Genomic DNA, 115,343 nt, shown 5'->3' with positions numbered 1-115,343 from the left:
GTAAAACGCTGACTGAACGTCGGCAGGTGAGAACGCCAGGATACCAAATGCGCTGATGGTGTTGATAAAACTGATAAGCAACAGCGTCAACGCGATAGCCCATAAACTGGTTCGTCCTAGCTTGGCCAGATCGATAAAGGCCCGTGCGGAATCATTGATGGTTCTCATCTTTAGCGCTCTTCGGAAACAGCAGTGTCGTATTGGGCAGGCGTTCGCCCGCAGGCGTTATACATCCGTTCGTTACGTACACAACGAGTTACACCAGCGCGACGGGCAGAGCGATTTATACCGCATAGAAGGCAATCAAGTCTCGAAATGCACGCGCGGAATCGTTTTTGGATTTCGAACTTCAAGCATAGCTTCCAGACATTCTATGTCATTCGATGATCGACGGTTGATCCAGCGCAGCGTGCGTATGTAAAGAGTCAAAGCGGTTCACGCGGCACTGTGCGATACCGATTATGAACAACCCGGCCTTCGAAATTGAAGTACCGCATTCGACCGAACCAGGGCTGCGAAGCTCACTCGGATCCCGCTAATCGTCTCGCAATCTCCCAGGCTGCTGGGATACTTGGTGCGGCCTGCAATGGCAGATTGTGCGCGCACCACAGGTAAGGGAGCATCGTGGCCCATGTAAAGAGCAAATTAGCCAATCCGCGCAAGGAAAGCGTCTCCTTCATAGCGAAACGCAAGTCTGCGACAAAGCGGTCGGCAGGCAAACCTCACTAAAGCGCTGAGCGGGCCAAAGCCGCACTGATTGTTGGCAATCTTGAGCACAGCTTCGGAAGTTCGAAGGTGGCCGGTCTCAGTTTGCGCGTCCAGACAGGCATGTACGTTAGCGGGCCTGAAGTCTCCCATCGGCGAATAAGGCCGCCGTTACGTGGATTCGGTCACGCTCTCGAGAGGCGCCGGAATGCTCGCTCTCGCAGCGACGGTAAGCAGGTTGATGGCGTCGAACTCGGTCTTCACCTGCGCTGCGAGGGCATCGATGTCGGGCAACGACCGCGCGCCCCATCGAGGAGCGTCTGCGCCCTCGCGCGGCCCATACTGCTCATGCTGCCGATAATGACTACCTTTTCTATCCTGCTACCGGTTTGTATGTGTTCTCATTCGGAGGTTTGGGTTGTGTTGCCAATATTTGACCGTTTAATACGATAAAGAAACGTTCTCCATAGTTAGCAACTGCTGAGCTATTCAATTGAAAATGCCGCGAGACACGTGAACGGTCACACAACTCCGCCATCACCCGCCGATTTTCGTCGCCGCGACCGCCGCTCGTTCAGGCACCGCGCGCAAGAAATCCGCAGATGACCAGTTGACGCCAGAAACATTGACAACGGCCTGCCACGCGGCTTCCTGATTGGCGCCATCGAGGAGGTGCGGCTGGCGCTGCGCCTCAATTGGGCCTGTGAATTTCCCTTTGGCCGAGGCGAAGAATTGCCCTGAGACGTCGGCTCCGAACTCCGACGCCTGAAGGTACCGGCGGGCCGCCGTCTCCGGCGTCTGATTCATGCCGGGAAGGAGGTTCACGATTGGGATCATCAGATATTTCACCGCCCAGCCAGCGTTTCGTCCCACCTGGGTGGCGGTTGCCGCGCCGGGCGAGACGGCGAACACGGCCATGCCAGAGGGCAGCCGACGCGCAAGCGCCGCAGTCCACCAGGCAACCATGAGTTTCGCGTCAGCGTACGCATTGTTGGGCACATACTTTACGTGAGGCCCGTTGCGCAACAGGGCTTCCATCGCAGCGGTCAGGTCGCCTTCGTGGTATCTCGCAGCAAGTGCGTCCACGTCGGTGTACCTGAACATGGGTACACCCCCGCGGGCGGGCTCCGCGCCGGCAATTACAATTCGCGCGTTGGGGCTCAGCAGATTGGCGCGGAGTAAGCCGACAGTTAATTGATGATGGCCGATGAGCGGAGCCTGAGAAGCCTCGACGCCCGCCGCAGTGATCACCCGCTCTTTACCGGGCACCATTCCGGCGTTGAGCAGTAGAAAATCAATCGGCCGACCTCGCTTTTCGAGTTCGGCGAGGGCGGATTGAACGCTGGCCGGCTCGTCCAGCTCCAATTCCAGCGGCGTGAAAACCTGTGTTCTGGTCTGAGCCGCAAGCTGAGCGGCCGTTTCCTGGACCCGGGCCAGGCTGCGCCCGGTGACGATGACCTCGCGGTAGCCGTTGCTGGCGAGCATGCGAGCAGCTTCATAACCGACCCCGGAGGTGGTGCCGGTAACGAGCGCGACTGAATGTTCCATGGGCGTCTCCGTGTCAAAGGGTGATGGCCGTATCGTAAGGCCCGGCGGGCCAGGATTGGCTTGATAATTTAGAACGATTTGGTTATAAATGGGTGCGGCAGCAGTTGTCAAGGAGTTTTAAACTAAATGATTCAAAATACCACCCGGCCAGTTGGCCGACCGCGCAGCTTCGACGAGACAGGTGCGCTGGAAAAGGCGACTCAGGTGTTCTGGTCGAAAGGCTTCGACGGAGTGACGATCGACGATCTCGTCGCCGGAATGGGCGTGGGACGACCAAGCCTGTATGCCGTCTTTGGGGACAAGCGGACAATATTCTTGCGCGCGCTGAAGGTGTACGCAGAACGGAAAGGCGCATTAGCCGCGAAGGCACTGCTCTCACCACCGGGTGTTCGCGACTCGATCACGGGTTTTTTGAGGTACGCCGTCGAAAGTGCGACTGCAAAAGGGTCCGCTCGGGGCTGTCTTCTAATATGCGTCGCGCCGCTTGTGGACGACCCCGAAGTCCGGCAGTACCTGCAAAACGCGGCCGCCGGTGGCACTGCGCTGGTGGAAGGTCGTTTCCGGGACGCAATCAGCGCGGGAGAACTTCCATCTGACTTTCCCTTGGAAACGCGCGCAACCCAGGTTACCGACCTGGCGCGTGGGCTGACCATGCGTGCTCAGATGGGCACGCCGCGCAGGACGCTCCTCAAAGACGCGCAGGAAGCGGCCGACCTGGTGCTCCAACCGCGGCGCGCAAACGCGGGCCTGGAGAATTGACGCGGACGGTGAAGGGCGTTGCGGGACGGTAGGCTGTTATCGTTGCCGGTCGACGCCGATCAGGCGGTTGCTTTGCGTATCAGTTGGCAATGCGAATAGACAAACTGGAATGCATCGGCAAACCTGATCGTCCGAGCAGGCGCTCAATTCGATGCTTTCTGTTTTTCAAAAGCCTTGATCGCAGCATCAACACTGCCGATGTAGTCCGCCCTCGTCTTTTGAGCAAGACTGCCCCAATCTTCTCGCGGCAGGCTCAATGGCTTGTTGCCGTATCCGCATGATTAAGTCCACTCCGCGTGGCATCCAGTCCATGGAGATTGATCCAGCAATACCCCACGCGCGTCGCATGGAACAGTCCGCGAGTAGCTGACGGCAACCCGCTGATTGCGACCCGATCCCGACGTTCGCTGACATGCCACGACGGTCCCAAGCCCAGCCGATAGCGTTCGCGACTTAAACCGGACAGTGAATGGACGACGAACGCGGCCCCCGGCCGCCTTACAGAGCGTCAGCTACGTAAAAACCCTATCTCTTTCCTCAAGTTCCGGCCCGATTTGCCGAAATCACCTTTGCATTAGAAATTCGAAAAATGCGAATCAATGACCAAACAATCCGGAGAGTTGCGCTCAATTTCGCCGTGCCACCAAGAAGCACCCGCCACACGACGAAGGCAGCGCTGATTCACCATTTACCCTCGCGGAACGAAGTATGAACATCGGTAATATGAGACTCGGCACCAAGCTGATCAGTGCCTTTATCCTGGTGTGCGCGATTGGCGCCATCATTAGTGGAATCGGCATCCACGACATGGCAAAGATCAATGATAACGGCGACCGGACCTATCGCTTCGATCTGATGGGTCTCAACCTGGTCCAGGATGCGAACGGCAACGTGTTGAAAGCGGGCCGCTCGCTGCGCAACGCCATTCTGGCCGCCAGCGCCGAAGAGCGTGCTGCTTTTCTGGACGACGGTGAAAAGCAGCTGGGCCTCGCGCGCGCGAGCCTCGATAAAGCCGAGCCGCTGTTTTACTCGGAGAAAGGGAAGGCCACCTTCGCCAATCTCAATCAGAGCTGGCACGAATACGAGCAGGCTTTCAGCGAAATGAAGGCAAAGGCCAACGCCGCGTCGCTGCAGGATCGAGGGGACCTGACGAACTATCTGTTCGGCGATTTCGGCCGGCGTGTCAAAAGAACCGAAGAGCTGATGAGCACCCTCGTCGATGTGAAACAACGAAACGCACAGGAGGCGTCGCAATCCAACCAGGCGCTCTACGACGGCAGCCGCAATCTCATGATCGTTCTGGTGGTTTTTTCCGGCTTGACCGGGATCGGTATCGGAGCCTGGATGACGCGTAGTCTCACGCGGCAGCTCGGGACCGAGCCGGCAATCGCAAGCGACCTGGCGAGGAGCGTCGCGACCGGTGACCTAAGCGTGAAAATCGATCTTCGTCCCGGTGACACGGACAGTTTGATGGCGTCGTTAAAGGCAATGCGCGATGCCCTGTTGCGGGTCGTGTCGGAGGTCCGCGGTAACGCCGAGGGTGTTGCGACGGCGAGTGCGCAGATCGCCCAAGGCAATCTGGATTTGTCGAGCCGCACGGAAGAGCAGGCGGCATCCCTGCAAGAAACTGCTTCGAGCATGGAAGAACTGACTGCTACGGTCCGTCATAACACGGACAATGCGAGGCAGGCGGCGACGCTCGCCAGCACGGCCTCGGTCGTCGCGCAGCGCGGCGGCGAAGTGGTCGGGCGTGTGGTTGAGACGATGCATGATATCTCCGGCAGTTCCGCCAAAATGTTTGAAATCATTAGCGTGATCGAGGGGATTGCGTTTCAGACCAATATCCTCGCGCTGAACGCGGCCGTCGAGGCGGCGCGTGCCGGTGAACAGGGACGCGGCTTCGCGGTCGTCGCCGGTGAGGTCCGCACGCTTGCGCAACGCAGCGCCACGGCGGCGAAGGAAATCAAAGACCTGATCGGTGACTCGGCCAGCCGGGTGGACACGGGCTCGCGGCTTGTCGGGGAAGCGGGCAGCACAATCAAGGAGATCGTGGAGTCTGTGAAACGTGTGACCGACATCGTCGGAGAAATCTCGTCGGCGTCGGAAGAGCAGAGTACCGGTATCGAGCAGGTGAACCAGGCGGTCAGCCAGATGGACCAGGTAACCCAGCAGAATGCTGCGTTAGTGGAAGAAGCTTCGGCGGCCGCGCAGTCGATGGCTCAACAGGCCCAAGGCCTGCGTGAGGCTGTAGCTTTCTTCAAGGTCGGCGACGGTGAGCCATCCACGTCGCGCACGATGGCCCCGAGGAGCGAGCAGAAGCAACCGGCGCCGACGGTTCGTAGGTCGCCTGCGCCCACGTTGCCAAAACCGGAGAAGGCGCCCGCCGTTACCGCAACCGGCAACGCGCTGGTCGCAACTGGTGACGAGGACTGGCATGCATTCTGACGGGTCCGAAGATTGGACCATATGAATGATGCGTTTGAATGAATGGAAAAGTTCAGCCGCGCCAACACGAAGACAGTGAGCGCGGTTGGCGCGCGGGCGATAATTCCAGTTAGCTACGCATCGTCCGATGCGTCAGTCGTGCAGCTTCGCCAAACGGCGGCACATCACGCACTGGCAGGCGTCCGGCCCCACTGCCCAGAGCCCTTGATTGCCGACTGCGGCCCAATGTGGTTGGCCGGACCCGTCCTCGATTGGGACACTGACCTGGTCGCGATAGCAGCCGAAACGGAAGCGCCGGTCACGTTTAAATCATGGATGCGCATTATGCTGAGTGTCGGACAACCGGCGGCAGCACGCTGTCCGCGCTGCATCAACAATTCCGACTCCACTCGCTTACCTTCGCGAGGGCGGTTGCTCTTAATAGCTAGGCGATAGCCTCAACTAGTAGTAGGCTCATTCTTGAATCTTCGTGCGACGATGCTTTAATTAATACGCCGTCGGCGACAATTTGACCGCGCGCACGCATACGCGGAGAGATCGTAGGGAATTCCCGTCGCTATTTCGCAAGTGGCATCAAATTGGAGGCAGGCATGGTCAAGACAGCGTTGTTTGTCCGGCTCGAAGCAAAGCCGGGCAAAGAGCAGGAAGTCGAAAGCTTCCTGATGGGCGGACTGCCGCTGGTTGAGCAGGAACCCGCAACGATCGCGTGGTTCGGGCTGAAAATATCGCCATCCGTGTACGGCATATTCGATGCGTTCCCCGACGACGCCGGGCGCGAGGCGCACCTGGCGGGCAAAGTAGCCGAGGCACTGATGGCGAAAGCGCCGGACCTGTTCGCCAAGCCGCCGGAAATTATGAAGATGGATGTACTCGCGGCGAAGCTGCCGTCGTAGCCGCGTCGGCTTCCAGTGCGGGACCTGGTCCCGTCGCGAAGCCGGAACGATCTGCGCTGCTAACCTCGCGTCCCAAACCCGTCGGCCGATCCCTGGCAGACGGACGATGGTTGACCCATTGGCGATGGCATCTGGCCGCCCGATCCGGCTGGGTCGTCAAGACCATCGACAACTGCTTGCGCAGTTGACTTTGACGGCGTGCGATTGTTCGCGCGCAGTGACTTCCTTGCGTACATTGTCAGAGAACCATCCCGACCCAAAGCCGAAATGCAGCTCGGCAGCAATGCATGGAGGGGCGGTAGTGTCCATTAATGTGAGCGGCACGGAAGGCTATGCGGAAAGTGCGCAATCTCTCGTCGAACAATGGCGGGACATCTCGTTTGAGGAACACCATAAGCCAGTCATGCATCTGCTTCCGATGCACCCGGCCTGCGTGCTTGACGTCGGAGCGGGTATTGGAACCGACGCCGCCGCCCTTGCGGCGAGGGGACATACAGTCGTTGCGGTCGAACCGGTCGACGCGTTGCGCGTTGCCGGAATCAGCCAGCATCCCTCTCCGCGGATTGAATGGCTGGACGATAGTCTGCCAGGTCTTGAAATCCTGCGTTCGAGACGAACCCAATTTGACCTGGCGATGCTGTCGGCTGTCTGGATGCACCTCGACGAAGACGAGCGTCGTCGGGCGATGCCGAACGTTAGTGCGCTACTACGTAAAGGTGCGTTGCTGGTCATGTCCTTGCGTCACGGTCAGGTCCCAAAAGGACGACGGATGTTCGAGGTTTCGGCGCGAGAGACCATCGAGCTTGCAAAAGCATATGGGTTGCGAACTGTGTTGAACACTCGTACCGAATCCAGCCAGCCCGGGAATCGGCGCATGGGTGTAACGTGGAGCCGACTGGCCTTCGTGAACGACGGCGCACCCGGTTAGCCTCATCTCGAAGCCTGGGCGACCGATGGCCAACAAGCTCTTTTTGACATCAATGGCCTCGCCCACCAACGACTACATCCTCAAACCAGCGAATGCCGGGTCTGCGCAACAGACAACCACGGTTGCACCCAATCACGTGATTACACCAATGCGCATGCCCATCTGGGGGCGCCACAATCGATCAGGACTACGACCTTCTATCCATCGACTTCACCCCATACCAGCCAACGCTTTCAAGCCGGCCGCGCGTGGAGTGCCGTCCGACCATCCTGTGACCCGGTCCTCGACGGAGGCGCCGCCAGCGCTTCGTCAAGCATGGAAGCAATGACACTGGCGTTGGGCTCGAAGAGCATGTCATTATGGCCGCCCCCGACATCGACGACTTGCAGTCCAGCGCATGCCACCTGCTGCCATAAAGGCAACGGATCGCCGCGCCGCTCCTGTTGCACCGAAGCGCGCACATAAAAGATCGGTCCACCGCGATAGCGTCTTGGCCGGTAGGCAGCCATCGCGCTGTACATAGCTTCCCGTACGCCCTGCAACGCGGGAGGCAGACCAACGGCATCCGTCTCGCGTCCGCTGCTGGTGCGCGAGCCTCGACGCGAACGCAGGCGGCCCATCGCCGCGCCGAGCTTGCCGCTGACATACTGGGCGCGTTGCATGGCCGGGATACGCCGCAGCATCTGCCAATGGCGCGCGACATAACTGCCGCGATATTTCATCCGCGCACCCCATGGCAGATACCGCTCGCTCACATACGTGTCCAGCAGGCAGAGCAACTCGACCGGATCGCCCAATCGATAAAGTTGCTGCGCAATCTCCAAGGCTATCAATCCGCCGAACGAGTAGCCCGCCAGCGTATAGGGTCCATGCGGTTGCATCAGGCGTATTTGCGCCAGGTATGACCGCGCCATGTCGGCCACACGGTGCTGCGGTGGCTGCCTGCCATCCAGCCCCTGGGCGTTGAGGCCATATATCGGTCTTTCACCGCGCAACGCGCCGATCAGCGCACGGCATTCCATCACCGAACCCGTCACGCTATGCGCGAGAAAGACGGGCGCTCCGGTTCCCGCGCGCATCAACACCAACGCGTCAGACGACGCCGGTGAGCCGCTCTCAATGACATCAGCGATCTGCGCAAGAGTTGGCGCGGTCATCAGATTGGCGAATGAGATCGTGGATCCGGTCGCGTTCTCGATCTCGCTTGTCATCTCGGCGGCAAGCAGTGAATCGCCGCCCAGATCGAAGAAGTTGGCGTCGCGGCTGATGGGCTGAAAACCGAACATACGCTCCCATACCGCCCGCAGGTAGGCCTCCAGCTCCGCCCGCGTGTTGCCGGACGACGGCAGCGCGCGTTTTCCCAGGTGTTGTGCCGCGAGCCGGCTGATGGTCTCCAGGCACTCGGGATTGCGCAATGCGCCGGCGTTTCGTACCGGCACGCCGTTGATCGCGTCGCGCGCGGCCGTTTCCGAGGGCTTGCCGCTATGGGTGGTGGGCAGTGCATCGACCGCGAGGATCAGACCCGGCACATGCGCGGCGGATGCCCTGCGCACCAGGTCGCGGCGGATCTGCGCCAGTAACGCGCCGGAAAACGCCACGCCGGTCTGCAATACGAGCAGCAGCACAAACCTTCGTTCGCGCAAGACTGGTGTGGCGCCGTTCCCATTGCGCGCGGCGGCGGACGACGAAACGGTCACGCCGGGGTCGACGATCATCGCGTCCTGAATCCCCGGGATTTCGTTCAGGATGCGATAGATTTCGGCGGGTCCAACTTTGACGCCGCCAACGTTAAGCATGCCGTCGGCCCGGCCATGCATTCTCGCGCCACCCTCAGCCGGAAATTCAATCAGGTCGCCATGTGTCCAGACGCCAGGATTAGCGGCGAAATACGCCGCATGAAAGCGCGCGCCCTCGGCGTCGCCAAAAAATCCGAGCGGCCGGGATGGAAACGGATTGGTGCAGACAAGATGGCCGACCCCCGACGCCGGTGCGCCATTCGTCCACGCTTGCACGTCGAGCCCGAGGCTTTTGCATTGTGCGGCCCCTTTGTAGACGGGCAGGTCCGGATTACCGAGCACAAAGCAGCCGATGATGTCGGTGCCGCCCGAAATCGATTGCAGCGGCATCGGGCCGACGTGTTCATTGACCCAATCATACTGCGAGTCATACAGGACGGCGCCAGTGGAGAGGATCGCGCGCAGCGCGGACAGATCGAATTGACGCGCCGGTTCGAGCCGCGCCTGCTCGCACATCTTCAGGTAAGCCGGGCTCGTGCCGAAAACGTTGGCGCTTTCTTCGGCCGCGATCCGCCATAACGTGTCGACGGTCGCAAGCGGACCATCGTAGGTGACGATTTCAACGCCGGACGCAAGCGCCGAGAGCTGCCAGTTCCACATCATCCACGCGCAGCTGGTCTGGAAATACAGCGTGTCGCCAGCGCGCAGGTCGGTGTGCAGCCGGTGCTCTTTCAGATGCTCGATCAGTGTTCCGCCCGCGCCGTGCACGATGCATTTAGGCTTGCCGGTCGTGCCTGAAGAGAACATGATGAAGAGCGGATGATTGAACGGGAAACGTCGCCAGACAAATTTGTCTGATTCGGATTCCGAAATAAGTGTCGCGAGCGAATAGATCGGTAGCGTCATATCGGCAGGCAGTGGGCCGTCATCAAGGCTGATGATGCCTTCGAGCGATGGCAACGCGGCCGCGACGCGGGCGGTGCTCGTCGCGCGTGCGGGTCCGGTATCGAATGCCCTTGGCGCCGTGTGCGCAAACAGCAACCGTGGCGACAGTTGCTGGAAGCGATCCAGCACCGCTTCGGCTGCCATTTCCGGCGCTGCCGTGGACAGCGTCGCGCCGAGCGCGACGACCGCTAACGCGCTGATGATCGCCTGCGCGTCGTTGCGCGCGACCATGGTCACGCGATCTCCGCTTCGTAACCCGAGACGTTCGAGCGAACAGGCGAGACGCGCGACTCGGTCGCGCAGTTCGCCTCGCGTCATACGCAAGCGTGGAGCGTCCGCATGACATTCCGACAACGCGGCGGCGTGAGCGTCGGCGACGTCGAGACTCAGCAGGCAGTCGGCGTAATTCAGCTCAAGGGCCGGAAAAAAACACGCATGTTCGCACTCGTCGCCTACGCACACCGGTTCGGGGCTGCCGGCGAGCTCGCAAACGTTACACCAGTCGACAAAAAAATTCCAGAACGTGCGGTAGTCGCGCGTTGAGAATTCATGGAGACGGGCGTAGTCGGCCAGATGCAGGCCGGTGTGTGTTTCGAGCGCTGCCGCGAACGCGCTCATTTGCGTGGCGATGCCCGGCTGAACGTTTGACGCGGGCAGGGCAACGCGCCGGCCGACTCTCGAGTCGAGGCAATGGCGATCCATAGATGGCACTTCAACCCCCCAAGGGATGAACGCCCGATCGGGGCGCCTGAAACAGCCGAAGCTGGTGCGAATACGGGCAGCGCTGCCCTGCCTGTCCGGCGCGCCTGGCGTTTCGTTCATACAAATTTAGCGCTGCGATAAGCGGCGGTATGTGCGCCATCGAACACAGCGCGGACCCGGATTTTTAAGGGAATAAGTGCCTGCAAACGGCTTGCGAAAGGCCTTCCGAACCCGTGCACCGTCGCGTTGCAGATGGCGCAAGGTAGCGCTCAGCATACGTTGTAAATCTCCCGCGCATCATGTTCTCCGAGCGCCCCGACTTTCCGGATAATTACATTTGAGTTCGAATTAAATAGTTGGCGCACTCTATAAATGCCGGTCAGGTGGCATTAAATCACCAGCAGGGGTCAAGTCGAATAACGGGCGGCCGTTATAAATAGACACGCACGAGTTCGATAGGTCAGAAACGTGGCATTTTATAAAATGAGAGGAGACGCAAGGATGCGCGGCATTGCGTCTGGCCGGTCCGCGCATCAATACCGGTCGACGGTGCTCGCCGCGCTCCTTGCTGCGATCGCGGCAGGGATCATGGTGCTCGTCGCGCTCGGCATATTCGCTTCCCGCGAGCGTGCTGACGCACGCCTGCATGTCGCACTGGCAGTGGCGAACGATGTCGAAGTGGTGCTCGCGCTGCATATGGACGCGAACTCGGATTTTCTCAAAGGCGTTGGCAGTGCGAGCTATCGGTCTTACGCCTGGCCGGTGGCTCGAGCGGGCGCGGCGGCCGCCGCCTACGGGCGCCTTGAAGAGGCACTCGACTCAGACCGTGCGGGCCTGAGCGCGGTTCGCGCTCTGCGCGCTCTGACGGCGGCATGGTCTTCGCAGCTTGAAACCATCGCGCATCAGACTCACGAGGTGGGCTCCCGGGTCACCGTCGCCAGCGATGAGTTGTTGCTGGCCAACGAGACGCTAAACCAGATCACACGAGGCCTGTCCGCTTTGCGGGGTCGTCAGGAAGTGCTTATCGCCGCGATGCACGCCGAATCGGAGCAGCGGCTGGCTCATGAAAGACTCACTCTGTTGATCGCAATAGCCATAGCGTTGCTTCTGCTGACATACGCTTTTTTCGTCAGTCACCGCGCCTCGCTCTCCAAAGCGCGGATAGAAGTCATCGCAGCACAAGCGGAGTCGCGCTTCTACGAATATTTTGCGCAGCACCCGCTGGCGATGATGATTTACGACCTGGAATCGCTGCGCATTCTCGCAGCGAATGCGGCCGCCGAGCGCCAGTATGGCTATAGCGCGGCGCAGTTCGCAAGCCTACCGGTCAGCCAGCTACGGCCGGAAAGCGATCTGGCCGCCTTCCTCTCCGACCTGGAAGCATACCGACGCGCAACGCCTCGCAGCGGGTCAGCCGGCTTGCGACGCCATCTTCGCGCGGACGGCAGCTTTATCTTCGTTCAGGTCTCGTTTCACTTCCTGGACTATGCCGGTCACGAAGCGTGCTTCATCACCGCCATTGAAGTGACCGAGCACGAGCAGGCAAAGCGGGATTTATATCTGCGTAGCCGGGCACTCGACGCCACGCTGAATGCTGTTGCGATCACACAATTCCAGCATGGCCTGGATGTCGTTTCGTATGTCAACCCGGCGTTCGAGCGCATTACGGGGTATGCAGGTTCAGAAATTATCGGGAAAGATTGCAGGTTCTTGCTAGGCGACGAACAGGATCAGCCCGGCTCCGTTGTCATTCGTCACGCGATGCGTTCGAACTCTGAAGGCGCTGTGCTTTTGCGCAGTGTTCGGCGCAGCGGCGAGCCGTTCTGGAACCAGTTGCATGTAGCCCCGGTTTTCGACGATGCCGGCGTCGCGACCCATCATATCAGCGTGTTCAGCGATGTATCGGAACTGGTGAATTCACAGGAATTGCTACGACAGCAGGCGCGGCATGATGCGCTCACACTGCTGCCGAACCGGCACGCATTGACGCAGACTTTGGGTGAGATGTTGGGGCAAGCGAAGGAAAAAGCGCACCAGATAGCGCTCGCTTTCGTCGACCTGGACAACTTCAAGGACGTCAATGACACGCTCGGACATAGTGCGGGTGACCTGGTGCTGCGCAATGTCGCGTCCCGCTTGCGCGATGGCGTGGGGCAGAATGATTTCGTCGCCCGGTATGGCGGCGACGAATTCGTCGTGCTGTTTAGCGACGCCCGGTCGGCCAGCGAAATTGAAGCGGCTCTTTCACGGCTTAAAGCCTCCATTGCGGAGTTGCTGACCGCCAGCGATATGACACTCCACGTCGAGGCGAGTATCGGTTGGGCATGCTATCCGCAGGACGGTCGCGACGCCGAAGCACTGCTGAGCAATGCGGATATGGCGTTGTACAGCGCCAAGTCGGCAGGACGCAACCGGGTCCAGAAATTCGATCCCGCCATGGCGAAGGCAAACTCGCAGCGATTACTCGTCACCAGTCAGTTGCGAGCGGCGATCGAGCGCGCTGAATTCGAACTCCATTATCAGCCTCGCGTTTGCGAAAGCGGCCGTGTGCTCGCGCTGGAGGCGCTCCTGCGCTGGCGCGATCCGGCCGGCAGTCTGTTGAATCCAGGGCAGTTCATTCCCCAAGCCGAAGAGAACGGACTGATCGTTCCGATTGGCGACTGGGTGTTGAACGAGGCCTGCGCTGAGGCAAAGCGCCTTTGCCTCAGCTATCCGGATATTCGTATGTCGGTCAATGTGTCTCCCGTGCAATTTGCCCAGACCGATATGGCTGCGGCCGTCGCGTCGGCTCTCGCACGCACCGGACTCGATCCCCGCCTTCTTGAAATTGAAATCACCGAGGGCGCGCTGATGGAAGAAACTACGCTGCCCACGCTGCAGAAGATTCGGCGCATGGGGGTATCGGTAGCGATCGATGACTTCGGAGTCGGTTATTCGAGCCTGGGGTATGTTCGGAATTTCAAAGCCGATACGCTTAAGATCGACATGTCCTTCGTGCGCCGAATTGGACGCTCGTCCGTAGACGAAGTTATCGTCAAGGCCATCATCGGTCTAGGGCACACGCTCGGGATGCGCGTCGTTGGCGAAGGTGTCGAAACGACCGGACAAAGGGATTATCTGTTGCAGCATGGGTGCCATGAGTTGCAGGGCTACCTTTACGCGCGACCCATGCCGGCAGCGCAGGCAAGGCAATTCATAAGTCATCACAACGCAGATTCGTTTGCGCTTCTTCGCAAGGAATGCGAAGCATCTGGCTGACAGATGAGGACTTGGCGTCTGCGTCGATTCCGGGATGCTCGAATGAGTTGTCACAGAAACGGTGGTCCGAAAGTCGGACGGTCCTCTCACGAGCAACGGTAAGCAACCGCACTAATTCCGCGCGTGATCCGCGCCACCCACTTCCCCGGCGAAGGCGAGCAGGAGCTCACTGAGCCGAACCGGCTGCTCCTGCTGGATCCAGTGACCGGCGCCGTCGATCAATTCGATGCCGCTCATTCTCGTCGCCGCTCGGGTTCTCATCAGATCGAGCGCGCCGGGTGCCGAATAGGTACCCCAATCGCTTTTTCCGCCAATGAAGAGCGAAGGCACATCGATTGTCTTGCCCGAAAACAGACGCAACTCAGCATTCAAATCAGGATCGGGAAGAACGCGGTAAGCCTGCAGGGCGCCTTGGAAACCAGTACGGCCATACTCCTTCGTGTAGACCTCAAGCTCGGGCTCGGTGAGCCATGTGCAGGCCAGGACCTCGGCGGCGGAAGGGTGGAACGGCGCGACGGTTTCGGGCATCGTCTTGCCGAGGTCCATCACGTAATAGCCCGCCTGGAACGCACGCCGGCTGTATTCGAGGCGCTGGCACAGGTTAGCGCTCAAACGTGGGGGGCGCCCGAGAACAATGAGATTCAATGATCGGTCTTCTGCGCCGGCCATTCATCTGTTTCTAACGACGCTGCTGCATACCCTGACTAACGCGTCCGCTTCACTTCCAAGCTCGCTGCAAATGCTTGAGTACAGCAATTTCGGTAACCTAAACGTCGATTAACTCAATGTTCCGTTTGGCACCATCGTGCTCGGCAGCCGAAGAAAAGCGAATGGAAACATGCTTGACGCTGGGTATGCGCAAACGCTCACTTTTCTTTTGCGCAGAGTGCGCACTGTGTCTGCTCATACCAGAGCAGATTCGCCAAGTAGTCCTTCTTTCCCGACATCGTTGGCAGCTACCGCCACGGCCGGCGGCGCGTCGGCTGCACAGGCGTCGCAGTATGGAAAAAGCTAGTCGACGATGTCATCTTCCTGGGACGCAACCCGCGCGTCATAGCGCGCTCTTGCGGCCTCGACCTCTGCGAGATTGTCCAGCGTCCAGAGGTACAACGCCTGAAAGGGATGATCCAGCGACCGGCCAAGCGCGGTGATCCGGTATTCGACGGATATCGGGGAGCTCGTTATGACGCGCCGGTCCACAATGCCGTTTCGCTCCAGACGGCGCAAACATTGTGTAAGCGCTTTCTGTGTGATTCCGTCGATACGACGCCTGATCGCGTTGAACCGCAACGGTCCATCGCGCAGCGACGCGAGAATCAGCATCGACCACTTGTCTGCTATCTGGTCGAGCATCACCCGGCTGGGACACACGGTGGGAGGCAATGCCCCGGTTGAAGTTTTGCTCATGGCAGTTTCCTCAATGCTACCTGGTTACACCGAAGTGCCTAATTGACACTAAGTATAGAGGAGATACTATCTCGCTGCGATTCACACCTTTCCCGACTGGCGATGGCGGCGAGCCGACGCTTCGCACTGACAAGGATCTGAAGTCCTTCGATGCCGGGATGAGCCGTCGCGCCCGTCACGCGAGCGGAGAGGTATCTCATTTTTTCCAGATAGGAGAAGCAGGATGATTGCCGTTACTGGCGCGAATGGAAAGCTCGGTACGCTTGTCATGGAAGGCCTCATCAAGCGCGTCCCGGCCACGCAGATTGTTGCGGCAGTACGTGATCCGGGAAAGGCCGAGGGACTGCGCGCGCTCGGCGTCCAGGTCCGCAAGGCCGATTACGACGACCCGCAGACGTTGATCAACGCATTCACGGGTGTGGAGCAGGTTCTACTGATTTCGGCCGTCGTGCCAGGCCAGCGGTTTGGGCAACACAAGTCCGTCATTGACGCGGCAAAGAAGGCTGGCGTGAAGCTCGTGGCCTACACGAGCATGCTCCGCGCCGACACCTCCACGCTGATACTCGCGGCTGAGCATAAGGCAACGGAAGCCTACCTAACGGCTTCCGGTTTGGACTTTGTGTTATTACGCAACGGCTGGTACCTGGAGAACATGACCGACGCGCTGGCTCCGGCGCTGACAAATGGCGCGATTGTCGGTAGCGCGAGCAACGGGCGCTTCGCGGCGGCGTCGCGAGCCGACTACGCGGAGGCCGCTGTCAAAGTTCTCACGCAACCGGGCCATGTCAACAAGACGTACGAGCTTGCGGGAGACCACCCTTTCGCGATGCCGGAGTTTGCCGACGAAGTCTCCAGGCAAGTCGGACGGACCATTGCGTACAAAAACCTGCCACCCGAAGAATACGAGGCGATGTTGCTAGCCATCGGTCTGCCGAAAATGATCGTCGATGTCGTTGTCGATGCAGACGTAAAGTCGGCAAAAGGAGAACTCGACAGTTCCTCTCGCGATCTGTCCAGGCTTCTGGGCAGGAGCACCACCCATTTCTCCGACGCTATCAAGGCAGCGTTGCCAGCCTGACCACGCAACTGGCCACGGTGTTGTCGCACCTGATGGTAGACGGGCATGTTGGCGCAAATGATGCGAAGGGCGGCTCACGTCTACTACAGAAGACGGGGCCGCGCAGGCGCCGCCGGATCGCCGGCAAGCGGGCACCGACGACTCCGGTTATTGAAACTTTTCCTAGCCCGGCAACAAGCCGACCGCCCGGTAGCTATTCATCAAGCTGTCGAACAACGCAATGTCAGCCCGCCCGCGCGCCATCAGTTGAGCGCCGGCTACTGCCGCATAGATCGCGCATGCGCGCTCATGGCTTGCCTCGGCGGTGACGACACCCGACGCCTCCAGAGACTTGCGGAGCCAGGCCACGTTGACGTCCGCGAAGGTCTGCACTTCCTTTTTGACCGCATCAGGCAGATCGTCATATTCCGCGGCCATGAAACTGCTCAGGCACATGCGGTTGTCGCACTCCAGAGACCGACGGAACGTTTCCGGATACCGACGCAAGCTGACCAGCGGATCGCCCGACGCCGTCGAGAGTGCTTCCAGCGCAAAAGCCGAATCCTCGTAGTAGCGTCGCGCGACCGCTGCCGCGAGGTCCGCTTTGCTCGCGAAATGATGGTAAATGCTGGCGGCCTTGATGCCGACCTCTTGCGCGAGTTCCCGAATGTTGAGCCCGGAATAGCCGTGCGCCTGCGCCATTCTCGTGGCAGCCGCGACAATCCGGTCCCCTGAGCTAACGACGGCTTCCGTGGGCACGACACACTCCTAAAAAATTTATTGACGGTGTGAATTGTACCGCCTAAAGTGATACCTAACAAACGTTAGGTAGATGAAAACGCCGCATTCAGATCGCGGCATTTTTTGGAGTCCGGAACCTACCGAATGTTAGGTAGTCTTCGATTTATTGATTTTCGTCACCCGCCAAGGAGCCACGCATGACCCCCGAACTGTTCTATCTCGACGCGACCCGACTCGCAGAGCTCATCCGCACCCGCGAAGTGTCGCCGGTTGAGGTCGTCCAGGCGCACCTGGATCGCATCGACGCTGTGGATCCGCGAGTCAACGCCATTGTCACGGTTGCGCACGATGCCCTTGAAGCCGCGAGGGCAGCCGAAGCGGCCGTGTTGTCGGGTCAGCCTTTGGGGCCGCTGCACGGTGTGCCTTTTACCGCCAAGGATTCGATCGACACGGCCGGCGTGGCGACCCAGCGTGGTTCGCCCATCTTCAAAGGACGTACTCCCGACGCTGATGCGACCAGTGTTGCGCGATTGAAAAACGCGGGCGGCATCCTTCTTGCAAAAACAAACCTGCCCGAATTTTCGTACTGGATCGAGAGCGACAACCTGCTTAGTGGTCGATCGAATAATCCGTGGGACCTGGAACGCACGCCGGGCGGCTCGAGCGGCGGCGAATCGGCGGCGATCGCCGCGGGCATGTCGCCATTGGGGCTCGGTACCGACCTGGCGATCTCCGTGCGCGGGCCCGCTGCCCAGACAGGCATCGTCTCACTGAAGGCGACTCACGGACGCGTGCCGATGACCGGAATCTGGCCGCGCGCTCCCCGCCGCTTCTGGCACGTCGGTCCGATGGCTCGCAGCATCCGCGACCTGGCACTCGCATTCTCGGAACTGTCCGGCCCCGATGGGCATGACGCTTTTGCAAGCAGTACCGTCGCGTTCGATGCGGGGGTGCGTCACTCCGCGGACCGTCCGCTGCGGGTGGGCTGGATGGTGGGGCCCGGCTTCGGACCCGTCGACCCGGAAGTTGCCGCCACCGTCGAGGCAGCGGCGCAGGCGCTTGGAAGCTTAGGCATTGTCGTCGAGCCGGTGCGCATTCCTGCGCTGGAACGAGACTTCGCTCTCGATGTCTTCAACCGCCTGCACGTCATGGAAATGAAGCCGGCGTTCGCGGAGGCAACAGCGGGGCGGAGTCGGGACGAACTCTACAAGATGGCAAGGACAATGCTCGCGCTGCCCGATACTTCGATGAAGGACTATATCGATGCTGAGCAGGCTGCCGAACGCCTGCGGGATGGATACGCCGAATACTTCCGCAAGTACGACGCGTTGATGACGCATGTGCTTCCAATCCCGGCTCACAAGCACGGCGTGAACACGTTCTCGATCAACGGCCACACCGTGGATGCCACCTATCTTCAGGGCGCCACTGTGCCGTTGAACGTCACGGGCTTGCCGGGCATCTCGATGCGTTTCGGCACGAGTAAGGAGGGCCTGCCGATCAATGTGCAGATTGTCGGCAGCTGGCAGGCTGAGTCAACCATTCTTCACGTAGCGTCGCTACTTGAATCGGTCAGTCCTGTGCGCGACAGGCATCCGCATATCTAAGTGCGAGGCGATCCTTTGTTCAGTCCGTCGCCAGAAGCTCAGCGATCGATCGGCGATGACACGTAACGCATTGAGAATGCCACGTGTCAAAACCGGAGCATGCGACGGACGACAGCTTCGCAACCATGCACCGCTGGCAGCCGCTTGGGGATCGGACGGTCGGCCGCTTTCGCGTTGACATCGACCCGCGCGACCGCTCATTCGCGTGCTCGGGCAGCAGGTCGGCGTGTCTGAATAGCCTTCCATGATCGACGCCCTGAGCAAGCGGGCCGGCTCTGATCTCCGCGTTTCTTCCTCAACGTCCCTCGTCCTTGTTGCACCCTAAACACACTCCGGACCGATGCCGCATATTCGCAGCGTTCCTCATACGTTTTTTATCCATTACTGTGTATAAAGGTCCCGAAGCGCATCCTGCGATGTTATGCAGCATGCATGAACACCATTCTTTGCTGACTGGTTGAATACCGCAACTACGGCTCGCACGGAGCTATGAACGATGAATAATGCAAGTCAGGATCCGCACGCAGACTCGGATATGGCCGCGCAGCTCGCGCACGAGCGATCGACCAACGCGCGACTTGCGAAACTCATCGATGCGCACTCGCGCATTGCGGCCGCCAAGCTGGACCTCGACAGGTTTTTCAATGTCGTCACCGACGCGTTACTCGATCTCGTGCCTTCCGCGCATGCGTCGGTCGTGGAATGGGTAGACGGCGACGATATGGTTTACCGCGCATGCAGCGGATCGATTGCGCATCACGTGGGATTGCGCCTGAAGCAGAAAGGCAGCCTGTCCGGACTATGCTCGACGAGAAACCAGCTGCTTTACGCCCGCGACACACGCGACGACCCACGCGTCGACGCGCAGGCATGCGAGCGCGTCGGCGCTGCATCGATGATCGTTGCGCCGCTCGCTTACCAGCAGGAAGTCGCCGGCGTCATCAAGCTGATGGCCGGAAGAATCGACGCATTTTCCGTGGAAGACATCGAAACGCTTCAACGGATCACATCGCTCGTCGCATCGGGCATGGCCCATCAGCGCGTGTTCGCGGAGAACCAGACGCTCATCGAACAGAACGCCATCACGATTGCCCGCTTGCGCACGGAGATCAGTCTGCGCGAAGCCGCCGATGTCAAACTCGCCGCGTCATTGCGGCGCCGCCGGCTCGTGCTGGATACGACGCACGATGCGTTCGTCTGCACGGACGCCGATGGCATCATCATTGACTGGAATGAATCGGCGACCCAGACCTTCGGTTACGCGCGCGAGGCAGTAACCGGACAGCGCATGCTCGCCACGCTGTTCCCGGAACGTTGCCATGCCGAATATGCGCGCCTCGACGTATTCAGATGCTTGCCCGAGCTTCAGACGCACGGCGCTCGCATCGAACTGATTGCCGCGCGCGACGACGGCAGCGAATTCCCGGCGGAGCTTTCCGTGCGGGCGGTCCGTTATGACGGCAATACCGAGTTTGCGTATTTCATACGCGACATCACAGAACGCTTCCATGCGCGTGACCTCAACAAGCGCTTTCGTGTGCTGGTAGAAGCAATCCGCGACTACGCGATCAGCATGCTCGATGCGCAAGGGCGCATTACCACCTGGAGCGCCGGCTCGACGCAAGTGATGGGCTATCAGTCAGATGAAGTGCTCGGCAAGCCGCACTCGTTGTTCTATACGCCGGAAGACGTTGCGTCGGGCAGACCGGCACACGACCTCGAATCGGCCGCGCGCGAAGGACGCATCGAAACCGAAGAGTGGCGCGTTCGCAAAAATGGCACGAATTTCTGGGCCAATGTCGTGATCACGGCAATGCATGATCCGAACGGCACGTTGCAGGGCTTCGCCAAAGTCACACGGGACATGTCGCGCCGCCGGCGCATGGAAGAGCTGGAAGCGTCGAGTCAGCGGATGAGCCAGTTCCTCGGCTTGCTGGGTCACGAGCTGCGCAACCCGCTTGCGCCGCTGCGCAATGCCGTCAGCATGTTGCAATTGAAATCGGCGCGCAGCGATGTCGTCGTCCCCGAACACGAATTGATCGACCGGCAACTGTCACACCTCACCCGTCTCGTCGACGATCTGCTCGACGCCGGACGCGTGACGCTCGGCCGGGTGCACATTTCGCCCAGGCCTGTCGCCTTGCGCTCCGTCGTGCAACTGAGCATGGAAGGTAGCGCGCCGCTGCTGTCAGCGCGCGGCCAGACGTTGGAGGTCTCGGTTCCTGACGAGCCCATGCACATCAGCGGCGACCTCACACGCATGGTGCAGGTCGTCCAGAACCTGCTGAATAACGCCTCGAAATTCAGCCCGGACGGTGCGACTATCGGCTTACAAGTGTTTCGCTCCGGACGATTGTTCGCGATCCGTATCCATGACGAGGGGTGCGGCATCGAGCCCGATGCGATCGATGCGATCTTCAATCTGTTCGTGCAGGAAACGCCGACCGAGGAACAGGCGGACAAAAGCGGCCTTGGGATTGGACTCACGCTGGCGCGTGCGATCGTCGATCTGCACGGCGGGCACATTGAAGCGCATAGCGAAGGTCGCGGAAAAGGCAGCACGTTCACGGTGTGGTTGCCGGAAAGCGGCAGCGTTGCCGTCGATTCCGGCTCGCACGACAACATGCCGTTGGCGCGCTCGCCGGCAGATCTGCGCGTACTGGTGGTGGACGACAACATGGACTCAGCCGACAGCATGGCCACGCTCGTCGAAGTGCTCGGTCATGAAGCGCGGGCCGTCTACGACGGGGCAACGGCAATAGAACTCGCCCGAAGCTGGCAGCCACGTCTCGTGCTGCTCGATCTGTCGATGCCGAAACTGACGGGCTTCGAAGCGCTGCCGTTGATTCGCGCTGCGATCCGCGAACCAGGCGCGGTGGTCGCGGCAATGACAGGTCTGGGCACGGCCGAAGATCGCGCTCGCACCGATGCCGCCGGCTTCGACGTGCATTTGACGAAGCCCGTCAGCCTGGCGGAACTGGAGGACATGCTACAAATCGCAGGCAAGCAGGTATCAGGCTAATCGCCCCATCATGCCGATGCCGGCACGGAGTCAGAACACCGCGGTCCGCGCACCAAAGACAACGCCCCCGATTCTGGCCCTTGACGGAAGAGGCGGAAGTCTTCGTGTGTGCAATGAACCGTTCAAGCACCGCTCGCCGGGTCCGCTGCCGCAAGCGAAACTCGGGTAGCGTTCTGTTCCTCCTTGACCAGCTCGATGAAGGCCCTGAGTGGCGCAGACGTCAATCTGCTCGAGAAGTACAGTTGAGGCCCTTCGAATTCACGCCACCAGTCATGCAACACAGGCTGTAGTTCGCCGTTGTCGAGATAAGGCGTGAGCCAGTTTTCGAAGGTGCCGATGACGCCGCGTCCGTCGCGCGCGAATCCGATTGCTGCCGAAGCGCCGTCCACACCGACGATCAGCCGGCCAGGCGGATCGACCCTGACTGTTTCCTCGCCACGCTCGAAAAGCCATTCGACGAGAGCACCGCTCGAAAAACGCAACCGGATACATTCGTGATTCAGCAGGTCGCTCGGGTGTCGGGGAGCGCCGTGCGCGGCAAGATACCCGGGTGCAGCAGCCCATGCGATTCGCTGATAACGCGGTCCAATGGGTACGGCTATGGTGTCTTGTGCCAAATGCTCGCCGTATCGGATGCCGGCGTCGCAACCCGCTGCCACGATATCGACGAGTCGGTCATCCACCATGATTTCAACACGAACTTGCGGATGCGCTTCCATGAAGCGGTCGATGATCGGCGGCAGGATATCGACCATCACCGCGCCTGTCACGTTGAGCTTCAGAAGCCCGCGTACGACGCTGTGCGAGCTGGCGGCATCACGCAGTGCGGCTCGTGTTTCCGCCATGAGCGGCGCAATACGCGTGGCGAGTGCGCGGCCCGTTTCAGTCGGCATGACGCTACGTGTGGTGCGGATCAACAGCGGCACACCCAACTGAGATTCAAGCTGCGCGATCCGTTCGCTTACTGTCGAAGGAGACACGCGCAGCCGATGGGCCGCTGCGCGGAAACCTCTGGCATCCAGCACGGCGAGGAAGACCGACAGCAGCTCCAGGCTGGAGTCATCGTCATGATTGTTCGGCATGACGATCAGTCTATTCGACTCCTTGATGATTATCAAACTGAGCCGAACACATTAGAGTGGCCCGACACTCATTCGGGAAGACGAAACATGAATACCGGTAAAACTGCTTTGATTACGGGCGCTAACAAGGGCATTGGGCTGGAAACGGCGCGACAACTGGCGCGACTAGGATATGGGATCTGGCTTGGCTGCCGTGATGCCGCACGCGGTGAAGCCGCGGTGAAGTCTTTGGTCGCGGAAGGCCATAACGTTCGGCTACTGCCTATCGACGTAACCCGGGATGAAAGCGTACGTGCCGCTGCTGCGCGTGTACGCGACGAAGATGGTCGACTTGATGTGCTGATCAACAACGCCGGCATTCCGGGCGGCCCGCACACGACACCTAGCCAGCAATCAGTCGACAGCATCCAGGCGGTGTACCAGACGAACGTTTTCGGCCCGATTCGCGTGACGCAGGCGTTCGTGCCGTTGCTGAAATCTGCCGGTCAAGGCACTGTCGTGATGGTGAGCAGCGGGCTCGGGTCGCTCGGCTGGCTATCTGACCCGGACAACCAGTTCTACGGCGTGAACATCCTCGGCTACAACAGTTCGAAGTCGGCCCTCAACGCGGTTGCGCTAGCTTTTGCAAAAGAGCTGGCGGCAGTCGGTATCAAGGTCGATGCCGTCGATCCAGGCTATACCGCCACTGATTTCAACAACCACTCGGGTTACCGAACGGTGCAACAGGCAGCCGCGGGCATCGTCTGGCTCGCGACACAGGACCCGGCCGGACCATCGGGCCGGTTCTACTTCGAGCAGACACAGATTCCCTGGTGACAGGTCTTGTGCGTGCACCTTGTGCCAGCTCGCAACAATAGCGCCGTGGTGTCCGGAGGACTTGAAGGCGGGCGCATCGGCACTCGAAGAACACTTCCGGAGTAACAGGACCGGGATACCTGGCGCAATCAGTGTCGTGGTCGACGCGGTGTTCGTATGAACGACGCACCGCCGCGCAGCGCAAGTGCCGCGTCAGATTCCGCTAGCCATGATGTCTGTCAGACGGGGTTGCTCGATCCGCGTGCCGTTGGCTTGTGTCAAAGACGCCGCCAATGCCAGTAATGGCGCAATCCGACGCTGCTTCTTCTGCTCATGATTCTGCGCAATATCGGCAAGGCGGTGCGCCAGAAAGGGGTTGAGCAAGCGTTCGCGGACCTGCGCAACGTAGGCCAACGCGTCATCCCCTTCACCGAGGAGATCGAATACCGGCAAGACCTCTTGTTGCCATATGGCCTCCAGTTCCGCGCGCAGGACAGGATCGCTCATCGCATTCAGGACCGTCTCTTCAGCGGCGCGCGCATCGCGTAACCAGCGCTCCGCGAGAAATGTATGCGCGAGATTCAGCAGGAACAGCTTGCGCCGCTCGAAATGCTGGAGATTCTCCGTCAGTACGATCGAAGGATGGACACACGGTATCTGCAGCCGGGGCTGCTGCTCGATCGCCCACAATGCGTACGGTTCCGCCACCGCGCCTATCGGCCGGATCGGCTCCGACACAATCCGGTCGACCAGCGAATTGGCCCACACGCAGTGGTCAGCCAGATAGCGGATCAAGTCGCCGGGCATCTGCCATTGCAACGCCAAGCCCACGACGATGCCCTTTAACACCTCCCCGTTTTTCTCGATCAGTTCGCAAGGAAACAGCGATAGCGGTGCATCGGGCTGCTTTTGCCATCTCGTGTGCAACAGGGACAGCAGTCTGGCGGGGAAGCTGTGCGGTACGCGGCTCGGGTCGGCGAAAATGTCAGCGTTATCGCGTTCATCGAGTTGATAACCCTGGTCCCCCGTGTTCGAAACAATGATCCGCACGGGACCGGCGATCGCCTCGCGCAGCAGTGCCCAATCCCTGCGCACGTGGACGGCTTGGCGAATCGCTCGTGCGGTCAGGGTCACGTCGATCAATCGGCCCGAATGCAGCCCCCGTAGATGCACCGGGTAGCCGGCGCCGGTCGCAAAAGCGGCGATGCGCGCGGCGCTGTCGGCGCTTTCTGTGGTCTGAACCACGGCAATGCCGCCGGACGCCGCCCCTTGCTGGCCGGATTCGAGCGCCTCTGAGACGAATAGATCAACGTGCGCCTGCAGGAAACGGCTCGTGCCGAATTGCAGAATGGGCTGCGTGAGCGGTGCGGCCGGGGCCTGCGCTTCGTCATGCGAAGAGTGCATCGCTAACATTCCACGATAGCTTTGACGACACCGCCGGCAGGATCGAGCAGTGTCGCAAAGCGGGCGGGGACATCGGTCAGCGCCAGCCGATGCGTATTCAGCGCGCGGTCCGGGATATGGCCCGCCCGCATCGCCTTGATGACGGTGTCGAAGTCCTCGAGCGTCGCGTTGCGGCTGCCAAGCAGGGTGGCTTCGCGCTTGTGGAACTCGGGGTCCGAAAAAGTGATCGTGTCGGCTACGATCGACACGAGTACATACCGGCCGCCATGGGCAATGAACTGAAAGCCGCGTTCCATTGCCTTGGGGTTGCCGGTCGCATCGAACACGACATCGAAGAAGTCGCCGTCCGTCAGTTCCGACAACTGCGCGTGATCGTCGGCGCCGATCTGCACCGCGGCCGCGGCGCCCAGTTGCTCAACGCAGAAACCGAGCCGGTCCGCACGCGTATCGAGCGCGGTTACCGTCGCACCGCGCAGCCTGCTGAAGGTCAGCACCGCCATGCCAATCGGCCCCGCGCCAACGACCAGCACGCGTTCACCCTGCTTCACGTCGCCACGCCTGACCGCATGCGCGCCGATTGCAAGAAACTCGACCATGGCCGCCTGATCGAGCGTGATGCCTTCGGCTTTGTGAACGAACTGCGCGGGAACGCTCAGGTACTCGGTGAACGCGCCGTCTCGATGCACGCCCAACACCTGGATATTCACGCAGCAATTGGTCTTGCCGCGGCGGCACGCAATGCATTGGCCGCAGGACAGATACGGCATCACGAAGACCTGATCGCCAGCAACGAGTCCACTGTGCGGGGGCGCCTCTTCGACGATGCCGGACAACTCATGGCCCATCACACGCGGATAAGCCAGATAAGGCTGATTGCCCGTGAAAATATGCAAGTCCGTACCGCACACGCCGACACGCTTGACGCGCAGCAGCACGTCGTTTCCTCCCGTTTCGGGTTTGGGCCTTTCCTGTGCAATCAGCTTTCCTGGCGTCTCGCATATGACGGTAAGCATAGCAATCCTTGGTTCATTGCCCTTTCGAGCGGCGCAGCGTTGGTTCGAATACGTCTGCAGCGGCGGCCGGGCGAGAGCGATATCGAGCCGCCCGGTCGGCCAGTTCGATCAATACAGCACGTTCTTCGCTTCGGGCTTGTCGATGTTCTCTTTGGTCACCATCACCACGCCGGTGTCCAAGTTTTTCGACACCGGCTTTTTCTCGATCAGATTGACCACTGTCTTCACGCCTAGCTCGCCCATCTGATACGAGCCCTGCACGGCGGTGGCGGCGAGCGTGCCGTCCCTGATGAAGCCCTGCAGATCCTGATTGCCGTCGAAGCCGATCGCCACTACCTTGCCGGCTTTGCCGGACTGTTCGAGTGCGCGGCCCATGCCGACCGCGGTGGGCTCATTCGCGCCGAACATGCCCTTGAGGTCGGGATTAGCGGTCAATGTGTCGGTGGTCTGGTTCAGCGCGGTCGCCATCTGCGAGTTGGAATAGAACGGTCCCACCACCTGCAGTTGCGAATGTGCCTTCAGATAGTCGCGGAAGCCGCCGACCCGGCCGATCTCCGAGCCCGCACCGGCCACGTAGGACATGATCGCAACCTTGCCGCTTTGGCCCACGCGGTCGATCAGCGCTTTGGCGCACAGTTCGCCCGCCTTCCTGTTGTCGGTCGAGAGGAATGACTGGTAATACTGCTTGCCCGAATCGGAGAGCGCGGAGTCGATGATCACGACCGGGATATGCGCTTCCCACGCCTTCTTGACGGCCGGCACGAGTGCGTCGGGATCGGACGGCGCGAGCACGATGCCGGCCACCTTGCGATTCACCGCGTTCTCGACCATGTTGACTTCGTCGGCAATGGCGGTTTCCGTCGCCGGGCCCTGGAAAGTCATCGTGTAGCCCTTGAGTTGACCCATTGCCGCGTTGGCGCCCTTCTGGACGTTCTGCCAGTAGTTGGAACTCGATGTCTTGACGATCACCGCGATCTCGCCACCGGCGGCGTGAGCAAGTCCGGTGGCCAGCATCAGCGTGGCGGCCAGCATGCTCAGTTGGAATGTGCGCATGTCTCTACTCCTGTGAGGATTTGTTGTAGTACGTGGACTTCTCGGCGCAGCAGACCAGCCGGTCCGAAACGCCGATGCATATCACCGGCGATTGCGGAGCTGGTCGATCCAGACAGTGCCCAGAATCACCAGGCCGATGATGATTTGTTGAATGAAGCTGGAGACTCCATTCATGTTCAACCCATTACGCAGAATGCCGATCACGAACGCGCCGATAGCCGTGCCGGAAATCGTGCCGACGCCGCCCATCAGCGAGGTGCCGCCGATCACCGCACTGGCAATCGCGTCAAGTTCGTACATCACGCCTTCATTCGGCTGCGCGGTGAGCAGTCGCGACATCAGCACACAGCCGGTCACGCCTGCAAGCGCGCCGGAGAGCACGTAAGTAAACATCGTCACGCGCGCGACATTGACGCCGGATAGCCTGGCTGCTTCGGCGTTCGAGCCGACAGCATAGATATGCCTGCCGAGCGTGGTGCGGCTAAGCATGATCGAGACCGCGATCGCAATGACGATCATCAGAATCACAGGGTACGGGATACCTGGAAACTTCACGTCGGGAAAGCCGTCCGCCCCGATCGTCTCGATCCTGAACAACGCGCCGTTGCCCAGCACGCCGAAGGCATCACCCAGTCCCGACACGGGCCGCGCGCCAGTGATTTGCAGTGCCAGGCCACGCGCCACGAGCATCATGCCGAGCGTGGCGATAAACGGCGGCAGGCGCATGCGCGTGACACACAGACCGTTCACCACGCCGCACAGCGCGCCGACCACGATGCCAAGCAGCATGCCGACGGTGACCGGCATGCCGGCCTTCACCGCGAGGGCCGCCACGACACCGGACAGCGCGAGCACCGAGCCGACCGACAGGTCGATGCCGCCCGTGATGATGACGCAGGTCGCGGCGACGCCAAGGTACGCAATCGAGGTTACCTGCAGCGCGACGGTCATCGCGTTGTCGACGGTGTGGAAAGCCTCGCTCGTCGACGAGAACACCAGGATCATCACAATCAGGCTGGCGAAGGCGGCAAACTTCTGGATCAGATCCTTGCGCCGTTCGCTCGCAAGCGAAGAGGTGGGACGTGTAAGCGTGCTCATTGCGAAGCTCCCAGGGTATCCGAAGCGCCTCTGCGTCCCGAGGCGTAATGCATGATTTCTTCCTGACTCGTTTGACGGGTCTCGAGGATCGTCACGAGGTCGCCCTCATGAAATACGGCCACGCGATCCGTCATACCGAGAATCTCGGGGAGTTCGGAGCTGATCATGACCACGCCGATGCCTTGCGCCGCCAGCTTGTCGAGCAGCTCGTAGATCGCGAATTTGGCGCCGACGTCGATGCCGCGGGTGGGCTCGTCGAAGAACAGCACCCGGGAGTCGCGAAACAGCCACTTGCTGATAACGACCTTTTGCTGATTGCCGCCTGACAGGTTGCGTGCGACTTGCCTGACGCTTGGCGTGCGTATGCCCAGCGCGTCCACATAGCGTTTCGCCACGGCGGCCTCGGCCGCGAAGCGGATGAATCCCAGGCGGTTCGAGACCGCACCCATGTTGGCCAGGGTGATATTGCTGGCCACAGGCATGTTGAGCGACAGGCCGTTGGCCTTGCGGTCTTCGGACAGGTACGCAATGCCGCGCCGGATAGCGTCGATTGGCGAACGTATCGCAAGGGTCTCGTTGCCCAGCCTGATCGTGCCGCTGTCGGGCAGATCGGCGCCGAAGATCGCGCGCGCCACTTCCGTGCGACCCGCGCCCATCAAGCCGGCGAAGCCCAGAATTTCGCCGCGCCGCAATTCGAAGCTGACGGGTCCGAACACATTCGCGCGCGTCAATTGATCGACCGACAGCAGGACCTCCTGCGTCGGAACGGACGTGCGCGGCGGAAACTTATCTTCGAGCGAACGGCCGACCATGCGTGCGACGACCTTATCGATGGTGGTTTCGCGAAACACATCGGTCGATACGTAACGTCCGTCGCGCATGACGGTGACGCGGTCGACGATCTCGGTCATTTCATCGAGCCGGTGCGAGATATAAATGATTCCGACGCCGGCGCGTTTCAGCTCGTGAATGATCCTGAACAGCTGGCGGGTCTCCGTCTCCGTGAGGGACGACGTCGGCTCGTCCATGATCAGGACTTCGGCGTCCAGCGAGAGCGCCTTGGCGATTTCCACCATTTGCCGTTGCGCGACTGGGAGCGTGCGCACGAGTGTTCCCGGTGCGATGTCGACACCGAGCCGGTCGAGGCAGCGCTGCGCATCGGCGCGCAGACGCGCCCGATCGACGAACACCCCGCGGCGCGGCTCACGGGCGAGAAAGATGTTCTCCGCCACCGACAGGTGCGGCACCAGGTTCAGCTCCTGGTGAATGATGGCGATGCCTGCCGCCTGGGCTTCGAGCGACGAAGCAAAGCGGCATTCGCTGCCCTTGTAGACGATGGAGCCATCGTCGGGCAGGTACTGGCCGCTGATGATTTTCATCAGCGTCGATTTGCCCGCGCCGTTTTCTCCGCATACGGCGTGAACCTCGGCCCGCTGCAAGTCGAAGCTGACGCTGTCCAATGCGACGACGCCCGGGAAGCGCTTGGTCACGCCCGTGAGACGCAACAACTCGGCATTGCCGTCTGGCCGTAAGGAGCGGGAGGGCGCATCGGCAGGCGGCGCGTTTGCCGGCTCGGACGCCGACGCCTGCGCGGACGGGGCAGCCATACGATGTTCGCCCGGAGCAACTGCGAGGCGGGCATGACCAGAATGCGGGCGCGCCGATAGAGCGCGGCGCGGCGCGGGCCGTGTCGGGAATTCCAGCAAGGCTGTCTCCAGTTCGTGACGCCGCCGTGGGGCGGGTACGTGGTTTTGTTCTTCTCAAAACGAAGCCGCAACCGGTACGGTAGCGAACGGCGACGGCAACTTGATCATAGGCACGCCGCGTTAATTGGTCAAGCCACTTTTGTCTTCGATGGGTCGGCTTCATGCGCACCATAGGTGACGCTGATGGTAAGAGACTTACGGACGTGGGATTTAGCCTCGAACGAAGGTTCTTTGGTCGCAATGACGAGGTGGCCTATAATCGTCACCAGTTTTCATTCCCGTTAATTGGCCTGACCAAACCTAAGTTTGGGCCATCAGCGACGCACGCGACATACCGGTTCCACGGAGGACGTTTGACCAGCACCCGACTCAAACAGGTCGAGACGAAACGTCTCTATCAGCACATCGCCGACCAGATTCGGGCGCTTATCCAGTCGGGTGACTTCGCGCAGGGCACACGCTTGCCTCCCGAGCGCGATCTTGCGCAGCAGTTGGGCGTTTCGCGGCCATCACTGCGGGAAGCGTTGATCGCGCTGGAGATCGCAGGCTCCATTGAGATTCGCCAGGGCTCCGGTGTCTATGTGTGCCGGATACCCGAGCGTTCGCCGAATGCCACCGTTGCGCTGGGAGAAAGTCCGTACGAGTTGATGCAGGCGCGTGCGGTTCTGGAAGGCTCGCTGATCGTGTTGGCCGCCGCGCTGATTACGCCGGAGCGGTTGACCCGCCTGCGCGAGACGCTCGACGGGATGCGCGCGCAGATCAACGCAGGGCGTTCTCCACTCGAGCACGATCGCGCGTTCCACGTGGCGATCGCGGAGATGACCGGCAATCTCGTCTTGGTCCGGATGGTGACCGAACTGTTCGATGAGCGTCACAGTCCGATTTCAGCGCGCCTGAGCGGTCGTGCAGAGACGGGGCAGACCTGGGCGGCGGCGCTCGCAGAACATGAGGCGATCTATCGTGCGCTCGAAGAGCGCGATCCGCTCGCGGCTCAATCTGCGATGCGCAGCCATCTGAAGGCGTCCGAAATACGGTGGACTGAGTCGGGATGAAGTCGTGTGATCGTGTTGGCAAATGCCACACGCAATGTGGCCGACATGATCGCTGAACAGACGGGCGATTTCTTAAGTCTTCGCGACGTGCCGGGTACGTAGCCGTGTATTCGCCGAGCGCGGACACCAGGTCGATCCGCAGTGCATCTTCGGCAAAAAGCGCGGCGGCAGCAGTGCGGGTGCTTCTACCGCCGTCCTCGCGGTTTGCGACGCGGCAACGGTTAGATGAGAACCGTTCATCTGCCGCGAGGTCCACCAGCTGACTACCGGAAACGCAAACCGGCTTCCGCTCGTCCGCTGGCAACTTGTCGGGCCGCCTGCTAGAACGAGCGCGGCAGACCGAGGATGTGTTCGGCAACGTAGGACAGAATCAGGTTCGTGGAAATCGGCGCGACCTGATACAGGCGCGTCTCGCGAAACTTGCGCTCGACGTCGTATTCGCAGGCGAAGCCGAAGCCGCCGTGAAACTGCAGGCACGCGTTCGCGGCTTCCCACGAAGCATCAGCAGCCAGCAGCTTGGCCATGTTTGCCTGCGCGCCGCATTGCTGATGGGCGTCGAATCGACGGGCGGCTTCGAAGCGCATCAGGCTCGCAGCCTCAACGTTGATGTACGAGCGAGCGATCGGGAATTGAACGCCCTGGTTCTGGCCGATGGGCCGGCCGAACACGACGCGGTCCTTCACGTATTGCGATACCTTGTCGACGAACCAGTAGCCGTCGCCGATACATTCGGCTGCAATCAGTGTGCGCTCGGCATTCAGGCCGTCGAGGATGTATCTGAAGCCCTTACCTTCCTCGCCAATGAGGTTGTCGGCCGGGATTTCGAGGTTGTCGAAGAAAAGTTCGTTCGTTTCGTGATTGACCATGTTGCGAATCGGACGGATCGTCATGCCGTTCCTGACGGCGTCGTGCAGGTCGACGAGGAAAATCGACATGCCTTCGCTCTTCTTTTTCACCTCTGACAGCGGCGTGGTGCGCGCCAGCAGAATCATCATGTCGGAATGCTGGATACGCGAAATCCAGACCTTCTGCCCGTTGATGACGTAGCGGTCGCCCTTGCGAACGGCCGTGGTCTTGATGTTCGTCGTATCGGTGCCCGTCGTCGGCTCAGTGACGCCCATCGACTGGAGGCGCAGCTCGCCCGAGGCGATTTTCGGCAGATATTGAGCCTTCTGTTCGTCGGAACCATGCCGCAGCAGCGTGCCCATGTTGTACATCTGGCCGTGGCAGGCACCGGAGTTGCCGCCGCTGCGGTTGATTTCCTCCATGATGACCGAGGCTTCGGTCAGACCGAGGCCGGAGCCGCCGAATTGCTGCGGAATCAGTGCGGCCAGCCAGCCGGCCTTCGTGAGCGCATCGACGAATTCGGCCGGGTAGCCGCGTGCTTCGTCGACCTTGCGGAAATACTCCGCCGAGAACTGGCTGCAGAGGTCGCGGACGGCGTCGCGCATGTCCTGATACGGGTCATCGGGAATGTCGCTCATGATGGTAGTCCGGCCGTGGCGGGCGCCGGCGCGATCACATCGCTTGCGACCTGGTTTGCTGTCTGCACGGGGGCGTCCTGCACTGTCATGTCAGTCTCCGGCCGGGTTTCGGCGCATGATGATCGGAATGAACCGACTGTATAGGATTGCCGGGCAGGGCGGGAAATATCGATTGCTTGTGCCCGTCATAGGGGTGGCCTATGACTCGTCCAAAAGGGCCCAGATGTCGCGAAAATGCCCGGGAGCACGCCATTCGCGGCAGCATCGAAACCCGCACCACGTGCCTGCCTCGACGACAAAAGTAGGCTACGGGCTCATGCCAGCTCGGGTCCCCCTCGTGGCGCAATCGATGCGCCGACTACGCCGTGTCGCGTGAGCGCCTCGGCGACGAACCCGGATGCCTTCATCTCTTCGACGAACCTGTTCAACGCGTTGGCTGCTGCTGTGCCGCGGCTTATCGGCACGCCCATCGCCTGCCGGATCACCATGAAGCGCTCGTCGAGCAGGCGCAGGCCGGGCGCCTGATCCGCGTCGGCTTCGAGTTGCTGTTTGACGCCCGCCGCGACTTCCAGGTTCTGTTCGAGAAACGTTTGAACCACGGTCGGTGAGGTGGGCGCGCGCACGATCTGCGCATGCTTCAGTTCGCGCGTCAGGTACAGATCGTATGCGCTGCCCTTGCCGACGGTGACGCGATGTTGTGGCTGGTCCACGTCGGCATTGCAGCGGATCGGCGACGCGTCGCGCACCATGTAATAGCCTTCGATCAGCACATAGGGTTCGGTAAAAGCGATGGTTTTGCCGCGTAGCGGATCGATCGCAAAGAAGCCGAAGTCCGCGCGCTCCTCGCTCACGGCTTGAACCGATTTGCCGGCCGCGTCAAACTCGACCAGTTCCAGTTCGACGCCGAGCTGCTCAGCGAACGCGCGCGCAAGATCGACCGAGACGCCGGACGGCGCGCCCGACGCGTCCCTGTTCGCGAGAATCGGATTGCCGAGGTTGATGGAGGCGCGCAGCGTGCCCGCTGGCGTAAAGGCGCGGATGATGGATGGATCGAATGTCATGATGGTGTGAGGTGCTTGGGATTCGGCTTGGGTGAATGGGAACAGCCGTCGTCATAACCGGCTGGCTGCAGCAGGGTTTTTACCGGAATCACGCATGGGCGTTCAGCCGGCGATGCTCGCTTCGTTCGATTTGTGCCGCGCCGCCGCCCGAGGTCGCAGCAGGATGGCCACGGCAATTACGCTGGCGAGCGCGATACCGCCCGCGAGGACGAATGCGCTGAAAAACGTGTGACTCTGCTGGACCAGAAACCCCGTTACGGCAGGGCCGATAATGCCTGCGCAGTTGGCGATCGAATGCACGCATCCGCCAACGCTGCCAAGCTTCGCGTTGGGCACCGTGTCCTGAATCAGTGCCCAGTACGTGCTACCGCTCAAATACAGCGCAAACACCGCAATGGCCATCAGCAGCAGCGCGTTGGCGGTGGTCGTCACGGTACCGGCGAGTGCGACGCAGACGCCGGCGAGGCCGAGGCAGACGATCAGCACCCACTTGCGCGCGAGAAACGCGTTGCCGGTCCGGCGAAAGACCAGGTCAGACAGCACGCCGCTCAGGCCATAACCGATGAAGCCCAGCAGCCACGGCAGCACCGTCGCGAGGCTCATGCTCTTCAGGCTCAGATGACGGTCCATCGTCAGGAAGCTCGGGAACCAGGTCAGGAAAAAGAACAGGATGTAGCTGTACCCAAAGTAAGAAATCATGGCCGCGATGATGGCGGGCTGCTTGAGGTAAAAGGCGAGGCGCTGCACGTCCGCCGGATTCTCGCTGACGCTGCGGTCGGACTCGATCAGCAGGCGCTCGTCGCCCGACACGCGCGGATGCTGATAGGGCTTGTCCGTCGCCATGACTTGCCAGAACGCCAGCCAGATCAGCCCAAAACATGCGACGCCCGCAAACGCGATGCGCCAACCATACGCTTGCGTCAGCAGTGCAACCACCGGACCGGCCACCGCGCCGCCCAGCGGCAGACCGCAATTGGCAAAACCGAATGCGGTCGCAGATTCCCTGTGCGGAAACCAGTTGTTCACGAGCTTGTTGATCGTCGCCGCAAGCGGGCCCTCGGCCATCCCGAAGAGGGTACGGATGGCCAGCAGCGACCCGAAGCCGGTGGCGAAACCGGTCGCGCCGCACAGCAACGACCACATCAGGATCGCGCCGGAGAAGACGCGCTTGCCGCCCCAGCGATCGGCCGCCCAGCCGCCGATGAAGTTGAAGGCCGCATACCCGAGGAAGAACGTCGAGAACACCAGCCCCATGCGGGCTGGCGCCAGATGCAGTTCCTGCGCGACCGCGGGCGCGGCGACGGACAGCGCCGAGCGATCAAGGTAGTTGATGAAGCCTGCGATAAACAGCAGCAGGACGATGCGCCATCGAATGTGTGTCACCTGTCACTCCTTGTCTCTTGTTATGTGCTCGACGTCCGATGTGCGCGTGAACCGCGCACCGCGTCGGTCGCCTGTCTCCACACCTGCGCTGCGTGCCGGCAGCGGCGATCCATCAACGCGCCGGTGTTCAGCGCTTCATCGCCGCAGCAGCTTCCAGCATCGCCAACTGCGCAGCGCCGATATGGATACCGTCCGCCATCTGCCTGTCGAGGCGATCGAGTTCGATCTCACCGGGGACAATCACAGGTGCGTCCGGATTGGCGGGCGCAGAACCATGCAGGATCGCCGCGTAGTCCTTCATCCGGGCGGCGAGCCACGGCCCGCTGCCGAGCCTCGACGTGTCGATGAGAATGAAGAAGTGGCCGAGATTCTGCGGTTGATCCGGGTCGTCTTCCCACGACTTCACGTGCGTCAGGTAAGCCGCGCCGGACATCAGGCCAGCCAGCAGATCAACGACCAGCGCGAGGCCGTAGCCCTTGTGGCCGCCGATCGGTAGCAGAAAGCCGTCGAGCGCCGCTTTCGGGTCCGTCGTCGGCTTGCCTTGCGCGTCGGTGGCCCAGTCGCCGGGAATTGATTCGCCGCGCTTGAGCGCGTTTCGAATCTTCGCGCGCGCGGCGACGCTGATCGCCATGTCGAGAATGAACGGACGGCCTTCGGGATTCGGCACGCCAAAGCCCACCGGGCTGTTGCCGAGCCGCGCGTCGGTGCCGCCCCACGGTGCGATTGTCGTCGTTGCGTTGCTGCCGATGATGCTGGCGAAGCCCTGCTGGGCAGCGAGATACGAGTAAGGAGAAACCGGGCCGAAGTGATTGCTGCCGCGCGCGAAGACACATGCAATGCCCTGTTCGCGCGCGGCCTTCATCGCGAGTTCGAGTGCGCGATAACCGACCAGGGGTCCGACGCCGTTGTCGCCGTCGAGCTTGTAGAGCGCCGGGCCGACCTGTTCCGATGCGATCGTCGGTGCGGGATGGATGCCGCCGATGCGCAGGCGTGAACCATACGATTCGATGCGGCTCGTGCCGTGTGTGCGCAAACCGAACAGGTCGGCGAGCACGAGGATGGTGGCGGTGTCGGCGGCATCGGTGCGATTCAGGCCGAGTGCGCACAGCGCGTCGATAGTCAGCTCTGTCAGTCGGGCCTTGCTGACGATGCCTTCGGTGGTGGTTGACGGGGTCATGAACGGGCGTCTCCTTTCGAATGTGCAAACCATGCGATTGATTCAAGCGGCTGCCGGACGACGGTGCGGGGCAGCGCTAGCGTTTCACACATGATCCGACCGAAACGACTCCGTCGGCAAACGCATTTTTTAGTTGAATTGCTGCGTGCGACGCACGAATCACGCAGCACTTCCGGCGCCTGAACACCAGGAATGGCAGGCTTATGACGTGCGCCGTTTAGCGCGCCGTCCGGCGCCCGTGCGCGGGTGCACGAGCAGATCGAAGAAATGTTGCGCGGCGGCCGTCAGCGGACGGTTCTTGCGGCGGATCACGCCAAGTGTCCGCACGACGCTGGGCCCTGTGACCGGAATGCCGACGACCGACCGACGACGATCACGCGGCAGCGCGAGCTCCGGTACGACTCCGATCCCGAGGCCGGCTTCGATCATGCTGACGAGCGCGGGCACATGCTGTACTTCGCAGAACCAGTGCGGCTGTTGGACCGTTTGCGCGAGCGCGTTGTCGATCAGCGTGCGGTTACCGCTGCCCTGCGCGAGCAGCAGATAGTCCGGGTACTTCGCGAGATCCGTCCAGCTCACCGAACGTTTGGCCGCCAGCGGATGATCGCGCTGGCAAGCGAGCACGAACGGGTCCTGCAGAACGGGCGTGAATTCGATGTCGGGTTCCTGCGTGCCGATATAGGTGAGACCGAAGTCGGCGTCGCCGCGCGCCACCGCGAGAAAGACGACGGACGTTGTTTCGTCGATCAGCCGCACGCGGATGCCGGGATATTTCTGGTGATAAGCCTTCACGGCGCCGGGCAGGAAAAAGCTGACGGCCGACGGGACGCACGCAATCGTGACGAGCCCCGTCAAGCGCCGTCCCAGATCCTCCATGCCGAACAGCGAGCTTTCGAGTTCGGTAAGTACGTTGCGCGCCTTTTCGAGGAAAGAACGGCCCGCGACCGTCAGTTCCATTTTGCGCGTCGTGCGCTCAAAGAGCCGTATGTTAAGCGCAGATTCGAGCTTTTCCACGCGCCGCGATAGTGCGGACGGCGAAATGTTGAGCGAGTCGGCGGCGGCGCGAAAACTGCCGAAATCAGCAGACGCGACGAACGCTCGCAGGTCGGACAGATCGAAGTTCATTGTGCTCGTACGTGGATGGGTGCGCTTGCGACGTGCTGAAGGATTGCTCGAACCCGTACGCGGGCGCGCGGCCATTCGCGGCAACCGGGTCGCGGGAATGCGTCAGCCTGTCGGCGGCGAGCACCATACGCCAGCGCGGCAGATAATCCATCGCGGGAGGGCGACGAGTTCCCTCAACCGAAGCGCGAACGCGGTGCGCGACATGGCGCGTTGCCCTGCTAGCGTTTATCGGGTTCATTTCGCTGTCGGCGCCAGGTGGCGGCGGCTCGCGCAAGCCCTGTCTCATGCGGTCGATGCACCTACGCAACGTTGACCGGGCCGGTTCGTCCCGCACGAGAACGATGGTGGGTAGCGTGTTCAGCAGCAGAACCGGCGTACCGGCGGCCAGCGTGAAAACCCCGCCGACGCTTAGGGATGGACTATAAGGTATGGATCGTCGCGCTTCAATGCCATATCGCATCGCGCCGTAGTCGACGTGGAATGGACTGAGCCGACAGGCACCGTGATTCCGGGAGGATACCGACTGGCGCTAACGATTGAGGGGAAGGACTGTGGATAGCACCCAGGTGCGAACATCGTTCAGGCTAGCGAGTACGCCTTTCCTGATCCACGCTGCGCCGGGTTTTTCTTCGCAGCCCATCCGGATCGCGACGCTGCTCTGTCCGGCGAAACCGACACGGTCGCGGCCGGGGAGGGGCACACATCGTATCTGTTGCTGCTGCCTGGTGCGTCTTGCCGCTGAAGAGTTGTCGCCATGCGATCGATGAAGCTCGATGGAGGTCGCAGGTGAGCGCATGAGATCGCCGGACAGGGCCGGTCGATATGAATGTTATAGATTGGCGCCGACCGCGTGGAGCAGGTCGTCCTGTAGGGCCGCAGCGTCAGGCTCGGGCGAGCATTCGCCCCGCGTCTGTGCTGCGGCGCACCTGTTGTTTAGAAGCGTTCGCGGTCGAATTCCGGTAGCGCACGCGTACCCTCTGTCGCGACCGATTGCAGCAGCTCAGGCTCCAGATCGAGCAAACGCAGGATTGTCGGTGCAACCTGCGTGGTTAGCACACGCTCGTCGCTCGTACGTCCCGCGTGATGCGCGTGAGGCACATAGACGACGAGACCGAGATGGCTGTCGTCGGGCGCGTTGCCGCCGTGCTCTTCGTCCTTGCTCGTGCTCGAGGTATAGATGACCCCCGGGTTCGGCTGGACGATGATGTCGGGTGTGCGACCGCGTGCGGGATCGCCGAACCAGCCAGTCAACCGCGAGCCATAGAGAATGTACGCCAGCGGACCATCTGCGCAGATGCCGGGTGCGTTGCAGCTCAGGTTGTCTTTCAGGGTCTTCACGACGGCAGGAAGTTGACGTTGATCGCGCAACCAGATGAGCCCGACGTCGTCGGTCTGGACGAAGCCCGTACCGACGAGGCCCGTCCCGTCATTCAGGTTGCCGCTCTTCGTATTGTTCTGCCCGAAGTTGCCGTTCGGATCCAGATAGTTGTTTGCTTCGAGCAGCTTCGAGAGCGTGTCGCCGTTCTTGATCAGCCTGGAATGATCGGTCGGAGACTGGCCGTGCTTGGCGGTGACGATGATCGCCGTTGATGAATACAGGTTGCGCTCTTTCAGCTCGCTCACGATGCGTCCCAAGGCGGCGTCGAGATAGGCAATCGCATTGGTGACTTGCGGGCCGGGCGTGAAGCTCGCATCCAGATAGCCGCCGCCGGTTGCGACAGTCGCCTTCTGCGCGACGCTCAAAGTCTGGAAGTTGGTTCCAAACAGTGTAGGCACGTTGGCGCTCGATTGGCCTGTCGAGTCCTTGCCGTCGATTTCGTTGATGAGCGACTGCACATGGAAATTGTCGAACTGTTCCGTGTGAGTGTAGATGTCCGTGTAATTGGTGTTGGTAGCAGGATCAATGGAATTGATCTCGGTGCGCGACAGGTCGTCGACCCCCGTTCCCGAAGGCCCGTTGAGCCAGTCGTAGCCCCACGCATGTTTGTCCGCCCACGCGGTGCGAGCGCCTCTCACATGGCTTTTGACCACTTCGAAGATCGTGTTGGTCTTCACATAATTGTGCGGATAGACAGGCACGCACGCGCCATTGACCAAAGCGTGCGGAATAGCCTGCGGGTTGAATGCGCCGCCGCCGTTCAGATGGGTCAGGGCGCCGCCGTTCTCGGCGTCAATGCCCGTTGTTTCGTCGAACACAACGTTCCAGCCCTGCTTGCCGGAGCAATTGCTGTCGGACGGTGCGTAGAGCGTGCGATCATAGGAGACGTCGTAAAAGAGGCCTGCGGATTTGGGCGAACCACCGGTAACGAGCGCTGCGAGACCTGGAAACGAATCCGACAGGCCCGGCGTGTGCGCGTTCGTGTACGTGGTGCCGGCCTTTGCCAGCAACGCAAGGTTGGGACACGCATTGGAACTGATGCACCGCGCGACATCCTGTTGATGTAAGCCGTCGAAGCTGATCAGCAGCACATGTTTTACTGATGCGTGCTCACGCTCGTGCTCATGTTCGTTTTCATCTGCCGCTGCCGTTCCAACGATGCATGCACCCGCCAGCCATGCAACGGCCACGCCAACGGCCCTCCGATTACGCTTCCATCTCCGCATCATTAACATTTTTCGTCCTTTTCCGGTTGAAAGAAATATTTGGTAATGCGGCGCCACTGTGCCGTGCAATTGAGTCGTCGCGATGAATGCGCGCTTTCGATTGGATAACTCGTTACGAGTTGTGCTTCATAAAGAAGATAATTCTTAAGGTAACCTTAAGAAATCGAACAGCAGCGTGATCTTTGCTGCTTCAACTGAGCAATTCGCGACTACGCTGGTTGCGGCGATCAGATAGGTCGAAGACGCAGGGGTATCCCTGGCATTAGGAAAATCCTGGTTGGGTACAGCGCTTGCTCCGCCTGCAAATCTGTTCACGACGCCCTTGCGCATTGGGCTCCGGCTGTCGAAGAGCAGGCGCCTGATGCGTGACGCCTTCTACCTCGGGAAACGATAAGGACGACTGGAGAACGAAGTGATCAGATCGATAGCGGCGTTCCTGCCATTGCGACACGCTCAGGCGCATCCAGTTCGCCAGTCTGTTTGCCGAGCACCCTGAACAGCGCGCACGCCGGTGCGTTTTCGCCCGTGTCGCTGATCAATCCAGATCTTCAGATGTTGATCTGGCTGCCCATTTCCACAACCCGATTTGCCGGCAGGCTGTAGTACTCGGCCGCCTGCGCCGCATTTCTTGCGAGGAAGGCGAACAGCTTCTCGCGCCAGAGCGACATCGCGTTGGTCGCGCCTTTCGCCATGATCGTGTCACGCGCGAGAAAGAAAGATGTCTCAGCCGGTTCGTACTTCCAGTCAGGCATCTGTTGTTGCGCGAGTGCGAGAATGACGGGCACGTTCGGAATCTCCATGAAGCCATGGTGAACCGTGATGGCATAACATCCGTGCCCCATGTCGACAACGGTAGCCTTCCTCTCGTCAGGCACGTGCGGAACGTTATCCGTCGTGCCTGCGAGAAAGATATTGACGTTGTGCATGACGCCGTTGTGCTTCAGATTATGCAGAAAGGCGCTAGGCACCATATCCACCACGCCGCCTGGAAACACGGCGGTGCCGTTGACCCGGGGCGGCGAGTGCGCGCTATCACACAGCGAGTGAATCAATGGTGCGAGCGGGAGGTTGTCGGTTTTCATGCGGTCGACGACGATCTCGCGGCCTTTGTGCCACGTGGTCATGATCGTGAACAGCAGGCCGCCGGCAAGCAGCGGGAACCAGCCACCTTCAAGCACCTTGCTGACATTACTCGAAACGAACACGGCATCGACGAGAGCCAGCGGCCCGATCACGGCCAACGTCGCGAGCGGTTTCCAGTGCCAGAGGCAGTGAGTGATGAAGTACATGAGCAAGGTGGTCAGCAGCATCGTCGACGCGACTGCGATGCCGTAGGCTGCTGCCAGGTTATCGGAAGACTTGAAGAACACGACCAGAAATACGACTGCGGCGTAGAGCGTGACATTGATGAACGGTACGTACACCTGCCCTATTTCGTGCGTCGACGTGTGGACTACCGGTATGCGCGGCAGGAAGCCGAGCTGCACGGCCTGCTTGGTCATGGAGAACGCGCCGGAGATAACGGCTTGCGACGCGATGATGGTCGCCGCGGTCGCGAGCAGGACGAGCGGGACCAGCGCCCACCCCGGCGCGGATTGAAAGAAGGGCTGCGCGACTGCGGAAGGCTTTTCGATGATCAGCGCTGCCTGACCAAAATAATTCAGAATAAGACTGGGCAGAACGAGGAACAGCCACGCGAGCCGGATCGGCTTTTTGCCAAAATGGCCCATGTCCGCGTACAGGGCCTCACCGCCGGTCAGCGCGAGGAAGACCGAGCCCAGAACAACGAACGCTGTAGCGGGCGCATGCGCGACAAACGCGATGGCGTAGTACGGCGATGCAGCTCGCACGATATCGAGGTGGGTGACGATATGGGACAGCCCAAGCGCGGCTAACGTTACAAACCATAGAATCATCATCGGTCCGAAGACCTTGCCGACCGCACCGGTGCCGCGTTTCTGAAGCTTGAACAGGCCCGTGAGAATGACCAGCGAGATGGGAACAATCCATTCGGTCAGGTGAGGGTCCACCAGCGTCACGCCCTCAACCGCCGAGATGACAGATATCGCCGGCGTGATCATCGAATCACCATAGAACATCGCCGCGCCAAAGACGCCCAGGGTCAATAGCAGGCGGCGCAGCCGCGCAGGAGCGACGCCGGAAGCGAGCGCCGTGAGCGCCAGGATGCCGCCTTCGCCGTCATTGTCAGCGCGCATCACGAAACTGACGTACTTCAACGTGACGACGATCACGATCGACCAGAGAATCAGCGACACGATGCCGAACACATTCATCTGGGTCACACCACCTGCCGCCTTCAGACACTCCCGAAGCGTGTAGAGGGGGCTGGTTCCGATATCGCCAAACACGACGCCGATCGCGCCGAGAACGAGGCCCGGCGCAGCTTTTGTCACCGGAGAGGACGAGCTGATAGCAGACGAAGACATGGGGCCTGTAAATTAAGTGGATGACGCAGGGCGCTGCGCGTTGGAAAACTGGAGCTGCACACATGGTGCAAGTGGCGCGCCTGCCGCGGGCCGGTTCGCCGCTCGGACCTGGCCTACGCGCAAGATCACGGTTTGTTTATTTCGGGCGCCGGGTTCCCATCGGATTCCCCTTTCAACATACAAGTCGATGCTGAAGCCACCGCCCAGGAGGATGTAAGTGTTCATGCGAACACAACCATGAGCGATGCCTGGGTAGGGCCGGTGGCAAGACGCAGCACCTGCAAGCCTGGACTGCACGAGCAGCGTCCAAAGGGATGCCGCCACCGGCGCAGCCCTAGGCGCTGATCCTACATGCGCTTCCTTTCAGAAGTCCTGCGAGGCATGCAGTGGCATTCGACTAAAAGCGCTAAAAGCGATAAAGAACCGATGCCATCCCGTTGAGGTCGAGCCGGCGCTCGATGATCGGACTGCCTGCGGCGTAACGCTCGAGACGTCCCACGACGCAACCCGCGTTCGCCGACCAGTGCTCATTGAATTTGTACGTGGCATTCAGGTTGAAGTGAGCATCGCGCAAACCCGAACCGGTGTTGTAGGACGGCAGCCCTGATGCGGCGCTTTCATGCTGTGTGACGCCGAACATTGTCCGGGTGTAAGTCGCGTTAGCCCAGGTGAGGCCAGGCCCCATCGAAATAAGCCAGTTGCCGATCGGTGCCGACACGAACAGATCGGCCATTGCCGTCAGGCCTTGTCCAGTTCCCGCAATGTCCTGGTAGGCTGCCACTGCGCCGGTAAAGGCCCATACCGTGTAGTCGCCGAAGAGCCGTAGCTTGGGTCCGTAGTGGACATCCGGCAACCCCTTGAGCCGCACATCGTCGGACGACGACCTTGACTGAAAGTCGAAACTGATGGACATACCGAGGTGGTAGTTCTCCCCGCGCAGTACGTTCACGCCGAGCACATCCGGACCCTGCGAGAAGATACGGTCCTTCCATGAAATGTCCTGCGCCGGGAAAGGGAGCGTCTGCAACTGTGCGGAGCCAGGGAACTTCGGAAAAACATACAGGCCAGGCCCAACCGAGATCTTCCAGTCGCTGGCGGCCTGCGATTCGTCGGCGACGGCAACGCCCGTGCAACAGGCGCTGACCGCGGCGAGGGCCAGACAGCGGCGTGCGATTGACGCATTGCGCGGCTTCATGCCTTCCTCGCTACGGCGGCCAGTTGCCTCAGGCGCCGCGCGAGCGCTCTGGATACGACCGGCGTCGGGTTGTTGCACGACGCCGACGCCGCGGCGCTCTCGCGCATGAACAGCGCGCATTCCCGTGCGACGACCTCGCGCTCGTTATCCGATGTGATCATATGGTACGAGTCGTCGAGCCATACAGTGCGAAGAAACGACGCCCCAACATTCGCGATGACCTCGCGTGCGTTGTGCGGGCTGGACGTCTCATCGTCGATTGCATGAATGATGAGGCAGTCGGTGCTGATGCTCTTCAGTTTCCTGCGCACCAGTTTCGCAAGCCGGCTCGCTTCGTGAAGCGCAGGCATCGCAATGGATGCGGGACCGACCTCGCTGATTTCACCTTTTTGCATGACGCGTGCAATCTTCGCGCGCAACGCTTCGTTGCGCAGCCCATAAGGTTCATGCTCGCGATAACGGTAGCGTGAGCGCAGCGGCGTGTAGTAGACGTAGTCGAGCAAAAATCGGTACCAGGGAATGGCCCAGCCGTCGTAACTGAGCGTGATCGACAGCAGCAGCAACGCTCGCGCGCTCGGGCGCTGCTGGGCGACGGCGGCGGCCAGCGTTGCGCCCATGGAAAGACCGCACACCGAAACGTGCCGGTGTCGGGCGGCAAGCACGTCGAACTCGGCGACGGCTGCGCTGATCCACTGTTCCATCGGCAGATGTCCTGTGCCGGCGCTGTAGCCACGAAGTTCCGGTGCGTGAGTTATAAAGCCTTCTTCAGCCAGCGCGCGCGCCAGAAAGCGCAATTCTGCCGGAGAACTCGACAAGCCGTGCAAAAGCAGAACGGCGTGATCGTTGCCTGGAGCCGTGAAAGCCGGAGACATGTTCATGGTCAGTCTTCTGCCCGGAGGATCAGAAATTCGCCGGACGGCGTAATGAAGCGTTCGCACACGCATTCGACCGCATGCCAATCGTGTTCATGCGCTAGAAAACGCATGCGGTGATGGCCCGGCACCAACCGGTCGTTCACGCGCGCGAGATCATCCGGATGCACGTCGGAATGCCGGGTGCCATAAGCGATGCCGGTGCGAAACGATTCGTCGTCGATAATGCCGTCGGTCGTGGAAGTTGCCGCTGTTGCAACGAGACTGCCGGGCGGCGCGCTCGTCGTCGGATCGAGTGCCTTGATCAGAATGAGTGATTGGTTGTGCTGGGCAATGTGATGCAGCATGCGATGCATTTCATCCGTAGCACGACGCGCGAGCAAGCGTTCGTTATCGCCGCGCAGCAGCACCTCATAGCGCGAGTGCGCGACAGACGCGAGTAGTTCAGCGCGGTACTGCGCGCGCTTCAGGCGCTCGACCAGCGTAATGACAATAATCGTGATGAGCGGATAGGACACCAGCAGTCGGACGTCCGACGCGTCGATAATATCCAGGCGACCGTACGGCGGAACGAACAGATAATCGGCGAGCCACAATCCCGCTATCATCACGCAGATTGCGGGCGCGAGGCCGCAGTAATATTCGACAAGCACGGCAGCGATGAGAAACGCGGTGCCCGGCATGATCGGACCAAGCAGCGGGTGCAGGACTGAACGGATGGCGGCGGCGGTACACAGTGCCGCCGCCGCGGTAATCCACCGTTTGCGGCCTCGCGGCGCCCAGCGGCGAGAGTTTTCGACTTTCATTCGTTATTGCGGTGATTTGTTATTCACTTGTGAAACAGTGATTGTGCCAGACACTTTTGTGACATGTTCGGCCAGGTAGAAACAGGGCGGACTGCGCCGGATTTTGCTGAGTGCAATGGCGACTACCGACAAATGCGAATTAAAACGTCAATCCGGCGCTCGTCGAATACCGGCCCTTGAGCTAATAAAGCTCTGAATGCCCGTTAATTCTGTTAGCCACGTTCATCGCATTTGTTATCGGCAGCAAGAGCCGCAGCTTTTAACAGATCACCCGGAGCGAGACTGTCAGTTCTTTCGTCCATTGAGCTTCAGGAACGCGTGAGCGGCAGGATGCCAGTTCATGTCGCGAGCGCGGTCGCGCCCGCATGGCCGGCTCGACGCCGCGAGGCGCTCGTGATGACTCCGGCCCACGTGACATCATTTACAGTTCAGATAGATGCCGTGATTCGGAGATCGTATATCGTCCACGCATTTCTTCCACCGTTCTTGCTCCGCACAACGCGATGGCCAGGTCGAACTCGTGTCCGAGTATTTCAAGTGCACGCGCCACGCCCGGCTCGCCTTTTGCCGCAAGTCCATATAACGTGGCGCGACCGAGCTGAACGCCGTCTGCACCGAGCGCGATCGCCTTGGCGATATCGACGCCGGTACGAAAGCCGCTGTCGATAAGGACCGTCATGTCATGAGCGGATTCCCTGAATGCGGGCAGCATTTCGATCGTCGAACCTGCGCCGTCCAGTTGACGGCCGCCGTGATTCGACACGACAGCGCCGTCAGCCCCGACCTCGCGCGCGAGACGCGCATGCGTCGGAGTGGTGAGTCCCTTGAGCACCAGCTTTCCGTCCCACTGTTCCCTCAGCCACTGAATGTCGCTCCACGAGAACGACGCGCTGATCTGCTGCTGCATGACGTCCGAAATGGTCGATCCCTGCGCTGCACCGCCTAACAGGTCCGCGAATACCTTGAGCGTGGGAACGCCGTGCCTTGCCATCTGTAACGCCCAGCGCGCGTGGCGCGCCGCATCGACAAGATTGGCCATCGTCCAGCGAAAAGGCAGCGTGAAGCCGTTTCTGATGTCACGGTTGCGACGTCCACCGACCGCGGTATCGACCGTCAATTGCAGGACATCGAAACGGTAACTGGCGATCTGCTTCAGAAACTCTGTTGCAAGCCCTCTGTCTTTGAGCATGTAAAGTTGAAACCAGCGCAACCGACCCGCGGCTGCGTCCATTTCCCGCATCCCAACCGTCGCGGCGGTACTCATGACGAAAGGAATGTTGGCGCGTGCAGCGACCCTCGCAATACACAGATCTCCGTGCCCCCAGGCCGCACCGTTCAGGCCGGTGGGACCAATCACCAGCGGCATCGCAACATCCTGTCCAAACAGCCGCGTTCTGCTCGAGCGAGTGGAGACGTCGACGAGCACCTCCGGTTTGAGCAGCACATGCTGAAAGGCGGCACGGTTGCGTCGTGCGGTCAGCTCCTCGCCGGCGGCGCCGTCGATGTAATCGAAAACCATGCGCGGCAACCTTCGACGCGCGAGTTCGCGCAAATCGCTGATGCTTGCCGCACGTTGGAGCTGCCGGTCCCGAGTCATAGCAAAGTTTTGAGTTATGAGTGAGAAGCGGGAAGAGCGGTGCGTGCTCCGATATTTCCGCTGAGCGACGCGAATCCGAACGTGCCGGCGAGCGTGATCGCCGCGCAGGTGATCATCAGATAACCTGGAGAGGCGAGGTTGCCGGTCTGCCGGATAAGCCAGGTGGCCACCAAGGGTGCGGGACCGCTGAAAATGGTCATGCCCAGGTTGAAGGAAAGCGCGATACCACTGAAGCGAACCCGCGTCGGAAACATGTCTGCAATGATGCAGGCGAACGTACCATTGATGAGAGCCGCCCCTAATCCTGCGAGGAACATCAGCGTCATCAGATTCATACGGTGCGCGACCACAGCGTTATAGAAAGGCATGCTCAGCAGAATCAGCAGCAGCGCTCCCACGCGCATCAGATGGCGACGCGGTATCCAGTCTCCCAGGCGTCCAACCAGAAGGATACCGATCGACGCGGTGCCAAGCGCGAGGTTCTGGGCAATCGCCACATTGCGCGCATCATAGTGCAGCAGTTTTTCCAGATAGGCTGGCATGTGCGCGAACAGCAAGCCGTTGTAGCCGGCCGTCGCGACGGCGGCCGTGACGCCGAAGACCACCGCGCGCCAGTGTTCACGCAGTAACTCCGTTAGCGGCCGCTTCGACGCCATGTTTTTCATTCTGGCAAATTCCGGCGTTTCTTCCAGTTTGCGGCGCAGCCAGAAGCCAAGCAGGCCGATCAAACCGCCGAAGACAAACGCAATGCGCCAGCCATAAGCCGCGACGTCCGGCGGCGGCAGCAGCATGTGCACGGCGAGATTGACCGCTGCGGCGAGCAGCACGCCCGAATTCACGCAAAAGAAAACAATGCCGCACACGAAGCCGGCCCGTCGCGGCACGGTTTCGACCACATAGGTGATCGATCCCGGCAGTTCGCCGCCCAGACAGAAGCCCTGGATCAGGCGCAGCAGGATCATCGTCAGCGTCGCGGCGATGCCCCAGCTCGCATAGGTTGGCACGAGCCCCATTCCAATCGTGGATAGCGACACGATCATCACCGAGACGATGAACACACGGCGGCGTCCATGGCGATCACCGAACCAGCTCAGCACCAGGCCACCGATCGGCCGCGACAGGTAGCCGATTGCGAACACCGCAAACGACAGAACGAGCGCCATCGTCGAGTCGAGCATCGAGAAAAAAGCGCGGCCGATGTACTGCGCGAATACGCCGTACACGACGAAATCGTAAAACTCGAGCGCGCCGCCAAGGCTGGCGAGAATGATGAGCCGCCATTGATTGATGCTCGGACGGTCGGCCGGCGCGGCAAGCGGCTGGCTGGAATCGAAGGTAGGCATCGTGTCTCCGCAGGCATGGCGTATCGTCGGACCGCGCGGCCGGCCATGCATGCGCCGCGCGGCGTTCGCTGCAGGAAAGCGGCTAACGGGGTGTCACGCGGAAGATCGGCAGGATCTCGCGTCGCCGAATACTTCGCTTACGGCGAGCGCCTGCCCGGCGTCGACGTCCTCCGGCAGCGCGGGAGCCGGTCCGGTCGATGGGTCAGGCGGGTTCACCATGCGCAACTGCCGGGTTGTCAGCAGCATGGAATCGGTCGAGCCGCCTCGCAGTGCCCGGGCGAGGCCCGCGGCGAACGCGCCGAGCGCCGTCGTTTCAACCGCCGGAGCATCGGCGAGACAGAGCAGCACGCTCATGATGTTGTCTCCGATCTATTCTGTTTGGCGCTTTGTCGATCGCTTGTGTTCTGCTTCCCGGTTATGCGGGATGACAACGATCAGCGCTCGGGCAAGCTTAGCCGGGCTTGGCGGCGAATCGCAAATGACGCTTTCAGTGCAGCGCATAACCGCACGGTTATACACGGTTAAGGGAAAAAACGCATGTCGACACCGCTCGATTCGATCGAGCGGTTCTATCGTTCACGTGGGTTTGTTGCGCCATCCTCTGCCTGCTTTTCACGCCCCAGTCAATTTTGACAAACCCCTACCGTCATTTTTGATTGTGCATTATGTGTTGTGCACCGCAATAGCCGAACACTCGTGAGGATGGAAGATGAACCCCACCGAATTGCCCGCGCGTAAGGCCTTTCCGACCGCTCATCCGGCAGCGCCGTCGTCCGACGCGAGCCGGCTGCACGTGCGCCAGCTGAGTCACGCGTTTCAGACTGCCGAAGGCGTGAGCACCACCATCTTCGAGCGCCTCGACTTCGCCGTGCGCGAAGGCGAAATCGTGTCGATCGTCGGGCGCAGCGGCGCGGGTAAGAGCACGCTCTTCAATCTGGTTTCGGGTCTTCTGACGCCGCAAGCCGGCCATATAGCGATAGGCGCGCGCACCGACGGTTCGCCCGGACGCATTGCCTATATGCTGCAAAAAGATCTGATGATGCCGTGGCGCACCGTGCTGCAAAACGCGCTGCTCGGCGTCGAGCTGTATCGCAAGGTGCGGCCCGAGGACGTGACGCGCGCTCGTGACATGCTTGCGCGCTACGGTCTTGCAAGCGTCGCCGACGCGTATCCGCATTCGCTTTCGGGCGGCATGCGCCAGCGTGTGGCGCTGACCCGCACACTGCTGGTCGAACCGACACTCGTATTGCTCGACGAACCGTTCTCCGCACTCGACTACGAGACGCGCCTCGCGCTCGAAGACGACATCATCGCGCTGCGCGAGCAGACCGGCACGAGCGTGGTGCTCGTCACGCACGACATCGAGGAAGCCATTGCCATGAGCGACCGCGTGATCCTGCTCGGCGGCCGCCCGGCGCGCGTGCAGGATGAGATCGACATCACGCTGAGCACGCATGGCCCGCGCACCGCCGTCTCCGCACGCGAAGCGCCCGAATTCCGCGCCTATCACGCGCGCGTCTGGAATGGACTGCGCGGCGGCGCCGTGCAACCCGACTCACGTACCCCGCAAGGAGCCGCACATGAGTGAAGCCGTGCTGTCCACCACCGTCACGCCCAGAAAGATCACACGCCTCGTGCCAGGCAAGCTCGGCACGACTGGCGCCGTGATCGGCATCGTCGTGTTGCTGGTTGCGCTGTGGCAATTCGCCGTCGCGTCGGGCTGGATCAACGGCAAGCTGCTCGGCTCGCCTGCCGGCATCTACGATGCCGCCGTATTCGGCCTGTCGCAAGGCACGCTCGCGTCCGATACCTGGGTCACGCTGTACGAGACGCTCGCGGGTCTTGCCGCCGGCAGCGCGCTCGGCATCGGGCTCGGTCTGCTGCTGTGGTTTCTGCCCGCGATTTCCGGCGTTGCCGAAGGTCTGTCCGTCATTCTGAACAGCATTCCGAAGATCGCACTCGGGCCGCTGATCGTTATCTGGTTCGGCTCTGATGCGTCGTCGAAAATCTGGCTCGCGGGCATCTCCACCTTCGCCGTCGCGATGATCTCGTCCTGCGCCGCTGCGCGCGAAGTCGACCGCGATCTTCTCAATCTCTTCCGCTCGTTCAAGGCGCGTCGCACGATGATCTTCATGAAGCTCATCGTGCCGAGCGCGCTGCCGTGGATCTTCTCGACGCTGCGCGTCAACATTGGCTTCGCGCTGATCGGCGCAGTGGTCGGCGAGTACATTGCGTCGCAGGCGGGGCTTGGACACGCGGTGTTCGTCGCGGGCTCGCTCTTCGATCTCAATACCGTCTGGCTCGGCATTATCGTGCTGACGTTGATGGCATCGGTTCTTAGCTGGATCGTTCAATTCGCTGAAGCAAGGATCATTTCATGGAAGAGAAAATGAAGACAAACGTTCTGCTCACGGGTGTCGTGGCCGCCTGCATGGCCGTATTCGGATGGCAAGGCGCGCATGCGCAAGCGTCGCAACCGGTCGTCGTGTATCAGGCGTTCCAGTCGATTCAATACTTGCCGCTCTATGTCGCGATCGACAAGGGCATCTTCACGAAGAACGGCCTCACCGTGCAGAAGATCACGGCGGGCAGCGGCGCGGCGGGCGTGGCGGCGGTTATCGGCGGCCACGCGGATTTCTCGCTGCAGGACCCGATGACCGCCATGCTCGCGAACCTCAAGGGCGCGTCGCTCATCAATGTGGCGAACGTGGTGGCGGGCGTGCCGGTCTGGGTGATCGCGCCGCAGGACTCGCCGGTCAAGAGCCTGAAGGACTTGAATGGCAAGAGCGTCGCGACAGCGTTGCCGCCCTCTACGAGCACCTATCTTCTGCAGCGCCTCATTAGCGACGAGAAGCTCGCCGACGTGAAGATGAACACGGTGCAGATCGGCACCGAACTCGCGCCTGTCACGGCGGGGCGTTCCGAGGCGGCGGCGCTCTACATGCCGCAGGCGGAAACCGGAATCTCGCAAGGCTATCGCATCGTGTATGCGTTTCCGAAGGCTTATCCGGGCGGCTATGCGTTCTCGACGATCGACACGCTCACGTCCACCATCAAGAACAAGCCGAAGATGGTCGAGGCTTTCGTGAAGTCGATCGGCGAAGCTGAAGCGCTCATCCAGCAATCGCACGATACGGCCAAGGCCGTGGCGCGTACGGAGTTTCCGTCGCTCGATCCGAAGATCGTGGACTCGGCGGTCCAGCGTCTGATCGATCAGAACATCTATGCGCCCACGCCTGAAATCTCGGAGCAGGCGTTCAGGAACGCGCTCGCGCTGCAGGAGTCGATCGGCAACATCAAGCCTGGTGCGATCACCTATACGAGCGGCGTCGACAACTCGTTTGCGGCAGCTGCGGTGAAGGCCAGGTAAGCGATGACCGATCAGCCTCGTTCCTTGCTCGCGACTGTGTTTGCCAATCGTCACGATGAAGCGGCGGTGCGCCACACCTTGCAGGAGGCGCAAGCGCGCGCCGACATGCTCGATCCGTGGCTGCGCGCCTTCGTACATCGTCCCGATGTCTACAGCGTGCGCGATGCGGTGGCGGGTCCGCTTGCGGGCGTGCCAATCGGCGTGAAGGATCTCGCCGATACGTGCGACATGCCCACCTGCTACGGTTCGGCAATCTACAGCGGCCATCGTCCGGCGCACGACGCGCGCATCGTCGCTTCGATCCGCGCGCTCGGGGGCATCGTCTTCGGCAAGACCGCGACGACGGAGTTTGCGTGGCGCGGCCCCGCCGCGACGGTCAATCCGTGGAACCGTGCGCATACGCCGGGCGGTTCGTCGAGCGGCTCGGCGGCTGCAGTCGCAGCGGGTATCGTACCGCTCGCCATCGGTACGCAGACGGTCGGCTCGGTGATTCGTCCTGCCGCTTATTGCGGCGTAGTCGGGTACAAACCGACGTATCGCAAGATCGCGACCAAAGGCGTGCATCCGCTCGCGGCGTCACTCGATCACATCGGCTTCTTCGCGCGTTCTGTGGAAGATATCGCGGTTGCGCATGCGCTTTTTGTCGATGCCGCGCCGGACACCCTCTCCGATGAAGGCTCCTGGCGCGCGTATTTCGCTGGCGGCGACGCTGCGCCCCGGCTCGGTGTCGTACGCACGCCGTTCTGGGACCCGCTGATAGCGCCGCATCAACGCGCGAGCTTCGACGCATCGCTGCAACTTCTGCGCGAAGGCGGCGCGAATATCGTCGAACTGGACTACGGCGCGGACCTGCAGCAGATGCGCGAAGCCACGCTGACCATTCTCGCGGTCGAAGCGTACCGGGCTATCGGCGATGCGGCGGCGCGCAAGCCGGAGCTCATCAGCGAACACATGCGCGCGCTGCTTGCCGAGGGCGCGGCCATGTCGCCCGAGCGCTATCAGGAAGCGCTGCTGTTGCAAGCCGAACTGCGCGTGCGCTCGCAGCCGTTGCTCGAAGGTTGCGACGCGCTCGTCACGCTGCCTTCGGGCGGCGCGGCGCCCGAAGGTCTGGGCGATACGGGCGACGCGCGTTTTTGCGCGCCGTGGAGCCTGATGGGCGCACCCGCCGTTACGGTGCCGTCGGGCTGGAACGATGCGGGCTTGCCGCTCGGCCTGCAATTCGTCGGCGGCTATAGCGACGATCTGAAGCTGCTGCGCATCGCCGCATCGGTCGAGGGCATGCTCGGGTTCAAGCGGCGCGCGCTACCCGACTGAACACAAACCAGGGAGACGACGTGAGCCAGCCATTTCGCACCATCGCGCAATATGTTCTCGGCACCTTGCGCGCGGAAATTCTGCAGGGTGTGTACCCGCCGAACACGCGGCTTCGCCAGGAGGAAGTGGCCAAGCGGCTCAACGTCAGCACGACGCCCGTGCGCGAGGCGTTTCGCGATCTGCGCGCCGAGGGGCTCGTCGCTATCGATCCAAACAAGGGTGTCATCACGCGTGAGCTCACTGCCGCCGATGTCACCGAGATCTACGAACTGCGCATGGTGCTCGAACCGATGCTCGCCGAACGCGCTTGCGCCAACGCCAGCGAAGCCAGCCTTGCGGCCGCCGAAGCCGTGCACGAGACGATGTGCGCAACGACCTCGTCCGAGACCTGGGCCATTCTCAACGAAGCGTTTCATCAGCATCTGATGGCGAGCGAAGCGGGCACGCGCCTGTTCAACCTCGTCGAGGGGCTGTCGCTCGTCGCGCGGCCTTATGTGTCGCTGTCGATGTACGTGAAGGGCGATATCATGGACAGCAATAACCGCGAGCACGCGGCGTTGCTGGATGGCTACCGCGCGCGCGATGGCCGTGCCGTGCACGAACAGACGCGCGCGCACCTCGAAAACACGCGCAACGCCATTGCCGCGTGCGTCGAACAATCTTTCGCCAGGGCGGCGGCCTGATCGATCATGGATGACACGCTTGCTTCTCTGTCTGCCGTCGATGCACGCAGGCTCATCGCCACACGCGAAATCTCGCCGGTGGAACTGCTCGAAGCGAGCATTGCTCGCATCGAAGCCATCAACCCTTCAGTCAACGCAATGGCCGCGACATGTTTCGAGCGCGCGCGCATCGAAGCGCGGCATGCGGAACATATGCTTGCGCGCGGTGAAACCCCGGGCTTGCTGCATGGTCTGCCTGTCGGCGTGAAGGATCTCGAAGAGACCGCGGGCGTGCTCACGACGTACGGCTCGGCCATGTATCGGGACCACGTTCCGGAGGCCGACAACGCGATGGTCGCGCGCATTCGCGCGGCAGGCGCCATTGTCACGGCGAAAACGAACACGCCGGAAATGGGCGCGGGCGCGAACACGCGCAACGTGGTGTGGGGCGCGACCGGCAATCCCTTCGCGCCGATGCTCAACGCGGGAGGATCGTCGGGCGGATCGGCCGTAGCGCTTGCCACCGGCATGTTGCCGCTGTGCACAGGTTCGGACACCGGCGGCTCGTTGCGCATCCCGGCGGCGTATTGCGGTGTGGTGGGCTTTCGGCCATCGCCGGGACTCGTGCCTGGTGATCGCAAGGACCTGGGCTGGGCGCCCATTACCGTCAGTGGACCGATGGCGCGTACTGTTGCCGACACGCGCCTGCTGCTCGCCGCGCAAGCCGGCTTCGATGCGCGCGATCCGCTCTCCTACGAAGTCGATGCCAATACCTTCACGAAGCATCGGCCGATTGATCCCGGCACATTGCGCATCGGCGTCACGGAGGACTTCGGCACCTGCGCGCTCGACGACGCCACGCGGGCCACCTTTCGCGCCAGGATGGCAGCCGTCGCCCGGCATGTTGCCGTGTGCGAGCCGGTCGATATCGACATGCAGGACAGCGACCGCTGCTTCGACGTGATCCGTGCGCAGAGCTTCGTCGCGCAGTTCCGCGAAGCCTACGAGCGCGATCCGTCGTTGCTCGGTCCAAACACACGCGCGAACTACGAAATGGGCGTGAAGATGACGCTCGCTGATGTTGTCGGCGCGCACGTTACGCAGACCCGTTTGTATCGCCGCTTTCAGGCGCATCTGCAACGATATGACGTGATCGTTTCGCCGACCACGTCCATTACGCCGTTTCCGTGGTCGCAATGGCATCTGGAAGCAATCAACGGCCGCCCGCTCGATACATACTATCGCTGGCTCGGCTTGACCTACGTCATCTCGATGATGACCAATCCTTCGCTCTCGCTGCCTTGCGGAACCGATCATGCCGGCATGCCCTTCGGTCTGCAACTGGTCGGTGCGCTGCGTGGCGACGCGCGCTTGCTCGATATCGCCGAAGCACTCGAAACCGCGTTTGCCCGCGACGTGTCGCTTGCGCGTCCGACGCCTGACTTGAGCGCATTGCGCGCGCCCGTACCGGCATTGAAGTCGATTGTCACGCATCCGCCTGTTGTCGTCGTCTGAACGTGTCGGCGATTCATCCTGACGACTGCGTAGCCGACCCCGCTGGCGGTGCGATGACGTGGCTGCCATTGAGCAACCAGGCCAGGATCCGGGCGCGGCGCCGGCGCATTTGATCTGCGCCGGAACCGCACGCTCTCTCAATGAGCCTATAACGGCAGTTCGGTCGTCCGGCGGCGTGGCCTGGCCGGATCAGGCCGTGCGCACGGCAGGAATTCGCCACGTCCAGCGTCGCCGCAAGGCTTTTCGCCGTCCCACACGACGTCGCCGCGCGACATCGTCAGCGCGGGCCACGCGCTCAGATGCATGCCTTCATACGGCGTGTAATCGACGTTGTGATGCAACTTCCTGTTTTCAACATGAAACGTGCGGCTCTCGTCCCAGATGACGAGGTCGGCGTCCGCGCCAATCGCGATGCTGCCCTTGCGCGGATAGAGACCGTAGAGCTTCGCCGCGTTGGTCGCAGTCAGCGCAACGAAGCTTTGCGGCGTGATGCGGCCAGTGCGTACGCCTTCGGACCATAGCAAGGCCATACGCGTTTCGACGCCGGGAATGCCGTTGGCGATCTTGTCGAACGAGACTGCTTCGCCATGCGCCTTCTTGCCGCCCGGGCCGTCATAACGGAACGGCGCGTGATCGGACGAGAACACTTCAAACGAACCGTTTTCGAGTCCGTCCCAGATCACCTGCTGGTTGGCCTTGTCCCGCGGAGGCGGACTGCAGATGCACTTCGCGCCTTCGAAACTGTCGTCGCAGCCGAGCGAATCAGCCGTCAGAAACAGATATTGCGGACAGGTCTCGCCGTACACCTTCAGACCCTGGCTTTGCGCCCAGCGGATCTGTTCGACCGCTTCGCGGCCCGACACGTGCACGATCAGGATCGGCACATCCACCAGCTCGGCGAACGCGATAGCCCGATGCGTTGCCTCGCGCTCGACCAGCATGGGCCGCGACGTCCCGTGATAACGCGGCGCGGTGTGACCGGCGGCGAGCAGCCGCTCGGTCAGCCATGCGATGCAATCGGCGTTTTCCGCATGGATCATCACCATCGCGCCTTCACGGCGTGCGACCGAAAGCGTGTCGAGCATCTCGCGGTCGCTTAGCTTGAGCGCGTCGTAGGTCATGTAGATCTTGAACGACGTGTAGCCTTCGGCGATCAGCGCGGGCAGCTCGTCGCGCAGGATCTCGGGCGTCGGGTCGGTCACGATCAGATGGAACGCGTAGTCGATCACCGGCTTCTTACCCGCGCGACGGTGGTAGTCGTCGATCGCTTCGCGCAGCGAATGGCCTTTCTGCTGGCAAGCGAAAGGAATCACGGTGGTGGTGCCCCCGCAGGCCGCGGACGTGGTGCCGGAGAGGAAGTCGTCGGCCATGATCGAGCCATCGCCGGTAGGCTGGTCGAAGTGAACATGGCTGTCGACGCCGCCCGGCGTCACATGCCGTCCGGCCGCGTCGATTTCGCGCGCACCGGCTTCGAGATGCGAGCCGAGCGCGACGATGCGGCCATCGCGAATGCCGATGTCGCTGCTGAAAATGTCCGCAGCCGTGACGACGCGGGCGTTGCGAATGACGGTATCGAAGGTTTGCATGTCAAATTTCCTGAACGAGTCGGCCCCACCCGGCGAGGCGGCGTGTATCGACGCCGCAGCGGCGCAGCATGTCCCACACGACGGTTGTGACGGTGTCGAACACCGGCACGCCGTGTTGCGCTTCCCAATGGGCAACGCGGTGCGCGGCGTAAAGATTGGTACAGAAGGTGGTCACCGCTTGCGCGCCGCGGCTTGCCACGTCGGCCACCTGCTGGTCGAGCGTCGCTTCGTCGACCAGCGCGAAGGCAAAGTTTTCCTGCAGATCCAGATGGCTTTCGCGGCTTGCATCGATGCCGAGCGCGGCGTAGTTCGCGACGATCTTCTGCTGCACGTCCGCGAGATACGGCGAGACAAGGCCGAGCCGGCGAATGCCGAAGGCCTCCAGCGCGCGGTTGAGCGCGAGCACGGAGGTGCTGGCGGCAATGCCGGTTGCTTCGCCGATCGCGGCGCACAGCGCTTCGTCCTGGTCAAAACCGAGCCAGCCGGCGGACGTGCCGCTCCAGCCGATCATGTCGACGCGGGCATCGGCGAGCAAACGCGCTGCATCGAGAATGCGTTCACGCTCGAATTGGCCGAGCGCGTCGGGACTCAGCGCGATTTGCGTGACGGAGAAGCGCGCGAAATGAACGCTGACTTCAGGCAACCCGGCGATCAGCGCCTGTGTCAGCGGTTCGAGCGAGGTATTGGATGAGGGCGTCAGAATGCCCAGACGGATGCGTCGGCTCATAAACGGATAGTGGTAGTAGAAAGCACCGCGCGTGCGATGTCACCCGGTACGCGCAGACGCGGGGATGACATGAGCCGATTGGCGCGTTCGAGCACGGCCGGGTAGGAAGAAAGAGGAGTCATGACGTTATTCGAACGTGGCGGGCAGACGCTCACGCGCCCAGTGACCTTATCCAGTGGTGGAAGTCGGCTTCCGCTTCGGTGAGATCGAAGCGCGGCACAAAGCCGGTATCGGCGAGGAGCCGCGCATTGTCCATCGATGCGCGGTCGTAGTCGGCGAAGTAGTCGATATTCGGCGCCTCGCCGCTCTCTGCGATGCGCCAGCGGAACGTCGGATAGCGCAGCGCGAGCCGTTCGCACCAGTCGGCAACGCTCCATTCGAAACCGGCCGCGAGGTTGTAGACGGGATGAGGCCAGTGCGGCGCTTCGAGTAGCGCAATGAGCGCCGCGACTGCGTCGCGCACGTAAAGCCAGTCGCGCCGCCCGGCGCGCGGCAGCAGGGCGACTTCGCCGCGCCGGGCTTTCGACAGCACCTGTAGCGGCGCGCTCAAGGTGTCGCGCACGCCCGAGTCGGCTTCCCACGGACCGAAGCAGGTACCGAGCCGACCGATGACGAGCGACACGCCGTGCAATGCGCCAAGACGCGTGGCGGCGTCTTCGGCGGCGCGTTTGGAGATGCCATAGAGGCCTTCGGGCAGCAACGGGGTGACGTCTTCGACGAGCGGGCGGAGCGCGCGCCCGCTCGCTCCGTACGTCGAGCCGGAACTGCCATGCAGGATGCGTGCGACGCCCGCTTCGGCCGCCGCGCTAATGGCAGCGAGCACACCGCCTACATTCACCTCGAAGATGGACTGCGGCGTTTGGCGTTCGCGCTGCGCATCCGCGGTGATTGCGGCCAGCGTGACGAGCCGCGAAGGCCGATGCATGCGCATCCCCTCACGCAACGCGTTGGCGTCGCGCACGTCGCCGGTCAGTGCAACGAAACGGCCTGGCAGCGCGGCGAACGCCTGCAACGCAGGTGCGCGCGGTGCGCTGCGATCGAAGCCGATCACGGTTTCGCCGCTGGCGAGCAGGCGCTCGGCAAGCGCGAGACCGATGAAGCCGCTGCTGCCGGTGATGAACGTGGTCATCTCAGGCAGGCTCCGGCACCGCTTCCGGGCGCAGCAGCGAAAGGATGTGGCGTTTGTAGTCGTTGAATTCGGCGCTGGTCGAATCGCGCGGGCGGTCGAGTTCGACCGGCAGCAATTCGCGAATGCGGCCCGGACGCGCCGACATTACCGCGACATGCGTCCCCAACGCGAGCGATTCGTCGATCCCGTGCGTGACGAACACGATCGTGCTGCGGCTCTCGCGCCAGATGCGGATCAGCTCCGTGTGCATGTCCATCCTGGTCTGCTCGTCGAGCGCGCCAAACGGCTCGTCCATCAGAATCACCTCCGGGTTCATCAGCAATGCGCGCGCTATTCCCACGCGTTGGTTCATGCCGCCGGAGAGTTCGCTCGGGAAGTGATTTTCGAAACCCTTGAGACCCACCATCTCGATGTAGCGCTGCGCGCGTTCGCGGCGGTCCGCCTTGGCGACGTTGCGCATCTTCAGATGGAACGCGACGTTTTCCCACACCGGCAGCCACGGCATCAGGTTGGCCTGCTGGAACACCACGCCGCGATCCGCGCCCGGTTCGGTGACGACCGAGCCACCGACACTCACCGTGCCCGACGAAGGCCTGTCGAAACCGGCGATCATGTTCAGCAGCGTGGACTTGCCACAGCCGCTCGGGCCGAGCAGACACAGGAATTCGTTGCGCTCGACCTTGAGGCTCACGTTGTCGAGCGCGGTGACCGCCTGCTTGCGCCTGGTGTCTTTGAACCGGCGGGAGACGTTGTCGATCGTAATGAGGGCCATGCTGTCAACCTTCCCTTGCTTGCAGAGTGGAACCGCGTTGCCAGCGCAGAATGCGCCCGCCGATGCGCTTGATCACGTAGTCGCTCAGGAACCCGAGCAGACCAATGCTGACCATCGACGCAATCACGATGTCATAGCGCAGGAAATAGTACGAATCCCACAACACATAGCCGACACCGCTTTTTACCGCGACCATCTCGGCCGTGACGGTCAGCATCCATGCGGAACCGATTGCGATGCGCAATCCCGAGAAGATGCTCGGCAAGGCGGCGGGAAAGACGATGTGACGCAACAACATCGACGACGTGCCTCCGGTCATCGCACCGGCGCGCAGCAGATTGCGGTCGCACGTTTTGACGCCGTGAATGGTACTGAGCAGCACCGGAAAGAACGATCCCATGAAAACCAGGAAGATCGCCGGTTTGTTGGCGATGCCGAACCAGATGATCGCGAGCGGGATCCACGAGACAGGGGGCACCGGGCGCAGCGTTTGCAACGTCGGCTCGACCAGCGATTCGATCGAGCGCGACCAGCCGATCGCCATGCCGATGGCGACGCCGAGCACCGTGGCTATGGCAAAGCCCGCGAACACGCGAGCGGAACTGGCCGCGATATCGAATAGCCAGCGGCCGGAGTAAGTCTGCGTGTTGCCGTCTGTGCTGAAAATCCAGTCGGCCCACGCGAGCACGACTTGCGACGGTGCCGGTAGCAACGCGGCGGGCAGGATGCCTGAGCGGGAAAACACCTCCCAACCGGCCAGCAGCAGCACCGGCACGATGCCACGCTCGATCCGCTTATAAAAACTTGAGGGCAACAGGGATGACATGATGCGGTTTCCGCTCAGTAACCGAGTTCGGTCTTGGGTTTGCCGGTCACCTTCTCGAGGAAGCTGTAGTCGAGATTTTTCTGTACGGCATCGCTGACATCCGAGTTCACGTACCTCAAGTCGTGCATCATCTTCGCAATCGACACGGCGGACGCGCGGTACATCTTGTAGTCCGGATACAGATTGTCGACCGCCCCGGCAGCGATGGTCTTGTCGAGCCCCGTCACCTTCTGGATCGTGTCGACGAAAAGCGGTTTGTTGGCGGCCATCAAGTCGTCCACCTTAACGATCGCGCGCACGGTTTCCAGCACGCCTTGCGGATTGCTCTCGATCACATCCGGGCGCGTGACGATGAGATTGGTCAGCTTGCCGGCTGCCTGGTCGTACGGAAACGCAAAGAATTTGGCCGCCTTGACCTCGCGGATTTGCGTGGCGAACGGCTCGACCGACGTGATCAGCTCGACTTCGCCACGGCGTAGCGCCTGTACGTGGTCCGAAGGGTTCGGAATGTTGACGAACTGCACATCCTTGTTGATGTCGATGCCGTGCGTGAGAAACGCGCCGCGCATGTGAATGTCCTGCGCGTTGCCGCGCGACGCGGCGACGCGAAACGGCTTGCCGTCTTTCTTGTATTGCATGATGAGTTTCTTCAGGCCGTCCCAGTCGCCCGGTTGCACCGGCAGATCGTTGGCGACCAGCACCTGCGAGCCGCCATTGATCTGGCCGGAGATGCCGACCACCTTGAAGCCCTTGTCGAGCGCGGTGACATAGTGCAGATAGGTGACCTGCGCGACATCGATGCTCTTCGAGAGCAGCGCAGTGAGCACGTCGTTGCCTGTGTTGAACGAGGTCGCCGTGAGTTTGACGCCGGTGGCGTACTGCGGGGTCAAAGACAAGGGCGTACAGTGCGCGCATTTGGCGTAGCCAAGATTGATCGGCTCGGCCTCCTTGGCGAGGCCGACCGCCGGCGCTAACGCGGTGGCAACCATGATGGGTGCGAGCAACACGCGGGCAGCGCGCTTCAGGGCAGCGAGAGACGGTCGGACAAATTGCATCAGAGGCACTCCGGTTTTGTCACAAAATAAAAATGGTTTGTGACAAACAAAGCAACTGCTGTGCCATTTTTATAAGCCGGCTGCGGGGAACGTTGAACGACGCTGCTGCAGAACGCCCGAGGCCATGTGTGACGGCGAATGTGGGCCATGCTGTGGAATTGGCCCAGTTTGTCGTCCCGGTGGCGGATGAATGCACGAGTGGCTACGCGTCTGTTCGGCCGGCACTGATTGAGTGCCTGACGAGTTCGTTGGCGGTGCCGGCGTCCGCTGATGGTGCGGAATCAAACAATTCCATTTCTCTTTGTCACAATCTAGAATGGCATTGACACAAAACCGCCGTTGGTCATTCGAGGAAGCCAGTGTGTTAACTGAGAAACTCTCCCCACGCTCGGGTAAGGCGCGGCCCGCCGCGCAGATCCTGGAAGCGGAAAGCCACTCCGATCCGATCTACGAGCGCATCCTCATGGCTGTCATGGAGCACCGGCTGATTCCGGGCACCAAGCTCGTCGAGGAGAAGCTTGCCAGCGTGTTCAAGGTGAACCGCACGCGCATCCGCAAGGTGCTGGCGCGGCTCACGCATGAAGGCATCGTCACTACGATCCCGAATCGCGGCGCGTACATCGCCAGTCCGTCCGTGCAGGACGCGCGCCATATCTTCCAGGCGCGGCGAATTCTGGAGCCCGCGCTGATCCGCAGCCTGGTTGAACGCGGCAGCGCTGAGGATTTCCGGCGCCTTCACGCGCATGTCGCCAAGGAGCGCGCGGCGCGCGAGAAAGGCGACAAGCATGCGGTGATTCGCCTGTCGGGTGAGTTTCATTTGCTGATCGCCGAAATGGTGGCAAGCCCGCCGCTCACCAAGCTGATGCGCGAACTTGCGTCGCTGACCTGTCTCATCATCCTGCTGTTCGATTCGCCGAATGTTCCGGCTTGTCCCAATCACGAGCACACGGAAATCGTGGGGCTCATGGAAAGGGGTGAACTGGAGGCGGCGATCGCGGCAGCGGTGGGTCACCTCGATCACATCGAGGCGACGCTGGATCTCTCCTTGCCTGAAGACACCGAGGTCGATCTGAACGCGATCTTCGGATGAACGCGCATCGCCTCGCTTTAAAACGCAGCAATTGAGACCCCCGACCGGAACCGTGATGAAACTACTGATCGTCAACCCGAACATCTCGTCGAGCGTCACGCACCTGATTGAAGCCGAAGCGCGCCGCGTCGCGTTAGCCGATACACAGATCGAGATGGCGACGGCGGCGAGCGGTGTCGCCTACATCGAGACCCGTTTCGAGGCGCTGTTGGGCGCGCACGCGGTTGCGCACATCGCCGGCGAGCGCAAGGGCGCCTACGACGCGCTGCTGGTCGCGGCGTTCGGCGACCCGGGCCTGCTCGAATTGCGCGAAGTGCTCGATGTGCCGGTCGTCGGCATGACCGAAGCGGCGCTGATGACCGCCGCGCAACTCGGTCAGCGGATCGGCATCATTGCGATTTCGCGGCGAATCACCGCCTGGTATCGGGAATGTGTGGACCGTTACGGCATGCTCGGCCGACTGGCCGGCATCCGCCATCTCGACCGGCCGCTTCGCGATCCCGGTATGGTCCAGGAAGATCACGGGGAGCATCTGATCGAATTGAGTCATCGGGCAGTGGAGGAAGATGGTGCCGACGTGCTGATTCTGGCGGGTGCGCCGCTAGCCGGATTGGCGCGCAGCGTGGCGGACCGGCTGCCGGTCCCGGTGCTCGACGGGGTATCGAGCGGAGTATGTCAGGCGCAGGCATTGACGCGGCTCGCCACCGCGCGCGCGAAAGCCGGCAGTTTCGCGAAGTTGCCGCCCAAGCCCAACGCCGGGCTATCAGGCGGGTTGGCCGCGTTGCTGATGAGGTGAATGAGCGACGCTGGCGCGCAAAACCCCGTTGAGAGGGTGCGATAGCCTCTGCTGCAACGCTCGCCATTCCTGACAAGGAGCCGCTCGCTCGACGGAGCGTTGCGCGGTCTGGCCACGCATTCAGGCACGAACAGTGATTGAACCAGCGGGGCATTGTCGTGGCGTTCGTCTCTGATTCGTGCAGGGTGGAACGTACAAAAGAATCAGAACGGCGTCGCAACGACTTCAACGAGCAGGGGCGAAGAGGTCAGGACCTACAACGGTAAGGGCGTATATAAAAGCCCGAGTGGCAGGAGATGCTATCGGACCGCTAATAGTCAGGGGTGCAATTTAATCATGAAGCTGCGCGCCGTTTTCGGGTGCTGATGTGCTCCTGCTTTTCTCGCGCGCAGCGAATCCCGTCGATAACAGACCGCCGACAGATCATCGGCTTTTATGCGACTGCGCCCTTCATTGAGCGTCGTAGTCGTGCACGACCGTGCCGAGGCCAAGTGTGAGATCTCACAGCATGTGCGCGGCCAATATTACTTCGATGAGATCGGCTGGACAGGGAAAAGAATGTACGTGCCCGTCATTTACTATTCTTTCGTTGCGGACTAGGATTAATTTGCCGTCCGACCTTATCCCGTTTAGGAAATTGTTACTGGCATTTTCGTTCGGCGGAAGGTGCCCAGATCCAGCCCCGCCATCTGCCACGCCAGCAATGCGCCGGACAAGCAGCACACAATAAAGATGACGACTCGGAAGTTTGCCCATGACGCAGGCTTGGAACGCGGACTTAAAAGCGGATCGCGAGCCTGAGTCTCCGGCCGGCCTGTCACATTGAGCGGCGACGACCATTTTCAAGGTCAAGAGGCTTTGCCTTTATCTGGAGTCCAAAGCGAGTTCTGGTCAGCCCATCTCGCGGTGCCGACCTTTGAGAGGCAGTTCGGCCATGAGCATTGTCATACCCGTCACCGTCGTGCTGGAAACGCTCGCCATTTCGTGGTTGCTGACGGTGCTCGCGTTACGTCGGCGGACGACCACATCGATCGCCAGGCATAAACCGCCACGTCTCCTGGCGCGTTGCGCCGCGTGCGTCATGCTCGGCCTGCGTGAGATGCGGGCGCGCTCATCGGACATGGTGAGAGAAACCCGTTCCATCCACTCGCTGGCGAAAGCGGGTTGGTCCCGAGACACGCGCGAGACATGCGCGGAGAACCCAGGCATAGCGGAAGCTTCAGGCGTGCCGGAAGAAGCCAGTCAGGAGGCGCCGACCGCCAGACATCCTATGACAGAGCGATTCCGTACGTTGGCTTCCACGAGAGTCGTTGAGCGCGAGCCTTATGTGGGTGATGGACCACCGGGCGACGTCGCGGCAGCTCAGCCCTTTACTGTCGAATTGCGGCGTGGTGAGCGTTACTTTCGCGACGCACTGGCGCTATTGCCGTTCGCGATTCTGATCCTGCGCGAGCATGGCTCAATCATGATGGTCAACCCGCAAACTGCGAAGTTGCTGGGCTATGAATGCGAGGAAATGATCGGGCAACCGGTCAAAATGCTGGTGCCTGACCTTCTTTTCGACTGCAACGCCCCCTCTGTTGCAGAAGCGCCCGCGTTACGGCAATCCCGCGGCGAGACGCCTTCGCGCGAATTGTTCGCGCGGCGCAAGGACGGCACGGAGTTTCCCGTGGAAGTGGGGTTGAGTGCATTTCGCTTTGACGACAATAACGTAACGCTCGCTTTCATCATCGACCGGACAGATCGTTATGAGTTACACCGCAACCGTCAGGAAGTTGCGCATCTGACGCGCGTGTCCACCATGGGCCAGCTGGCCTCATCACTGGCCCATGAGTTGAATCAGCCGCTTACCGCAATACTGAGCAACGTGCAGGCCGCGCAGCGGTTCATGGCCAACGATCCAATCGATCTGGGTGAGGTCCGGGAGATTCTGAATGACATCGTTCAGGATGACTTCCGCGCAAGCGAAGTGATCCGGCGCATTCGTGCAGTCGTCAAGAAAGGCGATCTGGATGTCGCCCCGCTTCACCTCCCAGGCGTGGTCCGTGATGTCATCCTTCTGGTGCACAGCGACGCGATTGTGCGCGGAATGAGCGTGACACTCGACATCGACGGCGATCTGCCACCCGTGCGTGGCGACAGGGTGCAACTGCAGCAGGTCTTTCTGAATCTTCTGCTTAATGCATTCGATGCGATGAGCAATCTACCGCCACTTGATCGTGTGGTTGCGCTCACGCTGCGGCCCGAGAATATTGGCATGGTCTGCATCGCTGTTCGCGATCGTGGACCCGGATTGACCTCCGACAAACTCGCCAAGATTTTCAAACCGTTCTATACGTCAAAACCCCAGGGACTCGGTTTGGGATTGTCGATTAGCCGCTCCATCATCGACATGCACCGTGGGCGACTCTGGGCCGAAAACAACATCGATCGAGGCGCGACGTTCTACGTCACCCTGCCCGCAGATGATACGACTGCGACGGTGCACGACGAGTTGCGATACTGCCCATGACAGATTCTGATTCACTCGTGTTCGTCGTCGACGACGACGATTCCGTGCGCCGTGCGCTGGCGCGCCTGATTCAGTCCGCCGGCTATCGGATAGAGACATTCGGCTCGGCACACGCATTCCTCGACAGGATGCGCGCTGATACCTGCCCTGCATGCCTGGTACTCGATATTCAATTGCCGGACCTGAGCGGTCTGGAACTGCAGCGCGAACTCCACGCAGCCTTGCCGATCATTTTTATCAGCGGCTATGGGGACATCCCGATGACCGTGAGAGCAATGAAGGCGGGCGCGACCGACTTCCTGCCAAAACCGGTGCGTGATACCGATCTGCTGGATGCGATCGGACAGGCCTTCGAGCGGCTGGCGCACACGTACTCGGCCCATCGCGAACTGAATGCAATCCGTGTGCGTCTCGGACGGCTCACACCTCGCGAGCGGGAGGTCATGGCGCTCGTCGTGACCGGTCGTCTGAACAAGCAGGTCGCCGATGATCTGGGTACTGGCGAAAAAACGATCAAGGCTCATCGTGCGCGCGTGATGGCGAAGATGGAAGTGACGTCGCTCGCGGAGCTGGTACGCGTCGTCGACAAGGCCGGTCTCGCGGGGACGGCCGATACCCACGCATCGCGCGAGGTGGCGACAGTCGCGCGCGAGCGGCAGTCCGGGCCGGCGCGCTAATCGCTCCTCGGGTGTCCACCCGGGACCAAGGTCCAATAGCGGCAAACCTGTCTGGCTCGTACGCTGTCGTATGGGGGTGCGCTCGCCCGTGCATTCCCCTGATACCGGGCAACTCACAATGGGACAACTCAACTCATTCGTTGTCGTCGTGGATGACGATGATTCGGTGAGCCGCGCGATCAGAAGACTGTTGCGGTCAATCGGAATTGCCGCCGAAACATTCGCAAGCGGCGACGCGTTCCTTGAGGTTCTGTCGTCCGTGCCGTCCTATCACCCCGACTGCGTGATTCTCGATGTGCAGATGCCCGGGCTGAACGGGCTGGAAGTCCAGCAGCGTCTGGCCGGCAGTGGCATCCCTGTCATTTTCATCACGGCCCATGACGACATTGGCGTACGCGAGCAGGCACTTGCGGCCGGCGCGGTCGCCTATCTGCGCAAACCGTTCAACGACGATCTGTTTATCAGGACGGTGCGCGCTGCTCTGGAAGGTGGGCGGGCGCCCTGACCGGTGCATCGGGGCGGCCGACACGGTATTGGACCAAAGTCCAATTGTTTTCACGGGACCCAAACACCACTATTCACTGTGTTGAGAAGAAGTCGGGCGCAAACAGATTGCATACCGTGGTGTCATTTCTGAATGGAGTACGCATCATGATCCAGTACCTTCGGCTGATTCTCTCGGTTCCCCTCTTTCTGTTTGCCGTGGCGTGCTCGACGAACCCGACAGTTGCCAATGGTGGAGACCCCCAATTAGACGCGCAAGCACGTCAGGCTCTGCAGCAACTATTCGACAACACGCCGAAGGCGAAAGATCTGCAGAACCAGGCAAAAGCCGTCGTCGTGTTTCCGAGCATCGTCAAGGCTGGCTTGCTAGTCGGTGCGCAAGGCGGAATGGGCGTGGCATTCAGGCCGGATGGCAGCGTCATAGGTTATTACAGAGCGCGCGGCGTTTCTTACGGATTGCAGGCAGGGGCACAAACCTTTTCGGAGGCCATGTTCTTTATGACCGACGCGGCGCTCGCCGACCTCACGAGTGGCACCGGACTGTCCGTGGGTGTGGGACCGAGCGTAGTCGTAGTGGACGCGGCGATGGCCAAATCACTGACAACGTCGACATTGCAATCAGATGTCTATGCGTTCATTTTTGGCCAGCAGGGTTTGATGGCCGGTCTCGGCGTCCAGGGGCAGAGGATCGTCAAGTTTGATCAGTGAAGTGCGCAATCTCCCCGCGCAGTCATCGTCACCGATGCTCGCACACACTTCGCCCCGGTCAAGCACGCCGCACCGGCAGCGCGACCACCAACCTGTGCGGGTGAGCCCGGAAGTCGTTCAAGCATGGCGCAGATATTGACCGCCAATAGTCAGCAAGCAGGTCGGCCGTGGAACAGGGAGGGCCTCAAGCCATGCAACGAATACAGCGAGTCGCAGCGGGTCTGGTGGTGACGGTGCTGACATTCGAGGCCGCCGCGCAGCAGCCGATCATCTATCCGGCGAAAGGGCAAAGCGCGCAGAAGCAGAACACGGACACCGCCGAATGCCAGTTGTGGGCGAAGCAGACGACCGGCGTGGATCCGGTTGCGATCGCACAGCAATCCGGTCAGCCGGGCGCTGCGCCGAAGCAAGGCGGGGCGGTCAAGGGCGCAGCTGGTGGCGCCGCTGTGGGCGCAGCGGTGGGGGCCATCGCGGGTAACGCCGGAAAGGGCGCGGCGATTGGAGCAGCCACTGGGGGGGCGGGCGGCGGCATACGTCAGCGTCGGGCCAACCAGGGTGCGGGGCAACAGCAGCAAGCGGCTCAACAGCAGACGTCTCAACAGATGGTGACCTTCAACCGTGCGGTGTCGGCGTGCATGACCGGCCGGGGCTACACGGTTCAGTAGACATCGATCGGGACGGGGAGACATCCATGAGCAGGAACCGCCTACTTCCCGCCTCTGCCGCGCTCGCCGCGCTTGCGCTGTGCGCTGCCTGTCACAAAGCGCCCACGCTACCCACAGCAGGACCGATCGAGGTCACAGTGGAGCGAATCACGCAGCGTGATACACCGGTCGATTTCGAATTTACCGCACAAACGCAGAGTTCGCGTGAAGTCGAGATCCGCGCGCGCGTCGACGGCTTTCTCGACAAGCGCGTCTATACCGAAGGCCAGTTGGTCCGTGCCGGGCAGACCCTATTTATTATGGACCCCAAACCATTCGAGGCCGCACTGCAAACCGCAAAGGGCGAGCTTGCGCAGCAGCAGGCCAGGCTCGGCGTCACGAGGGCAAACCTCGCACGGGTGATCCCGCTGGCCGCGCAAAACGCGCTGAGCAAGAAGGATCTCGACGACGCGACCGGCAATGAAAAGCAGGCCGAGGCCGCGGTGATCGCCGCTCAGGGCCAGGTGCAGACCGCGCAGCTCAACCTTGGCTATACCACGATCAAATCTCCGCTCGCCGGGTTGTCCAGCTTTGCGAGGCAGCAGGACGGCAGCTATGTGACCGCCGCCGCGTCGGGTTTGCTCACCTACGTCTACCAGCTCGATCCGATGTGGGTCAACTTCAGCATCTCCGAAAATGAGTTGCTCCGCTATCGTGACCAGATTGGGAAAAAGCAACTCATGTTTCCCGCCAGCAACGATTTCGAGGTCACCGTTTTGCTGGCCGACGGCACGGTGTTTCCTGCACGCGGCCACATCAACTTCACCAACCCCGCCTTCAGCACGGAAACCGGCACGTTTCTCGTGCGGGCTTCGTTTGCGAATCCTGACGGCAGTCTCCGCCCAGGGCAGTTCGTCCGTGCGCGGGTCTCGGGCGCCGTGCGTCCAAATGCGATCCTGGTGCCGCAGCGCGCGGTCTTGCAAGGCGCGAAGAGCCACTTCGTGTGGGTGGTCGACAACGACTCGAAAGCGCATCAACGCGTGGTCGAAGTCGGCGAATGGCACGGTGACGACTGGTTCATCACCGAAGGGCTCAAGCCAGGGGAGCGCGTCGTCGTCGATGGCGCCATCCGGGTCATCGCGGACGCGCCGCTGAAGATCACCGGCACGCCCAGTCCGGATGCGGATGCCGGTGCATCGCAGAGCGAAGCGCAGCATCTCGCCGCGCGCGAGTCCGAACGGGTCATGAGCAAGTAATCGGGCGCGCGAAATGAACATTTCCCATTTCTGCATTGACCGGCCGATCTTCGCTTCCGTCGTCTCGATCGTCATCACGCTCGGGGGTGTGGTCGCGATGCTGGCGCTGCCCATCGCGCAGTACCCCGACATCACGCCGCCGCAGATCACGATTGCCGCCACTTACCCGGGTGCGAGCGCCGACGTGGTCGCGAACAATGTGGCCGCACCGATCGAGCAGCAGGTCAACGGCGCGGACAACATGATCTATATGAACTCGTCGAGTTCATCGACGGGCAATATGACGATCAACGCCTTCTTCCAGATCGGCACCAACCCCGATCTTGCGCAGGTCGATGTGCAGAACCGCGTGAACCTCGCGTTGGCGCAACTGCCTTCGTCGGTGCAGTCGCAGGGCATCCAGGTTCAGAAGAAGTCGTCGGCGTTCATGATGGTTATCGCCATCTACTCGCCGAGCGACCGCTACGACGCTACCTATATCGCGAACTACGCGAACGTTTATGTGCTCGATGCGCTCAAGCGCATTCCCGGTGCCAACCAGTCGAGTATTTTCGGCACGCCCGACTACGCAATGCGGATCTGGCTGAAACCCGATCGTATGGCACAACTCAGCATCACGGCGGGGGACGTGCAAAGAGCGGTGGCCAACCAGAACCAGCAGTTCGCCGTCGGCCGCCTCGGGCAGTCGCCAACGGGTACGCCGGTCGAGCAGTCGTTTGCGATCACCACCACCGGTCGGCTGAGCGATCCGGCGGAGTTTGAAAACATCATTATCCGCGCGGCGAGCGGTGCCGCGGCGATCGTGCGGCTCAAGGACATTGGCCGCGCAGAACTCGGCCAGAAGGATTACTCGATCCGCAGCAAGTACCAGGGCAAGCCGGCGACGGTCATTGCGGTTTACCAGCAGCCCGGCGCCAACGCGCTTGACGTATCCAAGCAGGTGCACGCGACGCTCGCCAGAATGAAGAGGTCGTTCCCCGAAGGCATCGACTACAGCATTGCTATGGATACGACCGACTTCACCCGTGCGTCCATCTCCGACGTCGTCAAGACGTTTTTTGAAGCGCTCCTGCTCGTCGTGATCGTCGTGTTCGTATTTCTGCAGAGCCTGCGCGCCACCGTGATTCCAGTGCTCGCGGTGCCGGTATCGATTGTCGGCACCTTCATGGGAATGCTGGCGATGGGTTTCTCGATCAACATGCTGACGCTGTTCGGCATGGTGCTGGCAATCGGCATCGTGGTCGACGATGCCATTGTCGTGATTGAAATCGTCGAACGAAACATGAACGTGCACAAGCTGAGTCCGAGGGACGCGGCGAAACGGGCGATGGATGAAATCTCTGGTCCGATCGTGGCGATTACGCTCGTCCTGTGCGCGGTTTTCGTGCCAGTGGCATTTCTCGGTGGGATTACCGGCCAGTTGTACAAGCAGTTCGCCATCACGATTGCGATTTCAGTGGTGTTCTCCACCATCGTCGCGCTCACGCTGTCGCCAGCGCTCGCCGCATTGCTGCTCAAACCGGTGCACCATGAAAAGCGTGGCTTTTTCAGGTGGTTCGATAACGCGTTCGCGAGGCTCACGACCGGCTATTCGAATCTGGTGAAACATGTGATCAAACGTTTCGCGGTCGCGCTCATGCTGTTTGCCGGAATGATCGCGCTCGCGGTCGTCATGATGAGGACCATCCCCACGTCGTTCCTGCCGCCGGAGGACCAGGGTTATCTGCTGGGTGCGGTCATCATGCCGGACGCCGCGAGTCTCGATCGGACCGGCGCGGTTTCGCAGCAGGTCACCGATTACTTCATGAAGCAGCCCGCGGTGAGCAGCGTGACGATCGTCGACGGGTTCAGCCTGCTCGACAGCCAGAACAAGAACAACGCAGGCGCGTTTTTCATCGGCTTCAAGAGCTTCGATGAACGCTACAGGTTTGCCAACATCAAGACGCAGAATGCGCGGGCCGTGCTGATCGATGCGTACGACAACCTCTCGAAAGTGAAGGAGGGCATCATCCTGCCGGTCAACCCGCCGTCCATTCCGGGACTGGGAACCACCGGCGGTACGGAGATGTGGATTCAGGCCCAGGGCGACGCCACCATCGCGCAGCTGGCTCAGGTCGTGGACGACTTTGTCGCAAAGGCCAAAGCTCGGCCCGAACTGGCGCGCGTGACGTCGACCTTCAATGCGTCGTCCCGGCAATTGCTGGTCGACGTGGACCGCGACCGGTCGGAGACGCTGGATGTGCCGATCGACGAAGTGTATAGCGCGATGCAGACGATGTTCGGCTCGCTGTACGTGTCGCAGTTCAACCGTTCGAGCCGGCTGTGGCAGGTCATCCTGCAGGCTGAGCCCTCGTACCGGCTGGCCCCACAGGATCTCGGGCAGATCTTCGTGCGCAGCAAGACCGGCAGCATGGTGCCGCTCAAGGCAGTCGTGACGTCGAAGTACGTCACCGGACCGGACCTCATGACCCGCTTCAACAATTTCCCCGCGGTGAAGGTCACGGCTAATGCGGCGCCCGGCTACAGCTCGGGGCAGGTGATCGCCGCGCTCGATGAAGTCGCCGCGCAGGTGTTGCCTGCCGACTACGGCGTGGGGTGGAGCGGCGAGGCCTACGAAGCAAAACAGGCCGGCGGTACCTCAGGACTGGTGTTCGCGTTCGGTCTGGTGATGGTGTTCCTGATCCTTGCCGCGCAGTACGAGAAGTGGAGCTTGCCATTTGGCGTGCTGCTGGCAGTGCCTTTCGCGCTATTCGGCGCGCTGCTCGCCATCCTGCTGCGCGGCCTCCAGAACGATGTCTACTTTCAGATCGGGCTGACGATGCTGATCGCACTGGCAGCAAAGAACGCGATCCTGATTTTCGAGTTTGCAGTGCTGAACCGCGAGGCGGGGAAATCGGTGCACGACTCCGCCGTCATGGCGGCGAGCGAGCGGCTGCGCCCGATCATGATGACATCGTTTTCGTTCATTCTCGGCTGCGTTCCGCTTGCCATCGCGCTCGGCGCGTCGGCGAACAGCCGGCATTCGATCGGCACGGGTGTGATCGGCGGAATGCTCGGCGCGACGGTGATCGCTGTGTTCTTCATCCCGATGTTCTTCTACGTGCTGGAGTCGATTTCGGAGAAGATGGGCGGCACGAAGACACCTGGCGCAAGCAGCGGAGCAGGGGGGCAGGAGCCGGCGCCGGTTGTGAACCCGGGCCCGGGCGGCGCTTCGATCAAGCCGTCCGCGCGGCACGAGGATGATTGACATGCGCGGCCTGTCGACCCTGCTGCGTCTCGGGCCAGCACTGCCCTCAGTGCTGGCGCTGGGCGGCTGCCTGCTCGGCCCCGACTATGTTCGGCCAAACGTGGCGACGCCCGCAACCTATCGTTTCGCAACCAGCGAAGCGGCCGACATCGCCAATGCGCGCTGGTGGGAGCAGTTTCAGGATCCGGTGTTGAATGATCTGATTCTGGCCGCGCTTGCGGACAACAAGGATGTGAAGATCGCTGCTGCTCGCGTCGACCAGTTCCTCGGGCAGTTCGTCACGACCCGCTCGGCCCTCTTTCCGCAACTCAGCGCCGGCTTCGACGCTTCTCGCCAGCGTGCTTCGCAGGCCGGTCCCACGCCGTTGCTGCCCGGCGTCGGGCCGGTGTTCAATGAATTCCAGGCGCCGTTGACGGCCGCGTGGGAAATCGATCTGTTCGGCCGGGTGCGCCGCGAGACCGAATCGGCGCGCGCGAGCCTGCTGGCGAGCGAGGAGGGCCGCCGCGCGACGATCCTGTCGCTGGTCGCCTCGGTGGCTACCGCGTACATCAATTTGCGCGATCTCGATGCGCAACTGGCGATCGCCAAGGCGACGACAGACAGCCGCGCGGGCTCGGTGAAAGTCTTCGAGGCACGCTTCTCAGGCGGCGACGTCTCGCAGATGGAACTCGCACAAAGCCAGTCGGAATATGAGGCGTCTCTTGCGACGATTCCGCAGATCGAGACGCAGATCGCCCAGCAGGAGGACGCGCTCTCCGTGCTGCTCGGCCGCAATCCGGGGCCGATCCCGCGCGGCAGCGGGCTGAGCGAGCTGGCGGTTCCGGCTGTGCCCGCCGGGTTGCCGTCGGATCTGCTCGAGCGGCGCCCCGATCTCTTGCAGGCCGAGCAGAACCTGATCGCCGCGAATGCATTGATCGGCGCCGCGCGAGCGCTCTACTTTCCGTCCATATCGCTGACCGGACTGTTTGGATCGGTCAGCGGGCAGTTCTCGAAACTGTTCACCGGTCCCGCTCGCGTCTGGTCGTATGCCGGCTCGCTGACGGTGCCGATCTTTACCGCGGGCAGTATCAGCGGCCAGGTCAGGCAGGCCGAAGCGCAGCAGCAACAGGCGTTGATCCAGTATCAGCAGTCGATCCAGATAGCATTTCAGGAAGTCGACGATGCGCTGGTCGCGCTGCAAAAGTCACGCGAGCAGCTTGTCGTGCAAGGGCGTCAGGTGGATGCGTTGCGTACGTATTCACGGCTTGCGCGGCTGCGTTACGAGGGGGGTTATACCAGCTACATCGAAGTGCTGGACGCGGAGCGCAGCCTCTTCAACGCGCAACTCAGCTACACGCAAACCAATGGCGTGGTGTTCAACTCGCTGATTGGTCTCTACAAGGCAATGGGTGGCGGGTGGGTCGTACAGGCCGAGGACATGACGGGCCCTGTTATGCAACAGGGCGCCGCCGCGCAGGGAAAGAATGAAGCGGCGACGGAGCAGTCGCGATGACCACCGAGCGCCTCATCGCCTGCCACGAATGCGATCTGCTGCAACGGGAAGCGCCGTTGGCAGGCGAGGGCGTGCTGAGATGCTGCCGCTGTCGCGCGGAGCTGTACCGCAACCATGCGGACAGCCTGGACCGGGCGCTGGCGTTCACGCTGACCTCGATCGTGCTGTTCGTGATCGCCAATGTGTATCCGGTCGTCGGTCTGTCGGTCAATGGCGATCTCGTCGAGACGACCTTGCTCGGTGCCGTTCGCGTGCTGTACAGGGACGGCATGTGGCCGATCGCAGGGCTCGTGCTTGCGACCACTTTCCTGATGCCGCTGGTGCAGATGACCAGCATGGCGTACATGCTGGTGCCGCTTCGGCTTCACCGCACGCCGTATCGGGCCGACGTCGTGTTTCGCCTGATGCACCTGGCGCAGCCTTGGGGGATGACGGAGGTCCTGATCCTCGGCTTTCTGGTCGCGCTGGTGAAGCTGGCGCATATCGCCAGTGTGGTTCCGGGTGTGGCGCTCTGGTCGTTTGGAACGCTCATGCTGTTGCTTGCGGCCGCCGGCTCTGCCTTCGATCCGCACGAGCTGTGGCAGCGGATGGGCGACCGCCACAATGCCGCATTGGATTCGGACCCACTCGCGACTCCGGCCGCACGCACGGCAATGGCTAGCGGCCTGATGACCTGCCACTCTTGCGGGTTGCTCGTGAAATCGGACGGGCATGGGGACAGCGCCAGATGTCCGAGGTGCGGTTCGCATCTTCACACGCGCAAACCGGCGAGCTATGCACGCACGTGGGCGTTCCTGATCGCTGCGATGGTGCTTTACATCCCGGCGAACATGCTGCCCATCATGAATACCAGTTCGCTGTTCGGTGCGCAAAAGGACACGATTCTGAGCGGCGTGGTCTACCTTTGGACCTCCGGATCCTGGCCGCTCGCCGTCATCGTGTTCATAGCGAGCATTGCTGTTCCGATGCTCAAGATCATGGCGATCATGTACCTCGTCGTCTCGACGCAGCGGCGCTCAGTCGCGCTGCTGCAGCAGCGAACGCGTATCTATCGGCTGGTTGAGCTCGTCGGACGCTGGTCGATGCTCGACATCTATGTGATCACCATTCTCGTCGCACTCGTCCAGTTCAATGCACTGGCGACCATCCAGGCTGGGCCGGCCGCCGTCGCGTTCGGCGCCGTGGTCGTGCTGACGATGTTCGCCGCCATGTCATTCGACCCGCGTCTGATCTGGGACGCAACGGAGCACAATCATGGCTAAACCTCCCGGTGAGCCGGGGTCGCCGGATGTCCCCGAAGCCATCGCCACGTCCCGCTCGCACTGGCGCGTGCAGACGGTCTGGCTGGTGCCGGTCGTTGCAGTGCTGATTGGTGGCTGGCTGGCCGTGAAGGCAATCCTCGAGCAAGGGCCGACGGTCACCATCAGCTTCGCGACCGGCGAAGGTCTCGAAGCCGGCAAGACCAAGATCAAGTTCAAGGATGTGGACGTCGGCGTAGTCAGGAGCGTGGCCTTGTCGAAAGACCATCGCAGCGTCGTCGCGACCGCTGAGCTTGTCAAGGACGCCTCGAACATGCTGGCCGACGATACGCGCTTCTGGGTCGTGCGGCCGCGCATTTCCGGGGGCACGGTTTCGGGCATCAGCACGCTGCTGTCCGGCTCGTTCATCGGCATGGATCTGGGTGCTTCGACGAAGTCGAGACGCGACTATGTCGGACTCGAGTCACCACCGGTTTTCGCCAGCGGCGTACCGGGGCGCGAGTTCGTGCTGAAGAGCGAGGATATGGGCTCGCTCGATATCGGTTCTCCCGTCTTCTTCAGACGCCTGCAGGTCGGGCAGATCACCTCGTATTCGCTCGACGCGGACGGAAAGGGAGTGACGCTGCGGGTCTTCATCAACGCGCCCTATGACAAGTACGTGCAAATCGATACGCGGTTCTGGCATGCAAGCGGCGTCGACGTGTCGCTGGGTACCGACGGCGTCAAGGTCAACACGCAATCGGTGGTGGCGATCCTGATCGGTGGCCTTGCGTTCCAGACACCGGATGAGACGACTGGCCAGCCCGAGGCCGCCGTTCGCACCGCATTTCCGCTTTTCCATGATCGTGCGGAAGCGATGAAGCGCCACGATCGCATTGTCGATACCTATGTGTTCGATTTCAACGACTCGGTGCGCGGGTTGGCGGTCGGCGCCCCGGTCGATTTCCGCGGCATCGTGGTCGGTGAGGTGGCGGCAATCTATACGCGCCTGGATCCAGTCACGAAACGATTCAGCATCCCTGTGGAAGTACGCTTTTATCCGGAGCGCTTCACCTCGCGTTATCAGTCGGGCGGACGCGGAGGCCGGCTCGGATCGAATGCCCGCCAGATGGCTGAATGGCTGGTCGCGCACGGCATGCGTGCGCAGCTGCGAACCGGCAACCTGTTGACCGGGCAGTTGTATATTGCGCTCGACTTTTTCCCCGCTGCGCCTAAAGCCGAAATGAACTGGAGCGCGAACCCGCCGGAAATTCCGACCGTGCCGGGTGGACTGCAGTCCTTGCAGGATTCGGTGACCGGGCTCGTGGCCAAGCTGAACAAGATCCCATTCGAAGGCCTTGGCAAGGACGCACAAAAGACGCTGGCGGATGCGGATACGCTTCTCAAGGAGTTGCGCACCGAGGTCGTGCCGCAGGCCCGGGACACGCTCGCCGCTGCGCAGACGACCCTCGACTCGGCGAACGGTGCGTTGCAGCCCGACTCGCAGTTGCAGCAGGGCACCACTGATGCGATGCGCGAACTTGCACGCACTGCGGCGGCGTTCCGCACACTGGCGGATTACCTGGACCGCCATCCTGAGGCACTGATTCGCGGCAAACCGGGAGACAACAAGTGATGCGCCTATCCATACTCCTTGCAATCGCGCTGGCTATCGTAGCGCTGGCTGGCTGTGCGTCGCCAAAGGCGGACTTCTACACACTGAGTCCGGAGGCACCGGGCGAAGGTACGGACCTGGCGAGGCCGATTACGGTGCTGATCGGGTCTGTCAGCGTGCCCGAACTCGTCGACCGGCCGCAGATTGTGGTTCGCGCTGGCACCAATCAGGTGACGATGAACGAATTTGCCCGCTGGGCGGACTCGTTGAAGAGCCAGATTCCGCGTGTGGTTGCGGCTGATCTTGCACAGGAGCTGAACAGCCCGCGCGTGTCTGCCTACAAGATGGCGGGCGATACGACAGCGGCCTGGCGCGTCCAGATCGACGTCCAGCGCTTTGACGCCACGCTCGGCGACGCGGTCACGGTGGATGCGTTGTGGTCGGTGTCGCCGCCCGGCAAACGTGCGCCGCTCAGCGGTCGCAGCACCGTGCGCGAGCCCTCTGCCGGCGCCGGTTACGATGCGGTGGTGGCCGCCTACAGCCGGGCCTTCGCCACGGTTAGCCGCGATATCTCCCACTCGATCCGCTCCGCGGCATCGCCCTGAGTCTGCGCTGCTCCAGGTGATGGGGTAGCGCTATGGGTCAGGCGGACCGCCGCATTAATGTTCGAACCAGGGTGACTCGCTCGGGGCGTGATCTCCGCCCCTGGGAAACCTCTCGCCTGCATCAGGAGAAGGCCATGAACCCTGCTAGCGATGCCGTACCTGTCATACAGGTCAAGCCAACGCCACGCCGCGGCCTGTGCTACCGGCACGGCCATTCGAATGCCGGACTCGAGCTTTCCGGCAGTGGGAGGCGAAGCCCGGGGTTCAGGCTGCTTCGCGCATTGCTGATTGCGGTGCCCAGTCTTTTTTCGGGTCTTTCGCCCGTCCCCGCACAGGCGGACACGCCGGCAGCCGCTGACGAAATCTGCATGCCCGAGGGGACGTATCCGATGGCTGGCGGCGGCACGACCGTGTTCCCTCACAGGGTCTGCTTCAGCCGCCCCGTCACCAGGGCCTATTCGTGGGAGAAAAAAATCGCGCGCGCGAAGCAGAGTGCCCCGGACCCTTTCAATGGCGCCCGGGTTGTGCGGTACGACTATCACGATGCTCGCTACCATTGTGCGAACCGTGGTATGCGGCTACCGACGGTCGAAGAGCTGAAGGCGCTCTTCGCTTATGCGAACACGGCTAAAAGCACCGCTAAGGGAAGCCAATACGCGATCATCGCGCCCAAAGGCGATTCGCGTTATGCAGAGGGTCTCTATGGATGGGGCGGGGGCAGTGTGTACTGGTCGCACAGCTTCGCCGGCAGGGGATTGCACAAAGTGGTCAATCTGGGTGACGGTAAAGTGGGCGTTAAGCACGATTCGTATCGGAGCTACGTTTCGTGTGTCCGCTGAGATGGGTTCGCCACACGTGCAGCTTTTGCGTTGCAGGGTAGCGATCGGAAACGACGTGGAGTCGGGCGGACTGATGTTGGGACGCGCGTTCTGATCGTTGCGTGACTGGCGCGAAGAACACGGGGTACATAGCGGACTAGGTTCCGGGCAGGCGAGTTCATCAATCAAAAAATTGGCAGCAGCAGAAACAGCTTGATGACGATCGCATTCGCGACGTCGATAAAAAACGCTCCCACCATAGGCACAACCAGGAAGGACAGATGGGAGGGGCCGAACCGCTCGGTGATGGCCTGCATGTTTGCGATCGCGGTTGGCGTGGCCCCGAGGCCGAAGCCGCAATGTCCGGCGGCTAGCACCGCCGCGTCATAGTTGCGGCCCATGACCCGGAAGGTGACGAAAATGGCATAGCCCGCCATGGCGATCGCCTGCACGACGAGGATGGCGAGAAGCGGCAACGCAAGCGAGGCGAGGTCCCCCAGCCGCAGGCTCATCAGCGCGATCGCAAGAAAAAGTGCGAGGCTGACATTGCCGATCAGCCATACTGCGCGCTCGGAGACCTGATACCAGCCGTTCACGGCAAGCCCGTTCCGCAGAACGACGCCGACGAACAGGACACACACGAACGTGGGTAGCTCGAACGCCGTGCCATTCAACCGCGATGCGAGCGCTGAGCCGACAGCGAGACACACGGCAATCAGCGCCACCGTTTCGATGACGGCGTCGGCCGTGATCGGCCGAACCGCTTTGGGTTGCTCGAAACCCGTCGTGTTGGTGTCTGCCACATCGCGTTGCGGGTGGGGAACAAGGCCATAGTGTGTGATGAGAAAACGCGCGACCGGGCCGCCTATCAATCCTCCCAGTATCAAGCCGAACGTTGCGCAGGCAATGGCTATCTCCGTCGCCGCCTGAAGGCCGTGACGCTCTGCGAACACCCTGGCCCAGGCTGCACCGGTGCCGTGGCCGCCCGAGAGGGTCACCGACGCCGCGAGCAGGCCGAGAATGCGCTCTTGCCCCAATGCCCAGGCGAGGCCGATGCCAAGCATATTCTGCATGACGAGCAGGCCGACCACCGCACCCAGAAAAACAAACAACGAACGCCCCCCGGTCTTCAGGCTTGCCAGATCGGCGTTAAGGCCGATGGTGGCAAAGAAAGAGAGCATCAGCGGCACCTGAAGCGCGCTGTCGAAACGCACGTCGATCTTCAAGGTGCTGCCTAACGCAAAAACCAGCAACGCGACGAGCAGGCCGCCGACCACCGGCTCGGGGATCGTGTAAGTCCGCAGTATGCGTACACTCGCGAGAATCCGCCGCCCAAGCAGAAGAACCAGGGAAGCAGTCATCAGCGTTTCGAGCGTGTCGAGGTTCACGATGCTGTTCTCCGCGTCCGGAGCGGACTAGCTCGCCACGCCTGACGGGATAGTCCGGGAATCCGCCGAAGCAAACCTGAGGAGCAGATAACCGGTCACGCCCGACAGCGTCGAGCCCGCGATCACGCCCAAGCGGAGTGGGGTAAAGAATTCCGGGCCTTCGAATGCGAGCGAGCCGATGAACAGGCTCATGGTGAAACCGACACCGCACAATGCGGCTACGCCCACGAACTGACGCCAGTTGCAGCCCGCAGGAAGCCTGGCGAGGCCAAGCCGGATCAGCACAGCGCTCCCCCCGCAGACGCCGACCAGCTTCCCGATGAAAAGACCTGCGGCGATGCCGAGCGGCAGCGGTTCTGCGAGCGCAGTGACCGTCACACCAGCGAATGAGACGCCGGCATTGGCAAAAGCAAAGATTGGCAAAACGGCGAAGGCCACCCACGGGTGGAGGCTATGTTCAAGCTGGTGCAGCGGAGCATGGTTTTGTGCGTCCTTTGTCTTCAGCGGCACCGCAAAAGCAATCGCAACGCCTGCAAGCGTTGCGTGAATACCGGACTTCAGAACGAAAACCCACAGGATCACGCCCACAATGACGTAAGGTGCAATGCGCGTGACGTTCTGCAGATTCAAGGCGGTCAGCACCGCGACGGCCACAGCCGCCAGAAACAGCATCGCGAGGGAAAGATCCACTGTATAGAACAGCGCAATGATAACGATCGCGCCCAGATCATCGGCGATCGCGACGGCGGTGAGGAATATTTTCAACGACACCGGCACCCGGTTGCCGAGCAGCGAAAGAATGCCGAGTGCAAATGCAATGTCAGTGGCCGTGGGAATGGCCCAGCCATTCAAGGCCGCACCATTCCCACGATTGATAAGGAAATAGATGAGGGCGGGGACGACCATCCCGCCCACGCCTGCAACCACGGGCAGGACAATCTGCGCAGGAGTGGATAGTTCACCTTCAAGAACCTCGCGCTTGACCTCCAGTCCGACCAGAAGGAAAAAGATAGCCATCAAACCGTCGTTGATCCACAGTAGAAGCGGCTTTGCGACAATGAACGTCCCAAAGCGCACCTCCACGGGAATCTTCAGGAGATCGTCGTACGCGTGTCGAAGCGGTGAATTGCTGAAGATCAGCGCGAGTACGGCTGCGGCCATGAGCAGCAATCCGCCCGCCGATTCCATTTCCAGGAACGTCGAGATGCCGTGGGTCGTCTTGCGAAGCGTGTTGTTGATCACGTTGCCCGTCCGTTGTCTGAACATCCACGCTTGATGGTCTGAGCCCGCTCGAGCGATCGTACCGGCGCAGTCGCGAGTATCCGACGCTGATCGCCGAAGTCGTTCATAAGGTGCAACATGACGTGACGGTATCGAACACATTCCGCCTCGAATTTTTCCCGGTCCACGTCAATAGTGGAGTTTGCGTCTCTTCAAGACAATTGGACTTTGGTCCAATACTCGCGTCGCAGCGGCTTCACGCCAGGCCGCGCCATTGGTCCGTCGGACAAGCCAGTCGACATTCCTCCGGTTTCGCCGGCCTGCCCGCAGTCGTTGAACTGACCCATTACTTTTACGCGGCGTTAACGCAGCTTTAGCTAAGCTCGGAATATAAAAATATTGAGCCGGAGTTTCTGATGATACGAATGCTGATCCCAGTCCTCGATCATCGCGGTGCGGTCGAAGCCGCTCGCTATGCTGCGTTGATGTATCTGGAGCGTGGCGTGACCGAAGTCGAATTGCTGGAAGTTCTGGAGCCCGGCGACCACGGGCGCGCGGCGGCGTTCCATACACGGAGCGCTCTGATTCGCCACGAGAAGCGGACCATGCTGCAGGCGTTGATCGACGCCCGCACCATACTCGAAGACGCCGGCGTGCCGTACCGCTGGAAGCGCGTATTCGGCCATTGGACAAAAGCGATCGCCGACTACTCGGCGACCAGCCGGCCCGACGTCATGGTGATCGACGTCAGCCACATGGGTTTCCTCCGCAGACTGGCGATGCTCGCGTCCTTGTCGAGGTGCACCGTCACGCCGGTGACAATGGTCCATTGAGTGATCCCGCGCGTTTGACATCGACGCTATCGCCGAACTCGTCCATCAGGAAATTGATGAACGCGCGGGCCGCCGTCCGCGTCGCGCGACCGAGGGGAAAATAAGCATGCACGTTGGTGCTGACCATCGACCAGTCGGTGAGGATCGGCACGATCGAACCTTCCTCCAGCTCCCTGCGGCAGGCCCAGTATCCGATCGAGGTGATACCCATGCCGGCCTTCGCAGCCGCCACCGCGCCCTCGTTGTCGCTGAACGACAGGTTGGGCTCTATCGGCACCTGGGTGGTGATTCCGTCTTGTGTGAACGTCCAGGCGGTACTGACAGTGGCCGCGGGTCCATAGACAATCCGGTGACCGACGAGCCTGTCCGGTGACAGGGGCGTGCCGTATCGGGCGAGATAGGCGGGAGAGGCGGCGATCAGCCGTGGGTAGGTCGTCAGCAGACGCGCCGTCGCATTGGAGTCCGGCAGCGTGCCGATCCGGATGGCGACATCGACTGCGTCCCGCACCAGGTCCTGGCGACGGTCGCCGAGCACGACGTCGATCCGCAGCAGCGGATGGCGTTCGGCAAAGCCGGGAAGGCGCGGGATGATCTCGCGCACGCCGGCACTCGTCGGCATTCCGACGCGCAGCGTTCCGCGAAGTTCGTCCTGCCTGACACTCTGTCCGGCATCGTCAAGCTGGTCGAGCACGGCCTCGACACGGATGAGATAGTCGGCGCCTGCCTCCGTCGGCATAACGGCGCGTGTCGTTCTCGCCAGCAGGAGCGTGCCCAGCTCCGCCTCGATGTCCGAAACAGCGCGCGAGGCCTGCGATTGCGAGATCGACAGTTCGCGCGCGGCCGCTGAAAAACTCTGCAGTCGGGCGACCCGGCAGAAAATCCGCAATGCGTTGATGTCCATCCTGTTCCTCTGGGCGCTTTACGTTCTATCTATGCAGTTCTGGGATAGATCATAACCTCATTTCCTGGCTAGTACCCGGGGACACTGCCCTCTATATTGACACCGTAGCAGCAAGAAACCGTCAATTCCGACAGGCCGTCACCTTCCTGGTCAGCTCGCCGGAGCACAGAGGATTAAACCATGAACAGCATCAGTCACGACACAGCACCGACCCAATTCGTCGAAGCCAACGGCATCCGTTTCGCCTACCGTCGGTTCGGCAAGCAGGGCGGTGTGCCGCTTGTCTTCAATCAGCACTACACCGGCACCCTGGACCACTGGGATCCGGCAGTCACCGATGGTTTTGCAAAGGATCGCGAGGTGATCCTGTTCAACAATGCCGGCGTCGCCAGTTCCTCGGGCGAGACCCCGACGACGTTCCAGCAGATGGGCGCCAATGCGATCGCGTTCATTCGCGCGCTGGGTCTGACCCAGGTCGACGTGCTCGGCATTTCGATTGGTGGCTTCGTGGCGCAGGAGATCGCCCTGCAGGGCGGCGACCTCGTCCGCAAGGTCATTCTCGTCGGCACCGGGCATCGTTCGCAGGACATGTCGGAAAGCCGCTCGGCTGAGATCTTCGCCGGCACTTACGACCCGCCCGAACATCTGTGGCTGGCTGTCCATTTCGGACCTTCCGAAGCCAGCCAGAAGGCCGGGCTCGCCTTTCTCGAGCGCAAGCTGCGTCGTCAGGATCGCGATCCGCAAGTGAGTGAGCAAACCATTGCCGCTCAGGGCGAGGCGATCGGCAAATGGCATGTGCCGAACGCTAGCGCATTGGAGTATCTGAAAGAGATCCGGCAGCCTGTCCTGATCGTCCAGGGCAGCAACGACGTCATCATTCCGACGCGGCATTCGTTCACGCTCCAGCAGCATCTGCCGAACGCGCAACTGATCGTCTATCCGGACTCCAATCACGGGTCGATCTATCAGTATCCGGAGACGTTCGTCGCCAACGCGACGACCTTTCTCGACGCCTGACGCCCGCCGCTGACCCGTCCATCGGGCCAGCGGCACCTGACGCGACGGAGCAACAGATGGCCAGACATCGCCAACTTCACCTCGGTGCATTCATGCGACCGGCGGCCATCCACACGGGTGCGTGGCGCTATCCGGGCGCCGACCCGCATGCGAATTTCAGCCTCGACCAGATGCGTCGCTCGATCCGGCGACTGGAAGAGGCGAAGTTCGATGCCTTCTTCATGGCCGATCACCTGGCGTTATTGAACATGCCCATCGCGGCTCTCATGAGAAGCCACACGGTGACGTCATTCGAACCTTTCACGCTGCTCTCGGCGCTGTCCGCGGTGACTGAGCGGATCGGGCTGATCGCCACAGCTTCGACAACGTTCGATGCGCCGTACCACATTGCCAGGCGCTTTGCGTCGCTGGACCACATCAGCGGCGGTCGGGCAGGCTGGAACGTGGTGACGACGGCGAACCCCGACGCGGCCCTGAACTTCGGCTACGCGTCACAGATGGATCATGACGATCGCTACGAACTTGCCCGGGAGTTTGTCGATGTCGTCACTGGCCTCTGGGACAGTTTCGCCGACGACGCCTTCGTCAGGAATGCCGAAAGCGGGGTCTTCGTCGATCCCGCACGCATTCATGCGATCAGTCACGCAGGTCCCTCACTGAACGTGCGCGGCCCGCTGAACATCGCCCGGCCTCCGCAGGGCTGGCCTGTGATTGTGCAGGCCGGTGCGTCGCCGGCAGGCCGTCAGTTCGCAGCGGAAACCGCCGAGGTCATTTTCGGCGCCCCGCCAACGATAGAGGCCGCACGCAGCTTCAATGCCGACGTCCGATCCCGCATGGCAGCGATCGGCCGCGCACCCGACACGCTGCGTTACCTGCCCGGCGCTTTCGTGATCGTCGCCGACAGCAAGGATGAGGCGGTCGAACGCCGTGCGACGCTCGACAGCCTCGTCCACTATGACAGTGGCATCGGCTCTCTGAACGCGATGCTGGGATTCGACGTCTCCGGTTACGACCCCGATGGGCCGCTGCCGGAAATTCCGGAGACCGAAGCCGGTCGCTCCCAGCGCGAGCGGATGGTCAACCTCGCCCGCGAGAAGGGTTTGACGATCCGGGAGCTCGCACGAGCCGCCGGCAGCTATTCGGGCTTCGCCTTCGTCGGCACCGCGACGTCGATCGCCGACGAGATGCAGGAGTGGTTGGAAACGCAGGCCTGCGACGGCTTCAACATCATGTTTCCCTGGCTGCCAGGCGGTCTCGACGAGGTGGTCGACAGGCTCGTCCCGGAGCTCCAGCGACGCGGCCTGTTCAGACGCGAATATGAAGGGCGCACTTTACGCGAGCATCTCGGCCTTTCACGGCCTTCTAACCGTTTCTTTCCGCACGCGCCCAGCGCGGTCGTCTGATTTCATCTTCGTTAAAGGATTTCACCATGGCACGCATCGTCACCTTTGCTGAATATGGCTCACCCGATGTTCTGAGGATCGAGGACGTCGCCTTGCCGGAGCCGGGACCGGATGAGATCCGCATCGCCGTGAAGGCGATCGGTTTGAACCGTGCGGAATCGATGTGGCGCACAGGTGTGTATGTTGAACCTGTCAATCTTCCCGGCCGGTTGGGCTATGAGTCCGCAGGCGTTGTGGAGGCCGTTGGAGAAAACGTCACGCACCTCGCGGTGGGCGATGAGGTTTCCACCATGCCGGCCTTCTCGATGAACGATTACGGCCTGTATGGCGACCATGTGTTGGCTCCGGCAAGCGCTGCGGTGAAAAAGCCATCGTCAATTTCGTTCGAAGAAGCGGTGTCCATCTGGAATCCGTTCATCACGCCGTGGGGAGCGTTCATTGAAAGCGGCATCGTGACGCCTGACGATACCGTGATCATCACTGCCGGTTCGAGCAGCGTGGGCATGGGTGCAATCCAGGTTGCAAAGCTTGCAGGCGCGAAGGTCATTGCAACGACGCGCACCAGCGAGAAGGTCGCGCCAATCAGAACGGCAGGTGCCGACCACGTCATCGTCACCGACGACGAGGATCTTGTGGTCGAGGTCGAACGGATAACCCAGGGCGCGGGGGCGACCGTCGCGTTCGATCCGGTCGGTGGTCCCACGTTCCCCAAGCTTATCGACGCCCTGGCGCCAGGTGGCACGGTCATGATCTATGGCGCGTTGAGCGACGAAGTGACACCGCTCCCGATGCTCCGCACGCTCGCAAAGGAAATCGTGATCCGGGGCTATAACCTGTTCTCGATTACCACCAGCCCGGCCCGTCAGGCCAAAGTAGCCCGATTCGTTTATGAAAATCTCGAAGCGGGCAAGCTGAAGGCAACCATCTCAAAGTATTTCCGGTTCGAACAAATCGTCGAAGCGCATCGTGAGCTGGAGAAGAACCAGCATATCGGCAGGATCGTCGTCACTCTGTAATTTGCGGCAGTCGTCCGCAGCGAGCTTCCGCACAACGTTTTTCCAAGTCGTGTTTGCAGCGTTTAACAAATCATCGGGCGAGGTGGGTGCCCGCAACTCAATCTCTACTTAATGGACAGAATCATGGCCAATACTCTTCAAGGAAAGATCGCTCTCGTGACGGGCGGCTCACGCGGCATCGGCGCCGCAACCGCCATCCAGCTCGCTGCGGAAGGCGCCACCGTAGCGCTAAGTTATTCCAGCAGCGAGACCGCAGCCAGAGAGGTCATCGCAACGATTGAAGCGTCCGGTGGTAAGGCTATTGCCCTGAAGGCCGACCAGGCGGACCCAACAGCGGTTAAAGCATTGATTGCGGAAGTGGTCGAGCGGTTGGGCCGGATCGACATTCTGGTCAACAACGCCGCTGTTTTCGTGACGGGCACGGTGGCCGAAACTGAAGATACATCGGGCTTCGAGCGACAGCAGAAGATCAATTACGAAGCCGTGGTAACCGCGATTCGGGAAGCCTCGCGAGTGATGGAAAGCGGCGGCAGGATCATCTCCATTTCGTCGGCCCTCGCATGGCGGTCGACGTGGCCAGGCCTTGCTGATTACAGCGCAACGAAGCGCGCGATTGAGGGCTACAGCAAAGGTGCTGCGCGGGATCTGGGCCCAAAGGGCATTACCGTGAACGTTATCGGAACCGGTTCGACGAACACCGAGATGAATCCTGATAACAGTCCCTTTGCCGAAGCGCAGGCAGCCGCCACGGCGCTTGGACGCTTTGGCCGGCCTGATGAGATCGCTTCCGTGGTGGCCTTCGTCGCCAGCCCGGCGGCGAGCTTCATTACCGGCGCAATCATTCCCGTTGACGGAGGCTATAGCGCGTAACGCAACACGAGCCATGTGACGCGATTCTCGCGTTTCGTGGCTCGGAAATTCGAATCTTTTTTAACCGGTGGACCGAAGGAGTCGGACATGAGTCATTCGCCAGTAGTACTTGTGACGGGCGCGCTTTCTGGAATTGGTCGCGCGACAGCCATTGCTTTTGCTGAAGAGAAAGCTCGGCTCGTGATTTCGGGCCGTCGGCTCGACGAAGGCAGGAAGCTCGCAGAACAGCTGCGTTCGTCGGGTGCCGATGTGGAGTTTGTGCAGGCAGACGTGCGTTTCGAGGACCAGGTCCAGGGTCTGGTCGACCGCGTCGTTTCCCGCTTTGGTCGTCTGGATATTGCGGTGAACAGCGCCGGTTACGAGGGTGACCCGGCACCGATCGTCGAGCAGAATGTCGACCAGTATGCGTTCGTTTTCGATACGAATGTGCTCGGCACGTGGCTCGCGCTCAAACATGAAATCCGCGTCATGACAGCCCAGGGTGGCGGAAGCATTGTCAATGTATCGTCAACGATGGGTATTCGCGGCGCCGCCCGCAACGCACTCTATGTTGCCAGCAAGCACGCGGTCGAGGGCCTGACGAAATCCGCTGCGCTCGAGACGGCGGCGTTCAATGTTCGGGTCAACGCGGTAGCGCCGGGGCCCATCCAGACTGAAATGCTTGACCGCATCACGGGTTCGGAATCGGGCAAGGCCGCAATGCTCGCCACCGTGCCGCTCAAACGTGCGGGAACGCCTGAGGAGATCGCGGAGGCCATCGTTTTTGTGGCGTCGGATAAAGCGAGTTTCATGACTGGCGAAGTGCTTCGGGTCAACGGAGGACGAACTGCTGCGTGAGGCTGCGGGATGCCGATGCCGCGGTCAGGAGTCAGCGGTAGAAAATGCCGATTTCGCGGCCTTCCCGGTAAAATAGGGTTTGTCTGAATACGAACGCTCGTTCCATCCGACGATACTAGGGCCATGTACTTCCGCTGGAGCAAACGAATGTCCCAAGCATTGCTGACTCATCAACAGATCTTCGATCGAAGCGTCGCCCACCTTTTCAGCCAGCGCTCCGCGTCGCTCTTGCCGGGCGGCGGCGGGGCCTATCGCGGACGATGTGGCGGCTGTCCCGTCGGCGCGCTGGTACGCCCAAACGATTACCGCACCTCCATGGAAGGCGTGCCAGTCCGCTTCATTCTTGCTGAACCGATGCGCATCCCCGGCTATATGGATGCCGGCGTTGCAGCGCTCAAGCGCGCGCTCTTAAGGGCAAGGGTCAATGTGTACTCGCAGGAAACGGTCGATCTCCTGAGCTGCCTCCAGAATGTGCATGACGTATTCGGCACATGGGAATGGCGCGACCGTCTTCGCTCCATCGCCACGCAGTTCGGCTTGTCGACCCAAAGCCTTCAGCAGGCTGCATGAAGCAGTGGAGTGGCAAGAGATGAAAAGCGTGGAAGAGATTTTCGCGACGGTGCGTTCGCATCTGCTTTGGCAGCGCGCTGTTTCCGAGGACGATGCCGGGAGTTGCCGACTGCGCGGACGCGACGGACGCCGATGCGCAATTGGCGTACTGATCGACGACCGCCATTACAGCGAGCAGCTTGAGGGCTTGGGAATCAGCTACTACAAGGCTGGACAGGACGGTCCACTATTGCAGGCCCTGGCGAGGTCGGGCGTGAACGTGTATGAGCCGCGAGTCGCTGCCCTGCTGCAGGATCTCGAAGACCTGCATGACGCTGCCCAAGTGGAAGACTGGGCAGCGCAGCTTGACGAAATGGCCAGACGGCACTCCATCGAACTTACGGTCGAGGAACTCGTTCAGGCTTGAACTGAACACCGTAGGACGGAAAGCAGAGCATGGTTTTGCTTCCGCGACTCAAGTTGTATCAGGCGGTCGCAAACCAATGCGATCGGGCGGATGGTCGGACTTTCATCCGTCTGCGCTGGCAATGCAGCGACCATCGCTGCAACCGCTAAGAGCGTGGGCCACTGCTACAAGAAAGACTGGCGGGAGCAACGGATGGGCGTTCAGAAGCCGTCGCCCGGCATGCTTCAGCGCCCGCCCGGCGGCTGACGTGCCGCAGACCGGCTCTCGGCCCGCGTGTCAAACAGGCGGCGCCGGTCTTTCTTGCTCTGGTACATGGCCGCGTCTGCCAGTTCGATCGCCTGCCCCACGCTCACGAACCGTACCGCAACGACGCCCGCGCTCGCGCCCGGGTAGTCGATCCGACTGCCCCGCAGTGTATAACTGCCGGCGGTGACGGCCCTCGCTTGCGCTGCAAGTTCTTCCGCCTCTTTCGTCGCCTCCTCCTCGGTAGCTGGCCCAGGTCCCGCAAAGGCGAACTCATCGCCGCCGATGCGGGCAAGTATGTCGGTGTTGCGTGCCATACCGGCGAGCCGCCCTGCGCACTGCTGGAGGAGGAGGTCGCCCGTGGTGTGGCCGTATTCATCGTTGATCTGCTTGAACCCGTCGAGGTCGAGCATTCCCACGAGTACATAGGAGCCGTCGCGAGCCGAGCGTGCGAGAAGCCTGCCAAGTTCATCCCTGAAGGCCCGGCGGTTCGGCAATTCGGTAAGCGAGTCTGTCATCGCAAAACGCGTCAGGTAGTCATTTGAACGTTTGAGTTCGGCAACCAGCTGCTCACGTTCGACGTGCTGCGCAATCAGGCGGGAAAAGAGGTTGAGTGCAGTACGGGCGCGAGGCCCGAGCGTCTGGCTGCCGCGGCTCGCCGCGCAGAGCGTGCCGATGATGCGGCCATCGCTGCTGGACACGGGTGCGCTTGCATAGGTCTGGATGCCGAGCGCGGCGGCGGCCTGCGAGTCGCCCCACACTTCGCCAACGTTGGACACGACGCGCCGGCCTTGCTCAAGGCACCGCTTGCAGAGTGTGTCGGCCCACGGAACGGTGAGTCCTTCCGGGATGTGCAGTTCGCCGGCATTGCGCGCGTATGTGATCGACTGCAACTGCGCGTCGAGATCGATTGAAGTCAGATAGGCCGATTCCAGGCCGGTGACGAGTTGCAGCATTTCGAGCAGCGGCCGCGACAGCTCTTCCAGCGTGCCTGCGCTTGCGACCGTTTCAGACAGGTGTTCAAGGGTTGCCTCCATCCGCATTTCCTTCTGGTGCGCCAGGCGAGCAGGCCAATGACCCGCTCGTCTCTGTGTATAGATAGGCCGCCGACAAAGCTTGAGAACAAGTCCGACAGCACACCGACTCATAGTGCAACCGGTGTGTCCTGACCTCATGCGCGTCGCGGATTATCCGCACAATAACCGACGGCGATCGGGCGGTCCAGCGCCTCACATCGATTCCGCCCGCAGCTCGCAGACCATTTTCAGACGCATTGGATAACGCGCAGCCTCCTGATGCGCTTCACCCCGACAACATAAAGCGCATATTGCTTGTGAGTCCATCTGGACAGACGTCGCCATGCGACGTCGCCTGCGCTGGACAGAGGCAACCGTATGTCGTGGATGGTCTCCTGGCAAGCTCCGCCCTGCCCGGTGCGAACCGTACCCATCTTGTTCAGGAACGGCGACGCGCACATCAGTTGCTGACTGTATGCGCGTCGCCATTGCCGGCGTTATTCGCCGGGGCTGTAAAGATCGAGCAGTTTGAGCGTCACGCCGTTGGTCCACCCGAAGCCGTCCTGCAATGGATATTCGCCTCCGCCTCCGCCGCCAGTTCCCGCGCCTTCTACCACGTACTTCTCGACCAGCTTTTTATCGGACGCATAAAGGCCTTTAACGTCCGTCAAAAATCGCGTGCCGATCTGTTGCGCGAGCGCATCCTGCTTGTAACGCGTCAGACCTTCGATCGCAATCCAGTGCAGCGGCGCCCAGCCATTCGGCGCGTCCCATTGCTGCGTCGTGTTGTAGGTGGTCGTTACGAGCCCTCCCGGCTGCAGAAGTGTCGATCGTACCTGTTGGGCTGTCTTCTGCGCGCGGTCCGGCCATGCCGCACCGACGAACAGCGGATACAGCATCGCCGCCGTCCTGTTGTCCCGAGGCTTCCCGAGCTTCCAGTCATAGTCCCCGTAATAGCCGTTGGCATTCCACAGATACCGGTTGATGCCCACCGCACGTTTCACCGCGCGCTCGGCGAATTCGCCCACACAGCGGAAATCGTGGACCTCGCCACAGCCTTGCGCTATGGTCGTTTCCAGGTGAAACAGCAGGCTGTTCAGATCGACGGGGATGATCGAGGTGGTCCGGACCGTCGCGAGCGACATGTTGTCGCCGAACCAGCGTGAGCTGAAATCCCAGCCGCTTTCGGCGGTCGCGCGCAGCTCACGATACACCTCGCCCGGAGTCCGTCCGGTGGCCTGCTGTGCGGTCTGCACGTCCTCCAGGTACGACTCGTCGCGCGGTGTATCGAGCTCGTCCCAATAGCGGTTCAGCACCGTATGGTCCGGCATGACCACGACGTTGCGGGTCGCGTCACCTGGGCGGGTCGAGCGTTCACCCTGCATCCAGTATGCGTACTCCTTGCGCAGAGCCGGCAGATACTTCTGATACACCTGAGTGCCTTCCACTTTCGCGGCGAGCGTCACCATGTACGAGAAAAACGGCGGCTGTGAACGGTCCAGATAATACGTGCGATTGCCGTTCGGAATGTGGCCGAATGTATTGATCTCGTACGCGAAGTTGTCGAGCATGTCGTCGACGAGATCCTCCCGGCCGGATTCCTGGAGACCCAACATCGTGAAATAGGTGTCCCAATAGTAGCCCTCGCGGAAGCGTCCGCCTGGCACGACATAAGGCTTCGGCAATGGAATCAGGGAGCTGTTTGGCGGCGCGCTCGTCGTGGTCCGCGTGAGGGCGGGCCACAGCCAGTCGATATGTTCGCGCAGGGTCTGATTCGGGGGCGGTGTGATCACCGGCTCGCTGGGCGGTGTGAAGTATTGACTCACGAAGTTTGCCAGCGAAAAGCCGGGATTGTTCTTTTGCTGTTCATACAGCTGGACGATCGCGGCCGGATCCGCGTTCGGCGTCGCATCGACGAATGTCTTCTGGTCCGGGTAGATCTGTGCGGTCTGGACCGCGACGAACAAATCGCCGTACAGCTTGTCCGGAGGCGGTGGAAGCGTACTACCGACCTGGGTGTCTGCGAAGCAGACATTAGATAGACAGGTGAGGACAACGAATCCCGAAACGGCCGCCGTCTGCTTCACGCTTCGGTGTCGACGGGGACCGGCTGCCAGGCGTGGTGAACTCAGGGCGATAGCAATGCTGCAGCGAACTTTCGATGTCGCAATCATGTCTCCTCCGAAGGAATGGACAACAGGACTGGTCTCCGGCGTACGCCCTCATTTTTCTCACGATGTTGGGCGACAGCAGCATGGCATAGAATCGGGCATGGTTCAAATCCTTACGTGCGGCGCTGATTCTATCGTCGGTACGCTTTGCCGAGCCGGCAGCGGTCGCGGCTCGCTCCTGTGGACATTGCTAGCAAGATCGAGTGCGGCAGCAGCGAACTGTTCAACGCATGAACAGCCCACCGTTCACGTCCCAGCACGCGCCATTGGCGAAGTAGGCATCGGCTGAGGCTAGCAACACGGCGACATCCGCGATGTACTCCGCTGAGCCCAGCTTTTTGACCGGGATCCCGGCGATAACCTGTTGCAGCTGGTCGGCGGGAACGCTCTCGTGGACGATCGGCAGATCGAGCGGGCCCGGCGAGATTGCATTGACCGTCACGCCGCGCGAAGCGAGATCGCGCGCGAACACTTTGGTGAGCGTGAGCGCGCCGCCCTTCGCGGCCGCATAGTGCGCGCCGGTGGCCGAGCCGCCGTTTTGTCCCGCAAGCGACGCGATGTTCACGATGCGCCCCACGCCGCGATCTGCGAAGTACTGACCGAACACCTGGCAGCCGAACAGGACGCTGCGCAGATTGACATCGATCACCTGATCGAACTGCTCGCCGCTAATTTCCATGACGGGCACCACCTTCGACGCACCCGCGTTGTTCACGAGTGCATCTATCGCCCCCCAGCGCGCAAGCAAAGCGTCGCGTGCGTTTTCAAAATCGCGCTTCGACGTCACGTCGAGTTTGAGCGCGAAAGCACTCGACCCGTCGCTGCTCAATTCGTGCGCGAGCGTGCCTGCGGCGTCCAGCGCGATGTCGCCCAGCGCGACGTTGTAGCCGGCCGCGTGAAAGCAGCGCGCGACAACCGCGCCAAGCCCTCGCGCGGCGCCCGTTACCAGCACGACTCTTCTGGACATGGCATCGATTCCTTTTCCGTGGGCGGCGTCTCAGCCCGCAAGCATCGCTTCGATTTGCGCGGCCACCGCGCACACGGTTTCGTCGTCGCCCTTGCGGCCGACGATCTGCAAGCCCGCCTTTAACGCCGAACCTTCGACTGCGACCGGCAGGGTCAACGCCGGATGACCACTGAGATTGAACGGGCGAATCAGCGACGACATCGCGATCACCGACGCACCGGCCCGCGCGGCGTCGAGCGTGATCGGGAACGAAGGCATCGTGGGCAGCACGAGCACATCCACCTCGTTCAGTGCAGCGTCGACTTTGGCCGTGAACTCGCGTCGCACGCGTTCGGCCGCTTCCAGATCGGCGGGTGTCGTTTTCGAAGCGGCGCGCAGACGGGTGTCGACATCGGCACCGAGCTTGCCGCTTTCCACCAGGTGACCGAACGCGCGCCACGTTTCTGCATTGATGACCGCAAGGCCTGCAGTGAACGCGTCTTTCATCGAATCGACACGGACGTCGCGTGTCGACAGGCCCGTGCGTGAGATCGCCGATGCAACCGCATCTACGATCTCGCCGTCGGCTTCGACTTCAAGCATGCCGACCCTTGCATTCGAAACATCTCGCCGCGCGCGGTTTGCGTCGAACGACGGGTCGATTGCGAGCATGACGTCGACGATCGTCTTCATGTCCCGCGCGAACGGGCCGACGCAATCGAGCGTGGTCTCGCGGGGCGCGACGCCCTCGCGTGACACGCGTGCGAACGTGGGCTTCAGACCGACGACGCCGCAGCATGCAGCCGGGCCGCGAATCGATCCGCCAGTGTCCGTGCCGAGTGCGGCGTCGACGAGCTTCAATCCCACTGCCGACGCCGAGCCGCTCGACGAACCGCCCGGAATACGCGACTCGTCTTGCGGATTCGGCGGCGTGCCGCAAAAATCGTTGATACCGGTCATGCCGAACGCGAGTTCGTGCATGTTGGTTTTGCCGGTGATATGCCAGCCTGCGTCGAGCAGGCGTCGCACGACGTGCGCATGGTCGGAGGCGCCCGGCGCATCGGCGAGCGAGCGGCTCGCCCCCGTGGTCGGATACCCGGCGATGTCGATGCTGTCCTTGATCGCGATAGTCGGCGCGTTGGCGCGGCTAGTCGCGCCGCCGGCACCGTCAGCGCTTAAATCGAACTCCTGGAGATACACGTTCATGTTGAAACTCCTACGGCCGGATTGAGGTTCCATGGTGCATCGAAAAGGCGCTCGGTGGTGAAGCGCCGGATCAGCCACACCGAATCGTCGTGGGGAGAGGGCACGAAATCCACGACGAGGCGCGCCGAGATCAGCTGCGCTTCAGCGTCCGTGTAACCGGACGCCTGAAGCATGATCCAGCGTCCCCTCGCATGGTCGCCGTCGACCACGATATGCTCCGAGCTCAGGAAGTGCACGTTGATCGTGAAATGCGGCGTGGGCGGCAGATAGCGCTGCAGCATCCCGACGATCGGCCCCGGTCCTTCGAGCTTGCCGAACTTGTGCGCGTATTGCGGGCCGACGCCTTCCCATACCGCGTCGTCGGTGAAAAGCGCAGCGAGCGATTCGCCTTCGAGCGCGCGCGCGGGCACGTCGCACAATGCCATATAACGCGCGATGGTGTGGCGTACCGCGTTGTGCGCTTCGAGCGCGCGAAGCCGCGCTTGCAGCGCTTCGATGATGGAGTCGGTCATGACGTCACGCGTTGTCGTTGTTGCCGCCGTTGGCGATGGGCGGCACCGTCAGCGCGCGGCCCACGCGCGCTTCGATCTTGCCGTAGCGCCACAGGTTATAGTCGCCGACCGGCGTGGTGCGGTACAGATTGCAGACCGCCACTGCGGTGTCGAAATCGGCGACGTCGGCCATGATGTAGAAGGTCCACGGCGCACCGTCGGCATGACCGACCACGAGCCGATCGTCGTCCATGATGCCGAGCACGCGCACGTTTTCCATCGCTTCGATCGCATTCAGCATTGTGCCGTATGCTTGCCACACATCGCCGATCTGCTCACGCGGCAAGTCGAAGAAGTTCTGCGACACGCCGCAGCAGAACAGCACGCGCAACGGCAGGGCTCGGGTATCGGTCATGGTGTTTTCCTTGCGCGTCGCCGCGCTTTTCCTGTAACGGGCGAAGACTTCGCGAGTCTAGCGGCCGAGCGCGCGCGCGGTTTGACCACCGATTCCGAAGCTGGTATTCGGGATGTCCTTGATCATCACGCGCGTGGCCTGCAACGGCGCATCGAGTACAGCGGCGCTCGTCTCGGACAATGCCGCGATCAGCGCTTCTTTCTGCGCATCCGTGCGGCCGGCAATCAGGATCGCGACAATCACCGGTAAGCCAGCCGGCGTTGGCTTGCCGCCCAGACCGCTGTTCGCGGCGGGCAACTCGGAGAGCAGAATGCGCACGGACTCGGCGGGCGCGCCGATCGAATTGACGGTGGCTTGCGTCAGGCTCTGAATGATCGACGCCTTGCGATCGTAGGTGTGACCTTGCGGAAGATAGACTTCGAGTGTCGGCATGAAGGCGAATTAAAGGAAAGTACGCACAGCGGCGCGTGCCGCCGCTGCAAGCTTGAACCTTAAAGCAGGAAGCCGATCGCGTTGAGTGCCTCGGTCGAATTGATCAGGCGGATCACCTTCTCGACGATCCGCGGCTCCGCATTCGCCATGCTGATCTTGTGCGTAAGGTCGGCCGCGAAAATGGTCGACACGCCGCGCTTGTACGCGATGATAATCTGCGCCGACTTCACTTCGACGAGATCCGCGCTGTCGCTCGACAGCGTGAAACGCGACACGGTGCGCACCGTTCGCGCCGCGTCCGATGCCGACGCGGAGTAGCCCGAGGTCATGCGCTTTACGCGCAGCTCGCGCATGTGCTGGTCGTCGAACGCGTAGTTCAGCGTTGCCGCGTAGTCGGTTGTATTCGGGTCGATCGGCACCACGTAGATACCCTTCGGATCCCACATGTCGAGCCAGGCGTTATAGTCGCGGCGGTCCAGAAGCTCGGCTTCGCGCCAGATGAATTCGATCGCGCGTGCAAAGGTCTGGTGAGAGAAGAGTGCGTTGCGATCGTCCATCATGCTTGCTCCATCATTGCGCGCCATTGCCGGTAGGCTTCGCGCATGCCGGTCTCGTCGGTCGAGTGCGCGGTCTTTTCGCCGTTCGGCGCGGTGGTCTCGCGATTCAGGCCGCGATTCACGAGAATCGGTACGTCGTGGCCCGCATGCGAGCCGCGTTGTACGCGCTCCCATGCCTCGGCGTCGTCGGGGCTGCCGAAACCGAACGGGCCCTGGAAGTGCTCGTGAATGCGCAAGCGGACGCGGTTCGCTTCTTCGGGGCCGCCGTCCATAGCGAGTGCGACGTGGCGAATCTCCGTTTCTTCCGCGGAAATGGGCCGCAGCACGCGGAAGAACGCCATCGACAGTGCAAGGTTCGGAAACAGGTTCAGGTTGAAGCCGACGCCCATCAGCGATCGCACGATGCGGCGCACTTCTTCCGGCGTGTGCCGTTGTGCGAGTTGTGCGGCGAGTTCCTGGAAGCGCTCGGGGATCGGCGCGCCATCGTCCTTGTCGAGATCGACGATTTCCGGCATCAGCACCGCGAGGCTATGACCGTTGCCAAGCGAGCGGCAGAACGCTTTGTCGCTGGTCATGAAACTCGTGATTGCGGCGGCGGTTTCTTCGTCGATCGACTTCATCCACGACTTGTGCACGACCGGGAAGTGATATAGGTCCGTCGTGTTCTCGAGCTGAATCTTCCAGTTGCCTTTAAACGTGAACTTATGCTCGCCATTGGCCTTGACCGGATAGCCGGCGCCCTGTTTCATGAAGAGATCGATCCACGGCTTCGCGCCGCCGAGGAAGTCTTCGAGCGGTTCGATCGTTTCGTTGAAACTCGCGAAAATCAGACCTTGGTACACGCCGACGCGCAGCTTCTTTAGCGGCAGATCGCCTTTCTCACACACGCCTTCGTAGCCGTCGCCATAGGGCAGTGCGCGCAGCGCGCCGTCGAGCGCGTAGGACCAGCTGTGATACGGGCACGTGAAGCCCTTCGCGTTGCCCTTGTGCTCTTCGCACACGGTGGCGCCGCGATGGCGGCAGCGGTTCTGCAGCACGTTCACCGCGCCGCTCTTGTCGCGCACCACGATCACGGGCTGCCGGCCGATCGTCGTCGTGATGAAGTCGCCGGGCTTCGGCAGTTCGCTGTCGTGTGCAACCCAGATCCACGTCCTGTAGAAAATCCGATCGAGCTCCGCTTCGAACAGTGCCGGGTCGTAGTAAAGGGACGGCGCAATGCGATCGGACTCGGCGCGCTTCGCGAGTGCGCGCGTGTCGATAGTTTGGTAGCTCGGCGTACTCATCGTTGTGGTAGGCAATAGGGTGGCTGAATGAGCGAGTTACACGAGGAGGCCGAGAGCGCCTCCGCGCATCCTCTCGTTGACATCAGTCTCGCTTTCCGAAGATCATGCGTCAAATCGATTAAAAAATGGTCATCGAATAAATGCGGCCGATATCTTGCGAGTTCCCATGACGTCCATCGATCACATCGATCTCAACCTTTTGCGCGTGTTTCAGGCGATCGTCGAAGAGCGGAGTCTGACGCGCGCGGGCGAGCGCCTTGCGCTGTCGCAACCGGCCGTAAGCTACTCGCTTGGGCGGTTGCGTACTCTTTTCGACGACCCGCTGTTCATTCGCACGCGTTCGGGCATGCAGCCCACGCCGGTGGCGTTGGAGTTGGCGGAAATCGTCGGCCGCGCGCTGGACACCGTGCGCCAGGCGCTGCGCTATGCCGAGCGTTTCGATCCGGCGACGAGCACGCGCACGTTTCGCCTGTCGCTGTCGGATGCAGGAGAGATGGCCTATTTGCCGGCATTGTGCTCGGCTTTGCATGACGCCGCGCCGCACGTGAAGCTGGTGATCGAGCCGCTGCCGGTGGAGGAGATAGAAGAAGCGCTGCGTTCGAGCCGGCTGGACTTCGCGATCGGCAACCTGCCGTCGCTGCTGCCGTGCACGCGCCATGTGTTGCTGTTCGAGGAATCGTATGTGTGCATGACGCGCAAGCGCCATGGGTTGCCCGCAGGCACCAGGCTGGAACTGGAGCAGTTTCTTTCCGCGTCGCACGTGCAGGTGCGATCGCTCGAGCATAGTCACCATAACCTCGACGACGCGCTGCGTGCGCAGGGCGTCGGGCGCAATATTGCATTGGCGTTGCCGCACTTCGTGGCGGTGCCCGGCGTGCTTGCGGCCACGGATCTGTTCGCCACGCTGCCCGAGAAACTTGCGCACATCCTGAATCAGGACGATACCTTCCGCATCTACGCGCTGCCGGTATCGTTGCCGAAAGCGGCTGTCACGATGCACTGGCACGAGCATTTTCACGAGGACGAAGGCATCGCGTGGATGCGCGGTCTCATCAATGACGTCCTCGCCGATTTCAGCAGAAAGTAGAGCGGGCGGCGCTCGCGGCTCAGATGTCGAGCACGAGTACCGGCGAACGTGAGCGCGACACGCAACAGCAGATCACGCTGTTGCTCGCACGCTCCGTTTTACTGAGGCAATGGTCGCGATGTTCCGGCTCGCCGCTCACCACATCGACCATGCAGGTACCGCACACGCCTTCACCGCATGACGTGTCCACTTCGATGCCGATCGATGCGAGCGCATCCACGATCGAATGATCGGCGTCCACACGCACGGTCTGTCCGGTGCTCGCGATCTGCACGTCGAAGCTGTCGAGCGACGCATCGCTTGCGGGCGCGGCCGGTTCGGCCTTGAAGCGCTCCAGATGAATCGCGTCGGCTGGCACGCGGGCTTGCGCGCTTTGCACGACGAGGTCCATGAACGGGGCCGGCCCGCAGGTGTACACATGCGCGCCGGCGCCTGCCTCGAGTACGCACGCATCGAGTTGCGCGGGCAGCGCTTCGGGCTCGACGCCCAGATGCAGTTGCACGTGCGCCGCAAATGGCGGGCTGTCGAGAAGCGTCATAAAGGCCGCATGCTGCTTGCTGCGGGCGAAGTAGTGCAGCGTGAAGCGCGCATGTCTTGCGGCGAGGCGATACGCCATGGAAAGCAGCGGCGTAATGCCGATGCCTGCGCCGATCAGAATATGTTCGCTCGCGGTCTCCGCTAGCTGGAAAAGATTACGCGGGGCGCCGACTGACAATTCGGTGCCCACCTTCACCTCGTCGTGAAGCGAGCGGGAGCCGCCGCGCGACTGCTCTTCCTTCTTCACCGCGAAGGTTTGCGATTCGAAGCACTCGGGGTCGCCGCACAGCGAGTATTGCCGAACGATACCCGAAGGACTCGTCACGTCGATATGAGCGCCCGGCTCGTGACGTTCAAACGGCAGTTTATCGACGCGCGAGATAATGAATGAGCGCACGCCATGCGCTTCCTCGCGCAGAGCGTCGACCCGAACTTTCAGGGTTTGAGCTTGCATGATTACCTTCGACTAGCCTTTCCTGGAGATGGTGGGCCAAGATTAGCGTCGCGCGGGGAATAAGAAAAATAGATTAAAAAATCTCGTGGGCATCAGCGGGCTTGATTTGACTGGGCGCGCAACCGCAACGGAAAAACGGACATGACGCAAAGTAGCCTTCACGCGTCCGGTTGGTGAAACATGCTGTGAATCACGCCGCGCAACCATGCAATGCCGGGATCAGCGGCGAATTGCGTGTGTGAATGAACCTGAATGTCGATCGGCGGCAATTCGAACGGCAAAGGCAGAATGCGAAACGCCTTGCCCCGATTGAACCGTCGCGCAATGCTCTTCGGAAAGATGACTGCCAGATCGGTGTTCGTCACGATCTCGGGCGCGACCACGAAGTGTGGCAGGCGCAGCACGACGTCGCGCTTGAAACTCAATTCGTCGAGCCATTGCTCGACCATCCGGTGACCGGTCGCATTCGTGCTCGCATACACGTAACGCAGTGCGGCGAGATCTTCGCGAGTCGGCTTCGCCTTACGCAACGGATGGTTTGCGCGCAGCACGCAAACGTGTTCGTCGACAAAGAGCCGCTGGCTCACGCAGCCTGCGTCGAGACCCGGCACATAACCGAGCGCGAGATCGATTTCGCCCGCCCGCATTGCCGCACTGACCGACTCCACCGGAATATTGGCCGCCTCGATGCGAATGCCGCGTGCCTCACGGTCGAGCAATGCAATAAGCGGCGGCAGAAAATAGAACTCCGACATGTCCGACATCGAAATGCGGAACACGCGGTGCGCGGTGGCGGGATCGAACTTCGCGTGCTGCTGCACCGCGTCGTTGATGATCGACAGCGCCTGCGCGAGCGGCGGGTAGAGCCGGAACGCGGCGTCGGTTGGCACCATGCCGGTTGGCGTGCGAACGAACAGCGGGTCTTCGAACAGGTTGCGCAGCCGCCTCAAGGCGTGGCTCACGGCGGGTTGCGTGAGGCCGAGACGGTCCCCCGCTGCGGTCAGGCTGCGCAGGTCCCATATCGCGAGAAACACGCGCAGCAGGTTGAGATCGGCAATACCGAGGTTCGGCTTGTTCATGCCCATCACTCGCGGACGGAAGAGGGCCGCGATGCGTGCGACGGCCGGTTAGTGTTGCGCGAGCTTAACGCACTTGCTGCGCATTGCAAAATGCGGCGCAGCGCCCTGAAACGGCGGCAGCGTATGGAAGTGGCGGCGCATTTCGTCGCGAATCGGTGAGGCAAGTGCGTTCGCGAGCGCGCTCGCGTCGTCGAACACGACCTTGTTGCGCTGCATGGCATGGGCGCGCGCGAAGGGCAAGCCGCTCGTGCTGTCGAGACCCGTGTAGATTTCAACCTCACGAACGCCCGGCAATCGCAGCATGAGCGGCGAGTGCCCGTGCAGATAGTGCGTGAGCCACGCGTTGAAATCGTCGGCCGGACCTTCATACGCGACAAGGTACGTGCAACGTTCGGTGTATGTTTCTTCCTCAACGGCCGCTGTCGGCGGTGTGAAGCCGCGCACCGCCATCACCTGCTGCGTGAAGCTCCCGGCGTGCAATTCGACGCGCGCTGATATGCTCAGCGCGCGATGGATCGCGCCATCGGTTTGCAACGCGGCTTCGAGCGGCGCGAGCTCGTCGAAATAACACTGGATCGCGCACGAAGGCGCATCGTCGCGCGCGGTGATGCGCGGATCGATCTGACCGGACACCGGTTCGTGCACGATCATGCGCCGCAAGCCCTCGATTCGCGCCGCCGCATGTTGCAGCGCGAGCGCATCAACGAGCGGTTCGGGTCCAGTTCGACCAGTCAGGAATAGACAGGCTTGCACGATCAGGCCGCTCCGCAGGTTGCGCCCGCTCGCGCGAGCCGGTGGAATTGCCGGCCGAACCAAACGAGGCCGTCGCCGTGCTCGCGCGTGTCGATGTGGTCGACCTCCACGAAGAAGACCGAATGTGAGCCGACCGTCTTGCTGTCGACGATGCGCCCTTCGAGCGTCGCGATTGCATCGTCGAGCACGGGGACGCTCGAACGGCCCACGCGCGACGCGCACTGCTCGAAGCGTTCGTCCATCGAGCAGCCAGTCATGCCCGCGAACACGCGCGCCGCCTCCTCGGCATTGGCGCCGAGCACGTTGATGCAGACGCGCTCGTTGCCGGGCAGAATGTCATGCACATAGCTCGATTGATTGATGCACACGAGCATGGTCGGCGGCGAGTCCGTCACCGAACACACTGCGCTTGCGGTGATCCCGCAGCGACCGCGCGGGCCGTCGGTCGTGATCACGTTGACTGCTGCGCCGAGCGCAGCCATCGCGTTGCGGAACAGTGTGCGGGTGAGGTCCTGGTCGTTCGTCATGGCGATGGCTCCTCGCATCTCAGGGAAACGGCGTGACAGGCGGAATGCCGACGAAGATCGCGCCCGACGCGTCGTACGTGCCTTCCCCGAGGAACGCGTGCTGCGTGACGACGATCGAGTCGCGCACGAGGCGCTGCATGCGGCTGTCGCGATAGATTGCGTTGATGCCGGCCATCTTGTACGCCTGCATCACGACATCGGCGCCAGCGTGCGCGGCGTGGGTCGCGGACAAACGCAGCAGATTGGCTTCAGCGGGTAAAACCGGATCGCCCGCCAGGATAGTGCGCCATGTCGTTTCAGCGGCGTCGAAGAAAAAAGCGCGGGCGCTGCGCAGATTCGCTTCGGCTTGCGCGAGACCCGAGCGATAGTACGCACGATCGGCGAGACGCGGCGCGCCCGTGGTCGTTTTGGTGACGCCGGACATCGACGCGAGCAGGTCGAGCGCCGCACGCGCGAGACCGAGGTTTACCGAAGCGTGCACTTGCGCCTGGTAGGAGATGGCCGGGTAGCGGTACAGCGGTTCGTCGATCAACGGTGCGCCGCCGCGAACGAATGTCCAGGCTTCCTCGACGAACTTGTTTTGCAGGCGCAGGTCGTGACTGCCGGTGCCTTGCATGCCAACGACGTTCCAGTTGTCGACGATCTCCACTTCGCTTGCCGGAAACACGGCCGTGAAGGGCTTGCCTGCATTGGCATCGCCCGCGTTGGCCGGTGCGCCGCCAATCCCTACGCCGATCCAGTCGGCGCCCTTGCAGCCGCTCGCGAAGTGCCATTGACCCGACACGAGATAGCCGCCAGGCGCACGCTCGGCTTTCTGCAACGGATACAGGCCGCCCGCGAAGACCTGGTCAGGACCGGATGCGTAAATGCGGGCCTGCGTCTCGATTGGCAGCGAAGCGAGGTACGTGTTGGCCGAGCCAAATGCGGCGACCCATGCGGTCGAACCGTCTGCAATCGCAATACGTTCGAGCGCTTCGAGAAAGCGCGGCGGAGGCAGCGCGTCGCCGCCAAAGCGCGCTGGTGTGCTCGCGCGGAAAATGCCCGCGCGCTTCATCTTGCCGATCATGTCGCGCGGTACGTGTGACAGTCCGTCGAACTCGTCACGGCGGCGTTCGACTTCGAGAATCAGGTCGTCGAGAGAGAGCTTGCCGGCGTATTGCGGGTAGTGCATCTGCGTATCGATGAACTGTGGTTCGGCGGTGGCTGCACCGGCGTTGGCGCGATGAACGGCTTGCATGCGCGTTCCTCCTTGTCGGGTGAAAGTGGGCGATGTCACTCGGACATCGGACGCGCCTTCCGGCGCATTGCTTGGGTACAGGCGGCGCGTTTTCATGATTCAGCACTGCATCGATCGGGTTTGCTACGGCAACGCGCAACGACATGGCTTCACGATAGGACTCGCGAAATGGGCGGTCAAATTCGAGACAAAAATGCGCGCTATGAATCTGGTGCATGACGATGCGAGTTAACCCGCAGCCATGAATTCGCATCGACGGGCTTCTTACAGCCTCTGTGTAAGGGTTTGACCTGACCGTGCGTCCATCAACGAGACGAATGGGCAAGGTCACATTTGATCTATTTGACGAACTTGCCAGCGCTCTTTATCTTGTGTCAAAAGCCGAAGTACTTCGAACAACTGAGACATGCGCTGCGCAGTCGCGCTCTTCGGGCACCACGCGCCGGAACGCACTCAGCGAGCGTCCTCCGCGGGTGAATTTCACGAACCCGATCCAATCAGATCTCCCATGAATACAGCGACGATCGAGCGTATCGAAACCTGTCTCGTCGATCTTCCGACGATCCGCCCCCATCGGCTTTCAGTCGCCACGATGTCCGGGCAAACACTGATGCTCGTGAAGGTCTATTGCAGCGATGGCGTGGTTGGCATCGGTGAAGGCACCACGATCGGCGGCATGGCTTACGGTCCGGAAAGTCCCGAGTCGATGAAGCTCGCGATCGATGCCTATCTCGGCCCTGCGGCAATCGGCAAGGACGCGACCCGCATTCAGGCGTTGATGGCGCACGTTGGCAAGCTGGTGAAGGTCAATCACTTTGCAAAAAGCGCACTCGAGACCGCGTTACTCGACGCACACGGCAAACGCCTCGGCGTGTCGGTGAGCGAATTGCTCGGCGGACGCCGGCGTGACCGGCTTCCGGTTGCATGGACGCTCGCTTCGGGCGACACGTCGAAAGACATCGCGGAAGCCGAGAAGATGCTCGCACTGCGCCGCCATAGAATATTCAAGCTGAAGATCGGAGCAAAAGAACTGCAGACGGATATCAAACACGTTGCCGAGATCAAGAAAGCGCTCGGGGACCGGGGTGCGGTACGTGTCGACGTCAACATGGCCTGGAGCGAAACGCAGGCTTCGTGGGCGATTCCGGCACTTGCCGAGGCAGGATGTGAGCTGGTCGAGCAGCCGGTTGCGTCCGGCGGCGCGCTCGCGCGCTTGCGCCGCAAGAGCCCGATCGCATTGATGGCCGACGAAATTCTGCAGGGCCCCGAAAGTGCGTTCGACATCGCCCGCAACGACGGCGCCGACGTCTTCGCGATCAAGATCGAACAGAGCGGCGGGTTGTTCGCCGCGCAGCGCGTGGCGGCTATTGCGGACGCAGCCGGTATCGAGCTGTACGGCGGCACGATGCTGGAAGGCGCGTTTAGCACGATCGCGTCGGCGCATCTGTTCGCAAGCTTCGCCAATTTGCAATGGGGCACCGAACTGTTCGGGCCGTTGCTGCTCACCGAGGAAATCCTCACGACACCGCTCGACTACAGCGACTTTCAACTTACGGTACCGTTGGGCCCAGGTTTGGGCATCGAACTGGATGAAGCGAAGGTGAAACGCTTTACTCGCGACGGTTTGATGAAAGTCGCCAAATAAGCAGCACTTCAAACGAGAGAAACAGAATGCTCTTTCACGTACGTATGGATGTCGCCATTCCGGCCGACATGCCCACCGCAGTCGCCGATGAAATCAAGTCGCGCGAAAAAGCGTATTCGCAGGAGTTGCAGCGCAATGGCAAATGGCGCCACATCTGGCGCGTGGTAGGGGAGTACGCGAACTACAGCATCTTCGATGTCGAAAGCAATGCTGAGCTGCACGAAATTCTCACCGCCCTGCCACTGTTTCCTTATATGAAGATTTCGGTGACGCCGTTGTGCCGTCACCCGTCGTCGATTCGTGACGGCGACGCATGAGTTTGCCGACAGGGCGTATATACCAGACCAGCACGCCTTGAGTGTTTTCCCCTAATGCGAAGTGGAGACAATATCGTGAGCGTCCAAGTATTCGAGACACAGGAAGTCCAAAACCTGTTGAAAGCCGCTGCCAATGCCGGCGGCGAAAGCGGCGATGCGCGCGCCAAACAGATCGTTCACCGTCTGTTGAGCGATCTGTTCAAGGCGATTGACGACCTCGATATGACACCAGACGAAATCTGGGCTGGCGTGAATTATTTCAACAAGCTGGGTCAGGACGGCGAAGCCGCTTTGCTCGCGGCCGGTCTTGGTTTGGAGAAGTATCTCGACATTCGGATGGATGCCGAGGACAAAGCGGCGGCCATCGCAGGCGGCACGCCGCGCACGATCGAAGGTCCGCTGTTCGTGACGGGCACACCAGTGCGCGATGGCGTCGCCAGGATCGACGTCGATGAAGACGAAGATGCGGGTCCGCTGGTTATTCGCGGCACGGTGACGGGGCCGGACGGCGAGCCGATCGCGAATGCCGTGGTGGAATGCTGGCACGCGAATTCCAAGGGCTTTTATTCGCACTTCGACCCGACCGGTACACAAAGCGATTTCAATCTTCGCGGTGCGGTCAGGACGGGCGCGGATGGCACGTATGAGTTCCGCACGCTGATGCCGGTGGGTTATGGCTGTCCGCCGCACGGAGCGACGCAGCAACTGCTGAACGTACTCGGCCGGCATGGCAATCGTCCGGCGCACGTGCACTTCTTCGTGATTGCCGATCAACACCGCAAGCTCACAACGCAAATCAACATCGAAGGCGATCCGCTGATCTGGGACGACTTCGCCTATGCGACGCGTGAGGATCTGATTCCGCACGTGGTCGATAAGACCGGCGGTATGGAGTTGGGTCTGAAGGCGGATGCGTACAAGGAAATTGAGTTCAACATCGCATTGACGCGTCTGGTCGACGGTAAAGATAATCAGCTCGTCAATCGTCCGCGCGCATCGGCTGCTGCGTAACATTGACAGAAGCGGCCGCGATCGGGTGTTGCGGCCGCTTTGTTTGGAGCAGCAAGACCATGCGGGTCGCTACACCTCGGTACGACAAGCGACCGGCAAGAGTAAAAGCACACGCTAGAGTCAAATATAACCAACGCGCGATGTCATGAACTTGGAGCAAGATGCCTGCGTTGATATGCGCGCAAGTTGAGCATGACGAGATCGAGAAGTGAAATTTGATCTGCGGTGGTTGCGCTGCGGGTACTCTCCGCGTTATCACGAAGTTCAATCAGTTCTCCAATGAGGTGATCGGCCTCCACTTGTGCGAGCCGTTCCATATCTTTCATCATCGACGCGGTCACGAGCGAGCTGGCGTCGGTCACCACTGAACTGATTCGATTGGCGGCTTCTTCGCTTAACGGATAGCCCGCCTTTGATGCAATGGCGGCGCATTCGTCGAACAGCGCACGAGCAAACGACGCACCGCCTGACGATACGATCGTCCCGATCGATGCGCGCATCAACGTTGTCATGCCTGCAGCCGTCGCAATCTGTACCCACTTTTCCCACATCCGTTCAACGATACGCTCGCTTGCAATGGCTTCACAGCGTGCGCCGGCGAAGCACTGGCGCAAATGTTGGACACGGTCCGAGAGCGCGCCGTCGAGTTCGCCGAAATACAACTGATGGGAGTCGTTCAGATGATGGATATGTCCGGCCTGATCCAATGCCGCGGAAATCAGGCAGTAGCCGCCGAGAACATTGGCGTCGCTAAAGCGGGCGCGTAGGCGCGCAAGATGCGCGATGCCGTTGAGAAGCGGCACGATAGCGGTGTCCGCGCGTACCGCTGGAGCGAACGCATCCATCGTGTCGTCGAGATCGTAAGCCTTGCAACCGACGACAATCACATCGTAGTGCGTGGGTGCCGCCGCGAGCGATTCTCGGGACACCACTTGAGGATTCTTGATCACGGTATCGCCAAACGGGCTGTGGACGATCAACCCGGAGTTCGCGATCTGCCTCGCGCGTCCTGCGCGTAGAAGGAACGTGACATCTGCGCCGTTCTCGAGCAGACGCGCACCAAAATAGCCACCGAGCGCACCGGCGCCAACGACGAGAATCTTCATGAACACCTTTCTGGTGAATGTCAGCACGACGACGCGCTTCGAGAATAGCGCTCAGTGAACCATGCATCAAATTCACGCCATTAATACGCGATATGAACCGCTTGAATGCGCTTACCGGATTTTATTCGAATAAATCTAGCTTATTGACTGGCTGACTTTTGGTTGATTTGCGTCAAAAAAGTGTCGAGCCGAGACTTGGTTCCGCGTCGAGCTGAACAGTACGCGAAGCATCGATCGGTCCTGACTCTCGCATGGCGAATTGCCCGGCGCGCTAATCCCGATGTTCTGGCTAGCCGCCGATTCAAACAACTATGAAATTGATCGCAACCCACCCGATGACCACGACTCCCAGTAATACCTTAAATAAAGTGACCTTTGCGTGTGCGAGCATTCCCATGTTCTTCTGCGGATTCGCCCATGCGCAAAGCAACGTCACTCTGTACGGCATTATCGATGACGGCCTGACTTATACCAGCAACATCGGTGGACATAGCGCATGGCAGATGCAAAGCGGCATCTCGCAGGGAAGCCGATGGGGCATGCTGGGCAGAGAAGATCTTGGCGGAGGAACGGCGGCCGTGTTCCGGCTTGAAAACGGCTTCGACATCAATCGCGGAACGCTGGGCCAGGGCACGCGGATGTTTGGCCGCGCAGCATACGTGGGACTGACCAACACACGCTACGGTACGTTCACGGTGGGTCGTCAGAACGAGTTCATGGGCGATTATGTCGGCGCGTATACGGCGAATGGGAATTGGGGCATCTTGCTGCCGCACGCCGGCGACATGGACAACACCGGCATCGACTTCCGCATCAACAACGCGGTGCGCTACGTATCGCCTTCGCTCGCGGGCGTGACACTGGGCGCGCTCTACAGCTTCGGTGGCACGCTGGGGCAGATGGGACGCAATGCGGTCGAGTCGTTCGGTATCAATTACGCGAGAGGTCCGCTGAGTATCGCTGCCGCGTACACCGCAATCGATCATCCGGCCACCGCCGTGTCCGAAGGGGTATGGACCGTCAACAACCCGGTCGACGGCAACTACGGTATCGCCGCGGGCCATTACCGGTCGACCGGCATGAGCGCGCAATACGTGTTCGGCGCCGCGAAGGTGGCGGCCGCATACACGAACACGCGTTTTTCGTCACTGGATCCGACGCTCGGTGCGCGCATCGACGGAAACGTGACGTTCAATATTGGCGAAGTTATTGCCGCCTATAACATCACTCCGGCGCTGCAGATTGGCGGTGCCTACAGCTATACGACGGGCAAGGTGTCGGAAACCGGCAAGACGCCGCGCTATCACATTCTCGGCGGCATCGTCGACTACTTCCTGTCGAAGCGCACGGACGTGTATTTCCAGTCGACGTGGATGCGCGCCGCAGGCGACGCCACCATCGCCGGTTTGGCGCCGGTCATTGCGCCTTCGAGTGGCGAGAACCAGGTCATTGCCCGCGTGGGGATCCGTACGCGGTTCTGAGTCTATGTGCTCATTGTTTTTCGCAACAAATGGCGGCGCGTAACACGGGTTTGGGGCGCGCATCCGATATCCCTCAGAGAAGATGGTGATCCACATGTCAGATATCAGCACCAAGGCGGATGGTTTTGCGAGCGGCTATTCGCGCAGCGTCAATAGTGTCGTTCTGCTTTGTTTCTTCGTTATTGTGTCGGAAGGTTACGACGCCGCGATCATGGGCGCGATCGTGCCGGCCCTGATGCACTACGCCCCGTGGAATCTTAACGCGGCCGAAATTGGTGCAATGAGTAGTGCCGCGTTGTTCGGTACGCTAATAGGCTGCTACATCGTCAGCGTGATCAGCGACTTCATGGGGCGCAAGCCGCTCCTGCTGACCTGCGTGGGGATGTTCTCGATCTCCATGCTTATTTCAGCGATGGCGCCCACGCCGTTCCTGTTCACGTTGGCGCGCGGCATTGGCGGCATTGGTTTAGGCGGCGTGATCTCGTCCAGTGCTGCGTTGACAGTCGAGTTCTCGGCCCCGCACAGGAAGAACTTCAACTTTGCGCTGATGTACTCGGGTTACTTCGTCGGTGCGTTGCTGTCGGCGCTGATCGCACTGTTCTTCATGCAGCAATACACGTGGCGGCTGGTGGTGGGTGTGGGCGCGCTGCCTTTGCTGTACATCCCGATCTTGTGGAAATACATGCCGGAGTCGCCGCTGTATCTGGTGTCGCGCAATCGCACGGCGGAAGCCCGAGCTATTGCCGCATCTCATGGCATTGTCCTCGAAGATCTGCTGGCCGAAAGCAGTTCCGCAGGCACGAAGCTGACCGTCAACCAGCTATTTCGCGAGATTTTCTCATCGCGCAACTTCTTTGCGACGGTCGCCTTCTGGGTTGCTCAGGTCGCAGCAGTGCTGAACCTGTATGGAATAGGGACGTGGCTGCCGCAGATCATGCGCCAAATGGGCTTCAACCTTGGGTCGAGTCTGGCATTTCTGGCGACGTTCATGATTGGTTCGGCGGTCGGCGGAATTCTCATTGGACGATACGCCGATCGTCTCGGACCGCGCAAATCCGTTCTTCTGACCTACCTGATCGGCGCGGCGTGTCTGGTCGCGCTCTCCTTCAAGGCGTCGCTGTTTGTCACCTACTGTCTGATCGCTGTCGCGGGATTGGGTACGGGCGGTGTCGCAATGGTGCAGTTGGGCTTGATCTCGAACTACTATGCGCCTAATGTTCGCTCCAGTGCGATCGGATGGGCTGTCGGGATTGGCCGCGTTGGCGCGATGGCCGGCCCGTTGCTGGGTGGTTTCATTCTGCGTGAGGGCATTGACGTGAAATGGAACTTCTACATTTTCGCAGCGGCGGCGGTTTGTGCAGGCGTTGTCGTTGCACTGGTCCCAAAGCAGCGGGGTGAGGAAGCAGGTAGTCTGATGGACCAACCGCCTTTGCACACCGAAGCTTGAGCAGTTGGTGCGCAAGCTTTGAGGTGTGGGTCACGTGTCGGCCGGGATAAATTCCCCCTGCGGGCTCGTGACCCACATTGTTTTGCGATTCGGGAATGGATCTGATGCGCTCCGCGACGGACAGTTATCGCGTGGCTACTTGAAAGTGACGGCCTTACGCGGATCGTGCGGGCCCTGACCGGAGATAAAGACGGTCAGGGCCACGCGCTGACTATTGCTTGTAACTCGTATCATGCCGATCCAGTCGGCGAATCAGCGCATCGAGGACCTGATCGCCACCGCGGAAGCGGGGATCGTATTGCAGTGCGTCTTTGGTGGAGCGTTGGCTGATCGAGGACGAGACGGGCAGAATGTTCCCCCTCATCGAGTGAGTCGCCACCTGGATTTCGCACGCGCGATTCAGCGTCCAGATCAGCACGAACGCATGACCGAGCGTCATGCCGTGCGACAACAGTCCGTGATTGCGCAAAACGAGCAGATTCCTGTTTTGCAGCGATGCGACCAGCCGGCCTTTCTCGTCGTCGTGAACGGTTGTCCCTTCAAACGTGTGATACGCGATCTTGTCGTAAAGCTGGGAAGAATAGATGTTGTGATCGACCAGTCCTTCTTCCATGCAGGCCACCGCGACGCTTTCGGTCGTGTGAATGTGCATGACGCAGTGCGCGTCGGCAACGTGCTCGTGCAGCGCGCTGTGTATCGTGAGGCCGGCAGGATTGACCGGGTAAGCACTCTCGCTGAGGATGTTGCCCTTCAGATCGATCTTGACGAGGTTCGAAGCCGTCACCTCGTCATAAGCGAGCCCGAAGGGATTGATCAGCAGTTGGTCGCGCTCGCCTGGAACGCGCAGCGTAATGTGATTGAAGATCAGTTCATGCCAGCCGATCATGTAGAACACGCGGTAGGTTGCGGCGAGTTTCACGCGTGCTTCCCATTCCGCCTCGCTGCAGTCGCGCAGCGGAATGCTGTAGTGCAATGGTTGTCGGTCGTTCATTAGATGCCTCGTGGCGGGGAATGGTCGGACGGAAGGTCTGATGGCGAGCGTTTCTGAAAGAGCGGACAAAGTGCACGTTCGCGCGGAGTTTTTCCGGCGTCCAGTTTAGTGCCGTTGTATCACCCGGACAAATTGATCAGATATCGAAGTCCTCATAAGCCCGGTTAATAGAAGTTGCGCTGCGTAGACGAAGTCGTACTTCGTCAGATGAGATCAGAAATGCGGGCTATGAATCGCGTCCGTAACGACGCTCGGAGCAGGCTGACCATCGCTGCCAAGGCGCCGCTTCTTGCGCGCACCCTACGAGTGCATTGGTGTCGAGCAACGGCCGCCCCATCTTTTGCCGAGTCGCAATAGCAGTAGACTGACGTCTGTGAAGGCTGAGTGACGGCGAATGGTAGGAGTTCCTTGAACGAGCACACGAGATTAAGGCTGCCTAGGCTTCGCGGTCAGTCGGTTTGGCACATACACAACACATAACGGAGACGAAGCATGGATTTGAAACTGCGTGGGAAAGTTGCGGTTCTTACGGGCGCAAGTGTCGGCATTGGTCTCGCGGTCGCGGAAGGGTTTGCAGCGGAAGGCGTGAATCTTGTCCTCGCTGCCCGACAACGAGAACGGCTCGAACAGGTCGCACTCGACATCGAAGCGCGTCACCAGGTGCGCGTGATACCCGTGGCATGCGATGTGGGGACGACTGGAGGCGTCGACGCACTGGTCGGCGCTGCGATCCAGGCGTTCAGCGGCATCGACATCCTGTTCAACAACGCCGGCACTGGAAGCAACGAGACCATTCTGGAAGCGCCGGACGAGAAATGGCAGGCATATTGGGAGCTCCATGTGATGGCCGCGGTGCGGCTCGCGCGTGGTTTTGTGCCGTCGATGAAGCAACGAGGAGGTGGAGCGATTCTGCATAACGCGTCCATCTGTGCAACGCAGCCACTGGGTTACGAGCCCATTTACAACGTAACCAAAGCGGCGCTGATGATGTTCTCGAAAAACCTGGCAAATGAAGTAGTCAAAGACAACATCCGCGTGAACACGATTAATCCGGGCCTTGTTCTTACGCCCGATTGGATCAAGACTGCCAGACAGCTCACGCAGGATACGGGCGGCGATTGGGAGGGGCACCTCCAGCAGGTGGCAGATGAGTTCGCGCCGATCCGTCGTTTCGCAACGCCCGCGGAACTCGCAGATTTTATTGTGTTCCTCTGTTCGGAACGAGCAAGCTACAGCGTTGGCTCGACTTATTTCGTCGACGGTGGGATGTTGCGCACCGTTTGAGCCGACGTCCGATCGAGATTTGCACACGGCTCCTCGACTGAAAACAGCGAGCTCTATTATCTGCCGTCCCCCTCTACTGCCCGAAGCTAACAAACCGCGGACGAAAACATAAGCGCGAACACTTGACGTCCGCGAAGCGCATCATGAGCGCCCCTACACTCAAAAGACTTCAAAGCGGCCGACAAGAAGGCGGAAAACGCAGAGGTATCGGCAAGCATCCGCGCCCTCAATGGCTATTCTTCAGACGCTGCGGCTAGCGCGCTCGCGGTTGGCCTTGCAGGTCGATAGCAGCCAGTTCGCATGTGCGCGCAGGCGGGGTGTATGAACCTGTCCACAACTTCGGCGTCGAGCGGGATAAGCTCTGCATAGCCGGGCTTGTTTGAGGCTGAGGATGATCGGATCACTAACTGCCTCCTGTCCGCGGGGCCTTGCCGAGTCGTATTTGGCGCGCTAACGGCATGATGCCGATCTCGTTTTAAAGGTCATGTCCTACGATAGGGTGCCATCATGGAATCCGCACGCAAGCTCATTCGCACGGTGCGCAACGGCCACCGCGTTCTGATTATTAGCGCCTTTCTGATGGTCTGCGTATTCCAGCCTGCCTTGGGACAAAGTTTCACTATCAGGGATCTGGGCACACTTCCGGGCGGTAAATCCAGTCACGGTAATGGGATCAACGATCGCGGTCAGGTGGTCGGCAGTTCGGACATCGGAGGTGGTCATACCCATGCGTTCCTGCTCAAAAGCGGGGTGATGAGCGATCTCGGCACTCTTCCGGGCGGAAGCTCCAGCAACGCCGAGGGTGTCAACAATCGCGGCCAGGTAGTCGGCAGTTCCGATACCGGAAGCGGTCGTTCGCACGCCTTCCTGTATGAACACGGGGTGATGACGGACCTGGGCACGCTCCCGGGTGGCATCTTCAGTGACGCGGCCGCGATCAACGAGCGCGGCCAGGTGGTGGGCAATTCATACATCCCAAACGCGCTCTTTCACGCGTTTCTGTTTGAAAAAGGGGTAATGACCGATCTGGGCACGCTCCCCGGTGGCACCGTCAGTGCTGCGTTCGGAATCAACAATCGCGGGCAGGTGGTGGGCGCTTCGACCACCGCGAGCGGCGCTTACCACGCGTTTCTGTTTGAAAAAGGGGTGATGACCGAGCTGGGCACGCTTCCCGGTGGCGACTACAGCATCGCTTCCGGGATTAACGAGCGGGGCGAAGTGGTCGGCACTTCAAACACCGCAAGCGGGGCTTACCATGCCTTTCTGTTCAAGGAAGGGGTGATGAGCGATCTCGGCGCGCTTCCCGGTGGCGGCTACAGCAGCGCCACGGGGATCAACAATCGCGGCCAGGTGGTCGGGACCGCGACCGCCGGAGTCGTGGCCTTCCACGCCTTTCTGTTCAAGGAGGGAGTGATGACCGACCTGGGGACGCTCCCCGGTAGCAGTAACAGCGGCGCCAACGGGATCAACGAGCGTGGCCAGGTGGTCGGCGACTCGCGCGATGGCGACGCGGTTCTCTGGACACAAGGACGTGACGACGACGATGAAGATGGCGATATCCGGTCACGAGGACGCCATGACGATGATGACGATGCGGATTACCGGTCGCCCGCGCATTGATATATTTAGTTCCGACTGACGCAAAGTGAAAATCTCGGTGCTGTTAGTCCATCACTGGCTGTGCGACAGGCAAACCGCACACTAAGCGTGCCGTTTCGGCACGACTTGACCGGCGCATCCAAAAACGTCCTAAGCAGCGGCTCACCAGGTCCACCGTTTGAAGCCGCTAACGCGCGGGGTTCGACATCTGATCGCCGCATGGCAGCAGGACATTGAAAGGTCCGCGCACTTCGATATGGCGGAATGTAAGGCGAGCAAGAGTGCGGGCCATGCTCCGTCCTGTTGCGACTGACGCTGACAGAAGCGATGGTTGCGATTCATGCAGCACCTCACGCCGGCACAGAGATCAGGACGAACGAGAGCCACGCTTACACATTGATCGTTCGGCCTTCAGCACTCCAAACGCATGGGTACAAAAACTGCTGTGACGGGTCACGGGTCGAGCATCTTTTGTCGCGCTGCCCGTACGTTCCTATCATGCTCAGTCACGCTTCACGGGGAGATGCTATGGCCAAGGTTGTCGTGGTAACCGGAGCCGGTGCCGGTGTTGGGCGCGCAACCGTTGCGGAATTCGCCCGGCACGGCTATGACATTGCGTTGCTGTCGCGTGATAAAGGCCGGATAGACCGGGCCGCCGCCGACCTGCAGGCAGCGTATGGCATACGCGCCCTCGGCATACCGACAGACGTGGCCGACGCCGAGGCCGTCGAGTCAGCCGCCTCGCTGGCCGAGCAGGAATTGGGACCGATCGATGTCTGGGTCAACGTTGCAATGGCCACGGTGTTTGCACCCGTCTCGAAGCTCACCGCCGAGGAGTTCGAGCGCGGTACCAAGGTCACTTATCTCGGCCAGGTGCACGGTACGATGGCGGCACTTTCGCGCATGCGCACCAGAAACCGCGGAACAATCGTCAACGTCGGCTCGGCTTTGGGATATCGATCAGTGCCGCTTCAGTCGATCTACTGCGGTGCCAAGTTTGCCGTACGCGGCTTCACGGACGCACTGAGGTCCGAAATCATTCATGATGGGCTGAACGTCCATCTGACGATGGTCGACCTGCCTGCGGTAAATACGCCGCAGTTTGACTGGGCGTTAAACAAGATGGGCAGGAAGGCCCAGCCGGTAGCGCCGATCTATGAGCCGGAAGTCGCCGCGCGAGCTATCTTCTTCGCGGCAACGCATAGGCGTCGTGAGGTCTGGGTCGGCTTTCCCACCGTCAAGGCGATTCTTGCGAACCGCATCGCGCCAGCGTTCATCGACCGATACCTCGCGAGCGCGGGTTATAAAGGGCAGCTTACGGATGAGCCGCTCGAGCCCGATGCTCCTGCCAACCTGTT

Annotated in this window: 97 protein-coding genes and 1 pseudogene (2 of these 98 only partly in view); 47 read left to right on the top strand and 51 right to left on the bottom strand. The window is 61.2% G+C overall.

The annotated features are described in order from the left end of the window. Both AAGS40_RS29185 and AAGS40_RS29180 read right to left on the bottom strand, forming a co-directional pair. On the bottom strand, positions 1 to 168 hold the beginning of the coding sequence (locus AAGS40_RS29185; protein ID WP_345817030.1) for a CPBP family glutamic-type intramembrane protease. 798 nt of this gene lie to the left of the window's left edge; 168 of the gene's 966 nt are visible here — the first part of the coding sequence; it begins with the start codon at positions 166 to 168; its stop codon lies off the left edge, out of view. 1,074 nt (positions 169 to 1,242) lie between these two features. Further along, positions 1,243 to 2,253, bottom strand: a complete 1,011-nt coding sequence (locus tag AAGS40_RS29180) for an SDR family NAD(P)-dependent oxidoreductase (RefSeq protein WP_345817029.1) — start codon at positions 2,251 to 2,253, stop codon at positions 1,243 to 1,245. A gap of 126 nt (positions 2,254 to 2,379) precedes the next feature. Between AAGS40_RS29180 and AAGS40_RS29175 the strand changes: the two genes are divergently transcribed. The 4 genes from AAGS40_RS29175 to AAGS40_RS29160 all read left to right on the top strand — a co-directional run bounded on the left by AAGS40_RS29175 (position 2,380) and on the right by AAGS40_RS29160 (position 7,278). After that, positions 2,380 to 3,012, top strand: coding sequence for a TetR/AcrR family transcriptional regulator (locus AAGS40_RS29175; RefSeq protein ID WP_345817028.1), 633 nt, complete (start codon positions 2,380 to 2,382; stop codon positions 3,010 to 3,012). Between the two features lie 708 nt (positions 3,013 to 3,720). Then, on the top strand, positions 3,721 to 5,457 hold the full coding sequence (locus tag AAGS40_RS29170) for a methyl-accepting chemotaxis protein (protein ID WP_345817027.1): 1,737 nt from the start codon (positions 3,721 to 3,723) through the stop codon (positions 5,455 to 5,457). Positions 5,458 to 6,047: 590 nt separating this feature from the next. After that, complete coding sequence (locus AAGS40_RS29165; RefSeq protein WP_345817026.1) at positions 6,048 to 6,350, top strand: antibiotic biosynthesis monooxygenase; 303 nt, start codon at positions 6,048 to 6,050, stop codon at positions 6,348 to 6,350. A 301-nt stretch (positions 6,351 to 6,651) separates the two neighbouring features. Continuing rightward, entirely contained in the window at positions 6,652 to 7,278 is a 627-nt protein-coding gene (locus AAGS40_RS29160; protein WP_345817025.1) for a class I SAM-dependent methyltransferase, read from the top strand. Between the two features lie 233 nt (positions 7,279 to 7,511). Here AAGS40_RS29160 and AAGS40_RS29155 read toward each other — a convergent pair whose 3' ends face one another. Further along, a complete protein-coding gene (locus AAGS40_RS29155; protein WP_345817024.1) occupies positions 7,512 to 10,661 on the bottom strand; it encodes an acetoacetate--CoA ligase in 3,150 nt (1,049 codons plus the stop codon). 468 nt (positions 10,662 to 11,129) lie between these two features. On the opposite strand from AAGS40_RS29155, the gene AAGS40_RS29150 reads away from it, so the two are divergent. Beyond that, a complete protein-coding gene (locus AAGS40_RS29150) occupies positions 11,130 to 13,919 on the top strand; it encodes an EAL domain-containing protein (RefSeq protein ID WP_345817023.1) in 2,790 nt (929 codons plus the stop codon). A gap of 111 nt (positions 13,920 to 14,030) precedes the next feature. On the opposite strand, the pseudogene AAGS40_RS29145 reads toward AAGS40_RS29150, so the two are convergent. Together AAGS40_RS29145 and AAGS40_RS29140 are read right to left on the bottom strand one after the other, a co-directional pair. Next, a pseudogene (locus tag AAGS40_RS29145) lies at positions 14,031 to 14,474 on the bottom strand (alpha/beta hydrolase); the annotation flags it as partial. 456 nt (positions 14,475 to 14,930) lie between these two features. Continuing rightward, on the bottom strand, positions 14,931 to 15,326 hold the full coding sequence (locus AAGS40_RS29140; RefSeq protein ID WP_345817022.1) for a helix-turn-helix domain-containing protein: 396 nt from the start codon (positions 15,324 to 15,326) through the stop codon (positions 14,931 to 14,933). A 223-nt stretch (positions 15,327 to 15,549) separates the two neighbouring features. On the opposite strand from AAGS40_RS29140, the gene AAGS40_RS29135 reads away from it, so the two are divergent. Continuing rightward, positions 15,550 to 16,404 carry an SDR family oxidoreductase gene (locus AAGS40_RS29135; protein ID WP_345817021.1) on the top strand — a complete coding sequence of 285 codons (855 nt, stop codon included), beginning with the start codon at positions 15,550 to 15,552 and terminating at the stop codon, positions 16,402 to 16,404. A 162-nt stretch (positions 16,405 to 16,566) separates the two neighbouring features. On the opposite strand, the gene AAGS40_RS29130 is transcribed toward AAGS40_RS29135, so the two are convergent. Next, positions 16,567 to 17,085 (bottom strand): TetR/AcrR family transcriptional regulator, encoded by a 519-nt coding sequence (locus AAGS40_RS29130; protein WP_345817634.1) that lies wholly within the window; start codon positions 17,083 to 17,085, stop codon positions 16,567 to 16,569. Positions 17,086 to 17,321: 236 nt separating this feature from the next. Between AAGS40_RS29130 and AAGS40_RS29125 the strand changes: the two genes are divergently transcribed. After that, complete coding sequence (locus AAGS40_RS29125; RefSeq protein ID WP_345817020.1) at positions 17,322 to 18,731, top strand: amidase; 1,410 nt, start codon at positions 17,322 to 17,324, stop codon at positions 18,729 to 18,731. A 496-nt stretch (positions 18,732 to 19,227) separates the two neighbouring features. Next, positions 19,228 to 21,753, top strand: a complete 2,526-nt coding sequence (locus AAGS40_RS29120) for a PAS domain S-box protein (protein ID WP_345817019.1) — start codon at positions 19,228 to 19,230, stop codon at positions 21,751 to 21,753. A 122-nt stretch (positions 21,754 to 21,875) separates the two neighbouring features. Here the strand turns inward: AAGS40_RS29120 and AAGS40_RS29115 are convergent, their stop codons facing one another. Continuing rightward, the gene (locus AAGS40_RS29115; RefSeq protein WP_345817018.1) at positions 21,876 to 22,835 is read right to left on the bottom strand and encodes a LysR family transcriptional regulator; all 960 of its coding nucleotides are present in this window, start codon (positions 22,833 to 22,835) and stop codon (positions 21,876 to 21,878) included. A gap of 87 nt (positions 22,836 to 22,922) precedes the next feature. Here AAGS40_RS29115 and AAGS40_RS29110 point away from each other — a divergent pair, with 87 nt between their 5' ends. Next, positions 22,923 to 23,651 (top strand): SDR family oxidoreductase, encoded by a 729-nt coding sequence (locus tag AAGS40_RS29110; RefSeq protein WP_345817633.1) that lies wholly within the window; start codon positions 22,923 to 22,925, stop codon positions 23,649 to 23,651. Positions 23,652 to 23,843: 192 nt separating this feature from the next. Here AAGS40_RS29110 and AAGS40_RS29105 read toward each other — a convergent pair whose 3' ends face one another. The 5 genes from AAGS40_RS29105 to AAGS40_RS29085 form a co-directional block, all read right to left on the bottom strand. Then, entirely contained in the window at positions 23,844 to 24,764 is a 921-nt protein-coding gene (locus AAGS40_RS29105) for a mannitol dehydrogenase family protein (RefSeq protein WP_345817632.1), read from the bottom strand. Between the two features lie 272 nt (positions 24,765 to 25,036). Beyond that, positions 25,037 to 26,047 carry a zinc-binding alcohol dehydrogenase family protein gene (locus AAGS40_RS29100; RefSeq protein ID WP_345817017.1) on the bottom strand — a complete coding sequence of 337 codons (1,011 nt, stop codon included), beginning with the start codon at positions 26,045 to 26,047 and terminating at the stop codon, positions 25,037 to 25,039. Between the two features lie 108 nt (positions 26,048 to 26,155). After that, positions 26,156 to 27,079, bottom strand: coding sequence for an ABC transporter substrate-binding protein (locus tag AAGS40_RS29095; protein WP_345817631.1), 924 nt, complete (start codon positions 27,077 to 27,079; stop codon positions 26,156 to 26,158). Between the two features lie 102 nt (positions 27,080 to 27,181). Continuing rightward, on the bottom strand, positions 27,182 to 28,198 hold the full coding sequence (locus tag AAGS40_RS29090; RefSeq protein WP_345817016.1) for an ABC transporter permease: 1,017 nt from the start codon (positions 28,196 to 28,198) through the stop codon (positions 27,182 to 27,184). Then, entirely contained in the window at positions 28,195 to 29,805 is a 1,611-nt protein-coding gene (locus AAGS40_RS29085; protein WP_345817015.1) for a sugar ABC transporter ATP-binding protein, read from the bottom strand. The genes AAGS40_RS29090 and AAGS40_RS29085 overlap by 4 nt, the downstream gene beginning before the upstream one ends. Positions 29,806 to 30,257: 452 nt before the next feature. On the opposite strand from AAGS40_RS29085, the gene AAGS40_RS29080 reads away from it, so the two are divergent. Next, positions 30,258 to 30,956, top strand: coding sequence for a FadR/GntR family transcriptional regulator (locus AAGS40_RS29080; protein ID WP_345817630.1), 699 nt, complete (start codon positions 30,258 to 30,260; stop codon positions 30,954 to 30,956). 320 nt (positions 30,957 to 31,276) lie between these two features. Here the strand turns inward: AAGS40_RS29080 and AAGS40_RS29075 are convergent, their stop codons facing one another. From AAGS40_RS29075 to AAGS40_RS29010, 14 genes are all read right to left on the bottom strand, one after another. After that, on the bottom strand, positions 31,277 to 32,440 hold the full coding sequence (locus AAGS40_RS29075; protein ID WP_345817014.1) for an acyl-CoA dehydrogenase family protein: 1,164 nt from the start codon (positions 32,438 to 32,440) through the stop codon (positions 31,277 to 31,279). A gap of 314 nt (positions 32,441 to 32,754) precedes the next feature. Beyond that, complete coding sequence (locus tag AAGS40_RS29070) at positions 32,755 to 33,501, bottom strand: ABC transporter substrate-binding protein (protein WP_345817013.1); 747 nt, start codon at positions 33,499 to 33,501, stop codon at positions 32,755 to 32,757. Positions 33,502 to 33,603: 102 nt separating this feature from the next. After that, positions 33,604 to 34,884, bottom strand: coding sequence for an MFS transporter (locus AAGS40_RS29065; RefSeq protein WP_345817012.1), 1,281 nt, complete (start codon positions 34,882 to 34,884; stop codon positions 33,604 to 33,606). 127 nt (positions 34,885 to 35,011) lie between these two features. Then, positions 35,012 to 36,061, bottom strand: coding sequence for an Ldh family oxidoreductase (locus AAGS40_RS29060; RefSeq protein ID WP_345817011.1), 1,050 nt, complete (start codon positions 36,059 to 36,061; stop codon positions 35,012 to 35,014). Between the two features lie 201 nt (positions 36,062 to 36,262). After that, positions 36,263 to 37,186 carry a LysR family transcriptional regulator gene (locus AAGS40_RS29055; RefSeq protein ID WP_345817010.1) on the bottom strand — a complete coding sequence of 308 codons (924 nt, stop codon included), beginning with the start codon at positions 37,184 to 37,186 and terminating at the stop codon, positions 36,263 to 36,265. 933 nt (positions 37,187 to 38,119) lie between these two features. Continuing rightward, the gene (locus AAGS40_RS29050) at positions 38,120 to 39,799 is read right to left on the bottom strand and encodes an alkaline phosphatase family protein (RefSeq protein ID WP_345817009.1); all 1,680 of its coding nucleotides are present in this window, start codon (positions 39,797 to 39,799) and stop codon (positions 38,120 to 38,122) included. Between the two features lie 407 nt (positions 39,800 to 40,206). Continuing rightward, on the bottom strand, positions 40,207 to 40,329 hold the full coding sequence (locus tag AAGS40_RS29045) for a hypothetical protein (protein ID WP_345817008.1): 123 nt from the start codon (positions 40,327 to 40,329) through the stop codon (positions 40,207 to 40,209). A 9-nt stretch (positions 40,330 to 40,338) separates the two neighbouring features. Beyond that, the gene (locus AAGS40_RS29040; RefSeq protein WP_345817007.1) at positions 40,339 to 42,237 is read right to left on the bottom strand and encodes a potassium transporter Kup; all 1,899 of its coding nucleotides are present in this window, start codon (positions 42,235 to 42,237) and stop codon (positions 40,339 to 40,341) included. A gap of 406 nt (positions 42,238 to 42,643) precedes the next feature. After that, positions 42,644 to 43,432 carry a MipA/OmpV family protein gene (locus AAGS40_RS29035; RefSeq protein ID WP_345817006.1) on the bottom strand — a complete coding sequence of 263 codons (789 nt, stop codon included), beginning with the start codon at positions 43,430 to 43,432 and terminating at the stop codon, positions 42,644 to 42,646. Next, on the bottom strand, positions 43,429 to 44,310 hold the full coding sequence (locus tag AAGS40_RS29030) for an alpha/beta fold hydrolase (RefSeq protein WP_345817005.1): 882 nt from the start codon (positions 44,308 to 44,310) through the stop codon (positions 43,429 to 43,431). The genes AAGS40_RS29035 and AAGS40_RS29030 overlap by 4 nt, the downstream gene beginning before the upstream one ends. 2 nt (positions 44,311 to 44,312) lie before the next feature. Then, positions 44,313 to 45,110, bottom strand: coding sequence for a DUF4118 domain-containing protein (locus AAGS40_RS29025; RefSeq protein ID WP_345817004.1), 798 nt, complete (start codon positions 45,108 to 45,110; stop codon positions 44,313 to 44,315). 421 nt (positions 45,111 to 45,531) lie between these two features. Then, positions 45,532 to 46,629 carry an alpha-hydroxy acid oxidase gene (locus tag AAGS40_RS29020; RefSeq protein WP_345817003.1) on the bottom strand — a complete coding sequence of 366 codons (1,098 nt, stop codon included), beginning with the start codon at positions 46,627 to 46,629 and terminating at the stop codon, positions 45,532 to 45,534. Between the two features lie 92 nt (positions 46,630 to 46,721). Further along, complete coding sequence (locus AAGS40_RS29015; protein ID WP_345817002.1) at positions 46,722 to 48,050, bottom strand: MFS transporter; 1,329 nt, start codon at positions 48,048 to 48,050, stop codon at positions 46,722 to 46,724. 93 nt (positions 48,051 to 48,143) lie between these two features. Next, on the bottom strand, positions 48,144 to 48,404 hold the full coding sequence (locus AAGS40_RS29010) for a hypothetical protein (protein ID WP_345817001.1): 261 nt from the start codon (positions 48,402 to 48,404) through the stop codon (positions 48,144 to 48,146). Positions 48,405 to 48,759: 355 nt separating this feature from the next. Between AAGS40_RS29010 and AAGS40_RS29005 the strand changes: the two genes are divergently transcribed. Genes AAGS40_RS29005 through AAGS40_RS28980 form a run of 6 tightly spaced genes read left to right on the top strand, consistent with a single transcriptional unit; the run spans position 48,760 to position 54,911 of the window. After that, on the top strand, positions 48,760 to 49,638 hold the full coding sequence (locus tag AAGS40_RS29005) for an ABC transporter ATP-binding protein (RefSeq protein ID WP_345817000.1): 879 nt from the start codon (positions 48,760 to 48,762) through the stop codon (positions 49,636 to 49,638). Further along, positions 49,631 to 50,443: an ABC transporter permease gene (locus tag AAGS40_RS29000; protein WP_345816999.1), complete on the top strand. Its 813-nt coding sequence runs from the start codon at positions 49,631 to 49,633 to the stop codon at positions 50,441 to 50,443. Before AAGS40_RS29005 ends, AAGS40_RS29000 begins: the two co-directional genes overlap by 8 nt. Then, on the top strand, positions 50,440 to 51,420 hold the full coding sequence (locus tag AAGS40_RS28995) for an ABC transporter substrate-binding protein (protein ID WP_345816998.1): 981 nt from the start codon (positions 50,440 to 50,442) through the stop codon (positions 51,418 to 51,420). The genes AAGS40_RS29000 and AAGS40_RS28995 overlap by 4 nt, the downstream gene beginning before the upstream one ends. Before the next feature lie 3 nt (positions 51,421 to 51,423). Further along, a complete protein-coding gene (locus tag AAGS40_RS28990) occupies positions 51,424 to 52,734 on the top strand; it encodes an amidase (protein ID WP_345816997.1) in 1,311 nt (436 codons plus the stop codon). Positions 52,735 to 52,754: 20 nt separating this feature from the next. Further along, a complete protein-coding gene (locus tag AAGS40_RS28985) occupies positions 52,755 to 53,417 on the top strand; it encodes a GntR family transcriptional regulator (RefSeq protein WP_345816996.1) in 663 nt (220 codons plus the stop codon). 6 nt (positions 53,418 to 53,423) lie between these two features. After that, on the top strand, positions 53,424 to 54,911 hold the full coding sequence (locus AAGS40_RS28980) for an amidase family protein (RefSeq protein WP_345816995.1): 1,488 nt from the start codon (positions 53,424 to 53,426) through the stop codon (positions 54,909 to 54,911). 146 nt (positions 54,912 to 55,057) lie between these two features. Here AAGS40_RS28980 and hydA read toward each other — a convergent pair whose 3' ends face one another. The 6 genes from hydA to AAGS40_RS28950 all read right to left on the bottom strand — a co-directional run bounded on the left by hydA (position 55,058) and on the right by AAGS40_RS28950 (position 61,006). Continuing rightward, complete coding sequence (gene hydA, locus AAGS40_RS28975; RefSeq protein WP_345816994.1) at positions 55,058 to 56,497, bottom strand: dihydropyrimidinase; 1,440 nt, start codon at positions 56,495 to 56,497, stop codon at positions 55,058 to 55,060. A 1-nt stretch (position 56,498) separates the two neighbouring features. Next, the gene (locus tag AAGS40_RS28970) at positions 56,499 to 57,224 is read right to left on the bottom strand and encodes an Asp/Glu/hydantoin racemase (RefSeq protein ID WP_345816993.1); all 726 of its coding nucleotides are present in this window, start codon (positions 57,222 to 57,224) and stop codon (positions 56,499 to 56,501) included. Between the two features lie 151 nt (positions 57,225 to 57,375). Then, positions 57,376 to 58,353 carry an NAD(P)-dependent oxidoreductase gene (locus AAGS40_RS28965; RefSeq protein ID WP_345816992.1) on the bottom strand — a complete coding sequence of 326 codons (978 nt, stop codon included), beginning with the start codon at positions 58,351 to 58,353 and terminating at the stop codon, positions 57,376 to 57,378. Between the two features lies 1 nt (position 58,354). Next, on the bottom strand, positions 58,355 to 59,125 hold the full coding sequence (locus AAGS40_RS28960; RefSeq protein WP_345816991.1) for an ABC transporter ATP-binding protein: 771 nt from the start codon (positions 59,123 to 59,125) through the stop codon (positions 58,355 to 58,357). 4 nt (positions 59,126 to 59,129) lie between these two features. Further along, positions 59,130 to 59,951 carry an ABC transporter permease gene (locus AAGS40_RS28955; RefSeq protein WP_345816990.1) on the bottom strand — a complete coding sequence of 274 codons (822 nt, stop codon included), beginning with the start codon at positions 59,949 to 59,951 and terminating at the stop codon, positions 59,130 to 59,132. A 14-nt stretch (positions 59,952 to 59,965) separates the two neighbouring features. Continuing rightward, entirely contained in the window at positions 59,966 to 61,006 is a 1,041-nt protein-coding gene (locus AAGS40_RS28950; RefSeq protein WP_345816989.1) for an ABC transporter substrate-binding protein, read from the bottom strand. A gap of 316 nt (positions 61,007 to 61,322) precedes the next feature. On the opposite strand from AAGS40_RS28950, the gene AAGS40_RS28945 reads away from it, so the two are divergent. The 14 genes from AAGS40_RS28945 (at position 61,323) to AAGS40_RS28880 (ending at position 78,229) form a co-directional block, all read left to right on the top strand. Then, complete coding sequence (locus AAGS40_RS28945) at positions 61,323 to 62,096, top strand: GntR family transcriptional regulator (protein WP_345816988.1); 774 nt, start codon at positions 61,323 to 61,325, stop codon at positions 62,094 to 62,096. A gap of 55 nt (positions 62,097 to 62,151) precedes the next feature. Then, positions 62,152 to 62,892 carry an aspartate/glutamate racemase family protein gene (locus tag AAGS40_RS28940; protein ID WP_345816987.1) on the top strand — a complete coding sequence of 247 codons (741 nt, stop codon included), beginning with the start codon at positions 62,152 to 62,154 and terminating at the stop codon, positions 62,890 to 62,892. Between the two features lie 934 nt (positions 62,893 to 63,826). Next, complete coding sequence (locus AAGS40_RS28935) at positions 63,827 to 65,404, top strand: ATP-binding protein (protein ID WP_345816986.1); 1,578 nt, start codon at positions 63,827 to 63,829, stop codon at positions 65,402 to 65,404. Continuing rightward, positions 65,401 to 66,081 carry a response regulator gene (locus AAGS40_RS28930; protein WP_345816985.1) on the top strand — a complete coding sequence of 227 codons (681 nt, stop codon included), beginning with the start codon at positions 65,401 to 65,403 and terminating at the stop codon, positions 66,079 to 66,081. Before AAGS40_RS28935 ends, AAGS40_RS28930 begins: the two co-directional genes overlap by 4 nt. 118 nt (positions 66,082 to 66,199) lie before the next feature. Next, complete coding sequence (locus AAGS40_RS28925; RefSeq protein ID WP_345816984.1) at positions 66,200 to 66,586, top strand: response regulator; 387 nt, start codon at positions 66,200 to 66,202, stop codon at positions 66,584 to 66,586. A 146-nt stretch (positions 66,587 to 66,732) separates the two neighbouring features. Then, positions 66,733 to 67,293, top strand: a complete 561-nt coding sequence (locus AAGS40_RS28920; RefSeq protein WP_345816983.1) for a lipid-binding SYLF domain-containing protein — start codon at positions 66,733 to 66,735, stop codon at positions 67,291 to 67,293. A 191-nt stretch (positions 67,294 to 67,484) separates the two neighbouring features. Then, positions 67,485 to 67,958 carry a YMGG-like glycine zipper-containing protein gene (locus AAGS40_RS28915; protein ID WP_345816982.1) on the top strand — a complete coding sequence of 158 codons (474 nt, stop codon included), beginning with the start codon at positions 67,485 to 67,487 and terminating at the stop codon, positions 67,956 to 67,958. 26 nt (positions 67,959 to 67,984) lie between these two features. Further along, the gene (locus AAGS40_RS28910) at positions 67,985 to 69,193 is read left to right on the top strand and encodes an efflux RND transporter periplasmic adaptor subunit (protein WP_345816981.1); all 1,209 of its coding nucleotides are present in this window, start codon (positions 67,985 to 67,987) and stop codon (positions 69,191 to 69,193) included. Between the two features lie 13 nt (positions 69,194 to 69,206). Then, a complete protein-coding gene (locus AAGS40_RS28905; protein ID WP_345816980.1) occupies positions 69,207 to 72,440 on the top strand; it encodes a multidrug efflux RND transporter permease subunit in 3,234 nt (1,077 codons plus the stop codon). Position 72,441: 1 nt separating this feature from the next. Further along, on the top strand, positions 72,442 to 73,932 hold the full coding sequence (locus AAGS40_RS28900) for an efflux transporter outer membrane subunit (RefSeq protein ID WP_345816979.1): 1,491 nt from the start codon (positions 72,442 to 72,444) through the stop codon (positions 73,930 to 73,932). After that, a complete protein-coding gene (locus tag AAGS40_RS28895; protein ID WP_345816978.1) occupies positions 73,929 to 75,194 on the top strand; it encodes a paraquat-inducible protein A in 1,266 nt (421 codons plus the stop codon). The genes AAGS40_RS28900 and AAGS40_RS28895 overlap by 4 nt, the downstream gene beginning before the upstream one ends. Next, the gene (locus AAGS40_RS28890; RefSeq protein ID WP_345816977.1) at positions 75,187 to 76,806 is read left to right on the top strand and encodes an MlaD family protein; all 1,620 of its coding nucleotides are present in this window, start codon (positions 75,187 to 75,189) and stop codon (positions 76,804 to 76,806) included. Before AAGS40_RS28895 ends, AAGS40_RS28890 begins: the two co-directional genes overlap by 8 nt. Next, positions 76,806 to 77,390, top strand: a complete 585-nt coding sequence (locus tag AAGS40_RS28885) for a PqiC family protein (protein ID WP_345816976.1) — start codon at positions 76,806 to 76,808, stop codon at positions 77,388 to 77,390. The genes AAGS40_RS28890 and AAGS40_RS28885 overlap by 1 nt, the downstream gene beginning before the upstream one ends. 134 nt (positions 77,391 to 77,524) lie before the next feature. Next, entirely contained in the window at positions 77,525 to 78,229 is a 705-nt protein-coding gene (locus AAGS40_RS28880) for a hypothetical protein (RefSeq protein ID WP_345816975.1), read from the top strand. A gap of 164 nt (positions 78,230 to 78,393) precedes the next feature. On the opposite strand, the gene gltS is transcribed toward AAGS40_RS28880, so the two are convergent. Further along, positions 78,394 to 79,599: a sodium/glutamate symporter gene (gltS, locus tag AAGS40_RS28875; RefSeq protein ID WP_345817629.1), complete on the bottom strand. Its 1,206-nt coding sequence runs from the start codon at positions 79,597 to 79,599 to the stop codon at positions 78,394 to 78,396. Positions 79,600 to 79,623: 24 nt separating this feature from the next. Then, positions 79,624 to 80,784 (bottom strand): Na+/H+ antiporter NhaA, encoded by a 1,161-nt coding sequence (gene nhaA, locus AAGS40_RS28870; protein ID WP_345817628.1) that lies wholly within the window; start codon positions 80,782 to 80,784, stop codon positions 79,624 to 79,626. Positions 80,785 to 81,233: 449 nt separating this feature from the next. Here nhaA and AAGS40_RS28865 point away from each other — a divergent pair, with 449 nt between their 5' ends. Next, complete coding sequence (locus tag AAGS40_RS28865) at positions 81,234 to 81,650, top strand: universal stress protein (protein WP_345816974.1); 417 nt, start codon at positions 81,234 to 81,236, stop codon at positions 81,648 to 81,650. On the opposite strand, the gene AAGS40_RS28860 is transcribed toward AAGS40_RS28865, so the two are convergent. Next, positions 81,625 to 82,551 carry a LysR family transcriptional regulator gene (locus AAGS40_RS28860; RefSeq protein WP_345816973.1) on the bottom strand — a complete coding sequence of 309 codons (927 nt, stop codon included), beginning with the start codon at positions 82,549 to 82,551 and terminating at the stop codon, positions 81,625 to 81,627. The two genes, AAGS40_RS28865 and AAGS40_RS28860, sit on opposite strands and share 26 nt — an antisense overlap. 180 nt (positions 82,552 to 82,731) lie before the next feature. On the opposite strand from AAGS40_RS28860, the gene AAGS40_RS28855 reads away from it, so the two are divergent. The 7 genes from AAGS40_RS28855 to AAGS40_RS28825 all read left to right on the top strand — a co-directional run bounded on the left by AAGS40_RS28855 (position 82,732) and on the right by AAGS40_RS28825 (position 88,670). After that, positions 82,732 to 83,568, top strand: a complete 837-nt coding sequence (locus tag AAGS40_RS28855; RefSeq protein ID WP_345816972.1) for an alpha/beta hydrolase — start codon at positions 82,732 to 82,734, stop codon at positions 83,566 to 83,568. Positions 83,569 to 83,624: 56 nt separating this feature from the next. Continuing rightward, positions 83,625 to 84,971 (top strand): LLM class flavin-dependent oxidoreductase, encoded by a 1,347-nt coding sequence (locus AAGS40_RS28850; protein WP_345816971.1) that lies wholly within the window; start codon positions 83,625 to 83,627, stop codon positions 84,969 to 84,971. Positions 84,972 to 84,997: 26 nt separating this feature from the next. Continuing rightward, a complete protein-coding gene (locus AAGS40_RS28845) occupies positions 84,998 to 85,987 on the top strand; it encodes a zinc-dependent alcohol dehydrogenase family protein (protein ID WP_345816970.1) in 990 nt (329 codons plus the stop codon). Between the two features lie 123 nt (positions 85,988 to 86,110). Next, a complete protein-coding gene (locus AAGS40_RS28840; RefSeq protein WP_345816969.1) occupies positions 86,111 to 86,857 on the top strand; it encodes an SDR family oxidoreductase in 747 nt (248 codons plus the stop codon). Positions 86,858 to 86,944: 87 nt separating this feature from the next. Further along, positions 86,945 to 87,694 carry a glucose 1-dehydrogenase gene (locus AAGS40_RS28835; RefSeq protein WP_345817627.1) on the top strand — a complete coding sequence of 250 codons (750 nt, stop codon included), beginning with the start codon at positions 86,945 to 86,947 and terminating at the stop codon, positions 87,692 to 87,694. Between the two features lie 147 nt (positions 87,695 to 87,841). Beyond that, positions 87,842 to 88,264 (top strand): hypothetical protein, encoded by a 423-nt coding sequence (locus tag AAGS40_RS28830; RefSeq protein WP_345816968.1) that lies wholly within the window; start codon positions 87,842 to 87,844, stop codon positions 88,262 to 88,264. Positions 88,265 to 88,283: 19 nt separating this feature from the next. Beyond that, on the top strand, positions 88,284 to 88,670 hold the full coding sequence (locus tag AAGS40_RS28825; RefSeq protein WP_345816967.1) for a hypothetical protein: 387 nt from the start codon (positions 88,284 to 88,286) through the stop codon (positions 88,668 to 88,670). A 224-nt stretch (positions 88,671 to 88,894) separates the two neighbouring features. Here AAGS40_RS28825 and AAGS40_RS28820 read toward each other — a convergent pair whose 3' ends face one another. The 9 genes from AAGS40_RS28820 to AAGS40_RS28780 all read right to left on the bottom strand — a co-directional run bounded on the left by AAGS40_RS28820 (position 88,895) and on the right by AAGS40_RS28780 (position 97,430). Further along, on the bottom strand, positions 88,895 to 89,950 hold the full coding sequence (locus AAGS40_RS28820) for a diguanylate cyclase (RefSeq protein ID WP_345817626.1): 1,056 nt from the start codon (positions 89,948 to 89,950) through the stop codon (positions 88,895 to 88,897). A 476-nt stretch (positions 89,951 to 90,426) separates the two neighbouring features. Further along, positions 90,427 to 92,103 carry an alpha,alpha-trehalase TreA gene (gene treA / locus AAGS40_RS28815; RefSeq protein WP_345816966.1) on the bottom strand — a complete coding sequence of 559 codons (1,677 nt, stop codon included), beginning with the start codon at positions 92,101 to 92,103 and terminating at the stop codon, positions 90,427 to 90,429. Positions 92,104 to 92,323: 220 nt separating this feature from the next. Further along, on the bottom strand, positions 92,324 to 93,067 hold the full coding sequence (locus AAGS40_RS28810; RefSeq protein WP_345816965.1) for an SDR family oxidoreductase: 744 nt from the start codon (positions 93,065 to 93,067) through the stop codon (positions 92,324 to 92,326). Between the two features lie 30 nt (positions 93,068 to 93,097). After that, complete coding sequence (locus AAGS40_RS28805; protein ID WP_345816964.1) at positions 93,098 to 94,252, bottom strand: amidase; 1,155 nt, start codon at positions 94,250 to 94,252, stop codon at positions 93,098 to 93,100. Next, complete coding sequence (locus AAGS40_RS28800) at positions 94,249 to 94,764, bottom strand: nuclear transport factor 2 family protein (protein WP_345816963.1); 516 nt, start codon at positions 94,762 to 94,764, stop codon at positions 94,249 to 94,251. The genes AAGS40_RS28805 and AAGS40_RS28800 overlap by 4 nt, the downstream gene beginning before the upstream one ends. Before the next feature lie 4 nt (positions 94,765 to 94,768). Further along, on the bottom strand, positions 94,769 to 95,158 hold the full coding sequence (locus tag AAGS40_RS28795) for a hypothetical protein (protein WP_345816962.1): 390 nt from the start codon (positions 95,156 to 95,158) through the stop codon (positions 94,769 to 94,771). Between the two features lie 57 nt (positions 95,159 to 95,215). After that, positions 95,216 to 95,590 (bottom strand): tautomerase family protein, encoded by a 375-nt coding sequence (locus tag AAGS40_RS28790; RefSeq protein ID WP_345816961.1) that lies wholly within the window; start codon positions 95,588 to 95,590, stop codon positions 95,216 to 95,218. A gap of 59 nt (positions 95,591 to 95,649) precedes the next feature. After that, a complete protein-coding gene (locus AAGS40_RS28785; RefSeq protein WP_345816960.1) occupies positions 95,650 to 96,150 on the bottom strand; it encodes an aromatic-ring-hydroxylating dioxygenase subunit beta in 501 nt (166 codons plus the stop codon). Then, positions 96,147 to 97,430 carry an aromatic ring-hydroxylating dioxygenase subunit alpha gene (locus AAGS40_RS28780; RefSeq protein ID WP_345816959.1) on the bottom strand — a complete coding sequence of 428 codons (1,284 nt, stop codon included), beginning with the start codon at positions 97,428 to 97,430 and terminating at the stop codon, positions 96,147 to 96,149. The genes AAGS40_RS28785 and AAGS40_RS28780 overlap by 4 nt, the downstream gene beginning before the upstream one ends. Before the next feature lie 166 nt (positions 97,431 to 97,596). On the opposite strand from AAGS40_RS28780, the gene AAGS40_RS28775 reads away from it, so the two are divergent. After that, positions 97,597 to 98,517, top strand: coding sequence for a LysR family transcriptional regulator (locus AAGS40_RS28775; RefSeq protein ID WP_345817625.1), 921 nt, complete (start codon positions 97,597 to 97,599; stop codon positions 98,515 to 98,517). A 19-nt stretch (positions 98,518 to 98,536) separates the two neighbouring features. On the opposite strand, the gene AAGS40_RS28770 is transcribed toward AAGS40_RS28775, so the two are convergent. The 5 genes from AAGS40_RS28770 to AAGS40_RS28750 all read right to left on the bottom strand — a co-directional run bounded on the left by AAGS40_RS28770 (position 98,537) and on the right by AAGS40_RS28750 (position 103,104). Further along, a complete protein-coding gene (locus AAGS40_RS28770) occupies positions 98,537 to 99,508 on the bottom strand; it encodes a PDR/VanB family oxidoreductase (RefSeq protein WP_345816958.1) in 972 nt (323 codons plus the stop codon). A gap of 158 nt (positions 99,509 to 99,666) precedes the next feature. Continuing rightward, positions 99,667 to 100,587, bottom strand: coding sequence for a LysR family transcriptional regulator (locus tag AAGS40_RS28765; protein WP_345816957.1), 921 nt, complete (start codon positions 100,585 to 100,587; stop codon positions 99,667 to 99,669). Positions 100,588 to 100,635: 48 nt separating this feature from the next. Further along, positions 100,636 to 101,340, bottom strand: coding sequence for an EthD family reductase (locus tag AAGS40_RS28760; RefSeq protein WP_345816956.1), 705 nt, complete (start codon positions 101,338 to 101,340; stop codon positions 100,636 to 100,638). A gap of 2 nt (positions 101,341 to 101,342) precedes the next feature. Continuing rightward, entirely contained in the window at positions 101,343 to 101,867 is a 525-nt protein-coding gene (locus AAGS40_RS28755) for a flavin reductase (protein ID WP_345816955.1), read from the bottom strand. A 19-nt stretch (positions 101,868 to 101,886) separates the two neighbouring features. After that, positions 101,887 to 103,104 carry an acyl-CoA dehydrogenase family protein gene (locus tag AAGS40_RS28750; RefSeq protein ID WP_345816954.1) on the bottom strand — a complete coding sequence of 406 codons (1,218 nt, stop codon included), beginning with the start codon at positions 103,102 to 103,104 and terminating at the stop codon, positions 101,887 to 101,889. A 508-nt stretch (positions 103,105 to 103,612) separates the two neighbouring features. Between AAGS40_RS28750 and AAGS40_RS28745 the strand changes: the two genes are divergently transcribed. From AAGS40_RS28745 to catA, 3 genes are all read left to right on the top strand, one after another. Beyond that, the gene (locus AAGS40_RS28745; RefSeq protein WP_345816953.1) at positions 103,613 to 104,749 is read left to right on the top strand and encodes a muconate/chloromuconate family cycloisomerase; all 1,137 of its coding nucleotides are present in this window, start codon (positions 103,613 to 103,615) and stop codon (positions 104,747 to 104,749) included. Between the two features lie 26 nt (positions 104,750 to 104,775). Then, positions 104,776 to 105,066 carry a muconolactone Delta-isomerase gene (catC, locus tag AAGS40_RS28740; RefSeq protein ID WP_345816952.1) on the top strand — a complete coding sequence of 97 codons (291 nt, stop codon included), beginning with the start codon at positions 104,776 to 104,778 and terminating at the stop codon, positions 105,064 to 105,066. 75 nt (positions 105,067 to 105,141) lie between these two features. Further along, positions 105,142 to 106,077 carry a catechol 1,2-dioxygenase gene (gene catA, locus AAGS40_RS28735; protein ID WP_345816951.1) on the top strand — a complete coding sequence of 312 codons (936 nt, stop codon included), beginning with the start codon at positions 105,142 to 105,144 and terminating at the stop codon, positions 106,075 to 106,077. 143 nt (positions 106,078 to 106,220) lie between these two features. On the opposite strand, the gene AAGS40_RS28730 is transcribed toward catA, so the two are convergent. After that, positions 106,221 to 107,183 carry a ketopantoate reductase family protein gene (locus tag AAGS40_RS28730; protein ID WP_345816950.1) on the bottom strand — a complete coding sequence of 321 codons (963 nt, stop codon included), beginning with the start codon at positions 107,181 to 107,183 and terminating at the stop codon, positions 106,221 to 106,223. 395 nt (positions 107,184 to 107,578) lie between these two features. Between AAGS40_RS28730 and AAGS40_RS28725 the strand changes: the two genes are divergently transcribed. Together AAGS40_RS28725 and AAGS40_RS28720 are read left to right on the top strand one after the other, a co-directional pair. Beyond that, entirely contained in the window at positions 107,579 to 108,664 is a 1,086-nt protein-coding gene (locus AAGS40_RS28725) for a porin (protein ID WP_345816949.1), read from the top strand. A gap of 94 nt (positions 108,665 to 108,758) precedes the next feature. After that, a complete protein-coding gene (locus tag AAGS40_RS28720) occupies positions 108,759 to 110,111 on the top strand; it encodes an MFS transporter (RefSeq protein ID WP_345816948.1) in 1,353 nt (450 codons plus the stop codon). A 211-nt stretch (positions 110,112 to 110,322) separates the two neighbouring features. On the opposite strand, the gene AAGS40_RS28715 is transcribed toward AAGS40_RS28720, so the two are convergent. Further along, complete coding sequence (locus AAGS40_RS28715; protein WP_345816947.1) at positions 110,323 to 111,102, bottom strand: class II aldolase/adducin family protein; 780 nt, start codon at positions 111,100 to 111,102, stop codon at positions 110,323 to 110,325. 492 nt (positions 111,103 to 111,594) lie between these two features. Here AAGS40_RS28715 and AAGS40_RS28710 point away from each other — a divergent pair, with 492 nt between their 5' ends. The 3 genes from AAGS40_RS28710 to AAGS40_RS28700 form a co-directional block, all read left to right on the top strand. After that, positions 111,595 to 112,386, top strand: coding sequence for an SDR family oxidoreductase (locus AAGS40_RS28710; RefSeq protein WP_345816946.1), 792 nt, complete (start codon positions 111,595 to 111,597; stop codon positions 112,384 to 112,386). A 507-nt stretch (positions 112,387 to 112,893) separates the two neighbouring features. Further along, positions 112,894 to 114,006: an HAF repeat-containing protein gene (locus tag AAGS40_RS28705; RefSeq protein ID WP_345816945.1), complete on the top strand. Its 1,113-nt coding sequence runs from the start codon at positions 112,894 to 112,896 to the stop codon at positions 114,004 to 114,006. Between the two features lie 507 nt (positions 114,007 to 114,513). After that, positions 114,514 to 115,343: the 5' portion of an SDR family oxidoreductase gene (locus AAGS40_RS28700; RefSeq protein ID WP_345817624.1), read on the top strand. The gene runs 166 nt beyond the window's last position; the window shows 830 of its 996 coding nt (coding positions 1-830); its start codon is at positions 114,514 to 114,516; its stop codon lies off the right edge, out of view.

This window comes from Paraburkholderia sp. PREW-6R, from assembly GCF_039621805.1.
GTDB lineage: Bacteria > Pseudomonadota > Gammaproteobacteria > Burkholderiales > Burkholderiaceae > Paraburkholderia.
This window is presented reverse-complemented; position numbering and strand designations above follow the sequence as displayed.

Bases quoted from the DNA above. Each gene is read 5' to 3' on its own strand.
- AAGS40_RS29120 (WP_345817019.1), top strand. From the start codon at position 19,228: ATGAATAATGCAAGTCAGGATCCGCACGCAGACTCGGATATGGCCGCG.
- AAGS40_RS28755 (WP_345816955.1), bottom strand. From the start codon at position 101,867: ATGACGAACGACCAGGACCTCACCCGCACACTGTTCCGCAACGCGATG.
- AAGS40_RS28990 (WP_345816997.1), top strand. From the start codon at position 51,424: ATGACCGATCAGCCTCGTTCCTTGCTCGCGACTGTGTTTGCCAATCGT.
- AAGS40_RS28810 (WP_345816965.1), bottom strand. From the start codon at position 93,067: ATGTCCAGAAGAGTCGTGCTGGTAACGGGCGCCGCGCGAGGGCTTGGC.
- AAGS40_RS29140 (WP_345817022.1), bottom strand. From the start codon at position 15,326: ATGAGCAAAACTTCAACCGGGGCATTGCCTCCCACCGTGTGTCCCAGC.
- AAGS40_RS28895 (WP_345816978.1), top strand. From the start codon at position 73,929: ATGACCACCGAGCGCCTCATCGCCTGCCACGAATGCGATCTGCTGCAA.
- AAGS40_RS29025 (WP_345817004.1), bottom strand. From the start codon at position 45,110: ATGAAAGTCGAAAACTCTCGCCGCTGGGCGCCGCGAGGCCGCAAACGG.
- nhaA (WP_345817628.1), bottom strand. From the start codon at position 80,784: ATGGAATCGGCGGGCGGATTGCTGCTCATGGCCGCAGCCGTACTCGCG.
- AAGS40_RS29170 (WP_345817027.1), top strand. From the start codon at position 3,721: ATGAACATCGGTAATATGAGACTCGGCACCAAGCTGATCAGTGCCTTT.
- AAGS40_RS29115 (WP_345817018.1), bottom strand. From the start codon at position 22,835: ATGCCGAACAATCATGACGATGACTCCAGCCTGGAGCTGCTGTCGGTC.
- AAGS40_RS28780 (WP_345816959.1), bottom strand. From the start codon at position 97,430: ATGAGTACGCCGAGCTACCAAACTATCGACACGCGCGCACTCGCGAAG.
- AAGS40_RS28940 (WP_345816987.1), top strand. From the start codon at position 62,152: ATGAAACTACTGATCGTCAACCCGAACATCTCGTCGAGCGTCACGCAC.
- AAGS40_RS29070 (WP_345817013.1), bottom strand. From the start codon at position 33,501: ATGACATTCGATCCATCCATCATCCGCGCCTTTACGCCAGCGGGCACG.
- AAGS40_RS28840 (WP_345816969.1), top strand. From the start codon at position 86,111: ATGGCCAATACTCTTCAAGGAAAGATCGCTCTCGTGACGGGCGGCTCA.
- AAGS40_RS29030 (WP_345817005.1), bottom strand. From the start codon at position 44,310: ATGAACATGTCTCCGGCTTTCACGGCTCCAGGCAACGATCACGCCGTT.
- AAGS40_RS28820 (WP_345817626.1), bottom strand. From the start codon at position 89,950: ATGGAGGCAACCCTTGAACACCTGTCTGAAACGGTCGCAAGCGCAGGC.
- AAGS40_RS29000 (WP_345816999.1), top strand. From the start codon at position 49,631: ATGAGTGAAGCCGTGCTGTCCACCACCGTCACGCCCAGAAAGATCACA.
- AAGS40_RS28765 (WP_345816957.1), bottom strand. From the start codon at position 100,587: ATGAACAAGCCGAACCTCGGTATTGCCGATCTCAACCTGCTGCGCGTG.
- AAGS40_RS28705 (WP_345816945.1), top strand. From the start codon at position 112,894: ATGGAATCCGCACGCAAGCTCATTCGCACGGTGCGCAACGGCCACCGC.
- AAGS40_RS29020 (WP_345817003.1), bottom strand. From the start codon at position 46,629: ATGGTTTTCGATTACATCGACGGCGCCGCCGGCGAGGAGCTGACCGCA.
- AAGS40_RS29010 (WP_345817001.1), bottom strand. From the start codon at position 48,404: ATGAGCGTGCTGCTCTGTCTCGCCGATGCTCCGGCGGTTGAAACGACG.
- AAGS40_RS28785 (WP_345816960.1), bottom strand. From the start codon at position 96,150: ATGATGGACGATCGCAACGCACTCTTCTCTCACCAGACCTTTGCACGC.
- AAGS40_RS28830 (WP_345816968.1), top strand. From the start codon at position 87,842: ATGTCCCAAGCATTGCTGACTCATCAACAGATCTTCGATCGAAGCGTC.
- AAGS40_RS29055 (WP_345817010.1), bottom strand. From the start codon at position 37,186: ATGAACTTCGATCTGTCCGACCTGCGAGCGTTCGTCGCGTCTGCTGAT.
- AAGS40_RS28845 (WP_345816970.1), top strand. From the start codon at position 84,998: ATGGCACGCATCGTCACCTTTGCTGAATATGGCTCACCCGATGTTCTG.
- AAGS40_RS28955 (WP_345816990.1), bottom strand. From the start codon at position 59,951: ATGTCATCCCTGTTGCCCTCAAGTTTTTATAAGCGGATCGAGCGTGGC.
- AAGS40_RS29035 (WP_345817006.1), bottom strand. From the start codon at position 43,432: ATGAAGCCGCGCAATGCGTCAATCGCACGCCGCTGTCTGGCCCTCGCC.
- AAGS40_RS28860 (WP_345816973.1), bottom strand. From the start codon at position 82,551: ATGGACATCAACGCATTGCGGATTTTCTGCCGGGTCGCCCGACTGCAG.
- AAGS40_RS29085 (WP_345817015.1), bottom strand. From the start codon at position 29,805: ATGGCTGCCCCGTCCGCGCAGGCGTCGGCGTCCGAGCCGGCAAACGCG.
- AAGS40_RS29155 (WP_345817024.1), bottom strand. From the start codon at position 10,661: ATGGATCGCCATTGCCTCGACTCGAGAGTCGGCCGGCGCGTTGCCCTG.
- AAGS40_RS28805 (WP_345816964.1), bottom strand. From the start codon at position 94,252: ATGAACGTGTATCTCCAGGAGTTCGATTTAAGCGCTGACGGTGCCGGC.
- treA (WP_345816966.1), bottom strand. From the start codon at position 92,103: ATGATTGCGACATCGAAAGTTCGCTGCAGCATTGCTATCGCCCTGAGT.
- AAGS40_RS28930 (WP_345816985.1), top strand. From the start codon at position 65,401: ATGACAGATTCTGATTCACTCGTGTTCGTCGTCGACGACGACGATTCC.
- AAGS40_RS29095 (WP_345817631.1), bottom strand. From the start codon at position 27,079: ATGCTGGCCGCCACGCTGATGCTGGCCACCGGACTTGCTCACGCCGCC.
- AAGS40_RS28730 (WP_345816950.1), bottom strand. From the start codon at position 107,183: ATGAAGATTCTCGTCGTTGGCGCCGGTGCGCTCGGTGGCTATTTTGGT.
- AAGS40_RS29090 (WP_345817016.1), bottom strand. From the start codon at position 28,198: ATGAGCACGCTTACACGTCCCACCTCTTCGCTTGCGAGCGAACGGCGC.
- catC (WP_345816952.1), top strand. From the start codon at position 104,776: ATGCTCTTTCACGTACGTATGGATGTCGCCATTCCGGCCGACATGCCC.
- AAGS40_RS28880 (WP_345816975.1), top strand. From the start codon at position 77,525: ATGAACCCTGCTAGCGATGCCGTACCTGTCATACAGGTCAAGCCAACG.
- AAGS40_RS29175 (WP_345817028.1), top strand. From the start codon at position 2,380: ATGATTCAAAATACCACCCGGCCAGTTGGCCGACCGCGCAGCTTCGAC.
- AAGS40_RS28960 (WP_345816991.1), bottom strand. From the start codon at position 59,125: ATGGCCCTCATTACGATCGACAACGTCTCCCGCCGGTTCAAAGACACC.
- AAGS40_RS28915 (WP_345816982.1), top strand. From the start codon at position 67,485: ATGCAACGAATACAGCGAGTCGCAGCGGGTCTGGTGGTGACGGTGCTG.
- AAGS40_RS28855 (WP_345816972.1), top strand. From the start codon at position 82,732: ATGAACAGCATCAGTCACGACACAGCACCGACCCAATTCGTCGAAGCC.
- AAGS40_RS28795 (WP_345816962.1), bottom strand. From the start codon at position 95,158: ATGACCGATACCCGAGCCCTGCCGTTGCGCGTGCTGTTCTGCTGCGGC.
- AAGS40_RS29060 (WP_345817011.1), bottom strand. From the start codon at position 36,061: ATGACCCCGTCAACCACCACCGAAGGCATCGTCAGCAAGGCCCGACTG.
- AAGS40_RS28770 (WP_345816958.1), bottom strand. From the start codon at position 99,508: ATGCAAGCTCAAACCCTGAAAGTTCGGGTCGACGCTCTGCGCGAGGAA.
- AAGS40_RS29005 (WP_345817000.1), top strand. From the start codon at position 48,760: ATGAACCCCACCGAATTGCCCGCGCGTAAGGCCTTTCCGACCGCTCAT.
- AAGS40_RS28825 (WP_345816967.1), top strand. From the start codon at position 88,284: ATGAAAAGCGTGGAAGAGATTTTCGCGACGGTGCGTTCGCATCTGCTT.
- AAGS40_RS28995 (WP_345816998.1), top strand. From the start codon at position 50,440: ATGAAGACAAACGTTCTGCTCACGGGTGTCGTGGCCGCCTGCATGGCC.
- AAGS40_RS29050 (WP_345817009.1), bottom strand. From the start codon at position 39,799: ATGTTAATGATGCGGAGATGGAAGCGTAATCGGAGGGCCGTTGGCGTG.
- AAGS40_RS28790 (WP_345816961.1), bottom strand. From the start codon at position 95,590: ATGCCGACACTCGAAGTCTATCTTCCGCAAGGTCACACCTACGATCGC.
- AAGS40_RS28850 (WP_345816971.1), top strand. From the start codon at position 83,625: ATGGCCAGACATCGCCAACTTCACCTCGGTGCATTCATGCGACCGGCG.
- AAGS40_RS28970 (WP_345816993.1), bottom strand. From the start codon at position 57,224: ATGAGCCGACGCATCCGTCTGGGCATTCTGACGCCCTCATCCAATACC.
- AAGS40_RS29135 (WP_345817021.1), top strand. From the start codon at position 15,550: ATGATTGCCGTTACTGGCGCGAATGGAAAGCTCGGTACGCTTGTCATG.
- AAGS40_RS28900 (WP_345816979.1), top strand. From the start codon at position 72,442: ATGCGCGGCCTGTCGACCCTGCTGCGTCTCGGGCCAGCACTGCCCTCA.
- AAGS40_RS28720 (WP_345816948.1), top strand. From the start codon at position 108,759: ATGTCAGATATCAGCACCAAGGCGGATGGTTTTGCGAGCGGCTATTCG.
- AAGS40_RS29100 (WP_345817017.1), bottom strand. From the start codon at position 26,047: ATGCTTACCGTCATATGCGAGACGCCAGGAAAGCTGATTGCACAGGAA.
- AAGS40_RS28835 (WP_345817627.1), top strand. From the start codon at position 86,945: ATGAGTCATTCGCCAGTAGTACTTGTGACGGGCGCGCTTTCTGGAATT.
- AAGS40_RS29040 (WP_345817007.1), bottom strand. From the start codon at position 42,237: ATGTCTTCGTCTGCTATCAGCTCGTCCTCTCCGGTGACAAAAGCTGCG.
- AAGS40_RS29165 (WP_345817026.1), top strand. From the start codon at position 6,048: ATGGTCAAGACAGCGTTGTTTGTCCGGCTCGAAGCAAAGCCGGGCAAA.
- AAGS40_RS28935 (WP_345816986.1), top strand. From the start codon at position 63,827: ATGAGCATTGTCATACCCGTCACCGTCGTGCTGGAAACGCTCGCCATT.
- AAGS40_RS28890 (WP_345816977.1), top strand. From the start codon at position 75,187: ATGGCTAAACCTCCCGGTGAGCCGGGGTCGCCGGATGTCCCCGAAGCC.
- AAGS40_RS28945 (WP_345816988.1), top strand. From the start codon at position 61,323: ATGGCATTGACACAAAACCGCCGTTGGTCATTCGAGGAAGCCAGTGTG.
- AAGS40_RS29125 (WP_345817020.1), top strand. From the start codon at position 17,322: ATGACCCCCGAACTGTTCTATCTCGACGCGACCCGACTCGCAGAGCTC.
- AAGS40_RS29180 (WP_345817029.1), bottom strand. From the start codon at position 2,253: ATGGAACATTCAGTCGCGCTCGTTACCGGCACCACCTCCGGGGTCGGT.
- AAGS40_RS28775 (WP_345817625.1), top strand. From the start codon at position 97,597: ATGACGTCCATCGATCACATCGATCTCAACCTTTTGCGCGTGTTTCAG.
- AAGS40_RS28725 (WP_345816949.1), top strand. From the start codon at position 107,579: ATGTTCTTCTGCGGATTCGCCCATGCGCAAAGCAACGTCACTCTGTAC.
- AAGS40_RS28965 (WP_345816992.1), bottom strand. From the start codon at position 58,353: ATGACCACGTTCATCACCGGCAGCAGCGGCTTCATCGGTCTCGCGCTT.
- hydA (WP_345816994.1), bottom strand. From the start codon at position 56,497: ATGCAAACCTTCGATACCGTCATTCGCAACGCCCGCGTCGTCACGGCT.
- AAGS40_RS28745 (WP_345816953.1), top strand. From the start codon at position 103,613: ATGAATACAGCGACGATCGAGCGTATCGAAACCTGTCTCGTCGATCTT.
- AAGS40_RS28865 (WP_345816974.1), top strand. From the start codon at position 81,234: ATGATACGAATGCTGATCCCAGTCCTCGATCATCGCGGTGCGGTCGAA.
- AAGS40_RS28715 (WP_345816947.1), bottom strand. From the start codon at position 111,102: ATGAACGACCGACAACCATTGCACTACAGCATTCCGCTGCGCGACTGC.
- AAGS40_RS29075 (WP_345817014.1), bottom strand. From the start codon at position 32,440: ATGAGCGACATTCCCGATGACCCGTATCAGGACATGCGCGACGCCGTC.
- AAGS40_RS28980 (WP_345816995.1), top strand. From the start codon at position 53,424: ATGGATGACACGCTTGCTTCTCTGTCTGCCGTCGATGCACGCAGGCTC.
- AAGS40_RS28920 (WP_345816983.1), top strand. From the start codon at position 66,733: ATGATCCAGTACCTTCGGCTGATTCTCTCGGTTCCCCTCTTTCTGTTT.
- AAGS40_RS28710 (WP_345816946.1), top strand. From the start codon at position 111,595: ATGGATTTGAAACTGCGTGGGAAAGTTGCGGTTCTTACGGGCGCAAGT.
- AAGS40_RS28905 (WP_345816980.1), top strand. From the start codon at position 69,207: ATGAACATTTCCCATTTCTGCATTGACCGGCCGATCTTCGCTTCCGTC.
- AAGS40_RS29130 (WP_345817634.1), bottom strand. From the start codon at position 17,085: ATGGCGCAGGCGCACGGCTATTCCGGGCTCAACATTCGGGAACTCGCG.
- AAGS40_RS29015 (WP_345817002.1), bottom strand. From the start codon at position 48,050: ATGCCTACCTTCGATTCCAGCCAGCCGCTTGCCGCGCCGGCCGACCGT.
- AAGS40_RS28950 (WP_345816989.1), bottom strand. From the start codon at position 61,006: ATGCAATTTGTCCGACCGTCTCTCGCTGCCCTGAAGCGCGCTGCCCGC.
- AAGS40_RS28800 (WP_345816963.1), bottom strand. From the start codon at position 94,764: ATGACCGACTCCATCATCGAAGCGCTGCAAGCGCGGCTTCGCGCGCTC.
- AAGS40_RS29110 (WP_345817633.1), top strand. From the start codon at position 22,923: ATGAATACCGGTAAAACTGCTTTGATTACGGGCGCTAACAAGGGCATT.
- AAGS40_RS28910 (WP_345816981.1), top strand. From the start codon at position 67,985: ATGAGCAGGAACCGCCTACTTCCCGCCTCTGCCGCGCTCGCCGCGCTT.
- AAGS40_RS28885 (WP_345816976.1), top strand. From the start codon at position 76,806: ATGCGCCTATCCATACTCCTTGCAATCGCGCTGGCTATCGTAGCGCTG.
- AAGS40_RS28750 (WP_345816954.1), bottom strand. From the start codon at position 103,104: ATGCAAGCCGTTCATCGCGCCAACGCCGGTGCAGCCACCGCCGAACCA.
- AAGS40_RS28925 (WP_345816984.1), top strand. From the start codon at position 66,200: ATGGGACAACTCAACTCATTCGTTGTCGTCGTGGATGACGATGATTCG.